Here is a 115343-nt window from a genome sequence, read left to right on the forward strand (position 1 = left end):
ATACCTGGCATACGGCGGCCACTCMCCCCCTCTGGTGATACCCACGCCACCTGACCGGTGACCGAAAGGCGTTCACTTTCACCCGGTAGCGTGAGCAGTAAAAACACTTGCTGGCCAAGGGCGTAAGGGGTTTGAGTGGGCACAAACATACCCCCATGATCCAGAAAAGGCATATACGCGGAGAGCAGTGTCGGCACATCCGGAACAGTAAGAGAGAGCGCTTTTTGAGCTGCCATAACGACCTCGCTGCAAAACGTTAAGATATGCCGCTATGAGCGCAGCAGCGCCGCCCAGCGCACCAACCATGCTTCAAGCACTAACTGCGGATTGGGGTTGGCCCCCACCGCCAACAACCGCCGCTGCTCGCGGGCGTAATCCAGCAGGCGAAACCAATCCTGCACACGACCATTTTTAACCGCCTGGCGATAGAGCGGCTCAAGATCGGGGTTATGCAACACCTCTGCTTCACCGGATAAGCCCAGTCGAATCAGGTCTTCCAGCCAGGCGATACCGTACCATAAGATGGCATCAATCGCCTGGCGATCCAGGCGAGCCGCCTCTGAAACAGGCTCAGCGCCGCGCACTAGCTGCTCAAAACTGTCGTGAATCTGGTGGCGCAATGCACGCTCTTCCGGGACGGCCAGCTCCACCGCAAGCAGCGGCAGACCGCCAGCCACCTGCCACCAGAAATAGGCTTCATCGGCGCTGCCCAACTGCTCAATTAACCAGCCGCGACACGCCTCATAAGCAACGCTTGGCAGCGACCACTGCTGGCAACGGGAACGGATCGTCGCCAGCATCCGTGAAGGCACGTCTGAGAGCAGAATAAACAGCGTTTTATCGCCAGGCTCTTCTAGGCTTTTGAGTAGCGCATTGGCGGCGGCAACGTTCATTGCCTCGGCGGGCGAAATCACAATCACCCGGTAACCACCCTGCTGGGCCGTTTGCGAAACAAAGCGATTAACCTCGCGAATCGGGTCAATACGGATTTGGCGCTTCCCCTCTTCCGGCGAAACGCGCAGTAAGTCCGGGTGGTAACCCGAAGCCAGCATGGCACAGCTATGGCAGTGGCCACAGGCCTGGTCGGCAGGCGATGCACATAGCGTCCGGGCAATTAACGCCTCTGCCAACTGCTGCTTACCCACGCCGTGAGCGCCGTGAATAAGTAGCGCATGGGGCATGCGTCCGCTATTGGCCAGGCGGGTTAACTGTTGCCACGTGGCCTGGTGCCACGGCATTACGCCGGTTAACGCCATGCCGCGACCCGTGTGAGCAGGGCTTGATGAATTTGCGTTTGTACTTCTTCTAGCGGGTGCTGGGCGTCGATCAACGCAAAGCGCTCCGGTGCTTCTTTTGCTCGCGCTAAATAGCCATCACGCACCGCCTGGAAGAACTCGGCCTGCTCCTGCTCAAAGCGATCACGCTGTTCATGGCGATCACGCAGGCGTGACTCTAAGCGCTGTTTTGCCGCCTCTTTGGGCATATCGAGCAGTAGGGTTAAGTCCGGCGAAAGCCCCTGCTGAACAAAGTTTTCCAGCACGGCTATACGCTCCTTTGCAATGCCCCGTCCGCCGCCCTGATAGGCAAAGGTGGCATCAGTGAAACGATCACACACCACCCACGCCCCTCTGGCCAGGGCGGGCAGAATTTTTTCCGCTAAGTGCTGCGCGCGGGCGGCGAACATCAGCAACAGCTCAGCATCCACATGCAGCGGCTCTTGGGGGGCGGGATCCAGCAGCAGTGCGCGAATCGCTTCGCCACGGGCGGTGCCGCCCGGCTCGCGGGTGCGCACCACTTCCAGCCCTTGGGCTTCCAGACACTCGGCGACAAAGCCCACATTGGTGGACTTTCCGACACCTTCGCCGCCTTCTAGCGTAATGAAGCGTCCACGCTTACTCATCATGCTCCCTTAATGTGGTAATCAGTCATGGCTATTATCGGTTGCGGATATAGCGATTAACGGCATTGTTATGCTCTCGCAGGGTACGCGAGAAGTGGTGCGTACCATCACCACGGGCGACGAAATAGAGTGTTTCTCCGGGCAACGGGTTCACAGCCGCTTCTAGCGAGGCCCGCCCCGGCATGGCGATCGGCGTGGGTGGCATCCCGTCAATCACGTAGGTGTTATACGGCGTGGCCTCGCGGATATCGGCGCGAGTAATCCGCCCGTCATAACGCTCGCCCATACCGTAAATAATCGTCGGGTCCGTTTGCAGGCGCATGCCCTGCTCCATGCGGCGCTTAAACACCCCGGCAATTTCGCGCCGCTCCTCAGGTGCACCGGTTTCCCGCTCGATCAACGAGGCCATGATTAGCGCCTCGTAGGGGGACTCAATGGTTAGGTCGTCCGCGCGCTCTTCCCATACCTCTTCAAGGATGCGCTCCATCCGCGTAAGTGATTGGCGCAGGATATCGACGTCGCTCATCCCCAGGTGGTAACGATAGGTATCGGGGAAGAACCAGCCTTCGGGAAAGGTGTCTTCGCGGTCAAGGAGCGTCATTACCTCGGCGTCGCTCAACTCAGCGGTACGATGGTCGAGTTTCGGTGCGGCATTGAGCAACTCGCGCATCTGTCGAAAAGACCACCCCTCAGGAATCGTCAGCGAGTAGGTGACCACCTTATTGCTGCCTAACAGTGCCATCATTTCCAGACCGCTCATATCCGGCAATAGCTGGTACTCGCCGGTACGCAGCCGTGGCACGCGTTCTGGCTCAACCCGTGCGAGCAGACGAAACGCCCAGGCATCTTCCAGCACACCCTGCTCTTCCAATTGCGCCACAACCTGATTAAAGCCCGCGCCAGATGGCACCTGGTAAAGCATTGGCTCATCAAGCGCAAGCGGTGCCTCTAATCGGCTCTGCCAATAGAAATAACCGCCTGCTGCAGCTGCAGCGCCGACCACCACTAACACCAATAAAGCGGTTAATAACCGTTTCACCATGACACCTCTAAGAAAATTACCAGGCGATATCTGAACAAACGATATCTAAACAAACGTTGGTGTTTAAGCAACACCCAATAGCTGATGTGCCAAGCGTTGGAACGGGTCAGACTGAAATAAGGGCCAGCGCTGCAACAGCGAGCCATCCGCTGCAAGTAGCGTAGTCACTGGCCATACCCCCTGGACAGAGTTTGCCACCCATAGCCGTTCGACATCCGCGAGTTGATGAAGCAAAAGCGAAGCTTGAGCAACGGCACCTTGTTCAAGCATTGCAGCACGCAGCGTTCCCGCCACTCCGCACTGGTCAAGCGGAGGTGTCAACACCTCCCCCGCCTGCTGCCAAAAAACATTCATACTGGTGGCTTCTACGACAAAACCTTCGCTATCGGCCAGCACCCCTTCGGCAATAGCGCTATCGCTCCACTCTTGGCGGGCCAGTACGTTTTCCAGTCGATTTAGGTGCTTGATACCCGCCAACCGAGGCTGACGAGCAAGCTGCAAGTCGCAAAGCCGTACCGCCACTCCCTTCTGCCAGCGCTCAACCGACGGTTGAAACGGCGCTCGACGGCTAAGCAGTCGCGGTGCCATCTGATCCGGCTGGGCATAGCCACGCCCGCCACTGCCACGGGTCAGTATCAGCTTAAGCACTTCGAATTCAGCCGTGGGGTCTCCCTGCCAAGCGGCGTCAAGCGCCTGCTGGCAAGGTAGCGGTATTCCCAGACGATGACAGCCCTGCGCCAAACGGGCCACGTGATAGCGCCACAGCACGGGTGACCCAGCACGCAGCAGTACCGTCTCAAACAGACCGTCACCATACGCCAGCCCACGGTCATCAAACGGCACAGACTGTTCGTCAGATAGCGCGGGCGGCAGCATGGTCAACTACACCTTCTTAAACAGCAGCGAACCGTTAGTGCCACCAAAGCCGAAGGAGTTCGATAGCGCCATATCAATAGGCATATCACGCGCTGTATGCGGCACGTAATCCAGGTTGCAGCCTGCCTGGGGGTTATCCAGGTTAATCGTGGGTGGTGCAACCTGATCGCGTATTGCCAAAATACAAAATACTGCCTCTACAGCGCCTGCTGCACCCAAAAGGTGGCCAATCATCGACTTGGTGGAGCTTACTGCCACCTTAGCAGCGGCATCGCCTAAGACGTTTTCAATAGCGCGACTTTCCGCCAAATCTCCTGCAGCCGTCGATGTGCCATGCGCATTAATGTAATGCACTTTAGAAACATCTATCTGGGCATCTTTGATCGCATTGCGCATAGAGAGCGCTGCGCCACGCCCATCTTCCGGCGGCGACGTCATGTGATAAGCATCATCGCTCATACCAAAGCCCACCAGCTCGGCGTAGATATTGGCGCCCCGCGCCTTAGCATGCTCATACTCTTCAAGCACCAGCACACCCGCACCATCGGAGAGCACAAAGCCATCGCGGTCAGTATCCCACGGGCGGCTTGCCGCTTCCGGATCATCATTACGTGTAGAGAGTGCACGAGCAGCCGAAAAGCCGCCCAGGCCCAGCGGCGTGGTGGCCATTTCAGCGCCCCCGCAGATCATCACGTCAGCATCACCATAGGCAATCGTCCGCGCGCTGTAACCAATATTGTGGGTACCCGTCGTGCAAGCTGTGGTAATGGCGATATTGGGACCTCTGAAGCCGTGCTGGATCGCCATATTGCCGGAGATCATATTAATGATGGAGCCCGGCACGAAGAATGGCGACACCTTACGAGCACCGCCTTTGTTCAGCGCGTTGTGGTTATGCTCAATCATGGGGAGACCACCAATGCCTGAACCGATAGCCACACCGATACGGTCGGCATTCTCCTCAGTGCACTCGATACCGGAATCTTCTACTGCCTGGGCGCCCGCCGCCATGCCGTACTGAATAAACAGATCCATCTTGCGGGCATCTTTAGGATTCAGATACGGGCTAATATCAAAGTTTTTAATCGATCCACCAAAGCGGGTGTTAAAGCCGCTGGTGTCAAAATGCTCTATGGGCGTAATACCGCTTTTACCGGCCACGATGTTAGCCCATGACTCATCAACGCTATTACCCACTGGGGTCACCAGGCCTAACCCAGTTACCACTACCCTTTTCCGTGCCATCAGCTTTCCTCCAGGCATCCATGGTGACGCGACCCACTTGGGTCATTTGCTGCTTAAATTTGGTCAACAGTATAACGGAGATTGAACGTTATAAGCATTGTGGCAGCAAAGCAAAAAAGCCGCCCTGGAAAAGGACGGCTCTTAAGGCGGGTGGCTAGCACCCCMCCCTGGTTCGATGCATCGACACAACCCTTACTGGTGGGCGTTCACGTAATCGATGGCTTCTTGAACCGTGGTGATCTTCTCAGCTTCTTCATCAGGAATTTCAGTATCGAATTCCTCTTCCAAAGCCATGACCAGCTCAACGGTGTCGAGCGAATCAGCACCCAAGTCTTCTGTAAAAGAAGAGCTGTTTTGGATGTCTTCTTCTTTAACGTTCAGGCGCTCTGCTACAACTTTCTTCACGCGCTCTTCAATAGTACTCATTAACGTACTCCAGTCGTTCACATTAGCCGTTTTTGATAACCAGCTATTTGGAAACCGCAAGCCAAAAGCTGCGGGGTAGTTTATAGACGCCCTTGGACAGACGCAACCGCCAAGCCCAAGGCCATCAACGCATATTCATGCCGCCATTGACGTGAAGCGTCTCGCCMGTGATATAACCGGCTGCATCACTGGTCAAAAAGCCTACCGCGGCGGCGATCTCTTCCGGCGCCCCTAAACGGGCCAACGGAATTTGCTTAAGCAACATCTCGTGCTGTGCTTCAGGCAGTGCCTCGGTCATGTCGGTGGCGATAAAGCCCGGGGCCACAGCATTGACCGTAATCGCCCGTGAAGAGACCTCGCGGGCCAGAGCGCGGCTAAAACCTTCCATACCGGCCTTAGCTGCAGCATAGTTAGTTTGGCCCAGGTTGCCCATGGTTGCCACAACAGAACTAATTGACACAATACGCCCAAAACGCGCCTTGGTCATACCGCGCAAACACGCCTTGCTCACACGATAGACCGATTTCAAGTTGGTATCCACAACGGAGTCCCACTCGTCCTCTTTCATGCGCATCAGCAGATTATCTCGGGTGATGCCAGCATTGTTGACCAAAATAGTGGGCGCACCAAAGCGCTCAGTGATGGTTTTCAGCACACTATCAATGCTGGCCTGGTCGGTCACATTAAGACACAAACCGGCCCCTTCAATGCCGTGCTCTTTCAAATCGGCATCAATTTTTTCAGCACCTGACTCGCTGGTCGCGGTACCAATAACCGTACGGCCTTGGCGACCTAACTCGCGAGCAATGGCTTGGCCAATGCCGCGACTCGCCCCTGTCACCAGGGCAACTCTACTCTCTTGTGTCATAACGTTCTGCCTCTAACCGTGTAATCAAGCCTGGATAGCGAAATAAAGAGCCCCTTGGTCACGCCTTATCAGCCAAGGTTTCACGTGCCAGCTCAAGCGCCGCCTCCAGGCTGTCAGGATCATTTACCGCCAACCCTCTGCTACCCTTTACGATACGCTTATTGAGGCCAGTCAACACCTTTCCTGGCCCGCACTCAATAAATACCTCCACGCCCTGACCCGCCATTGCTTCAACGCAGGCGCTCCAGCGTACCGGCTGATAGAGCTGTTCGATTAACCGTGTGCTGAGTGTTGCGGTATCGGCATGGGCCTGTGCATCGACATTCTGGATGACCGTATAGCGCGGCGCCCGCAGCTCAATGCTTTGCATAGCCGCTGCCAGGCGCTCGGCCGCAGGGCGCATTAGCGCGCAGTGCGAGGGCACGGAAACCGGCAACGCCACGGCACGCCTGGCACCGGCCTCTTGACAGGCAACGATCGCACGGTCGACGGCTACTTTAGAGCCCGCTATCACCACTTGCCCTGGGGAGTTGTAGTTAACCGCTGACACAACGTCGCCCTGGGCAGCCTTTTCACAGGCGGCTTCAACCGCATCGTCTGCCAGGCCCAAGATCGCCGCCATACCGCCTTCACCTGCGGGCACCGCCGTCTGCATGGCCTCCCCGCGTAGACGCACTAAGTTGACGCCCTCGGCAAAACTCATAACGCCTGCGCATACCATGGCGCTGTATTCACCCAGGCTATGGCCCGCCATCACTGTCGGCCGCGGCCCTTCTAACTCTTGCCACACGCGCCAAATAGCGACGCTTGCAGAGAGTAGCGCAGGCTGGGTGCAGGCGGTTGCATTAAGCGACTCTTCGGGGCCTTCTTGGACGACTTTCCACAAATCGTAGCCCAAAGCATCCGACGCTTCCTCAAATGTCGTTCCCACCACACTGTAGCGCTCGGCAAGCTCTCGCAGCATTCCAAGCTGCTGAGAGCCTTGCCCGGGAAAAATGAGGGCAAGGGGTTGAGACATGTCGTTCACCTTTGCTCTTGTAGGCATTTGCTCATATGAGCGATAGGCGAGATTATTGGCACATCCTGATGCCACCTATAAACCCGCAAAAAATTAGCTATTTATTATCTCCATGGCTGACGTGCGCCATCGCCTTCACTTGATGACGTCTGCCAGCGGCCTGCGATCCGCGCAGGTAAATCATGTTCTACCTCTTGCAGGGCACGCCGGATAGCGTAGTAAAAACCATCGGCGTGAGTACTGCCGTGACTTTTTACCACGATGCCGCGCAACCCTAATAAGCTGGCCCCGTTGTAGCGCACGGGATCAAGCTCTTGCTTTAAGCGCTTCAACACAGGCTTGGCCAGTAGACTTGCTAAACGTCCGCTTAGACGCGATTCAAATGCCATCTGCACACGTTCAACCAACATACTGGTCAAGCCTTCGCTCGCCTTGAGCACAGCATTGCCCACAAAGCCATCACACACCACCACATCCAACTGGCCTTTAAACAGATCACCACCTTCAGCATAGCCCTGATAGTCGAAAGCACTCGCCTTGGCATACTCGCGCAGCAGACGGTCAGCCTCACGCACGCTAATACTCCCTTTGGTGGCTTCGGCACCAACATTGAGCAGCGCCACACGGGGCACCGCGGTGCCATCTATACACTGCGCCATCGCCGCCCCCATCAGCGCAAAATCGACTAATCGATGAGCGGGGGAATCCACGTTGGCGCCCAAGTCCAGCAGATAACAGCGGCGCCCTTGGCGTGCGGGAATCGCAGTACTGATCGCCGGTCGAGAAATCCCCTCAACCATGCCCAGCTCGCGCCTTGCCAAAGCAACAAGCGCCGCCGTATTGCCTGCGCTAACGCCGGCAACCGCTTCACCCTGAGCGACACACTGCAGCATGTGCACCATGCTAGTGGCATGGCCTCTGCGCAATGCCCAGGCAGCCGTTGATCCGGGCGCCACGCTATCGGGKGCATCACGCGCCACCAAACGTGACGTTGCCGCAGCCAGAGGCTGCGGCAAGCGCGAAAGCTCAGCAAGAATCTGCTGACGCGGGCCAAACAGAATCAGCTCAAGGTCGGGGTATTCCACCACCGCCTTTGCGGAGCCTGCGATCATCGCACGAGGGCCTTGGTCACCCCCCATCACATCAATCGCTAAGCGCATACCGCACTGAGTCCGTTTAGCCGCTTAGTAACGCAATTGAGGTTTATACCTCAACCACTTTACGACCACGGTAGAAACCGTCTGGAGAAACGTGGTGACGCAGGTGAGTGGTACCGGTTTCTTTGTCCTGGGACAGCGTCGGAGCGGTCAGCGCATCGTGGCTGCGACGCATGCCGCGCTTGGAACGAGTTTTACGGTTCTGTTGAACTGCCATGGGTGTTTACTCCAAGGTATTTAAGGTAAAGGGTGCTTATTTTTTGCCTTTCAAGACATTGAGCACCGCGAAAGGGTTCGTCGCTGGCGTTGTTTCCGACGCCGCGCCTTCTGTTTTGCTGACCAGCTGCTCCGCCGAGACATGACATTCGGCTTCATCGTGATAGACCACCTGGGGCAGGCTGAGAATTAACTCATCTTCAACCACCGTCAGGAGATCCAGCTGTTCCTTTTCCACCAGCACCGGTTCATGACTAGCAGGCAACTCGGCCGCTAAGGCTTCGTCAGTGACCATTCCAAGCAAAAAGTCACTGCTAACCTCTTGAGGCAGCGGCACCAGGCAGCGTCGGCAGGCAAGCGCCAACGTCGCTTKCAAGTGGCCACGAATTTCACGACGACCTTGAGCGTCGACGCCAAACTCAAGCACGACTTGACAGTCGCCGGTTTGGACACCCGCTTCTTCGGCAAGACGTGGCAGCTTATCAAGCGCTACCAAGCCTTCGATTCGTTCGTGGCGGGCTGCGAGCTTATAAGGCTCCACCCGACTGGGGAGTTGTGAGGTCAACMTAGGCGCGCAATGATAGGCACTCCCCCYGCTGGTGTCAAAGCTGTCGGTATATTTCTTCATGCCTACCTCAGCAAATAATCCACATAGGCGACAATAAACAGCCAACATAGGCACTTGTGTTGGCTTTCGCTACACTCTACTGCTTTAGATTTCGATACGTGTAACCCCGTTGCCAGGAGCTATTTGTGACGTCCTCATTACCAACAGAGCCATCAAGCAACCAGCTATCAACGGCAGAACTGGTACTTGCTTCAAGCTCACGCTCGCGGCGCGAGCTACTGAACCGCCTACAACTCCCCTATCAGTGTCTCTCACCGGATATTGATGAAACGCCCCAGCGTGGCGAAACGCCCCAGGCATTAGTGCATCGGCTAGCGCTAAGCAAAGCCAACGCCGTTGCGCAGCATTTCACTCACCACCTCATTATAGGCTCTGACCAGGTGGCGGTATTTGAAGGCGACATTCTGGGCAAACCCCATAGCGCCGAAAAAGCCTGCGCCAACCTTGCTCGCTTCTCTGGTCAGCGTGTCACCTTTCTGACCGGCTTAGCGCTACTGGATACCCGCCACCAGCGCCATCAGGTTCATGTAGAGCCTTTTGAAGTGGKCTTTCGCCCCTTGAGCAACCAAGAGATCGAAAACTATGTCGCTAAAGAGCAGCCTTTAGACAGCGCTGGCAGCTTTCGCATGGAAGGCCTCGGCATTGCGCTGTTTGAAAAACTGGAAGGCCGCGATCCCAACGCGCTGATTGGCCTGCCGCTGATTGCGCTCTGCGAGATGTTGCGCCAAGCGGGTCTCGACCCGCTTGGCGCCGCCCACTAACCATGAGAGGCTATGCCAACCTAGAAGCGCAGCGGGGTGTTGGGCGCACTAATACCCAACACCTCGGCGGCAACCTGGGTAAAACGCCGCGTAAAGCGCTCAAATGGATCAAGGCTCGGCGTATAGTCTACCCAGTCGGTGTTACCGACCTGATCGCGAGACAGCTGTTCGAGGCTACCCAATTGATCGACTAAACCTAGCCCGATGCTTTGCTCGCCACTCCAGATCAGCCCTGAGAAAATGTCCGCACTATCGCTGAGCCTTTCGCCGCGACCGGCGCGCACATCATCGATAAACTGGCGATGGGTTTGGCTGAGCACACCTTGCCAAAATGCCTCTGCATCGTTATCCAGCGGCTGGAACGGGTCTAAAAAGGCTTTATTCTCCCCGGCCGTGAGCACACGGCGCTCAACACCAATACGCGCTATCGCCTCTTCAAAACCAAATCCTGCGTAGATAACACCAATTGAGCCCACCAAACTCACTGGTGAGGCAACAATTTCATCCGCCGCCGCCGCAATATAATAGGCACCGCTGGCACCGATATCTTCAATCACCGCAATAATCGGCTTATCGCCCTGCTCGCGCAGGCGCATGATTTCTGCATAAATCCGCTGAGACTGCACAGGGCTACCGCCGGGGCTATTAATGTGCAGCACCACGGCAGCCGCGCTTTCGGCATCCCAGGCTCGGTTTAACCCTTGGATGATGCGCTCCGCATTGGCTGGCGAATCGCTGGCGATTACTCCATTAACCTCAACAATGCCCAAGTGGCGCTGGGCGGGCGTTGCGACAGTCGGCGAGCCCCAGAACAGGCTATACAGCGCGGCAGACAGCGCCACCAGCACAACAGCGAGAAACATCAGCCGGAAAAACAGCTTCCAGCGACGAGTACGCCGCTGTTCGGTCAAGACGCCACCTATCCAGTGATCCATCATTTCCAGCTGGGCGAGTCGCTGGCGTTCGCGCAGGGTTTCGGCATCGTCGCCTGACGCCCCATACCCCTGCTTAGCCCCTTTCCCGGGCGGAACCTCAGGCCCTTCAGTCCAGGGATCCTCATTTAGCTCACTGGACTGGCCACTATTATCAGCGTCGCTACGGCGGTAGCCGCTGGCCGGGCCATCATGCCCTTCATCTGAACCACCTGGGCGGGTTGGATCGTCACTCATAAAATATCCTTATAACCGGTCAAAAAGCTCGTCGACGCTATGGGCAATCCACTTCGGGCGGCTCAGCGCTAACCGCTCCGGGGCATGAACCCCGTATGTGACTCCCACTCGGTCCATACCGATTGCGCGGGCCATTTCAAGGTCGTACTCGGTATCGCCAACCATCACCGCCCGCTCTACTGGAACCTCAAGTTCTGCCAACAGCTCAGACAGCATTTGCGGATGCGGCTTAGAGCGGGTTTCATCCGCAGTGCGGCTGGCATGAAACCACCCACCACTGCCTGTTTCAGCAAAAATGCGATCCAAACCACGCCGGCTCTTACCTGTCGCCACCGCTAAACGCTGCTGCTCACGCCCGCGCAAACGGGCAATTTGCACCTCTACGCCGCCAAAAAAAGCCATCGGCGTAGCGTCAGCATGTACAAAATGGTGCGCATAACGCTCGCGAAGCCGCTCAGCCTGGGCAGGCAAAATGCCTGGGCAAAGCTGTGCAATCGCCTCTGGCAGCCCCAGGCCAATAATATCTTCCACCTCCGGCGCTGAAAGATCGCCCCACTCGGCCTCTACAGCCGCCGCCTGCATGCAGGACACGATGCGCGGCACGGAGTCCATTAACGTCCCATCCCAATCAAATATAATCAGCTCGTACTGCATGGCAACTCCTTGTTGCTGGACACACTTATAAGGTCGTATCAGCGAAGGGCATTTTGCCGGGCGCGCCTAAGCGTCTCTTCCAAGGCGTCAGGCAGCGGTGCTTTAACGGTGACTGGACGTCCGTTACCAGGCTCTGGAAAGGTCAACGCTCGGGCATGCAAAAACAGCCGCCCCAAGCCCAACTGCTTAGTGAGAAACCCGCTTTCGCGGGTAGCGTACTTGTCGTCACCTAACAGGGCATGCCCGGCATGGGCGGCATGAACGCGAATTTGATGGGTTCGCCCGGTGACCGGCTCAGCCTCTATCAAGGTTACTTTTTCGAAGGTTTCGACCACCGAAAAATGGGTACGCGACACTTTACCATTAGGGTCCACCCTTACCCGCCGCTCACCATTGCCCGCATCAAAGCGATCCAAACGGGCGCTCTCATAGGTTTTTCGGGCTGGCCAACGCCCACTCACCAAGGCTAGGTAGCGCTTATCCATACCGTGTTTTTTCAGCGACTCGTTAAGGGTCACCAGCGCATCACGAGATTTGGCCAGCAGTAAACAACCGGACGTATCGCGATCCAAGCGGTGAACCAGTTCCAGGAAGCTCAGATCATCACGCACCTGACGTAGAGCTTCTATTAACCCAATTTTAACTCCACTGCCGCCATGTACGGCCAAACCAGAGGGCTTGTTAAGCACCATCCAGTCTGGGCCTTCCATAATGACGCTCCCTACCAACAGGTCGCGCAAATTATCGCTGACTTCCTTAACGGCTTCGCGAGGCGCCAAGCGTAGCGGCGGAACGCGGACTAAAYCGCCCGCCTGTAAGCGGTAATCGACCTTTACGCGCTTTTTATTAACGCGCACTTCGCCTTTACGCACGATGCGATAGATAAGCGCGCGTGGCGCCCCCTTAAGACGCGTCATGAGAAAATTATCAATTCGCTGCCCAGCCTGTTCCGGGGCGATATCCACCCACTGCACTTCACGCCCTTCGGACATTACCGCTTACTCCTGCTCTGCTGTGACGCTAAAAACGGCATTCTAACGTAGACCCAAGGGCATTGCGTCAATTGCTGGTCGTTGTCTTTACTGTTATATTCAAAGTTGTTCACCAGCTAAGCGCCGAAAGCTTCCTTGTCTAGCGCTAGTGACTAGCTGAATGATAGCTAATTGATTAAATTTGTTAGCAAAGAGCATCACCGCTGAGCTTGGTTAATGCGCCTGCCCGACTAACACGCAGGCCTGAACACAAAACGGCACCAGTGTACGCATTGGCCGTTTTTCCAGTATTAAAAACTGATCTTAAAAATGCAGTAACTCTGCCGCCCGTTTTATGCCGGCAGATGAAAGTAAGCCTAGCCCTCAACGGCAGGCAGTAACTAAACAACGCCACGCCCTGAGCAGCCCCTCCTTATTCGTCACAAGGCGCTGGCTGACTCCGGGCGAAAAGTTCAACGCTGTGCCGGTGGCCGGCGTTGGTGAATCGATGAATGCCAGGTGTTGGCGGTGTCAGCAGGGCCGGATGGACGTGACAGAACCACCGGAACACGTCCTGCCTCCGCCACGTACTCAACGCCCTATTGGCCGGGTCGGCGATGACGCCCTCCCGGCTTGACGCGTCAGCATAGCAATGCGCCGAGCACAAGCACGCAGCACCCAGCGGTTCGCCTACGTCACCCCATAGGCCGTTCGCCGGTACGCAACGCTATGCGAGACACTATGAAACGGATGCTTATTAATGCGACCCAGCCCGAAGAGCTGCGTGTCGCTTTAGTTGATGGACAACGCCTTTACGATTTAGACATCGAATCCGGCGCAAGAGAACAGAAAAAAGCCAATATCTATCGCGGCAAAATCACCCGCGTAGAACCCTCCCTGGAAGCCGCCTTTGTTGACTACGGTGCGGATCGCCACGGCTTCTTGCCTCTGAAAGAAATTTCCCGTGAGTACTTTGTCAAAGACGTTTCCGGGCGTCCAAGCATTAAAGAAGTGCTTAAAGAGGGCCAAGAGGTCATCGTTCAGGTTGATAAAGAGGAGCGTGGCAATAAAGGCGCCGCGCTAACCACCTTTGTTAGCCTTGCGGGCCGCTTTTTGGTGCTGATGCCAAACAATCCGCGGGCGGGTGGCATTTCACGCCGCATCGAAGGCGACGAGCGCAGCCAGCTCAAAGACGCCATGGGCCAGCTGACCGTGCCCGATAAAATGGGCCTGATTGTGCGCACCGCTGGCATCGGTCGTAACCCAGAAGAGCTACAGTGGGATTTGGATTACCTCGTTCAGGTGTGGGAATCGATTACCACCGAGGCTGCCAAGCGACCTGCCCCCTTCCTGATTTATCGTGAATCCAACGTCATCATCCGCGCCATGCGCGACTATCTTCGTCAGGACATCGGCGAAGTATTGATCGACAGCCCCGAGATTCACGCCGAGGCGCTGGGCTTTATTCGTCAGGTCATGCCCTCGTATCAGCAGAAGATCAAACTCTACGCGGACGAAGTGCCGCTGTTCTCGCGCTTCCAGATTGAATCGCAAATCGAAACCGCCTATCAGCGTGAAGTGAAGCTGCCTTCGGGCGGCTCGATTGTCATTGATCACACTGAAGCGCTGGTTTCTATCGATATCAACTCCGCGCGCGCTACCCGCGGTAGCGATATTGAAGAGACCGCCCTACAGACCAACTCTGAAGCCGCCGATGAGATCGCCCGCCAGCTACGCCTGCGCGATATTGGCGGCCTGGTGGTGATCGACTTTATCGACATGGGGCCCGCGCGCAACCAGCGTGAAGTTGAAAACCGCATGCGCGATGCCCTAAAGCTGGATCGTGCACGGGTACAGATTGGCCGCATTTCCCGCTTTGGCCTGATGGAGATGTCCCGTCAGCGTCTACGCCCTTCACTAGGTGAGACCAGTGGCGTGGTTTGCCCGCGCTGTAATGGACAGGGCACCATTCGCGATGTGCGCTCGCTGTCGCTCTCCATCATGCGCCTGATTGAAGAAGAGGCCATGAAAGAGAATAGCGCACAGATTCGCGCCATTCTGCCGGTACCGGTGGCCACTTACCTGCTCAATGAAAAACGCAGCGTGCTGGCTGATCTTGAGTCTCGTCAGAATGTTCGCGTCGTACTGCTGCCCAATCCTGAAATGGATACGCCCCACTACGACGTACAACGCCTGCGCGACGACCATCTGGACGAGGATGACACTCAAAGCCTTTCGAGCTTTGAACTCTCGACCGATACCGAAGTGGGCAAAGAGCCGACACCCAGCTTTGTGCCACCCGCCATGCGGGCAGAAGCGGCGGTTAAAAGCGTCACCCACAACGCGCCAGCACCCGCTTCGCTGCAAACCGAAGAGAAAGCGCCTGCGGCTGCCCCAGCTCCTGCGGCCCAACCAACACCGGCGACCAGCGAGCAACCCAGCGTTATTGGTCGCTTTATCCGCGGTTTCGCCAAACTGCTTGGCAGCGACGAAAATACAACCGAAGCCACACCAGCGCCAAAGGCTGAAACCCCGGCGCCACGCAAGCCGAGCGAGCGTAAAACTACTCAGCGCAGCAGCGAGTCGCGGCAGAAGTCTTCGCGCAGCGAGCGCGGCGATAGCAGTGCCAGAACTGAGCAAAAGGCTGAACAAAAAGCCGACCAGAAAACTGAGCAGCGCAGCAGCACACCGCGCCCAGCCAATGACGACAATAGCGAAAAGCGCAGCGGCCCTAACCGTACCCGCAACCGCCGTCGTCATCCTCAGCAGGAGGATGCCAATGGTCAAGATTCGGCCAAGGCACCTCGTAAAGAGTCCCAGGCTGATAACTCTTCTAAAGACGGCGCCTCCAAAGGCAGTACTGCCAAAGAGAGCTCTAAAGAGAGCAACAACAGTAAAAGCGCAGGGCAAAAAGAGCCACGCCGTGATAGCGGTGCTGAAAAAGCAAGCGACAATCAGCGCGATGAAACGGCTAAGCAGGACGACGGCAAGCCGAAGCGTACCCGTAACAACCCGCGTAACCGCACGCGTACCCAGGCGATTAATCCCCAAGCAGAAGCTGAGCAGTTAAAGCTGCAGGCCCAAGCCCAGGATGACGCGCCAGCAGCCGCGCAAGCGCCGAGTGAAGCACCTGCTACAGAAGCACAGGCACCGGAGGCTAAGGCAGCGACAAATGAGACACCGATTACTCCCGAACCGACATCGGGACCGGAATCGGATGATCGTAACCCCGCGCCAACAGCCGACACCGCTCAGCCAGAACCGACAGCAGCTGTAGAGCCCGATACCACAACGGAGCCCGAGGCTAAGAGTGCGCCAGAGCAAGCGGACAACGTTACAACCACCGACCAGCCCGTGGCAGAGAACGCTAAAGCGCGCAAGTCGACGCACCAGCGTCGTCAGCCTAAAGCGGCACCTGGGGAAACCACCGAGGATAGCGCTGAGCAGCAGGCAGCCCCCGCTGCTGAAGCGCCCCTGGCTGAAGCCAACGCGGAGCCTGCTGACACTGAGCAAACTGGCGATAGCCAGCCCAGTGCTAGCGAACCGGTAGCGCCTGAAGCCATCGAACCGCCTGCGGCCAACGCTGTTGATCCAGCAGAAGCAATTGAAGAGGCCGCCTCCTCTGCGCCTTTCCATAGCGCTGGTTCAGACGAGCGTCAGCCTGAAGCGTCAACCAACGTCCAGGAAACTGGCACTCCCAGTGCTGCTGAGAGTGTCGACGCTGAGCCCTCAACTGAAGAGCCATCCAGCAGCGAGCTAAAGCCAAGCGCCGAAGCAAAAAACGATGAGCCACAGAACGTTGAAGAGAGTAGCGTTGAACTGAATAATACGGAAGAGAGCAGTACTGAAGATAACAGCACTGAAAAGAAGAGCAGCGATCTAGAAGCCCCTGCGGCTGAAGCTGAGCCTCAGCCCGCTCAGTCGGTCGCCAACGAAGCACCTGCTAAAGAGGAGCCTGCAGAAACGGTTAATGAAGATATGCCTAAACCGCGTCGTCGCACCCGGGCCCACAACGACCCGCGCGAGAAGCGTAAACAGGCGCAGCAAGACACCCACTCCGAGTAAATCGGTCAGCGTGTTGCAACAGCAAAAAACCCCGCTTCGGCGGGGTTTTTTACGTTATCGGCACCGTTAGCACCCGTTAGTAATAAGCATTAGGGATTAACCAACCGCGGCTCAGGTTCTAAACGTAGTCCAAAGCGTGCTTCCACTTGGGCGGCGATATAGTCGGCTGTTTTCATCAGCCCCTGACGATCTCCGCCGCCAAAGTGCACCAGCACCAGCGCTTGATGCTGGTGCACCCCGAAGGCGCCATCGCGCATCCCTTTCAAGCCGCACTGATCGATTAACCAACCCGCCGCCAGCTTTGTTTGACCGCCCTCCTGGGGGAAGTGCGGCATGGACGGGTGTTCTTTCAGCAGCTGTGCTGCCCATTGATGGCTAACGAGTGGGTTTTTGAAGAAACTTCCCGCGTTGGCCAGCACCTGAGGGTCGGGCAACTTCTCGCGCCGAATAGCGCATACCGCTTCGGCGACGGCAAGCGGCGTGGGAGTGAGAGAGTTCGCTAAGCGTGCAGCGAGATCGCCATAGCCGAGCCGGGGTGCTGGCGTACGTGACAAACGCAAAACCAACTGGGTGATCACCACACTACCCGCCAATTCACCTTTAAATAGGCTGTCACGGTAACCAAAAGCACACTGCTGAGAGCTCAACCAATCAACCTGCCCGGTGGCAAGTTCCATTACCTGTACCGCTTGCAGCGTATCGGCAAGCTCAACGCCGTAGGCACCAATGTTCTGCACCGGTGCGGCACCACAACTACCGGGTATCAGCGCCAGATTTTCAATGCCCCATAGGCCGCGTGCAGCTGTGGTCATCACCAGCGTATGCCAATTAACGCCAGCCCCCACGTGGGCCAATACATCCCCTGGACGCTGACTAAGCCAGTACTGCTGCAAAGCAGGACGCACCACCAACCCTGGTAACGTTTCGGGCAGCAGCACATTGCTACCGCCGCCCAGCAGCGTGACCGGCCAGCCCTTACGGCAAGCCTCCGCTAGCGTTTGGCGTAAGGCTGTTAATGTCGTTGGCGCTGCGAAGCGCTCTGCTTGGCAGGGAAGCCGAAGCGTGTTCGCCGCGGACAGATCGACATTGCTGAAAATAGTCATTTATTTAGCCACACCATCAGCCCCATTAAAGCCCACGCTTGAGGTGTTGAATCAACCCATCTGATGCGGCCTCAATCATATTCAGCACGTTCTCAAACCCCTCATCACCGCCATAGTAAGGATCTGGAACTTCGGCACCCGCGGAACCGGCAAAATCCAAAAAAAGCCCCACATGCGCCTGGCTATTGGCGGGCTTCAGCTCGCGCATGGCGCGTAAATTGTCCTGATCCATACCCAGCACGTAATCGAATTCACGGAAATCCTGCTCGCTTAGCTTACGGGCCCGCAGGTCACTTAAATCGATACCGCGCAGTCGCGCTGCCTGCTGGGCACGGGCGTCCGGCGCTTTGCCTAAATGCCAACTGCCGACGCCGCAGGAGTCAATTTTAACCTGCCCGGCCAACCCCGCTTGTTCAACAGCACGACGAAAAACACCCTCCGCGGTGGGTGAGCGGCAAATATTGCCTAAACACACAAATAACACTTTCACAGTAGCGCTCCTTTACAACTTATTAGCGTCACTCGTCATTAACCACAGGCTATGTTAATAGCGCGCTAAGCCAGCAGCGCCCGAACCCGCGCTAGATCCTCAGCCGTATCGACCCCAGCAGGGTTGACTTCGCAGGCCAATGCCACCTGAATCACGTGGCCGTTCTGCAGTGCACGCAGCTGTTCGAGCTGTTCAAGTTGCTCAAGGCTTGAAGCGGGCCAGTCCCGGTAGGCGGCTAGAAAACTAGCCCGGTAGGCATACAGGCCGATATGACGCAGCCAAGCATCGGTTGCCAGCATGGTGGGCGGCGCTTTGAACTGTTCACGATCCCAGGGAATTGGCGCCCGGGAAAAATACAGCGCGCGCCCCTGAAGCGTACGCACCACCTTAACCACATTAGGATTAAACAGCGTGTCCACATCATTGATAGGCTCGGCGAGCGTGGCTATCGATGCCTCGGGATCGTCGGCCAAACGCAGCGCCACCTGGTCAATCAGCGCGGGGGGAATTAACGGCTCGTCACCCTGCACATTGACCAGCAGCGCATCATCCGCCAACGCTAAGCTAGCAGCCACCTCGGCTAAACGGTCGGTGCCCGATGGGTGATCGTCACGGGTCATGATCACCTCGGCACCGTAAGGCAGCATGGCATCGCGAATGCGGCTATCGTCTGTCGCCACTACCACTCTGGCGGCGTGGCTCTGCCAGGCGCGACGCCATACGTGGGCAATCATTGGCTCCCCGGCAATCTCAAGCAGCGGCTTGCCGGGTAACCGGGTAGAGCCATAGCGCGCGGGTACGACAACCGTATATTCAGGAAAAGCCATTAAGCGCCTCCTGAATGTCCTGGAGAGCGTCCTGAAGAACTGGGTAACTTTTCATCGGCATCCATTGTGCGGGCCTCTTCAGGCAACATCACTGGAATCCCCTCTTGAATGGGATAGGCGAGTCCATCGTAGTGGCAGCGCAGCTCTTGAGCGTCGCGGTCATATTTCAGCTTACCGTTACACAATGGGCATACCAGCATTGCCAGCAGTTCCTTATCCATGCGCATATCTCCTTTAGGAAAGAGCCGACAGCCGCGCTGCCAGCCAGTGCTCAAATTCGGGTGGAAGGGTTGCTTCCACGTCTAGTACCCAGCTATTCGGCGGCGCCAGGGCGTAACACTTAACGGCGTCTTTGGCGGTCATAATCACCGGGCGCGACTCTGCAAAGCTTAGCGCGTCTGCATCAAAATGCTGGTGATCAGCTAGCGGGTGCCACTCGCCCTCAATACCCAGCGCAGAAAGGGTACGAAAAAAGCGTTCGGGATGACCGATACCGGCGACCGCGTGCACCGGCAGCGTAAACGGCAGTGGCGCAAGAGGAAAATGCACGCCATCGTCAAGGCGGCGCCAGCGCAGCGGCGCTAGTTGCATGGTAGTGACCGAGGCGACCGGCAACGACGGCGGTGAGTCGCCGTTGACGATTACCGCATCAACACGCTGCAACCGGCTAGACGACTCGCGCAGTGGCCCCGCGGGCAGGCAGCGGCCGTTACCCAGCCCGCGGGCACCATCAACAACGACCAGCTCAATATCCCGGGCCAGCGCCAGATGCTGCAAACCGTCGTCGCTAAGGATAATATCGCATCCCGCATCAACCAATGCCTGAACACCCCGCACGCGCTGGGGATCCGCCACCACTGGCAAGCCGGTTTGCTGTGCCAGCATCAGCGGCTCATCGCCGCTTTCGGCAACGTTGCTGCTGGCGGTAACAAATAATGGGTAGTGCAGCGCTTTTCCGCCATAGCCGCGACTAACAATGCCTGGCGACCAGCCTTGAGCCACCAGCCAGCTAGCCAACCACGCCACCAGCGGCGATTTTCCCGTTCCCCCCAAGGTAATATTACCGACCACAATAACCGGCACGGGGGCTTCCCAGGCGGCCTTGCTGCCACGCTGATATGCCTGCTCCCGACGCACCATGGCCCACTGGTACAACGCCCCTAATGGCCTCAGTGGCAATAGCCAGCAACTGCCTTGATAGGCGCCCTTCAACCAGCGCTGCGACAGTGTCATAGCACCTCTTGGAACTGTAGCTGGTGCAGTGCCGCGTAGGCGCCCTCGGCATCCAGCAGCGCCTGATGCGAACCCTCTTCGATAATGCGCCCCTGATCCATCACCACAATTCGGTCGGCTCTTTCAATGGTAGACAGGCGGTGAGCGATAACCAGCGTAGTACGCCCTTCACAAACCCGCTCAAGGGCTTTTTGGATATAGCGCTCGGACTCCGTATCCAGCGCTGACGTCGCCTCATCCAACACCAGCAACGGCGCATCCTTAAAGATCGCCCGAGCTATCGCCAGCCGCTGGCGCTGCCCGCCCGAGAGCATCACACCGTTTTCGCCCACGGTGGTGGCATAGCCATTGGGAAGCTTGTCGATAAACTCATGGGCATAGGCAGCCTCTGCCGCCGCCTGAATGGCCTGGGGATCAGGATTGTCCACCCCATAGGCAATGTTATCGGCGATCGAGGCGTTGAATAGCGTCACCTGCTGGGACACCAGGGCAATTTGCTGGCGTAGTGGCCCCAGCGCGTACTCATCAACGTTAATGCCATCGATGCTAATACGGCCCTGGCTGGGCCGGTAGAAACGCGGCAGCAGGCTGACCAGGGTGGACTTGCCACTTCCCGAACGCCCGACAATCGCCACCAGTTCACCCGGCGCTAGGCGCAGATTAATATCGTGCAACACTTCGGGCTGGTCGTCAGCGTAGCGGAAGCTAACCTTATCAATCACTACCTCGCCGCTTAAACGGCTGGCGATGCGCTTACCGCTATCCTCTTCAGGGGTCATATCCAGTAACCCGAAAAGTTCTGACGCGGCCGCTAGGCCTTTCTGGATCTCACCATTAATCTCAGTCAGTTGGCGCACTGGCTTGATCATCAGGGCGGCTGCGGTAATAAAAGCCACAAACTCACCGGGCGTCATGTTCTCCATCAGCGAAGGCGCCATGGCCAGCCAGACCAGGATAGCCATGGAGATAGCCACCAGCATCAGAATCACTGGGGAACTGACCGCACGGGTCATGGCCTCTTTCATGCTTTGGCGGCGATTCTCTTCACTGACCCGCTCGAAGCGCTGCTTTTCATAATCTTCCGCGCCGTGGGTTCGCACTACCCGGTAGCCCGACAGCGCCTCAGAGGCAATATGGGTGACATCGCCCATGGAGTGCTGAATACGCTTTGAAATGCGCCGAAATCGTTTACTCACGTAGCTCACCACTACCGCGATGATCGGCGTTACACCCAAGAACAGCAGCGTTAACATCCAGTTAGTCCACAGCAAATAGAGCACCAGACCGACGACGAACAGTCCCTCACGCAGAATAATCGTCACCGCTTTGGTGGCCGCCCCGGCAACTTGCTCCACGTGGTAGGTCACCCGCGACACCAGTTGACCGCTGGAGTGGTGGTCAAAAAACCAGCCGGGCAGATGGAGAAGATGGGCAAACACGTCGCAGCGCAGGGTATGAATCACGTAGCGGCCCACATAGGCCATAAAATAGGTGCTTAAAAAAGTACCTAGCCCCCGGGCGGAAAACATAATAATCACAAACAGCGGTAGAAATAGCCGAAAGGCCGCATCCGGGTTTTGAATGCCATCAATTAGACGCTTCATCATTTCCGCAAGCGCCGTACTCGATGCGGCATACACCACAAACCCCACCACCGCCAGTGCAAAAGCACGCCAATGCGGCTTAACATAGCCCAACAACCGTTTATAGATAACCCAACCTGAATCAGTCACACGCGCTCCTGGCCATAGTGTGCAGTGTCGGGAATTCTACCTGATGGCGGCGCGCTTCAACACTGGTTACGTCGTCCCGGCAATGGTCGCGTTGTTTCAACCTGAACGGGATGGGCCGCGTTTAGCCAAAAACGCAGTGCTCCGTCATGCACCGTGTTCCATAGACAGCTTCCCTGCTGGCGAAAACGGCGCACAACATCATCGACCGGATGCTGAAAAGCGTTACCCCGCCCGGCGCTAAATATCACATGTCGAGGTGCGGCATGGCGCACAAACTGGATACCCGAACTAGTGCCGCTGCCATGGTGCCCAGCAACCAGCACGCTAACGGGCCGCTCTACCTCACCCAGAAAGCGCCGCTCTACCTGCGTGCCCACATCCCCGGTAATCAGCAGACGCTGCTCACCAACGCTCACCTCAAGTACGCAGGAGCGATCGTTGGCAGAAAAATCGTTATCTCCCGCGGGCGGCCAAAGGATGCGGTAATTTACGCCGTCGCGCTGCCAGCGTTGACCACGCTGGCAGTCATGGCTTGAAACAGGCAGCGCCTCACCCGCGGGCGCCATCCACTGCCTGACCCGATGATCGGCTAGCAACGCGCGAATACCGCCCGCATGGTCATTATCAGCGTGGCTAACAATCACTTGATCAAACCGCTGCCCCGGCGACCAAAGCGTCTCTAGCGGCATAAAGCCGCTACGAAAGCGCGGCCCGGTGTCGTAGAGCAGGCGATAATGTTCGCTGCGCAGCTCTATCAACTGCCCCTGCCCAACGTCATACACACTAACTCTGAGCGTATTGGGAGGAATCGATGACGGCAGCGACCACCAGGGCAGCGCTAGAACCAGCGCGGTAGCAGACAACCGCAGCCCCGGCAGCACGGCAGGCAGCCCCCAGCATAACGACAGTAATAACAATGCAAAAGCGAGCGGGTAAGTTAACGGCCGATCAGGCTCCCACAATGGCCAGTGCTGCACAGCAAGCGCCAACAGCAGATGGAAAACGTCAAGTGCCTGCTCAAACAACCACCACAGCGCTTCTCCCACCCCAGGTATCGGGGACAGCAGCCACCCCAGCAGCGCCGAGGGTACCATCACCGAACTCACCCAGGGCACGGCGACTAAATTGATTAACGGCGCGGCGGGCGCCMCCCGTCCAAAGGCCACCAGTACCGCAGCGGCCATTAACGGGGCGAGCAGTAGCTGAGATCTCACCAGCGCCCAGCACCAGCCTTTCACCCCTTTGGGTCGCTGCCGCCCCTGCCAAATAAGGATTAACCACGCTACGGCTACGAACGACAGCCACATGCCAGGGCGCCATAAAGCCAGCGGATCAACGATCAGCACCAGCGCAAGGGCCAGCCACCACGCTTGCCACGGCCCTGGCGCATGACGCCCGCTGAGCACCCACAGCCCTATCAGCGTCATTACCATCGCGCGCATGGCGGGAGGCGCCATTCCGGCAAGGGCGGCGTAACCGACGCAGGCTACTGCCGCCAACCACCATGGCCAGGTACGCATGCGCCAGTGGGTGGGCGTCGTCAAACGCGCGGCTAACTTGGCGAGTAGCAGCGCAAACGACGCCACCAGACCGACATGCAAGCCTGAAATCACTACCAGATGCGTGGTGCCGGTAGCATTCAGCAGCGACCAGTCATCCTGGGTAAGCTGTTCGCTATCTCCCAGTGTTAGCGCCGCTAACCAACGCTTCGTACGCTCGTCAATTGTTTGCTGGGCTAAAAAATTCAGCGCCAGTTGGCGCAGCGAAGTGCTGGCGGGAGAGAGCCGCACCGGTGCAGGGTCCTGGCGCAGGTAGCCCGTGGCGTGGATTCCCTCACGCCATAGCCACTGCGCATAATTGAAGGTATCAGGATTGGCAAAGCCGCTTGGAGGGCGCAAACGCAGCGTCATTTGCCACGCTTCTCCGGGCTTAAATCGCTCATCGCTATAAGCGGTTATGCGCACCTTGGAGAGCGCCGAACAGCTGGGCCGGGCTGGGCTATTTACAGCACTGTGGCACTTATCAACGCTTAACAACAGGCGCGTTGCATTGCCCAACGGCTGAGCGGTCAACACGGTCGCCTCCACGGTAATATCTTCACCGCTGAGTCCCGCCGGCAAGCGACTTCCCCACTCACTTTGTACGCCAATGAAGACCCACGCCCCGATTAGCAGCCATCGACCTGAGCGCGGCCGCCACACCATTACCAGCAAAGCAGCTACCAACCCCCACTCAAACCCACGTTGGCTCAGCGCGGCAGTGTGGCTATACCAAGCAAAAGTGCCTCCGGCGAGTGCTGCAAGTGCCGCTGGCATGGCAACACCTAAGCGCATAGAACCCTCCCTGGTGACGCATCATTGATGGCCTAGCATAGCCGAAAGGCAGCTCGATATGGATAATGGGCCACATCGATAGGTAAGAGTATCCATCATGCCGCGCCGGTTCCTGCAGCGCTACATGCCCAAACCCGACACCATCAGGAAGCAGCGCTCGCTACGCTTTATGGCACCGCTGATTGCCGATCCAGGTTTGTGGCTTTTAACTCGCCGAAGCGTTGCCAATGCATTTAGCGTGGGCGTGTTTTGCGCGATGCTGCCTATCCCCTTTCAAATGGTGGTCGCCGCGCTGGGCGCGCGCATAACACGCTGCAACTTAGCCCTCTCGGTGGGTTTGGTATGGATTACCAACCCCTTAACAATGCCGCTGATTTTTTACGGCAACTACTGGATTGGCACCTTTATACTCGGCGCGCCCGTGCGGGAAGCCCCCTCGCGTATCTCTTCACGCTGGATCGCCGAACAGATGCACGACATTATGCCGCCACTGATCGTCGGCTCATTGGTAACGGCGGTCGTATTGGCCATCGTCGCTAATATTGGCATTCGATTAATCTGGCGCTGGCACGTCTCCCATAACTGGAAACGCCGCCGCCAGAAACGTCGGCAGCGGCGCGCACAGATTGAAGCGGAATTTGATGAGTAATGATGGATGATTGAGCTCGACGGTTAGAGCGCTGGAGCCTGCTCTACCAACTTACCCGCATCCAGTTTAAGCACCCGGTCTTGATGGGCCGCAAGGCTCACGTCGTGGGTCACAATCACAAAGGCGCAGGCGCTCTCTTTGGCCAGTTCGTCCATCAGCGCCAAAATAGTCGCCGCCGTGGTCTGGTCCAGGTTACCCGTCGGCTCATCCATAAGCACCAGGCTAGGATCGGTGACCAGCGCGCGGGCGATAGCCACGCGCTGGCGCTCCCCGCCGGAAAGCTCTCCCGGCTTATGATCCGCACGGGGCTGCATGCCTACCCGCTCGAGTATCTGCATCGCCCGCTGCTCGGCTGCCTTTTTCGACTGGCCGCGAATAATCAGCGGCAACGCAGCATTTTCGACGGCGGTGAATTCCGCCAACAGATGGTGAAATTGATACACAAAGCCAATGTAGCGGTTACGGAAGCTMCCCAGCGCCGCTTCATTTAAGCCCGAAAGCGGCTCACCGGCGATCACCACCCTGCCTTCGCTGGGACGATCCAGCCCCCCCAGCAAGTTGAGTAGCGTCGTCTTACCCGACCCCGAGCTACCTACGATGGCCACCCGTTCCCCGGCACGCACCTGCAAGTTGAGCTTATCCAGCACCGTGAGATCCTGAGGGCCCTCACTGTAGGTTCGTGTCAACGCTTGGCAATCGAGCATCACCGCCGCCTCTTGCCCACCGTGGGTAGACGTAGCGTTTATAGTCGCCGAATTCATAGACATCGAGTCATCCTTATTCCTGAAGTCATCATTCCGGAAGCCATTATTCATAGCGCAACACATCCGCCGGCTGAACTTTTGCTGCCCGCCAAGCAGGATAGAGTGTCGACAGGAACGTCAGACCAAAGGCTGCCAAAACGATCCGAATAACATCGCCCCACTGCAGTTGAGAGGGTAGATCGCTGATGAAGTAGACCCCGGCATCCAAGAACTGGATACCTATCGTTCCCTCAACCCAGCCGATGAGATCGGCAATGGTGAGCGCCAGCAACACACCCACAGCCACCCCGATGGCGATACCGATAAGCCCGATGGCCATGCCCTGGACAATAAAAATGCCCATAATCGAGCTCGGTTTAGCGCCGATCGTACGCAGAATAGCGATATCCGCACGCTTGTCGGTAACCACCATGACCAGCGTGGAGACGATATTAAACGCCGCCACGGCGATAATCACGGTTAGCAGCAGCGCGATCATGCGCTTTTCCATCTGTATCGCCTGGAAAAGGTTACCTTGGGAGAAGGTCCAGTCGCTGCCGCGATACTCAGGGCCAAGTTCATTGAGAATTGCCTGGGTTTCGCTACTGGCGGCAAATAAGTCATCCAACTGCAGGCGAAGTCCGCCTACCGCATCGCCCATCCGTGCAAGGGTCTGCATATCTTCGATACTTGCGTAGGCCAAATTGGCATCAAGTTCGGCGCCAACGCTAAAAATACCGCTAACGGTAAAGCGCTTTAAGCGCGGGAATACGCCGGCGGGGGTAATGGATGCTTCCGGCACTAACAGTGTCACCCGATCCCCCACGCCAACCCCCAAGTTGCGCGCCAGCATCGACCCTAGCACCACATTCCACTCACCGGGCACCAGATCGGCCAGCTCGCCTTGGCGCATATGCTCGCCGATGATAGACACCCGTCCTTCCCAGTCAGGATTAATACCGGTCACCATAGCGCCCTGATTGCGCCCCCCCACGGAGAACATGCCCTGCTGCTCAACGTAGGGAGCCGCGCCAATGACGCGCTCGCGCTGCATTAACTCTTCAGCCAGGGACTCCCATTCGACCATCCCCACACGGGACTCGATTTTAGCGTGGGGCACCATACCTAAAATACGCGTGCGCAGCTCATGGTCGAAGCCGTTCATCACCGACAGCACCAGAATAAGTACCGCGACCCCCAGCATTAGCCCCAGCATCGAGGTAAGTGAAATAAACGAAATAAAGTGATTCCGGCGTTTAGCGCGCACGTAGCGCAGCCCCACCAGAAAAGGCAAACGATCAAGCATGGCGTCATTCCTTATCAATAAGCGCTCATGGTACGGTTTTTTTAGTCTCTCTGCATGTTCCAAACGGCCATTAGAGCGGCCTTCGCCGTGAGCGTTCATAATAAAAACGTTACGCTTGCAACTTGCCCCGCCACACCCTACATTGCGCCGATTTACTGCTGACCGTGTGGCTACCTTTGTGTCTTAGCCTCGGTTAGGTTTATTTACTCCAAAAGGCCTTCATGACATTGGCGACTATGACCTATCGTTTGCTACCCGAATGGCATCCCCAAGACGGGATACAACTGACCTGGCCTCGCCATGACGGCGATTGGGCGCCACTGATCGAGCGCATCGAAGCCACTCTCGAACGCATTGTGATGGCCACGGCTCACTACCAGCGGCTACTTATATGTATCCCCGATGAGGCCACAAAACAGCGTTTAGCGGTCACTTTTGACGCCTACGGCGTGCCCGCTGAACGCCTGCAGCTTATTGTCGCACCTACCGACGATACCTGGGCGCGGGATCATGGACCGATCAGCGTGGTCGATGAAGATGGCCAATGCGTCATGCTCGATTACACCTTTACCGGCTGGGGTGGCAAATTCCCCGCCGAGCGTGATAATCGACTCACCCAGCGGCTTGCTGATGCAGGCGTATGGGCCTGCCCGGTGGTAAGTCGGGATTTTGTGCTGGAGGGCGGTGCCATCGAAACCGATGGTGAAGGCACCCTGCTGACCACCGAAGCATGCCTGCTAAACCCCAACCGTAACCCCATGCAATCTCGAGTTGAGGTAGAAGCACGGCTAGCCCAAGATTTCGGCGTTGACCGCGTATTGTGGCTGGCCAACGGCCATTTAGAAGGCGACGATACCGACAGCCATATTGATACCCTGGCGCGCTTCTGCGATCCATCCACCATAGCTTACGTGCGCTGCGATGACCCCAACGACCCGCACTACCCGGCCTTGGCAGCCATGGAGCGGGAGCTGCAGGCTTTCCGCCAGCGCAATGGCGAACCTTACCGGCTTATCGCCCTGCCCTGGCCCCAGCCTTGCTTTGACCCGGAAGATGGTCACCGCCTGCCCGCCACCTACGCCAATTTTCTGATCATTAATCAGGCCGTGTTGGTGCCCACTTACGGCGATCCAGCGGATGTCACCGCGCTAAACGCACTGGCGGTTGCTTTTCCTGAACACACGCTTATCCCTATTGAGTGCGTCAGCGTTATTCGCCAGCACGGCAGCCTGCACTGTTTAACCATGCAGCTTCCACAAGGCACGCTTGTCCGGGACACGCTTGTCCAGCACTCGGCTGGTACTGATTAGATAATACTGACGAAATAAAGGAGCCATTATGTCGATTAAATCCCGTTCGACGCTAACCGTCGGTGTTGTGCAGCAACCCGCCTGGCCGGACAAAGCCCAAAGCCTGTCAGCAAGCGAAGAAGGTATCCGTAGCGCCGCTAAACAAGGCGCGCAGTTGGTACTGCTGCAAGAACTGCACGCCACCCACTACTTTTGCCAATTTGAAGATCCCGCGCTGTTTGATCTCGCGGAGCCCCTCGACGGCCCATCCGGCCAGCGCCTGGCGGCGCTCGCTAAAGAGCTGGATATCGTCTTGGTCGGGTCGCTATTTGAGCGCCGCGCCCCCGGGCTCTATCACAATACCGCTGTGGTCTATGACCGTGCTAAAGGCCGCGTCGGGCAGTATCGTAAGATGCATATTCCCGATGATCCGGGGTTTTATGAGAAGTTTTACTTCACGCCGGGTGATCATGACAGCGCCCGCGGAGAAGGCTTTACGCCGATTGAAACCTCGCTGGGCCGTCTCGGCGTACTGGTCTGCTGGGATCAGTGGTATCCCGAAGCCGCCCGCCTAATGGCACTGGCCGGCGCGGACTTACTGCTCTACCCGACGGCGATTGGCTGGGACCCGAACGACGACAACGCAGAAAAGACCCGCCAGAAAGATGCCTGGACGGTGATTCAGCGCGCCCACGGCGTGGCTAACGGCTTGCCGGTAGTGGTGGCCAATCGGGTGGGCTTTGAGGCAGATCACTCCGGGGTCGGCGATGGCATTCAGTTCTGGGGCGGCAGTTTTGTCTGCGGGCCGCAAGGTGAACTATTAGCCCATGCAGGAGAAGAGACAGAGCAGCTTGTTGTACAACTTGATATGGCGCGCAGTGAAAACACCCGGCGCATCTGGCCCTATCTGCGTGATCGCCGCGTGGACGCGTATGGCGATCTAACCCGCCGCTACCGCGACTAGGCTTGTTAAAGAAAAAAACGCCTGCCTTGGATAACTACCGAGGCAGGCGTTTTTCATTACATAGCGCTTTTTATGCGTTCTGGCTTGGCCGGTTTACTTCCAGAAATCACGGATTGAGGCGATCCCTTGGGCGCCCACGGCGCGGGCGTGGTTAGCGTCAAAGCGCGTCATACCGCCCAATGCAAACACTGGCATACCGGCGCGCTCGACCAACTGCTGGAAATCATGCCAGCCGAGCGGGAACACTTCTGGGTGTGACGGCGTAGTGCGCAAAGGCGACAGGCTAACAAAGTCGCAGCCTAACACCGCCGCCTGGGTAAGCTGCGTTTGGTTGTGGGTCGATGCCGACAACCACTTGTTTTCGGCAATCGGGCGACGCTCAAGCTGCATCAAACGCTCGCTGGTCAAATGAATACCATCGGCGTCAATGTGATCAAGCAGCGTTGGCTCACCATTGAGCAGCAGTCGCGCGCCATGCTCACGACACAGACTCAAGGCACGCTGGGCACGGGCCAGATAAGCCGCCTCATCCAACTGCTTGGCACGCAGCTGTACCAGGCGAATCTTGTCTTCACGCAGCGCACGCTCCAGGAACGCATCGAAACGCGCCTCATCCGACTCTTCCCCGGTAATTAAATACTCGGTAGGCAGCCTTACTGCGCGCAGAATCGGCAAATTCGCCGCCGGGAAAGGGTAATTGGAGAGCTCACTCATGGGCACCCAGCGCACCGCCTGCCCTTCACGACCAAAGGGCTCGCCAGCAAACTCGTGTACCTGCCATACATCGAGCAGGATGTGCTTGTCGGGGTACTCATGGTGGACGCGAATCAATGGCTGGGCGCACACAATCTCGACGCCCAGCTCTTCGTGCAGCTCTCGCTTTAACCCTTCTAGACCGGTTTCATAAGGGGCCAGCTTGCCGCCTGGAAACTCCCACAGTCCGCCATGGTCAACGTTTGACGGCCGACGAGCAATCAGTACTTGCTGTTGATCGGCGCTGATAATCGCAGCCGCCGCGACGTGAACCCGTCGTTTTACCTTTACACTCATTACGTCTTTATCCACTGTCTGCGCGCCGCCATTCTGCATGACGGCGCTATCTCGCTGCGTTTGCCCATTACCACCGCTAATCAGTCCCCTCTTAGGGCAACATGACTAGCTGCGATAATCCGCGTTGATCGACACATAGTCATGGGAGAGGTCGGAAGTCCATACCGTGGCACTCTCCTCACCGCGCCCCAAGTTAATGCGAATGGTAATTTCTGACTGCGCCATCACGGCGCTTCCTGCCGCTTCGGTGTAGCCCGCTGCACGTCCACCCTGCTCGACTAAACGTACATCACCTAAATCAATCACCACACGATTCACATCAAAGTCACTCACCGGCGCTCGCCCGACAGCCGCCAAAATACGCCCCCAGTTAGCATCTGAGGCGTAAAGCGCGGTTTTAACCAGCGGCGAGTGCGCAACGGTAAAGGCCACATCAAGCGCCTCTTGACGGCTTTTAGCTTCGCCCACCTGCAGGGTAACGAACTTGGTTGCGCCTTCTGCGTCGCGAATAATCGCTTGTGCCAGTTCGGTCATTACCCGCTGTAGAGCGTTGCTGAACACCGCTATCTGCTCATCATCGGCGATGCGAGGGCCTGTCCCGGTTGCCGCTAGCATACAAGCATCATTGGTCGAGGTATCGCTGTCCACGGTAATGCAGTTAAACGAGCGGTCGACCGTTTCCCGCAGCAGGCGATCCAGCAGCGGTGCTTCGATAGCCGCGTCAGTCACCACAAACCCTAACATGGTCGCCATATTGGGCTTGATCATGCCCGAACCTTTGGCGATACCGTTAATCGTCACCGGCTGGCCATCCATTTCCAGCGTCACAGTCGCGCCTTTGGCCCGGGTATCGGTAGTTAGAATGCCTTGGCCTGCGTGCTGCCAGGCGGCAGCGTCACTGGCTAAACTTTCGATCGCTGGCGCCAAACCCGCTAACAGCCGCTCCATGGGTAGCGGCTCACCAATCACACCGGTCGAAAACGGCAGCACGTCCTGCTCCGTCACGCCGACCTGCTTAGCCAGTTCTGCACAGCTTGTATGGGCATCACGCAAGCCAGCATCGCCAGTGCCTGCGTTGGCATTGCCGGTATTGATCAGCCAAAAACGCGGCGAACGCTTTTCTGCACGGCACTGTTCAAGGTGCTGCTTAGCCACCACCACGGGCGCTGCACAAAATGCATTACGGGTAAAAACCCCTGACACTGTCGCGGTATCGGGCAACTCAATCACCACCACATCACGGCGATCCGGCTTTTTGATACCTGCCATTGCAACCCCCAGGCGCACCCCTGCTAAGGGGGGCATCGCTGGAAAGGGAGTGTTTCCTACCGCCATGATTCTTCTCCTTCAGGCAGACGCTTAGGCGATGCCTGACCACCCGCTACGCTCGCTGAGTGTTCAGGCACGCTGGATCAGACATACTCGCCGTTAACTTAATTTTCCGCAGCACTGCTTATATTTTTTACCCGAACCACAAAAACATGGATCGTTGCGGCCAACCTTGGGGCCTTCGCGCCGCACAGGGCGACCATCTACACCCGGTGCTTCCTGCTCGGCTGTGGACGGCTCCGGGCTCGGGGTGTCATGACGGCTTGCCGCCGTGGCGGTTTCCCGCGCCAGCGCTTCGCGGCGCTGTTGCTCAAGGGCGTCTACTTCCTCGGGCTGACGAACCTGAACGTGGCTCAGAATGCGCGTTACATCGGCTTTAATATGCTCTAGTAAGTGCTGGAAGAGCTCAAAGGACTCACGCTTGTACTCTTGCTTGGGGTTTTTCTGCGCATAGCCGCGTAGGTGGATACCGCGACGCAGATGATCCATCGATTGAAGGTGCTCTTTCCAACGCGTATCCAGCACTTGCAGCATGACCTGCTTCTCAAAGCGACGAATCAGCTTCTCACCCGCCGCCTCGATTTTGGCTGCATAGGCCTCGCGATGCATCGTCTGCAGACGCTTGCGCAGCTGCTCTTCACTGAAACGGTCATCCTCAGCGGCCCATTTAACCACGGGCGCATCAAGGTTGAACTCGGTCTTCAGGTGCGCTTCCAAGCCGGGCAGATCCCACTGTTCAGGCAGGCTCTGGGGCGGCACGTAATCGCTGATAGCCGTCTCCATTACCTCTTCACGGATACCGATGACAGCATCGGCAACATCGTCCGCAGCCAGAATTTCATTGCGCTGGTCGTAGATCACCCGGCGCTGGTCGTTGGCAACGTCATCATACTCAAGCAGCTGCTTACGAATATCGAAGTTACGTCCTTCGACTTTCTTCTGGGCGCGCTCAACGGCGTTAGAGACCATCTTATGCTCAATGGCTTCGCCGTGCTCAAGTCCCAATGCCTGCATCAGGCGCTTGACACGATCAGAGCCAAACAGCCGCATCAGACTATCTTCAAGCGACAGGAAGAACCGCGTCGAGCCAGGGTCACCCTGGCGCCCAGCACGGCCACGCAGCTGATTATCGATCCGCCTGGACTCGTGGCGCTCAGAGCCCACTACGTGCAGGCCGCCCGCGGCCAGCACACCATCGTGACGCGCTTGCCACTCGGCTTTAAGTGCATCAACCTGCTCTTGGCTTGGGTTTTGCAGCTTGGCGACTTCGGCTTCCCAGTTGCCGCCCAGAACAATATCGGTACCACGACCGGCCATATTGGTGGCGATGGTAATCGCCCCTGGACGGCCCGCCTGGGCAATAATTTCGGCTTCGCTCTGGTGCTGCTTGGCGTTCAGCACGCTGAACGTCAGGCCCGCTTCACGCATCAGCTTGGCAAGGTACTCGGATGTCTCAATGGAAGCCGKACCCACCAGTACCGGGCGACCGGCTTCAGTCTCGGTTTTGACATCTTTAATGATCGCTTCGTACTTCTCTTCCGCGCTCAAGTAAACCAAATCGTTGAGGTCTTTACGGGCCAATGGCCGGTTGGTGGGAATCACCACCACGTCGAGGCCGTAGATTTGCCTAAACTCAAAAGCTTCGGTATCTGCCGTACCGGTCATCCCAGCTAATTTTTCATACAAACGGAAGTAGTTCTGGAACGTCGTGGAGGCCAGTGTCTGGCTTTCACGCTGCACCGTGACGCCCTCTTTGGCCTCAACAGCCTGGTGCAACCCTTCCGACCAGCGGCGCCCTGGCATCGAACGGCCAGTGTGCTCATCGACGATCACCACCTGACCTTCAGAGACAATGTAGTCGACATCCCGGTTATAGAGATAGCGGGCACGCAGGGCTGAGTGCATATGCTGAAGCAAGTTAAGATTTTGCGCGGCATAGAGCGACTCTTCATCGCCCAACAAACCCTCAGCGCGCATCAGCTCTTCAACTTTATTATGCCCCTGCTCTGTTAGCTCTACCTGTTTCTGCTTCTCGTCGACTAAAAAGTCACCGACCACGGCGGCCTCTTCATCTTCAATCTCCTCGCCTTTCTCAAGCTGTTGGGCAAGTTGATTAACGACTTTATAAAGGTCGGTATTCTCATCCACCGCGCCGGAAATAATCAGCGGCGTACGCGCTTCATCGATCAGAATCGAGTCAACTTCGTCGACAATTGCATAATGCAGTCCACGCTGGACTTTATCTTCTAACGAAAACGCCATGTTATCGCGCAGATAATCGAAGCCGAATTCGTTGTTGGTACCGTAGGTAATATCGCAATGATAGGCATGACGCTTCTCTTCGCCAGTCTGGCCGGAGAAGATAACGCCAATGGTCAGGCCTAGAAACTCATACAGCGGGCGCATCCACTCGGCATCGCGCCGAGCCAGGTAGTCGTTTACCGTGACCACGTGCACGCCCTTAGCCGGCAGCGCATTCAGGTACACCGCCAGCGTCGCTACCAGCGTTTTACCCTCACCGGTTTTCATTTCAGCAATACGACCACGGTGCAGGGTCATGCCCCCCACCATTTGCACGTCAAAGTGGCGCATGCCCATAACGCGTTTACTGGCTTCTCGAACGATCGCAAAGGCGGGCGCTAGCAGCGCATCAAGGGACTCACCAGCCTCTAAACGTTGGCGCAGTTCGGCCGTCTTTCCCTGCAACTCCGCATCGCTAATCGCCTCAAGCTCTGCTTCTAAGGCGTTAATCTGCGGCACATTTTTGTGCATGCGTTTAACATCGCGGTCATTTTTAGAACCCACGACTTTACGTAATAAATTATTAAGCATGAAATATCCAAGTATTCACGAGCGTCCTAGCGGACATTGCCCTTTTACGACAGGCTTTTCACCGCACMCTCTTTCTCTGCAGAGCATGCCCAATGTAGGTGTATTAACGACAGACTCGTTGGGAAGGTGGGCCGCGCTGGGTCAAGACATCCCGTGCAGCGACCAGCATAGCCATTGGGGCAAACCAGAGGCATAGGCGCCGAATAGGCGCAAATCGCCGGGGGCTTTGCGCCCAGCGCTGCAGGGCACGCCGTCGCTTGGCAATCCAGTGCGACTGGGCGCGTAAAATCGCGGGCACCCAAAAACAGATAGCCACGCTACGCTCGCCACTGCGCAACGCATCTGCAGGGCCTAAACTGGCGGGCAATAGGCAGCTCACTAGCAAACCGGCCAGCCACCAACGCGCTATACCGTAACGGCGTTGGCGCCGCGGCAAAGCTGATTGAACATCAAGCGTAGGTGGCATGCTGTAGACCGGCTCCTGAGCGTGGTAAAATCGGCTAAAGTGAAATCGGCTAACATTTCCGACATCGTCATTAGCGGTACCCTAGGATAGCGGTACCCTAGGAATTAAGCGTATGAGTATAAAGGTTAAGCGTTCTCGCGCACAGCCCATTGCCCGCCTGCTCTCGAAGTCGGGCGATATTAATAAGCTAATGCGCCTATCTCGGTTAATCGATCAGGCGCAGCGTCACCTGCGCGCCCACCTGCCCGAAGAGATGCGTGAGCATATCTTTGTGGGTGGCTTTAGCGAAGGTCGCTTAACCCTGATTAGCGGCCAGGCGAGCTGGTTGACATGGCTACGCTTTGAACAGCGGCGGCTGCTGGAACTGCTTCACCAGTTACCCGGCTTTGAAGGGGTCAGCGGCTTCACCTTTAAAGTGCGCCCTGTGCGCCCTATTGTGGCTCCCCAGCGCAACACACGCAGCCTATCAGCCGACGCGGGCAAAACACTGGCGGAGTGCGCTGAAGACACCACCAACCCCGCGCTTAAACGGGCGCTTGAACGTCTTGCCTCTCACGCGCGACCGGCTAAATAATCAGCGTACCGACCGACGTTACTTGTGGTCGATTTTAAACGCATAAAGCACCGCCTAAGCGATGCTTTATTAACTTACCTGCCCAAGCGACTTGATTCCTATAAACTAGCTCGTATGATTTGATGCATATAACTTAGCTCAAATGATCTGGCTCATAGCGCTCGGATTAGCTGGCACAACATCAGGCCATAGCAGGCGCTGCATAAGAGATCGGCGCCACAGCCTTGTCTTCTTCAAAGGTAACGATTTCATACGCCTCTGGCTGCGCCAATAATTCGCGACACAGCTGGTTGTTTAGCGCGTGGCCAGACTTCACCCCACGGAACTCCCCGATTAAGCTATAACCCAACTGGTACAAGTCGCCAATCGCGTCTAACACTTTATGCTTAACAAACTCATCCTCGTAGCGTAGACCGCCTTCATTAACAATGCGGTAATCGTCCACCACAATAGCGTTATCTAAACTTCCGCCTAACGCCAGGTTGTTTGAGCGCAAAAACTCTAAGTCGCGCATAAAACCAAAAGTACGCGCTCGGGAAACTTCCTTGACGAAAGAGGTCGTCGAAAAATCGATCAGTGCGGTTTGCTTCTGCTGCTCAAAAACCGGGTGATCGAAGTCGATAGCAAACGAGACCTTGAACCCTTGATGGGGTAAGAAAACAGCTTCTTTATCGCCATCGGTCACCGCCACGCGGTGCTTGATACGAATAAATTTCTTCGCAGCGTCCTGTTCCAGGATACCCGCCGACTGAATCAAAAACACAAACGGGCTAGCGCTACCATCCATAATGGGCACTTCAGGTTCGCTAACGTCCACATAGGCGTTATCGATACCCAATCCAGCAAAGGCCGACATCAGATGCTCGACGGTGGCTACCTTGACCCCATCCAGAACCAGCGCAGTACACAATTTAGTGTCTTCCACCAATGCTGCCCGCGCGGGCACGTGTGCAACGGGATCCAGATCGGTTCTAACAAACACAATCCCCGTATTGGGCGGCGCCGGACGCAGAGCCAGATGGACTTTTTTGCCAGAATGCAGGCCCACTCCGGTGGCGCGAATGACGTTTTGCAGGGTGCGTTGTCTGATCATGGATAGTAGCCGAGCTCTGATGACGGTAATAACCGCAGGGGAAAAAGTTATCAAACAGTGTTCACTTTAACAGCAAACGAGCGTTTTAGCCAATAAAACGCTCGCTCGCTGCTGCAGTGAGCCAGATATCGAGAATCAATCCGCCTGGCGGCGTAGAAACGCGGGTATGTCCAGATAGTCATCGGCTTCAGCAGCGCGACGCTTTTCAGGACGAGGTTTTGCGGCCGTTTCAGGTGCTTCAGAGCGGGCCGTTGCCTGCTGACGCATCACCGTCGGCTGCTGCAGCTTGCGGTAATCCGACGACTCCGTCGCCGAACGACGCGCTGGCTCGCGGGCGGCCGTTTTAGGTTTTTGTCCATCTAAACCAGCAGCCACAACGGTGACACGCAGTTCATCGGACATTTCCATATCAATGGAGGTGCCCACAACGATAGTGGCGTCTGGAGAAGCGAACTCCTGCACGGTAGCGCCCACATCGTTGAACTCACCGATCGACAAATCGGGACCAGCAGTGATGTTGACCAAGATACCGCGCGCGCCGTGAAGATCGATATCTTCCAATAGCGGGCTACGGATAGCCTTCTCAGCAGCTTCACGAGCACGATTTTCGCCCGTGGCCCCACCGGTACCCATCATCGCCATGCCCATTTCAGACATAACGGTGCGCACATCGGCAAAGTCGACGTTGATGATGCCTGGGCTGGTAATCAGCTCTGCAATACCTTGCACAGCGCCCAGCAGCACATCGTTCGCCGCACTGAATGCCGTTAGCAACGTAGCATTCTTGCCCAGCACGGAAAGCAGTTTTTCATTGGGAATAGTGATCAACGAATCCACGTGCTCAGAGAGCTCTTTCATGCCCTCTTCAGCAGCGCGCATACGCTTTGGCCCTTCAAAGGGGAAGGGGCGCGTCACTACCGCGACGGTGAGAATCCCCAGCTCTTTGGCGACCTGAGCCACAACCGGGGCGCCTCCGGTACCGGTACCACCACCCATGCCAGCAGTGATAAAGACCATATCGGCCCCCACCAGCAATTCCGCAATCCGTTCGCGGTCTTCCATTGCTGCCTGGCGTCCCACGTCGGGATTGGCACCTGCGCCTAATCCTTTAGTGATTTCGCTACCCAATTGCAACACCGTCTTCGCTGCACAGCGTTTCAGCGCCTGGGCGTCCGTGTTAGCGCAGATAAACTCAACGCCTTCAATATTACTCTCGACCATGTGGTTAACAGCATTGCCGCCACCGCCGCCAACACCAACCACTTTGATGACCGCACTGCTCGAGGGTGCGTTATCTACTAATTCGAACATAAGCCCCGTCTCCTGAACCGCGCTTGCGGCCCTGTCAGAAATTTCCTTTGAACCAGCCTTTAATTCTTGCCAGCGCCGAATGGTCTTCCTTGATATCACGCCGGGCAAGCTCGTTGCGGCCCTTATGAGCTGCAACCACTCCCCCGTGGCTTCTTAGACCTTGCCCATGACGCGTTTCCTGCAAGGCATAATGCAGTAGCCCGACGCCTGTTGCATAAATGGGGTTATGAACGACATCCGCCAAACCTCTTACATTTTGCGGACATGCGATACGAACGGGCATATGGAAAATCTCTTCCGCCAATTCGCTAACCCCCTCCATGCGCGAGGTACCACCAGTAAGCACTATCCCAGCAGCCACCATGTCTTCATAGCCACTACGGCGCAATTCGTCTCTTATTAGCGTAAACAGCTCCTCATAGCGCGGTTCTACCACTTCAGCGAGCGCTTGACGCGATAGATCACGCGCAGGACGATCGCCTACGCTAGGTACTTTAATCATTTCATCGCTTGCGGCTAAATGGGTAAGCGCGCAAGCGTATTTAACTTTGATCTCTTCAGCGTGCTGCGTTGGTGTGCGCAGCGCCATGGCAATATCGTTAGTGACTTGGTCACCCGCGATAGGAATAACCGCCGTGTGGCGTATGGCGCCTTCACTGAAGATAGCCATATCGGTCGTTCCGCCGCCAATATCTACCATACAGACGCCAAGTTCACGCTCATCTTCAGTGAGCACTGCCATGCTTGAGGCCAGCTGCTCTAAGATAATAGCATCAACTTCTAAACCGCAGCGGCGTACACACTTCTCAATATTTTGCACCGCGTTTAATGCGGCCGTCACTAAGTGCACCTGCGCTTCCAAGCGCACTCCGGACATACCTAGCGGCTCACGTATACCGCCTTGAGCATCAATCGAGAACTCCTGGGGCAGCACATGCAGCACACGCTGACCTTCTGAAATGGCGCGCGCCCTTGCTGAGTCAATCACGCGTTCAATATCGGAGGGCGTTACTTCACGCTCTTTAATGGCCACAACGCCATCCGAATTCATTGAACTAATATGGCTACCGGCGACGCCAACGTATACCGAGTGGATATCACACCCGGCCATTAACTCTGCTTCTTCAACCGCCCGCTGGATAGACTGTACCGTTGATTCAATATTGATCACCACGCCACGTTTCATACCACGCGAAGGGTGCGAACCAATACCAGCAATTTCAATTCCGCCATCATCGGTAGGTTGACCGACTATCGCGACGACCTTGGACGTTCCAATGTCCAGCCCGACCACCATATTGGATGCGTTGGGTGAGCCTGCCATGAGTCGGGAAATCTCCTTGCGTCATTGTTAAAAATAAATATAAATAGGGTGACGCTTAACATTGAAGGCGTACTACCCGAAATAATCAGTGCTGTTTCTCAGACACTCGCTAATTGTCGATAGTCGAAATTAAAAACTATTTAACTCGTGTCTGGCCCATAGTATAGAAACAATAGTCGCAATACGACTAGTACAAAACCACAATAATAGGCTTGAAAAGCAATTTAAAGCCGATTATTGGCTTTTTCAACGATGGCAACCACTCACTTTTACACCTTATTTGCATCAAGTAATAGAAAAGTTACTCATCTTGCACCGCAAATTCACTTTCTCCATGCCACGCAACAGCAACACCGTTAGGGTAGCGTAGATCAATATAGCGAATCTGTTCGCTAAGAGAACTTAACTCCCGCTGCCATGAAGCCGATAAACGTGCTAAGCGTACTTCATGCTGTCGCCTCCCCAACATCACCCAAGCGCCATCGTTTAATTGCAGCCGCCAAGCACCGCGTGGCTCTAAACGAAGCTGAGTGAGTTCGAGCGATAATTGTTCGAAGTGGGATTTTAGCCGATGGTAATAGTTCAACACTTCTTCGCTGCTACCAGCGGGGCCTGCCAGATCAGGCATGCCTGACGGTGGCGTTAAAGGCGCAAAGGCGAAAGGCTCGCCATCAGGGTTAAGCAAGAAATCATCATTCCAGCGCGCGACGGGCTGCTGCTCAATGAGCTCAAACACCAGGGCGTTAGGCCACTCACGGGAGATGCGCACTTCGTTTAACCAGCCTACCTGTAGAGCCCGGTCGCGCAGCTCTCCCAGATCTGCCGACAGCCAAGTGGCATCGACCACCAGTGGGGCCAGTTGAGTGCGCAGATAGTCGGCGCTGACGTACTCCCATTCGCCACGAATAGACACCCGCTCAATAGGGCGATCTAGCCACAGCCAAAGCGCACGCCCGCCTGCCCCCATCAGCAGCGCCAGCAGGATAACTCCCAACCAAGCATTACGCCTTTTCATAAGGCACTTTTAATAAGGCGCTTTTAAATAAGTTATTGCTCATGCGGTGAACGGCTCGCCTGCGGTGTTGAGTATGTGCAGCACTAGATCATCAAAGCCAATACCCGCATGCGCCGCTGCTTGAGGCACTAAACTATGATCGGTCATGCCTGGCACCGTATTGACTTCCAATAACCAAAAACGCCCTTCGCTATCGCGCATGACATCAACCCGGCCCCAGCCTACCCCGCCTATGGCTGTAAACGCCTGCTGGCACAGCTCAGCCAGTGCTGCTTCATCCTCGGCAGATAAGCCGCAAGGCAAGTGGTACTGGGTGGTATTAGCGATATATTTGGCTTCGTAGTCGTAGAAGCCGCCGGGCACTTCAACACGGATGGCGGGCAACACCTGGTCACCTAGCAGCGCGACCGTATACTCGTCGCCCACTACAAAGCGCTCCGCCATCACGCGGGCGTCGAACTGGGCTGCCTCGCGGTAGGCCGCCTCAAGCGCTGCCTGACTTTTTACGATGCTAATTCCCAGCGTCGAGCCTTCGTGTACCGGCTTCACGATCAGCGGTAAGCCGAGCTGCGCGACGACCGCTGACCAGTCCGCTGTTTGATCCAGCATAATGCTTTCAGGGGTAGGCAGGCCAACTGCACTCCACACCTGTTTGGTGCGCTGCTTATCCATCCCCAGCGCCGAGGCCAGCACCCCGCTACCGGTATAAGCAATACCCAGCAGCTCTAATGCCCCCTGCAGGGTGCCGTCTTCCCCGCCGCGACCATGCAGGGCAACGAAGACCACCGAGGGAGCCAGTTGCTCTAAGCCTACCAAGCCGTTGTCTCGGGGGTCGTAGCCGCAGGCATCGACACCTTTACGCTGCAGCGCTTCAAGTACCGCCGCACCGCTTTTCAGCGAGACCTCGCGTTCCGCGGAGGTGCCGCCGTAAACAACCACGACTTTTCCAACAGAGTGGGGAGTTGCTACGTCGACGCTCACAGATCCACCTCGTTCATCGCTAGCTGTGCCTGAGCCAGACGCAGGGAGATCCCCCCCACATCACCGGCGCCCTGGGTAATTAAAATATCACCTGGGCGTAATACGTTGGTTAACAGCGCAGGCAATTCATGTTTATTCTCGACAAACAGCGGATCGACGTCACCGCGCTGGCGGATAGAGCCCGCCAAGGTGCGCCCCTCTGCGCCAGGAATCACCGCTTCACCGGCACTGTAAACATCAAGCAACACCAGCGTATCGACTTGAGAAAGCACGCGCACAAAATCTTCGTACAAATCGCGGGTACGGCTGTAGCGATGGGGCTGGTACAGCATGACCAGCCGACGCTCAGGCCAGCCTGCACGAATCGCTTGAATGACCATATCAACTTCGCGAGGATGGTGACCATAGTCGTCCACCAGCATGATGTCGCCGCCACCTTTAGGCGCAGGAAAGTGGCCGTGCACCTGAAAGCGACGCCCCACCCCGGCAAAGCCTGCCAAACCGCTCAAAATAGCCCTATCACTCACCCCGGCATCGGTGGCCACCACGATCGCCGCCATGGCGTTTAAGGCGTTATGGCGGCCCGGCATGGCCAAACGCACGTCTAACGGCGCGGCGCCACCAGGGCGTAGGGCTGTAAACGATACTTCACCGCCTTGCTGGGCAAAATCCACAATGCGGTAATCGGCATCGCTGTCAAACCCATAGGTCACAAACTGCCGTTTCACCTGTTCGCATAGCACACGCACGTGAGGGTCATCGATACACAGCACTGCCAACCCATAGAACGGCAAGTTGTGCAGAAATTCGATAAAGGTACTTTTCAGCCGCTCAAAATCACCACCGTAGGTAGCCATATGGTCTGCATCGATATTGGTGACAATCGAGACCATCGGCTGCAAGTGCAAAAACGATGCATCAGACTCATCGGCCTCGGCGACTAAATAGTCACCCTCCCCCAAGCGGGCATTAGCACCGGCGCTGGTCAGTTTGCCGCCAATCACAAAGGTCGGATCGAGCCCACCTTCGGCCAGCAGTGTCGCCGTTAAACTAGTCGTGGTGGTTTTGCCATGGGTGCCCGCCACGGCGATGCCGTGACGAAAGCGCATCAGTTCAGCAAGCATTTCAGCCCGACGCACTACCGGCACGCGGTGTTCATGAGCCCAGCGTATTTCCGGGTTGGTTTCATCAATGGCGCTGGACACGACCACCACATCGGCGCCTTCCACATTGGCCTCGGCGTGCCCGATCGCCACACTGACACCACATTGACGCAGGCGCTCCAAGACCGAAGAGTTTTTGGCATCACTACCGCTCACGGTATAGCCCTGATTCGCCAGCACCTCCGCAATACCACACATGCCCGCGCCACCAATGCCAACAAAATGGAGTCGGCGTATCCGACGCATGCCAGGGCCCGCAGCAGTCCGTGAAGGTGTCATGGTTTGGTCTGAATCGATCACACAGAGTCTCCTACCGGCACCATCGCCAAACACCCTTCAGCCAAGCGCTTCGTCGCGTCTAGATGCGCGGCCTGGCGTGCTTTTGACGCCATCGCAGCCAGGGTGTTTGGGACGAGCAATTGATTTAAAAATTCACTTAACCGCTCAACGGTTAGCTCAGACTGAACAACGCACTGGGCAGCACCTGCCTTGACGAGTACCTGGGCGTTGATGCGCTGATGGTCATCCACAGCAAACGGGAACGGCACCAGTAGCGCGGGCTTAGCCGCAGCCGCTAATTCAGCCACTGTCAGCGCACCAGCGCGGCACACCACTAAGTCAGCCCACTCGTAGGCGGCGGCCATATCGTCAATAAAAGGGCTAACCTCAGCGCTCACGCCGTGCTGCTGATAATTTTCAGCAGTGGCCGTTTCACGCTCCTTACCCGCCTGATGGCGCACCTGGGGACGCTGTTCGATAGGCAGTGCAGCCAGTGCGGGGGCCAAGCGCTCGTTAAGCGCGACAGCGCCGAGCGAACCACCCACCACCAGCAAACGTAGAGGCCGAGAAGAGAGTGTTTTCTCATCCCTCGGCGTGCTCCCCAAGGCGGCGATATCCTCCCGCACTGGGTTACCGACCACTTCGGCGCGCGCCCCAAAAGCCTCAGGGAAGGCAGCGTAGGTGCGCTTTGCCAGCCGCGACAGCACCCGGTTGGTCAGACCGGCTACGGCGTTCTGCTCATGGATCACCAGAGGAACACGGGCCAACCATGCAGCTAGCCCCCCCGGCCCACTGGCAAAACCGCCCAGGCCGACCACGACATGGGGCTTGAAGTCACCAATAACAGTGCGCGCCTGCAAAATCGCGCGGCTAAGGTTCAGTGGTGCTTTTAGCCAGCCCGTTAAACCGTTGCCGCGCAGCCCACTCACTGCAATGGTATGTAACTTAATTCCTGCCTCGGGCACCAGACGGTTTTCAATTCCCCGCGGGCTACCCAACCACTCAACATCGACCTGCTGTGCCTGCAAAGCCTTGGCAAGCGACAGCGCCGGGAACACGTGGCCGCCGGTACCACCGGCCATAATCAGTACTCGTCGCCTTACGTTCGTCGTCACATCAAACTCCTGATAACACCCAGCGGCATAGCGTTACGATAAACGCGGTTCATGGCGCGATTTATACGGGGTGGAGGCGCGCCGGGGCCGATGGCGTGTTTCGGCATCTGTACGCAGCAGCAGACCGACCATAATCCCCGTCACGAGGAGGCTAGAGCCGCCATAGCTCATCAGCGGCAACGTTAGCCCTTTAGTCGGCAACAGGCCAGAACTGACCGCCATGTTAATAAACGCCTGGGCGGCTACGACAAAACCGACCCCGTAGCTTACATAAGCGCCAAATAGATGCCCTGCCAGTTCAGCTTTGCGCCCTATCCACATAGCGCGGGTAATAAACAGCGTGAACAACAGCACGACGATAATCGCGCCGATCATGCCCAACTCTTCAGCGATTACGGCAAAGATAAAGTCGGTATGCGCTTCGGGCAGGTAATGCAGTTTTTGCACACTGTTACCCAAGCCAGTACCGGTGACGTGCCCCCGTCCGAAGGCGATTAACGCTTGGGTTAACTGGTAGCCGGTTGCAAACTGATCGGCCCAGGGGTCTAAAAAACTGGTCCACCGGGCCAGCCGGTAGGGTTCTATCAACACCATTACAACCGCCCCGGAGCCGAGCAGCAGCCCGCTGCCAACCAGCAGCACCAGCGAGGCACCGCACATCATCAGCATGCCAATCACGCAGACGGTAAAGACCACCATCCCGCCGAAATCAGGTGCTAAAAATAGCAGCCCAACCGGTACGGCCAGCACGGCCAGAGGGCGCCACATGCTGAACGCTCGGCGACGCAAATCGTAGGTAAAACGCGACATAAACGCCGCCATATAGAAAATCAGCCCGACTTTGGCAAATTCAGAGACCTGTAAACTCGGCAAGGGCCCCGGCAACGCTATCCAGCGCTTACTACCATTGATCTCCTGGCCAACAATCAGCACCAAAACCAATAGAAAAATAGTGGCGAGTAGAATTAGCGCTGCGTTTTGGCGCCACACTTCAAGCGGCACACAGAGCATAAATACGCAGGCGATGATGGCAAGCACCAGGAAAACGCCGTGCTGACGTGAGTAGTGATAGGTATCTTCCAGCAAGCCAATCGACGCCGAACTAACCATGACCCAACCCAAACCTGCCAAGGCAACCGCTGCCACGATGAGCCAGACATCGCAGGGTAAATCGCGCGTTGAAAGCGTCGCGCGAAGACGTTGAAGTCGACTCATAGTGCCCCCTCGCCTGTTGGTGATGCCTTTTGCTGCACCCAACGGCGAAATACGTTGCCGCGCTGCTGGTAGTTGGCAAACTGATCCAGGCTTGCGCAGGCGGGCGAAAGCAGCACGCAGTCACCAGGCTGGGCAAGCTCAAAGGCTGTCTGCATCGCCTGGGTTAAATCCTCTACCTGCTGAATACTAACGTGTTCAATCAATGCGTCGGCTAGCCGTGGGGCATCTAACCCGAATAACAGCACGTGACGTGCGCATTTTGAAAGAGGCTCGGCCAAGGGAGAAAAATCGGCGCCCTTGCCGACCCCGCCCGCCAATAAAATCAACCGCCCTTCCAGCGTAGCGCCAATGCCATTAATGGCCGCTAAGGTAGCGCCCACATTAGTACCTTTAGTGTCATTAACCCAGGTGACGCCGTTAATTTGCGCAATCACTTCACTGCGGTGCTCCAAGCCTTTAAATGCGCGCAGCGCGCTGCACATGGGCCCAGCCGCGAAACCCAACGCCTGGCCCATGGCCAGTGCCGCCAGGGCATTCAGGTAATGGTGCTGCCCGGCCATGTTTAACTCATCAATGGCCAGCCAGGGTGTTTTACCCTGCATTAATGTCAACTTATCGTGGTGAAGCGCCAGCCCCCACTCGCCCCCCTTAGGGGCAGCTTGAGTAAAGTAAGCCACTTGTGCCACTGACTGCTCAGGCCATGTCAGGGGCTCATCGGCATTCACCACGGCACTCTCTGCACCGATAAAAATACGTTGTTTTGCGGCGCGATAGCCATGCATATCCCCATGACGATCAAGGTGATCTTCGGATAAGTTCAGAAAAGCCGCACAGCTCGCACCAAGAGAGGGAGTCGTCTCAAGCTGAAAGCTTGAGAGCTCAAGAATATACAGCGCAGCACCAGGATGACTGGCCAATAGATCCAGAGCAGGCGTACCCAGATTACCGCCCACCGCCGCGTTGACACCGGCGGAAGCGGCCATTTCTCCCAGTAGCGTGGTGACCGTGGATTTGGCATTAGACCCGGTGATAGCGGCGATGGGGGCGTTAGCGGCACGTACAAAGAGGGCAATTTCGCCCACCACCCTCGGCTCGCCGGTGCGCGGATTAAGCTGATCCACCAGCTCTATCAAGCCCGGCATTCTCGGATCAAGACCAGGGCTAACGACTACCTCTTCAACATCACGTAGATCCAGCGACGTTAACGGGCCACAGTGAACTTCAACACCCGGATGAGCGGCTTTAAAGTCATCCAACCCCGGTGGCTCGGCACGTGTATCCGCCACCATGTAAGGCACCTTTAAGCGGCTTAAATGGCGACAAATGGCACGACCCGACAGCCCTAGCCCCACCACCAACGTTAAACCTTTAGCAACTTGAACCATCACAGGCTTCCTCTCGCCTCATGCTCACGACCAATAGCGGCACACATGGTCACCTGCATTAACGAATTTTGAGCGTTGCGAGGCCAAGCAGCACCAGCACCACGGTAATAATCCAAAAGCGCACGATAACCCGCGGCTCGGGCCAGCCTTTTAATTCATAGTGGTGATGCAATGGCGCCATGCGGAAGATGCGTCGCCCAGTGAGTTTATAGGAGCCCACCTGAAGAATGACCGATACCGTCTCCATGACAAAAATACCGCCCATGATAAACAGCACGATCTCCTGACGCACGATCACAGCCACCACGCCCAACGCAGCTCCCAGCGACAAGGCGCCTACGTCGCCCATAAAGACCTGGGCGGGATAAGTGTTGAACCATAAAAAACCCAGCCCGGCACCGGCAATAGTGGCACAAAAAACCGCCAACTCGCCGGTACCGGCAATAAACGGAATATGCAGGTACTCAGCAAACAGGGTATTGCCACTCGCATAAGCAAACACCGACAAGCCCATAGCGACCAGTACCGTGGGCATAATCGCCAAGCCATCAAGACCATCGGTCAAATTAACCGCATTGGAACTGCCCACAATCACAAAGTAGCTAAGCACGATATAGAAAACGCCCAACGGTAGTGCAACCTCTTTGAACATCGGCACTAACAAACTGGTTTCGACCGGCGTTGAGGCGCTCAAATAAAGCAGCACTGCCGCCCCCAGGCCAACGACTGACTGCCAGAAATACTTCCAGCGAGCGGGCAAGCCACGGGGGTTTTTCTCTACCACTTTGCGGTAATCATCGACCCAGCCAATGGCACCAAAGCCAAGCGTGACGCCTAATACCACCCAAATATACAGATTGGTGAGGTCACCCCATAGCAAGGTACTTATGGCGATAGCCAACAGGATCATCGCCCCACCCATGGTCGGAGTACCCGCCTTGGAAAGGTGCGACTGAGGACCATCGTCACGCACGGATTGGCCGATTTGGCCTTCGACCAGACGCCTGATCAYCCATGGCCCCAGCCATAAGCAGAGCATTAACGAAGTGAGAGCGCCTAAAATCACGCGCAGGGTTAAATAGTTGACTACCTGAAAATCAGATTGGTATTGCGACAGAAAATTCGCCAAGTGAAGTAACATGAACGGCGTTTACCTTATTTATCCGAACGCAGTGCATTGATGACATGTTCCATGCCCGCACTGCGCGACCCTTTCACCAGCAAGGTGGTGTCCGGCGGCAAAGTATTAGTGACATGACGCGTTAGCGCCTCGTGATCGTTAAAATGCAGCCCACGACCAAAGGCCTCGCTGGCGGGACCTGCGGCATCACCCAGCGTTAAAAACTGATCAATCCCTAGCTCAGCGGCGTAGCGGCCAATTTCCGCGTGCAGCGCTGCCGACTCGTCCCCCAGCTCACCCATCGCCCCTAACGCACACCAGCGTGGGGCTGGGAAACTTGCCAGGGTATCCAGGGCTGCTTTGACCGCCCCAGGGTTGGCATTGTAAGTGTCATCCAGCAACTTGGCCCCCCGCAAGCCAGGTACCACGGTTAACCTACCCGCTAGCGCAGGCAGCGCTGCCAGGCGCGCAATAATTTGCTCTGCCGACACACCCAGCGCTAATGCTGCTGCGGCGGCGGCCAAGGCATTACTGACATTATGTTTGCCGAGTAGCGGCAAACGCACCTGGCCCAGCGCCTGACCATGCTGCAGTAGCGTGAAAGCATACCGCCCTTGAGGATCACAGGAAAGCGCTGAGGCACTCACATCAGCCTGGGAGTGAAAGCCAAAACTGACAACTCGCCTTGGGGCCGCCCGAGAGGCCCAGAAGGTGTAGTAGTGATCATCGCGATTCAATATGGCCGTACCCTGCCCGTTCAGCCCAGCCAGCAGTTCACTTTTCGCCTGGGCGATCTGCCCCATGCCGCCAAACTCACCCACATGGGCACCGGTCACATTGGTAATAATCGCAATATCGGGGTGTGCCAGCGGCGCTGTCCAGGCGATCTCACCCAAATGATTAGCCCCTAGCTCTATCACGGCGGCTTTATGCTGCTGACGCAATCGCAACAGGGTCATCGGCGCGCCGAAATCATTGTTCAGATTCCCCTCGGTGGCTAGCACCTCCCCTAAAGGCGTCAACAGTGCAGCGCACATCTCCTTCACGGTGGTTTTACCGCTGTTGCCGGTGACTGCGACTAAGGGGCCTTGCCATGCACGCCGGTGCGCGCCGGCCAGTAGCCCTAGAGCTAAGCGCGTATCGGGGCACACCAGTTGGGGTAGGTCACTGGCAACAGGTGTGTCAACCAACGCTGCCACCGCGCCCAGCGCGTGAGCACGCTCAACAAAATCATGACCGTCAAAATTGCCACCTTTTAAGGCAACAAACAGGCAACCCGCCTCAATTTTACGGCTATCGGTAATCACCGCAGAGATAGTTAACCGGGCGCTTTCTGACGGTGCTTCAATACCGAGCGCCGCGGCTACTTGACCAAGATCCCAGTGCATTATTGGGCTCTCCGCAGGGCAAAGGCACGCTGAATCTCTTCACTATCGGTGTAGGGGTGGCGGACACCTTCGATCTCCTGATACGCCTCATGCCCTTTGCCAGCGATCAGCACCACATCCTGGGCACCAGCTTGTTTAATGGCCGCTGCCAAGGCTTCGCGGCGATCACCGATTTCAATGGGATGCGCGCTAGCCGAGAAGCCCGCCAAAATCTGCTCACGGATTTGCGCGGCGGGCTCGTGGCGCGGGTTATCATCGGTGATCACTATGCGATCCGCCAGCGGCTCGGCGGCCCTGGCCATTTCGGCGCGCTTACCTGTATCGCGTTCACCGCCGCAGCCAAAAACGCACCATAATTGACCCGCATCACCCAGGTGAGCGCGTAGCGCCTGCAGGGCACTTTTCAGGGCATCCGGCGTGTGGGCGTAATCAACCACTACGCTGGGAGCGCCAACATCGCCATACAGCTCCATGCGCCCCGGCACCGGCGTCAGCGCCATCGCTGCATCAAACAGCGCATCAAGGGGTTCGCCTAATCCGTACAACACGGCCATTGCCAGTAACACGTTATCTAAATTAAACCGCCCGATTAACTTTAAGCGCAGTATTTTCTCGCCGTCTGGGGTCGCAATCATCGCCTGCTGCCCCTGCTCAAACGCCTGCCAATCGAGCACCCGCAATGTCACGGCTTCGTCTTGCCCGGTGGCCAGCACGCGTACGCGGTTGCTGCAGCCGGCCAGCATTAAACGCGCCAAGGGATCATCACCGTTGACCACCGCCAAGCTAAGCTCAGAGCGTCTAAACAGCTTGGCCTTTGAAGCGGCGTAGGCGGCCATGCTGCCGTGGTAATCCAAGTGGTCACGGGTCAGGTTGGTAAACACCCCTACGCTGACGTTGACCGCTTCCAAACGGTACTGATCCAGGGCATGGGAAGAGGCCTCCAGAGCAACACGTGTTACCCCCTGCTGCGCCAGCTCTCCCAACGTCGCCTGCAGCGCCAGGGGCCCAGGCGTGGTTAGCCCGCTGTCGTTCAACTCGCCGGGGCGCCCCACACCCAAGGTGCCGACGAGGCCGGCAGGTGTGCCCAGGGCCTCGCTAAGGGCTGCGATGTAATGGGTCACCGAACTTTTACCATTCGTCCCCGTTACGGCAATGACTTCCAGCTCACCGGGCACCTTAAACAACGCTCGCCCTAGCTCTCCCAAGCGTGATGACAGATGCGGCAATGTCAGCACCCGCCCATCGAGCTGAACATCACTGTGCGCCCCCTGCGCTAAAACAAGCGCCGCACCGGCCTCAAGCGCTTGCTCGATAAAGTCGCGGCCATCACGCTGGCTGCCCGGCACGGCGACGAAAATATCCCCTTTGGCAAGCTTGCGCGAGTTCATCTCAATGCGCACCTGATCCGGCAGCTTAGGCAGATCAGCGGGCAGTGGTAACTTGGGCCATACTTTCGCAAGCGCCGTTAATACATCGCCTGGACTCAGCGTCATGCAATCTCCTTTAAAAGCTACTCCGCCTCGTGATCCGGCGGAACGTCTAACAAGCGTAAAGCATTCCCTGTCACACTGGAAAAAACCGGTGCGGCGACAGCGCCGCCGTAGAACTCGCCCGCCTTGGGATGATCAATCATTACCACAGTGACAATACGCGGATCAGAGATGGGGGCTATCCCGGCAAAAACGCTGCGGTAAGCATCGGTGGTATAACCTTGCAGGCCTACTTTACGCACTGTGCCCGTTTTACCGCCAACGCGATAGCCCTCTACACGGGCTCTGCGGCCACCGGTATAGGCCGCCACCGACGTTTCGAGAATATTCAGCAGATCATTGGCAACCGTCGGTTCGATCGCAGGAATACCCTGGGGTGGCTCAGAAAGGCGCAGCAACGAGGGTGGCAAACGCATGCCATCATTGGCTAACGCCGTGTAAGCACTGGCCAGTTGTACCGCTGACACAGACAAGCCGTAACCATAGGCGAGGGTCGCTCGCTCGCTGCGCGACCAGCGAACCGGCGACGGCAGGCTCCCCGTAGACTCGCCTGGAAAGCCGGTTCCGGGCGCCTGGCCCAAACCTAGCTGATTATACTTTTCCCAAATCGCCGTATCGCTTAACCGCAGCGCCAGGCGGGACATACCCACATTTGAAGAGTGTTCCAGAATGCCAGCCAAATCCAATTCGCCATAATTACGGAAATCGCGGATGGTGAACTGATCCAGCCGCATCCAGCCGGGCGAGGTGTCCACGATAGCGTTACGATCCACCACCCCACTTTCCAACACGGCGGCCATGGCCAATGGCTTCATCACCGAGCCCGGCKCGAACACATCTACCAGCGCCTGATTACGTAACCCGCGTGGATCAAGCCCCGCTCGATTATTAGGGTTATAGGAGGGTAAGTTAGCCATGGCCAAAACTTCCCCGGTGCGGGCATCCATCATTACCAGCACGCCGCCATCAGCCTCATTCTCAGCCACCGCGGCGCGCAGCTCACGGTAGGCCATATATTGAATACGCTGATCAATGGAGAGGGTCAGTTCGCCCCCCGGCTGGGCTTCGTTAATCACTCCCAGCTCGCGCACCAGCCGCCCACGGCGATCCTTAATAACCCGCCGTTGACCTGGGCGGCCCGCTAGGTAAGGCTGATAGGAGAGCTCTAGCCCCTCCTGACCGACATCATCCACATTGGTAACCCCCAGCAACTGGGCGGCGACCTCACCGGCAGGATAGTAGCGTTTATATTCGCGTTGCGGATATACGCCGGGCGTGCGCAGGTTAAGTATCTGCTGGGCCGCCGCGGGGGTCATCTGACGGCGCAAATACATGAACTCATGTTCACTAAAGCGCGCCACCCGAGACTCAAAGTCGCTTAACGTCATACCCAACGCCTGGGCTAACATAACGCGCTGAATGGCATCATCGGGTAATTCTTGCGGGTTGGCCCAAAGAGTCACCACTGGCGTGGAAATAGCCAACGGCTCGCCATTACGGTCAGTAATCATGCCGCGGTGGGCGGGGATCGTTTCGTGACGGAGGGTACGTGCGTCACCCTGGCTTTGCAGAAAGGGGCGGTCAATGACCTGAAGCAAGGTAATGCGGCCAATCAAAATAATAGATGCCAAGCCAATGGCAACCAGCATAAACATGAACCGCCCGCCGCCGAGAGGGGGCGCAATCGGAGCCTGGCGGGAGGTACCGCCTCGACGTTCGTTTCTCATGGCCGAATCACCTCAACATCATGGACGTCGGGGATTCGCATACCCAGGCGATCAGTGGCAATTTGTTCAATGCGGGCAGGCGTTGACCATGCGCCCTCCTCAAGCAGCAGCTGTCCCCACTCCGTTTGCAGCTGGTTCTCTTCCTGCTCCAGCTGTTGCAGCTGAGCAAATTGAACCCGCGTCATATGGGTAGTGACGACCACACCTAGCCCGGAAGCCATGCAGAGTAGAAACAACAGCGTAATAACTACCGGCCAGGTGCGTAGGCGCAGCCTGAAAGGCCATTCGGTGCGTAGCGTGGTCGCCCACTGCTCAATCCGATCCATGCTCATGATGATATTTACATCCGTTTGCGTGCAGCCCGCATGACAGCACTGCGTGCGCGAGGGTTTGCATCCACTTCCTCCTCGCTGGGACGCACGCCTTTGCCCAGCGCTTCAAGCCGCCGATTCAGCTGATCGTCGCGAATAGGCACTCCACGCGGTAGGTCGGTATCGCCGCGCACATGATGGCGAATAAAGCGCTTCACACGGCGATCTTCCAGGGAATGAAAACTGATCACCACTAAGTGACCACCCGGCGCCAACGCCTCAAGCGCGGCGTCTAAAGCACTGTCTAACTGCTCCAACTCGCCGTTGACGAAAATACGCAGGCCCTGAAACGCCTTGGTTGCTGGGTGGCGTCCCTTCTCCCAGGCGGGGTGGGCAACTTTTAATACTTCCGCTAAATCCACCGTATGGGTAAACGGCTTCTCAACCCGACGAGTCACAACGGCGCGGGCCAAACGCTTGGCATAGCGCTCTTCGCCGTAAGTTTTCAACACATAGGCAATATCTGCTTCGCTGGCACGGGCCAGAAAATCAGCCACGCTTTGCCCCTGGGTAGGATCCATACGCATATCCAGCGGGCCATCACGCATAAAGCTGAAGCCGCGCTCGGGGTCATCAAGCTGGGGAGACGAAACGCCGACATCAAGCAGCACCCCAGAAAGCTTGCCGAACACGCCCTGTTCGCGGGCAAACTCGGCAAGCTGAGCAAATTCGCGCTGGGTAATCAGGAAGCGTGGATCGGCTATTTCAGCAGCGGCGGCAATCGCCTGGGGATCACGATCCATAGCCAGTAGCTGGCCCTGGGCATCCAGACGATCAAGAATAACCCGTGAGTGACCGCCCCTCCCGAAAGTACCGTCCAGATAGATGCCCTGCGCATCATGAACCAAGGTATCGACAGCACCCTCCAGTAGTACGCTGGTATGGCGAAAGCGGGGAGCAACCTGTTCAGCGTCAGGAGAAGGCATGTTTTTCTCACACAAGATGATAGTGACAGCGTAATAAAGAGCGTGGGTGCACGCTCTGGTACGTAATATGGGGGAGTCGGCCGATAAGCCGGGTTCTGTCGTGGACAGCCATTCCTCTAGGCGCTGCGTTACCACAGCGCTCAAGCAACCTACCCGGATCCAGCGCGGGCCACGCCATTGGATCCCTATTTGGTCTTGCTCCGAGTGGGGTTTACCATGCCACGCACTGTTGCCAGGCGCGCGGTGCGCTCTTACCGCACCCTTTCACCCTTACCGGCCCCGGAGGGCTTAGGCGGTCTACTCTCTGCTGCACTTTCCGTCGGCTCACGCCGCCCAGGCGTTACCTGGCACTCTGCCCTATGGAGCCCGGACTTTCCTCCCCCAACACCTTTTGAGGGGTATTAGCGGCGACTGTCTGGCCAACTCCGGCGGCAAGCATACCAGCGCCCTCGACTAGCCTCAATGCTCACCTTTAATTGCTTGCAAGCGCGCGTACCAAGTCTGCTTGCGACCACCGAGCATTCGCGCCGCAATTGCAGCGCCCTGTTTGACGCCAACCCCCTCGGCCAACAGCGTTTCTAACAACGCATCCGCTGATATAGCCTGATGCTCACTCTGCTCGACCGGCGGGGCGCCGGCGACAATGACCACAAATTCGCCGCGAGCCTGATTAGGATCAGCGGTCAACTGCGCCAATAGCGACGCAGGGGTACCGTGCAGAAACGTTTCGAAGGTTTTGGTTAGCTCACGCGCCAATACCACATCGCGATCCGCCATTTGCTCCTGCAGTGCCTCAAGAGTGTGCACGATACGGTGAGGTGATTCATAAAACACCAGCGTCTCTTCGCGGGTTTTCCAACCGTCCAACGCTTGGCGACGCGCGCCTGGCTTGGCGGGCAGAAAACCCGCAAACACAAAGCGGTCTGTCGGCAAGCCCGCGCCTGAAAGTGCAGTAATCAGCGCGCAGGGGCCCGGAATGGGCACTATATGGCGATTGCGTGCCCGTAACTCGCGCACCAACACAAAACCTGGGTCGCTAATTAACGGTGTTCCGGCATCGCTGATCAGGGCAATATCCTCACCTGCTGCAAGGTAACTATCCAGGGTATCCACCCGGCGCGCTTCGTTGTGCTCGTGCAAAGAAAGCATGGGCTTATTCAGCCCCAAGTGCGCCAACAGGCGCCCACTGTGGCGGGTATCTTCAGCCGCAATACGCGAAACTTGTCCTAACACCCGAGCGGCACGCGCGGTTAAGTCATCCAAATTCCCAATTGGCGTGGCAACCACGTACAATGTGCCCGGATTATCGTCTGTCATTGTTGACTCTCAATTCGTTGATGGCTTGCCCTGCTGGTGCGCTATGCTTGTGCAGTGGCTTTGTCAATCGCTGACAAGCAGCGACAGCGCAAATGGAAACCTAAGGAAGGATACATGAAACAGTCATTACGTGGCTTACTCGCCGCTGCCCTCATGGCATTTCTGGTTGCTGGCTGTGCGATGCAATCGCCTAGCGTGGTAGATCGTGCGCCCGATGAAGATCCCGGCCAGCTACTCAGCCAAGCCGAACAGCAAGCACCAGAACAGGCCGCCAAGACACGCTTGGAAGCGGCTAATATTCTGGCCCGCCAAGGTGAGCGCGACAGAGCCTTTGAAACCGCCGACGGGATCGATGAAAGCCTGCTATCAGAACCGGATCGTGTCCGTTGGGCGCTGCTCTTTTCCGAACTCGCCCGCGCCCTGAATGAGCCGCGCGCCGTACTTCGTGCAGCACAAGTGCTTGACGACGAACTACCGATGCAGGCCAATCAGCAAGAGAGGCTTGCAGAGCGCCAACGCTGGGCCCGCGAGGCACTTGATCAGCCCAGCGATGCCGTTAGCGTTGCGCTACCAGAGCTCGAGGGCCAGGAAATACGCCGCATTGTGGTTGCGCTGCCTGAATCAGGCCCGCTGAGTAGTGTTGCCAACACGATCGCCACGGCCATGCGTCAGCACCATGATGTCAAAGGTAGCAATGTCGAGTTGAGCTTTCTGGACGCCTCGCGCTACTCGATGGATGAGCTTTATGACCGCGCCCAGCAGATGAATGCGCAACTGATTATTGGCCCGCTAGACAAGGATCAAGTCACCCAGCTAGAGCAGCGCGATAGCGTACCGCTCCCGACACTGGCACTCAACTATGGCAGCGGCGAAAGCAACCAAGCCCAGCGCCTGTTCCAGTACGGCCTTTCGGCTGAAGACGAAGCGCGTCAAGTCGCTCGCCGCGCCTGGCAGGATGGACACCGCCAAATGTCCATGATGGTACCGGATAACGGCTGGGGTCGCCGCGTAGGTGAAGCCTTCTGGAATGAGTGGCACAGCCAGGGCGGCGAGATCACTAACGCCGTACGCTACAACCCCGAGAGCTCGGTCTCCAATGCCGTACAAACGGCTCTCAATGTCAGCGGTGATCGTGCTCGCCTAAGCAATATTGACGCTCTGTTCCTGCTCGCCTTGCCTGAGTATGCCCGCCAGGTGCCCCCGACCATGGATTACTACTACGCCCCCGACCTACCTATCTATGCTACCTCACACTTGCATGAAGGACGCTTGCAGACGCGCCTTGACCAAGATCTAAACGATGTCATGTTTGTGGATATCCCCTGGCAGATCCCCGATGCCGCTGTGGGCGGCGAAGAGGCCCTGCCCTTTGCATCTACCTATCAAAGCCTGCGCGACGAATCCGATGCTTCTATGTTCCGCCTAATGGCCATGGGCGTAGATGCTTACGAACTGGCCATCCGCTTTTCCGATCTGGGCGAGCTTAATGGCCTTAATGGTAGCACCGGTACTCTCTACCTGAGTGGCGACGGGCGCATCTACCGCGAGTTGCCCTGGGCCAAATTCCAGAACGGTGTGCCTTCGCCCATTTTAATCCCAAACCTGGTCGACAGTGACGACTAACGCCCACACTGCCCGCGCCCGCGGTGCAGCCATTGAGCAAATTGCCGCTCAATGGCTGCGCCAGCAGGGGCTCACCCTGATCACGCAGAATCATTACGTGAAAGGGGGTGAGCTTGACTTGATAATGCGAGATGGCGATATTCTTGTCTTTATTGAGGTCAAACACCGTACGACGACGCGCTACGGGCATCCACTGGAAACCGTCACTTACCAAAAACAGCAGCGCCTGGTGCGTGCGGCACGGCTTTATATCGCCCGCGGCGGGCTTTCATCGCCTTGCCGCTTTGATATTCTGGCGATAACGGGCAAGCCACCCAACCTTGAATTTGACTGGGTGAAAGCTGCCTTTGATGCCTTTTGACGGTTTTTAAAAGCTGTTTTTAAAACTATTTGTAATAACCATTTTTTTAAAAGCTGCCTTTAAAAACACTCATTAACACTCTCATTTTACCAGGAAGCCCCTGATGGACTTTCAATCTCGGATACTCGACCACTTCAACGCCAGCATCGACACCAAGACCTACGCCAGCGAAGTACTTCCGCCGTTTATTGAAGTGGCCAGCCAAATGATGGTGCAGTGCCTTGTCAGCGAAGGAAAAATTCTCACCTGCGGCAATGGCGGCAGCGCCGGTGACAGCCAGCACTTCTCCTCAGAACTGCTCAACCGTTTTGAACGTGAACGCCCCAGCCTACCCGCACTGGCCCTGACTACCGACACCTCTACGCTAACCTCAATTGCCAACGACTATAGCTATAATGAGGTGTTTTCAAAGCAAATTCGCGCCTTAGGGCAGCCAGGTGATGTATTGTTGGCTATCTCCACCAGCGGTAATTCAGGCAACATTGTGCAGGCCATTCAAGCCGCCCATGATCGCGACATGACCGTGGTTGCGCTTACTGGCCGCGATGGTGGCGATATGGCGTCGCTATTAGGCCAGGATGACTGCGAGATTCGCGTCCCGGCAACATCGACGGCGCGCATTCAGGAGGTTCACCTACTGGTGATTCACTGTTTATGCGATCTTATCGATGAACAGCTGTTTGGCAGCGCCTAATCACTTTATTAGCGCGTTGTCACGCAGGATATTGTTTAACTGAACGTTTTTACAACCCATGCTCTATCTGCCAGCACTAAGGAGTCATACCGATGACCCAACGCCTCTCCCCCCGCGGCTTACTGGTCGCTGTGCTTTGCGCAGCACTCTTCATCACTGGCTGCGCCAATAACTCAGCCTCCAATCAGTCCAACTATGCCCAACGTAGTGACGATGTTGAAGCCGTCGATACCACCATCGAACGTGAAGTCGGTCGCGCTCTGGAACGCGCCGATGCACGTCTAGCCGATGCCCGCATTCATGCCCATAGCTATAACGGGGTTGTACTACTGGTGGGGCAAGTGCCTAGCGAAGAGCTTCGCGATATGGCGGAAGACGTCACTAGCCAGTTACGCGGCGTTAATCGGGTTCATAACGAGCTAACCATCGCCGCTAATCTACCCACAAGCCAACGCCTAGCCGACACCTGGCTCACCACCAATGTAGTTAGCCAACTAGCCACCAATGACCGCATCGACTCTTCAAAAATAAAAGTCACTTCTGAAAATGCCAGCGTTTATCTAATGGGCCGCGTTACCCGCGAAGAGGCTGATCGCATTGTCAACGCAGCCTCCTCGGTGGGCGGCGTACAGCGTATCGTAAAGGTATTTGATTACCTCGACTAAGCATCACGCCAAGGCACTCTATTAGCCACAAAAAAGCCTCGCTTAATAAGCGAGGCTTTTTTGTGCGGCTACCGCTGGGGGTTATTTAACAACCCGCAGGGTTGGCTTTTTCTTCGCCTTGCTCTTTGCTTGCGCCTCTTTATCAGCGTCTTCGCTTGAAGCGTTAGAATCGCCGCCAGGCTTTTCAGCAACCGGCTCAGTCACCGACAGCTCAGGCTTGGTAGAGGACTTCTCCTCATCCTCAATATCACCAAAGGATTCGGCACCTTCGCCCAGTTCAGGCTCATGGCCAAAGACCATTCCAGCGCCATTTTCTCGGGCATAGATAGCGATTAAGGCCTCGGTCGGTATCATCACCTGCATAGGCTGCCCGCCAAAGCGCGCATTAAAACCTATCGCCTGATTCTCCATAAAGAGATCACGCACAGCGGTCGGCGCTACGTTCAAAACGATCTGACCGTTCTGAACAAACTGGCGAGGTACTTCCACGCCTGGCAAGGTAGCGTCAACCACTAGGTAAGGCGTCAACTCATTGTCCAACAACCACTCATAGAGGGCTCGGGCGAGATAGGGGCGACTCGATTTCATCTAGACTCCCTCCTCCTTACAAGAAAGGCTCCCTGCCCTTATCACGCGCAAGGGAGCCGAATGAATTCAAGCGCGCATCTCTTTTTCACGCTCACTTAAAGATGCCTTAAATGCTTCACGCTCGAATACTCGCGACATGTACGACAGCAGCGGCTTGACCTGTTTTTCAGGCAACTCGATATTGAGCTCCGGCAAACGCCATAATAAAGGCGCCAAACAGCAGTCCACCAGCGTAAACTCTTCGCTCATAAAGAAAGGCATGTCCTCGAAAATTGGCGATATGCCAATCAGACTTTCACGCAACTCTTTACGTGCCTTATCTGCCTCTTTCTTTCCACCGCTACGAATCAGGTCGACCATTGGGCACCACTCGCGCTCAATGCGGTGCATCCAAAGGCGGCTTTGCGCACGCGCTACTGGATAAACAGGCAACAGCGGAGGATGCGGAAAACGCTCATCCAAGTACTCCATCATGACTTTGGATTCATACAGCACCAAGTCACGATCTAACAGCGTTGGCACGCTGTTGTACGGGTTGAGGTCTGCCAGCTCTTCCGGTGGTTTTTCGTCGAGCACATCGACAATATCGACGGCAACCCCCTTCTCGGCCAACACAATGCGCACACGATGACTGAAATGATCATCACTACCTGAGTAAAAGATCATCGACGACCGCTTGGCCACAACACCCATGAAAGCATCCTCACATCAAAACAATCTTGGATAATAACACGCCAGCGCTACCTTAGGGGAAGCTAGCCTGCTTTGCTTTATTGCCATGCCGACAAGCAAAAGGCGCACGGCTTACGCCGTGCGCCCTACTGACCATCAGCTACTGCTAATTAGTGGATATCTCGCCAGTACTCACGCTTGAGCAGGTAAGCAATCACACCAAAAATGAAAATAAAGATCAGTACTTTAGGCGCCAGCGTCTGGGCCTGAAGCTTGGAGGGCTCGCCTACGTAAGCCAGGAAGTTAGTAAGATCATACATCGCTTCCTCAAACTCAGCTGGTTCGAGCTCACCCGGTTCGGTCACCTGCAGCACATCACACGACTGGTACTTGCCCGATAACGCATCCGGCTCTTGGCCTTCTACCGGGTGATCCGTTTCAGCACACACCAGCTCCTGCACGCCCTGCAGAGGCTCCAACACGTTCGGCATTGCGACTAAGTCAAACACCGTGTTGTTAACGCCCGTGGGACGGCTAGGGTCTTTGTAGAAACCCAGCAGATAGGAGTAGATCCAATCAGTTCCACGCACACGCGTTTTTAGCGACAGATCAGGCGGCGGCGCTCCGAACCAACCCTCTGCATCGCCACTGTTCATGGCGTTATGCATCTGATCGTTATAGGCCAAATCAGGTGAGAAAATCAGATTCTCTTCAACCAGATCCTGAGGCATTCCCAAGTCGTCTGCCGCACGCGAAAAACGTTGGTACTGAAGCGAGTGGCAGCCCATGCAGTAGTTAACATAAAGCTTCATGCCATTTTGCAGCGAGGCTTGATCTTGCAGATCAGGATCCATCGAGTGGGGCACGCTTGCGCCCCCTGCAGCCATCGCGGTTACTGGCACTAAGGCGAAAAGGAGTCCAAATAGATACTTTTTCATTAGCCAGTCACCCTTTCCGGAACGGGTTTAGTCTTCTCCAGCTTGGTGTAGAACGGCATCAAGACAAAGAAGGCGAAATAAATCACGGTGCACGCCTGGGCTAGGAGCGTCCTACCCTCTGTCGATGGCAATACACCCAATACACCCAGAATGACAAAGCTGATAGCAAATAGCAGCAGCATTACTCTCGACATCCAGCCTTTGTAACGCATAGAGCGCACCGGACTACGATCCAGCCAGGGCAGAACAAACAGTATGGCAATCGCCGCCCCCATAAATATAACCCCCAGGAACTTAGCGTCTAAGCCAAACACCGAGAAGGTTATCGCGCGCAAAATGGCGTAAAACGGCGTCATATACCAAACGGGCGCAATGTGATCGGGCGTCTGCAGCGGGTTCGCCTGGTCAAAGTTAGGCCGCTCAATGAAATAGCCGCCGCCTTCTGGGAAGTAGAATACCACCACACAGAAAACAAACAGGAAGACGGCCACGCCAACAAGGTCTTTCACCGTGTAGTAGGGGTGGAAAGGAATTCCGTCCAGCGGTATACCCGCCTCATCTTTCTTCTGTTTGATATCAATGCCGTCTGGGTTGTTAGAACCCACCTCATGCAGGGCAATGATATGCAGCACAACAAGCGCCAGAATAACGATCGGCAAGGCGACCACATGCAGAGCAAAGAAGCGGTTAAGGGTAATACCTGAAATCAGGAAATCACCACGTACCCACTGCGCCAGATCGGGCCCGATTGCCGGAATAGCCGAGAATAGCGAGATAATAACCTGCGCGCCCCAGTAGGACATTTGCCCCCATGGTAGCAAATAGCCCATAAAGGCTTCCGCCATAAGCACCAGGTAAATCGTCATACCAAAGACCCACACCAGCTCACGAGGGGCTTTATAAGATCCGTATAAAAGGCCGCGGAACATGTGCAGATAGACGACGAGGAAGAAAGCAGAGGCACCGGTGGTGTGCATATAGCGAATCAGCCACCCCCACTCCACATCTCGCATTATGTATTCGACGGAATCGAATGCACCTTCAGCAGAGGGGTTAAAGCTCATGGTTAGCCAAACCCCGGTCAGGATTTGATTAACCAGTGCCAGCAGCGCTAACGAACCAAAGAAATACCAAAAGTTAAAGTTTTTCGGCGCATAGTATTTGGAAAGGTGCTCTTGCCACATTTGTGTCGCAGGGAAGCGGTCATCCACCCAACGCATGAGGCCTTTTTCCGCTTTGGCTTTATTCGGATTACCCATTAGGCAGCCTCCTCATCTTCGCCGATGACAATGATATCGTCATTCTCAAAGCGGTAGGGKGGAACCTCAAGATTGGTCGGCGCAGGGACGTTACTGAACACGCGACCCGCCAAGTCAAAGCGAGAACCGTGGCAAGGACAGAAGAAACCACCCGGCCAGTTATCAACACCGACACCTTCAGCGTCGGGCTCGGGACGGAAAAGCGGCGAACAGCCCAAATGCGTACAGATACCGATCAACACCCCAATTTCAGGCTTGATAGAGCGCATATGCCCTTCAATATAAGGTGGCTGCTGAGGCTCTGTTGATTCTGGATCCGCGAGCACGCCCTCCCCAAGCGACTCAGTTCGCTCGATCATCTCCGGCGTGCGATTGATAATCCAGATTGGGCGACCACGCCACTCAACAGTCATACGCTGCCCAGGCTCAAGCTTGGATATATCTGCTTGAACGGGAGCACCCGCTGCTCTTGCCCTGGCACTAGGCTGCCAAGAAGCCACAAAGGGTACCGCTACCCCGACAGCACCTACCGCACCTACTACGGAGGTGGCGCCTACGAGGAAACGGCGTCGGCCTTTGTTTACGCCGTTATCTGCCATTTCAGGTTTCTCCCATCAGCTTACCCGTTCCGCCGCAAAGAGATCCCGCGGCGACGAATATTAATTACGCTCTATGGTAAAAAAACAAAGCGCTGTGCACAAGAACAACCGCTCGTGACCATAGTGGTACAAGCAATATAATTTTTTGATATTCCAATAAAAAACGCCCAGGTCGATGACCTGGGCGTTTTGCCGCATAGCGTGGAAATTAACGCTTAGAGAACTGCGGACGACGACGTGCTTTGCGCAGGCCGACTTTCTTACGTTCAACTTGACGCGCATCACGCGTTACGTAGCCAGCGGCACGTAGCGAAGGACGCAGGTCTTCATTGTAGTTCATCAGGGCGCGGGTAATGCCGTGACGAATAGCGCCGGCTTGAGAGGAGCCACCACCGCCAGCGACAGTCACGAAGATGTCAAACTGGTTCAGGGTTTCAGTCAACTCAAGCGGCTGGCGAACAACCATGCGACCGGTAACAMGACCAAAGTAGAGGTCAAGGTCTTGGCTGTTGACAGTAATTTTGCCAGAGCCCGGCTTCATAAACACGCGAGCGGTGGAAGTCTTGCGGCGCCCGGTACCGTAATACTGCTGTGTCATGGCGAAGATTTCCTCAGATGTCTAGTTCAAGCGGCTGTTGGGCAGCATGCGGATGCTCGGCACCGGCGTACACTTTTAATTTAGTGTACATGGCGCGACCCAAAGGACCTTTCGGCAACATGCCTTTAACGGCTGACTCAATAATACGCTCAGGCGCATGATCAAGCATTTTGTCGAATGTCATAGAGCGCAGACCGCCCGGGTAACCAGTGTGGCGGTAATAGGKTTTAGCCTTCGCCTTGTTGCCGGTCACATGGACTTTCTCTGCGTTGATAACGACGATGTAGTCACCGGTATCAACGTGAGGGGTAAATTCGGGCTTATGCTTGCCACGTAAGCGGCGAGCAATCTCGGTTGCCAGACGACCGAGCGTTTTGTCCTTAGCGTCGACAACATACCAGTCGCGCTGGACGGACTGCGGCTTAGCACTGAACGTCTTCATGGATAAAAATCACCAGATTAAATGTATTGGGTGACTCACACCGTTACACGGCGAAGCACCATCCCTATTCTTTTTGGTTGCTGGTTTACGCCAGCAACATGCAGCGAGGCGGCATTCTACAGTAAGGCTACTTACAAGTTAAGCCGTTTCGCGACTTTTTTATTGGGKCGACGCACACCCCGGCTCTTAAGGTTTATGCGCCAGCGCCAGGTACTCTTTGGACTGCATCTCTTGCAGGCGTGAAAGGGTTCGCTGGAACTCAAACGTCAGCTTGCCATCGCTATACAGCTCTTCAATCGGCGCTTCTGCTGACATCAGCAGCTTCACGCCGCGGTCATAAAACTCATCGACCATATTAATGAAGCGACGCGCCTGATCATCCTGCTTGGCATCCATACGCCTGACATTGGAAACCAACACTGTATGGAACTCCCGGGCCAGCTCAATATAGTCGTTTTGACTGCGCGGCCCATCGCAGAGCTCCAAAAATTCAAACCAGGCAACGTCATCATGCAGACGGCGCGTTTTTAGCACCCGGTGGTTGACCTCCAGCGATGCCTCCGACTCCCCTTCGTTCCCCGCTATTTCCCGAAAGCTGCGCGACAGTTCACGCTCAGCGGACGCATCCAACGGTGAGTAAAAGATGGCGGCTCGCTCTAAGGCGCGCAGCCGATAGTCCACCCCAGAATCGACGTTAACCACTTCACAGTGGCGGTTCACAAGCTCAATAGCCGGCAAAAAGCGCGCCCGTTGCAGGCCATCTTTATATAAATCATCAGGCACAATGTTGGAGGTCGCCACCAGCACCACTCCACGCTCGAACAGCGCTTCCAGCAAATTGGCGAGAATCATGGCGTCGGTAATATCTTTAACAAAAAACTCATCAAAGCAAATAACCCGCGCCTCAGTGGCAAACTTGCCGGCGATTAGCGTGAGCGGATTCTTTTCACCTTTATAGTGGGTCAGCTCGTTATGAACCCGCTGCATAAAGCGGTGAAAATGGGTGCGCATTTTATCGGGAAAGGGCAAGGCTTCATAAAAGGTATCGACTAGGTAAGTTTTGCCACGCCCTACTCCGCCCCAAAAATAGAGACCCTTAACTTGAGGCAAAACAGGCTCCTCAGGCGACGAGGATTTCTTACCCATAAACCCCGCCATTTTGGCTTTTAACCCTTTATGCAGGCCTTTATTAGCGACCAACGCTTTGGGGACCGTCGTAGGCGCGGCAACAAGCTCATCGTAGAGCCGCTGAAGATGCTTTACCGCCAACTCCTGAGCGGCATCATATTGAAAATCATCGCGCTCTAAGTCCGCCCGATAGCGCTCTATAGGCGATGCAGGGCGCGTCTTTATCGCTGCCCCACCCGCAGATGTTGATGACATGCACTCGCCTCCTACAGCATATAAGGCAGTAGCCAGCACAACCACTGGCAACCTTAAGAAGGCAGTGATTATACCTGTAGAGACATCTAAGCGCATGAGTGGATTGACCCAACCGGCTGACTGACGCCTATAATAGCAGCCTGTTCGATTCTTAAGCTGCTAGCTAATGCAGCCTAACTGTTATATTCAAGGCGCCAGGGAGAACACTGTGGACGCAAGCTCACCATTAACGTTTGCCATCATCGGGTTTATTGTCGGCCTAATCGTTGGAGCGGTCGCATATCGGCTGTTCAGCAAAAGCCAGCGCGAGGCCTCTTCCATGCGCCAAAAGCTACTCGAGCGCGAGCATCAGATTGCCGAGATGAAGAGCAGCGTGGGCAGTCATTTAACGGGCATTTATCAACGTTTAAGCAATATTCGTGATGAAGCCAACCAGCTTGAGCTTCAGCTCAAAGAGGACGCAGCGGAGTGGAATATTCGCGATGCAGCCATTCATCAACCCAGCCTCGATCTTTCGGGCGTCGATTCAGCCCAAGAGCAGCAGACAACGGCTGACACCAACACGCCTGCTACGCCCCGCGACTACGCGGATGGCAAAGGCGGCACGCTGTCTGAAGACTTTGGCCTGAAAGGCAATGAGGCGACGACACCCCAGCCGCCGCCGCGCTACTAGCCCCCAATAATAATTAATCAGCCCCGGCTTCTGCTATCAGCGATCCGGGGCATTGAATGTTAAGCAGGGTTATCAATATTCACAAAACGATGCTCAACGTCGTACTCATCGCTTAACCACTCGCCCAGCGCCTGAATCCCATAGCGTTCAGTGGCGTGGTGCCCGGCAGCGATATAGTGAATGCCCATTTCCCGCGCCAGATGAGTAGTCCGTTCGGAAATCTCACCCGATACGAATACCTGCGCGCCAGCATCGAAGGCAGCGGTAATCATGTCTTGCGCCCCACCGGTACACCAAGCAATGCGTTCGATATCTCCCACCTGCGGGGCTTCAATGACCAAAGGCTCACGCTGCAAGGTTTGCGCTATTTGCGCGGCTAGAGCGCTAACCGACTGCGACTGCGCTAAACGCCCTGACCACAAAAGCCCCTCCCCCAGCTCGCCATCAATACACCCTTCTACCTTCCACCCCAGGCGACGGGCCAACTCGGCGTTATTGCCCATTTCTGCATGCGCATCCAAGGGCAGATGATAAGCTAACAGGCTGATATCATTATCAAGCAGCGTTTTAATCCGCTTCTGTTTCATGCCAGTAATCGCTACGGGCTCATTCTTCCAAAAGTAGCCATGATGCACCAGCACCATATCCGCCTGCCAAGCGACCGCCTCATCCAGTAGCGCCTGACAGGCAGTCACCCCCGTCATGATACGCTTGACGTGCTCGCCGCCAGCTACCTGCAAGCCGTTAATGGTAAAATCTTTAAATTCCGCCGCACGTAACTGATGGTCACAGGCCGCCACTAATTGGTCACGATGAATCATATTGCATCCTTTATTGATTTAACTGCACCCGTGAGGAAGTTGCTAAGAAAGTGTTACCATAAAACCATTGTAAAACTTGCTGCTTTTTATCGCGAACAGCAAGACCGACCCGCTAAGGAAATGATCGCATGCGACGCTACGTGCTGCCTTACCTCTGGCCTGTTATCACAGGCGTACTGCTCGCGGTGGTGATCCTTTTTGCACTTCCCGAGCAGCTACCCAACCCGTTTCGTGGCTCATCGCCACAAGCCCCTCAGACGCCAGCCCCGGTGATTTCTACGACCCCGACACTGGTAGAGCCCAATCCCAACCGCCCCGCGCCAGAAATTCATCAAGCGGCGCCACTATCTCGCAACGAAGGCCCCGCTAGTTACGCACAGGCAGTCGAGCAGGCCGCGCCTGCAGTGGTTAACATTTACTCGTCACGCATTGTTGAGCGCGACCAGCACCCGCTGATGTCGGATCCGTTTTTTCAGCAATTTTTTGATAATCAGGGTGACGACGCCACCACCCACCAGCGGATGCTGTCTAGTTTAGGCTCTGGCGTTATCGTCAGCGAGGACGGCTACGTACTGACCAATCACCATGTTATCAACGGCGCCGATGAAATCCAGGTCGCCCTGCGTGATGGGCGCGAAACCCTGGCGGAAGTTATTGGTACAGACCCAGAGAGTGATTTAGCCGTGCTGAGAATAACTCTGGACGATCTGCCGGTAATTGAACTGGCGGATTCTGCCGATGTGGCAGTAGGCGATGTCGCGCTCGCCATTGGCAACCCTTTTGGCGTCGGCCAGACGGTCACCATGGGCATCATTAGCGCCACGGGGCGCAATCATTTAGGGCTCAATGCCTACGAAGACTTTATTCAAACTGATGCGGCCATTAATCCGGGCAATTCAGGCGGCGCGTTGATCAACCCCGAAGGCGCTATGGTCGGGATTAATACGGCGATCTTCTCGCGCTCAGGTGGCTCTCAAGGCATTGGCTTTGCCATTCCCGCCAACCTTGCCCACAGCATTCTCGATGAATTGGTCACTCAGGGACGGGTGATTCGTGGCTGGCTGGGTATTGAAGCGCAGGCGCTATCCCGCGAACTGGCGGCTTCCTTTGGGCTGCAAACGCCCCAAGGCGTCATCGTCGCCGGCGTTGTCAGCGGCGGGCCCGCCGAGAAAGCGGGGCTGGAGCCGGGCGATGTACTACTCTCCGTCGACGGTCAGCCTATTTTGGATGCCCGTAACACGATGAGCGAAATCGCCTCTATAGCCCCCGGCACTTCGCTACCGCTCACCATCGTACGCAGCGGCGAACGCATGGAAATGACGCTGGAAGTGGGAGAGCGTCCACTGCCCACCACTCCGATTAATGAAGAGACTCCCAGCCAACGCGACTCATAAAGGCCTCACATAAGCGCCTAAGTCAGCATGTCTGCTAGGCGCTTTGTTAGACGCTGTCGTTATCTATCTAAGTTATCAATCGCGAATCCGGTACTCCGCTGAGCGGGCGTGAGCGGTTAATGACTCTCCCCGCGCTAACACCGAAGCTATTTTACCCAGCTCGGAGGCTCCCTCTGCCGAGCAGTGAATAATCGAAGAGCGCTTTTGGAAATCGTAAACGCCCAGCGGTGAAGAGAAGCGCGCTGTGCCAGAGGTAGGCAGCACGTGGTTGGGACCAGCACAGTAGTCACCTAGCGCTTCGGCGGTGTAACGCCCCATAAAGATGGCACCAGCATGGCGAATATCGTCTAACCACGTTTCCGGGGCAGCCACCGAAAGCTCCAGGTGTTCAGGGGCGATCCGGTTAATCAGCGTAATCGCCTCTTGGGCGTCCTGGCAGAGCACCAACGCTCCTCGCTTACGCAGCGACTCACGCACGATTTCTTCGCGCTCCAAGGTGGGCAGCAGCCGCTCAATCGCCTCTTCGACGGCCTCTAAGTGCTCAGCATCCCAGCTCACCAAAATCGCCTGGGCATCTTCGTCGTGCTCGGCTTGAGAAAACAGGTCCATCGCCAGCCAATCAGGATCGGTCTGACCATCGGAAACCACCATAATTTCCGAAGGCCCGGCAATCATATCGATGCCCACTTGACCAAATACCGCACGTTTGGCTGTGGCCACATAAATATTGCCCGGCCCAACTATTTTATCGACTCGGGGGACACTTTCCGTGCCGTAAGCCAGCGCTGCGACGGCCTGAGCGCCACCTATGGTAAACACATAGTCGACACCTGCCAGGTGAGCCGCTGCCAGCACCAGCTCATTGAGCACGCCATCGGGGGTAGGCACGACCATAACGATTTCACGCMCGCCGGCCACATGGGCAGGAATGGCATTCATCAGTACAGAGGATGGATAAGCCGCTTTTCCGCCCGGCACATAAATGCCGGCGCGATCCAGAGGGGTGACTTTCTGCCCCAGCACCGTGCCATCAGCCTCTTCATACTGCCAGGAGTTGGGCTTTTGGCGCTCGTGGTAGCGCTTAATCCGCTCGGCGGCACTGGAGAGCGCCTCTCGCTGCTCAGCAGGCAAGTTGKCAAACGCCCTTTTCAACTGCTCGGGCGTCAACTGCAGCTCATCCATCGAGGTAGCAGAAAGCCGGTCAAAACGATTGGTGGCTTCCACCACCGCCGCATCGCCCCGCTGCTTTACGCTGGCAAGGATTTCTTCTACTCGCGTCTGTACCGCTTTATCAGACACCCCTTCCCAATCCAACAGCGCATCAAGCCGATGGTTAAAGGCAGCATCGCTTGTCGATAGGCGTGAAATCGTCGCAGTCGTCTGTTTGCTCATGGGGGTCACCTCAGATCATTCGGCAAGCTGGGTCTGACGCTTTTTGACCGCACTGGCTAAGCGGTCGAGTAACGGCTTAATACGCTCATGCTTCATGGTCATGGCGGCCTTATTGACCACTAGCCGGGTGCTGATATGGGCAATAAGCTCGCGGGGCTCCATGCCATTTGCCCGCAGGGTATTGCCAGTATCGACGATATCGACAATCTCATCGGCTAGGTTCATCAGGGGCGCAAGTTCCATAGCGCCGTAGAGCTTGATCACTTCGGCCTGAATCCCCTGTTCGGCGTAGTAGCGGCGCGCCACGTTAACAAACTTCGTTGCCACCCGACGCCGGGCGCGGGCTGGCAATTGGCCGGTCACTCCCGCAGTCATCAACTTACAGCGGGCAATCTCCAAATCCAGCGGCTCGTAAAGCCCTTCGGCACCGTGCTCAAGCAGTACATCTTTACCCGCAATACCGACATCGGCTGCCCCTAGCTGAACGTAGGTGGGCACATCGGTGGCGCGGATAATCACCAGTTTTACGTCGGGCAAGTTGGTATCAAATAGCAGCTTACGGCTTTTGCTTAAATCCTCTGCAGGCGTAATGCCCGCATCGGCTAGCAGTGGCAGCGTCTCTTCCAGAATACGGCCCTTCGAGAGGGCTAAAATCAGTTGCTTACTCATCATGTCGCCCAGTGGTTATTAGCATACAGGGGCTTAGCAGCAGGGGCTCAGCAGAAATGGTCTAGCCAGGAATACGGCGAATGCGCGCACCCAGTAGCTGCAATTTCTCTTCGATACACTCGTAGCCGCGGTCAATGTGATAGATGCGGTCTACAAGGGTTTCGCCCTCGGCCATCATGGCCGCAATCACCAGCGAAGCCGACGCGCGCAGATCGGTTGCCATTACCGGCGCACCGGAAAGTTTCTCGACCCCCTCGATCAAGGCGGTGTTGCCTTCCAGCACAATATTGGCGCCCATGCGGTTTAGCTCTTGAACGTGCATAAAGCGGTTCTCGAAGATAGTCTCGACTACCCGAGAGTGCCCCACGGCCACTGCGTTCATGGCCACGAACTGCGCCTGCATGTCGGTAGGGAACGCAGGATAAGGCGCGGTACGAATATTTACCGCCTTAGGGCGCTTGCCGTGCATATCCAGGGCAATCCAGTCGTCGCCACTAGTGACTTCGGCCCCCGCCTCTTCCAGCTTAGCGATGACCGCATCCAGGATATCGGCCCGGGTACGCTTGACCTTGACCCGGCCGCCGGTCATGGCGGCGGCGACTAGAAACGTGCCGGTCTCGATACGATCGGGCATGACATCGTGTTCGCAGCCGTGCAGCTTCTCGACACCTTCGATAGTAATGGTGTCAGTACCCTGGCCGCTGATTTTAGCGCCCATTTTGATCAAGCACTCTGCCAAGTCGACGATTTCAGGCTCGCGGGCAGCGTTTTCTAGAACGGTTTTGCCTTCGGCCAAGGTCGCCGCCATTAGCAGGTTTTCGGTACCGGTCACCGTCACGGTATCAAAGTAGATAGTTGCGCCTTTCAGGCGACCGTCGACCCGCGCGCGGATATAACCCGCCTCAACGCGAATCTCCGCCCCCATGGCTTCTAAACCGCGAATGTGGAGATCCACCGGCCGCGAGCCGATGGCACAACCGCCGGGCAGGGACACATCGGCTTTACCGAAGTGGGCAAGCAGAGGGCCCAGCACCAGGATGGAGGCACGCATTTTCTTCACGAGCTCATATGGCGCGTGGCACTGGGTCACCTGGGAGCCATCCAACTGAATACTCAGTTTTTCGCCCATCACCGGCTCAACGCCCATGCGGCCAAGCAGCTCTAGCGTGGTGGTAATATCCTGTAGGTGGGGCAAGTTACCAATTACCACAGGACCATCGGCCAGCAGGCTGGCACACAGGATTGGTAACGCCGCGTTTTTGGCGCCGCTCACCCACACTTCACCGTCTACCGACCCATTGCCGGTAATAATTAATTTATCCATGGGGCGACCGTTATTGAACGTTTTCCGGTGCAGTTTGCCACTGCGCCGGAGTAAACGTTTTGATGCTAATAGCGTGGAGCGCGCCCGAGGCGATCTCATCACTCAGCGCTGCATAAACCAGCTGCTGACGTTTGACCGGAGAGAGACCTTCAAAGGCATCGCCAACCGCAATCACCTGAAAGTTACAGCCTTCACCCTGGATATGGAACTGACATCCGTCAATACGGGATTCAAGCAGTGCTTTTACCTCGTTGGGTTGCATGGCGCAAAAACTCCTTTGGGGTCATCGTTATCATTGAGCGTAATTGGGTCGACATAATAAAGAAAAGCAGCGCGCTTGGCGATGCCGTACTTTTAAACTGCCAAGGTAGCGGTGGGTTGCTCAATCAACGCATCCAATTCAGCCAGTGAGGCAAGGCGGCGCAGCGGAGCTGAAAAGTGAATGGATTGAACCTGGATACCGCGCTGCTGGCAGATGCGAAGCCATTCAAACAGCACGCTAATAGCAACGCTGCTGGCCTTTTCAACGCGGCTGAAATCAAAGCTGATGGTGGTGAGCTCGGTGTGTTTGAGCCATTTAACGCCACTGGCGGCCAAATCGGCCGCCACGGTTACCTCCACATCCCCCACTACCAGCAGGGTGGCATCATCTACGCTAACGGTGACGCTAGGGTGTGAAAACAGCGCTGTCACGCATCGCCTCCCTGCTCCAGCTCTTCAACGCCCACCTCTGGCGACCACCCATCAATTACCGCATCGTAATCGCGGTTGTTATCGCGCATGGCTTGGTCAAACTGATTGCGGAAGGTTAGCCCCAGATTAATACCATTAACGATCACATTCACCACCCGCCATTCGCCGTCAGAGAGCCTTAGACTATAGCTAACGGGATATACTTGCCCGTCACTGGCCACGACTTCCATGGCAACGCTGGCCTGGTCGTCATAGCGCTGTGCCTGCTGGGTATCCAACACCCGCAGCTCATCGTAATCAAACGTCACCAACCCGCGGGTATAGGTATCAATCAGCGTTTGCCGAAACACATCGACAAAACGACGGCGCTGCTCCGGTGAAGCATTGCGGAAATAGTTGCCCATCACGCTGGCACCGATATAGCGAAAATCTGCCACCTGGTCGAGATTGCTATCCACCAACGCCTCAAGCTCGCTAAGGTTATTGGCATAGTAATCCTTGCGGCCCTGAAGATCTGCCATCAGCGACTCAACGTTATCGCGAACCATCTCTTCTGGCGTCTGAGACTGCGCATGCGACTGCAATGGCACCATTAACGCTGCCATCATTACGACGACCCATAACCAACGCCCCCACATCAAGTTCACTCCATTCATAACGCTTATCTCCCTACCCGTGATTACACAGGGTTAGTGCCTGCAATTTGAAACATTAGCTATTTAACACAGTAGCTATTTAACACATTCGCTACTTGAAACATCAGTTACTTGCCATATTGGACACAAATTGCTGGATAAGTTCTTCCAGCACCAGCGCCGACTGGGTGTCGCGAATGGTGTCGCCATTCTCCAGCATCTCGGGGTCGCCGCCCACGCTTAGGCCAATGTACTGCTCGCCTAATAAGCCTGCAGTCAGAATAGAGGCAATCGAGTCTCTTGAGAGCTGGCCTTCAAGTTCGCTATCCAGGCTGAGCACCACCCGCGCATCGAACCACTCGGTATCTAGTTCAMTCGCTTCTACTCGCCCCACCGTTACGCCCGCCATAGTGACCCTGGCACGGGGCTTTAAACTGCCAATATTGGCAAAGTTGGCCTCTAGCTGAAATGACTGTGTGGGTGCAGAGAGCGTCAGTCCACTAACCCGCAAGCCGAGGAACACAAGCCCCAGGATGCCTGCCACCATAAACAGGCCTACACCGAACTCCATGGTTTTACTGCGTTTCATGAAACTGCTCCAGCCATTAAAGGCCGCCAAACATCATGGCGGTCAACACAAAATCAAGCCCCAATACTGCAAGCGACGAATACACTACCGTGCGCGTAGTAGCACGCGAGATACCTTCCGAAGTGGGCACCAAATCATAACCCTGGAACACCGCAATCCAGGTTACCACCAGGGCAAATACGGCGCTTTTGATCATGCCGTTACCAATATCACTGAGAAAGGCCACGTTGGCTTGCATATTGCTCCAGTAGGAGCCCTCGAAAACGCCTAACCACTCGACGCCCACCAGGTAGCCGCCCCAAATACCCACCACGCTAAAACCTACCGTTAGGATAGGCAGCGACACAAAGCCAGCCCACAGGCGTGGGGCCACCACGCGGCGTAGCGGATCAACCCCGATCATTTCCATGCTGGTGAGCTGCTCGGTGGCTTTCATCAAACCAATCTCGGCGGTAAGCGCTGAGCCTGCCCGGCCAGCAAACAGCAGCGCCGCCACTACTGGGGCAAGCTCACGCAATAGCGAAAGCGCTACCATTTGACCCAGCGCCTGCTCAGCCCCGAAATCAACCAGAATGGTATAGCCCTGCAGCGCCAGCACCATGCCGATAAACAGCCCAGACACCAACACAATGGCCAGCGAAAGCACGCCAACAAAGTGCATCTGGTGCAACCACAAACGCCAACCTTCCCGGGAAGGCACGCCAATCGCTGACTGGAATAGAAACACCCCGGCACGGCCTAATGCTTCCATTAAATCGCACCCTCGACGCCCTAGCCGGGTGATACGCGCGGTGCTACTAGAGAACTTTGACTGCATTAACCCTGCCCTTTATTTGCCCTGCATGTGTGCATTTAAGCTAACGTTGTCGCCTATCCCTACGGTGTCACCGGGGCGTCACCCAGAATGTCGCGATAAAACGCTTCAGCGGGGTAGTGAAACGGCACCGGGCCATCTGGTTCGCCATGAATAAACTGGCTAACCCGCGGATCTTGGTTAGTGTCCAACGTTTGCGGCGTGCCATGGGCGACCACCTGACCATCGGCAATTAAATAGAGGTAATCCGCAATGCTCAAGGTCTCTTTGATATCATGGGAGACCACCACGGAGGTTAGCTGCAGCGCTTGATTCAGGCGCTTGATGAGCTGCACCAACACACCCATAGAAATAGGATCCTGACCCACAAACGGCTCGTCATACAGAATCAGCTCCGGATCCAGCGCTACCGCACGGGCCAACGCCACCCGGMGAGCCATCCCCCCGGAAAGTTCCGCGGGCGTTAAGTGGCGCGCGCCGCGCAGTCCCACGGCCTGTAGCTTTAACAACACCAGATCGCGCACCATGGTGTCAGGCAAATCAGTATGCACGCGCAGCGGGAAAGCTACGTTCTCGAACACATCCAAATCGGAAAACAGTGCGCCACTCTGAAACAGCATTCCCATCCGCTTGCGCAGCGTAAATAGCGCCTTCCGGGATAGCCGATGAACATCCTGACCATCAATGAGGATGCGCCCGCTCTCCGGGGTCAACTGGCCACCAATCAGTTTCAACAGCGTTGTTTTACCGGTGCCGCTTGGCCCCATGATCGCCGTCACTTTACCCCGCGGTATAGTCATATTCACACCACGGAAAATCTCGTGATCGCCACGAGAGAAATAAAGGTCTTCAATTTCTATAAAGGGTGCATCAGTCATGGATCAGTTGACTCTTAACAAGGCGCAGCTAGGACTAATTATCATACCCTACTTGCTGCTACCGCAGTTAGAAAACAGTGTTTCTAAAACATTATCGAACATTGTACTATAACGCCACAAAACATTACGGCGCGAGCGGGCCTTCCTGTTGATTAATAACATCACTGGTGAGCTAATCCCTAGACTAGGCCAGCTTACCGCTCAAGCCACCAGGGATAACGAGCGCAATTACTGCCTATAAGCGGTGTCGAGATGTTATTCTTGGCGGTTACCACTTTTTATATTTTCAATCGTTAAGAGAAAACGCTATGCGCCAGCCTCTCGCTTCATCCAGCCTATTACGCGAAAGCGCACTGCGTACGCTGCAAATTGAGCAGGCAGCGATTGGCGGTCTCCAGGCTAAACTAGACGAAAGCTTTGACCGCGCCTGCGAATTAATCCTCGCCTGCCAAGGGCGGGTGGTGGTGACTGGCATGGGCAAGTCGGGGCATATTGCTGGCAAGCTGGCAGCAACGCTTGCCAGCACGGGCACACCGGCCTTTTTCGTTCACCCCGGTGAAGCCAGTCATGGCGATTTGGGCATGATCACCCGCGCTGATGTAGTACTGGCGCTCTCTAACTCGGGTGAAACGGCCGAAGTCACCGCCCTACTGCCGCTGCTTAAACGCTTGGGTACGCCACTGGTCAGCATGACGGGGCGTCCCCACTCGACGCTTGCCAAACACGCTGATGCACATCTTAACAGCGGCGTTGAGCGCGAAGCGTGCCCGCTCGATCTGGCCCCTACCAGCTCCACTACCGCCGCTCTCGCCCTAGGCGATGCACTGGCGGTGGCGTTACTGGAAGCCCGTGGATTTACCGCTGAAGATTTTGCCCTTTCCCACCCGGGTGGCAGTTTAGGCAAACGCCTGCTACTGCGCGTTAGAGACCTGATGCACGACGGCTCGCGCCTGCCCCAGGTCGCGCTGGGCAGCCCGCTGCGCGATGCGTTATTGGAGATTACCCGGCAAGGGCTTGGCTTTACCTGTGTGGTGGATAGCGATGGACGCCTCGCCGGAGTCTACACCGATGGCGACTTGCGCCGTACGCTGGATCAGTTTCACAACCTGCGCGATGTCCGCGTTGACGACGTTATGACCCGGCCAGGCAAACGCATCGGCCCCGACATCCTGGCGGCCGAAGCGGTACGCATTATGGAAGAGAGCCGGATTACCGCGCTAGCGGTGGTGGATGAACAACAGCGCCCTATTGGGGCTCTACATATGCACGACCTGCTCGCTAGCGGCGTTATTTAACCCATCACCGTTCTACGCCGACTGGTTTTAAAAATGACTGATATGGAGGCTCTATGACCCTACCTGCTGCGCTACTTGATCGACTCCGCCGCGTACGCCTATTGGCGCTGGATGTTGACGGCGTACTCACCGATGGCCGCCTCTACTTTCAGGCCGATGGAATCGAAATCAAAGCCTTCCATACCCAGGATGGCCATGGGCTAAAACTTCTCAAACGCGTGGGCGTGCATGTTGCGCTGATTACCGGCCGCGATTCACCTATGGTAAGTCAACGCGCTGCCGCTCTGGGTATCGACCATGTCCATCAAGGCTGTGAGGACAAACTGGCGACCCTGCGCGGGCTCTGCCAGCGCCTTGATATCGAGCTGGAGCAAGTGGCCTATTGCGGCGACGACCTGCCCGATCTAGCGGCGATTAAGCGCTGCGGCGTCGGCATTACGGTTCCTAACGCGCCGGATTATATGCACACCCACGCTGACTGGACCACCGAACGTCTGGGTGGCCACGGCGCCGTGCGTGAAATTTGCGACACGCTGCTTGAATCTCAAGGGCACTGGGGCGCGGTGCTTGACACCTATCTGCACGGTCGACCATAAATGTTGAAACGGCTTAACCTACGCCTCTGGCTCGGCGGGCTTGTTATCGCGCTAGGCGCGCTGTTGGTGTGGCTTGACCCAGGCGGGCCTCAAGATACCGCTATCGACCCTGAAGCACAGGCTCAGGAGCCAGGCCACGTACTCGAAAACGCTGAAATTACCCTGTTTGGTGATAACGGCAAGGTGTTGCAGTCGCTAAAAACGCCGCGCCTAATTCATACCCCTCAGCGAAGCGAAACCTGGACCGAAGAGCCCGAAGCCGTACTATACGACAGCGAAAACCGTCAGTGGCTGGCCAGCGCCGATGTCGGCACGCTCAATACCGCTACCCAAGCCCTGCTGCTGTCAGGTTCAGCTCGCCTGGTCGCGCCGGATGAAGGCTGGCAGCTAGACACCGAGCTATTGCATTATGATGGCCTAACTCAGCATGCCTGGAGTGAAACACCGGTAATGCTGCAGCAACCGCCCCAGCAAATGAGTGCCTCACGCATGGATGTGTGGCTTAACAATAGCCAGGTTCGGCTAACTGATAATGTGCGCGGCACGCACCCCCCGGCCACGCAACGCTAATAGGAATTGTCATGAAAGCACTTATTTACACAGCCCTTTTTGCGCTCGCGATGCCGCTACTGGCACTGGCCCAAACCTCACAACAGGCTCCGGTGGAAGTCGAAGCCGACCGTTTAGATCTCGACCAACGGGCGGGCACCGCCGTTTATACCGGGAATGTGGATATTCGTCAGGGCGAGATGCAGCTGCGCGGCGAGCGGGTAGAGATCGAACGCAACGCGGCTGGCGAACTCTCGACGGCAACAGCCACCGGCGAGCGCGCCTACCTGCGCCATCAAGCCGAAGGGCAAGATGGCCCGACGGAAGGTTGGGCGCGACGGATTATTTACCACGTCGCCGAGCGCCGCGTAGAGCTAATCGACCAAGCCGAACTGATCCAACAAGAAGATACCTTTAGCGGTGGGCGCCTTGAGTATTTTATTGACCGCGAAGTGATTCAAGCGCGCTCTGACGTTGACGGCAGTGAGCCCCAGCGCATTCGTATGACTATTCAGCCTGAACAATAGGGAGCCAAGCTGTGGCAACTGCTGACACTGCGCCGATCAAAACCCTGTATGCCCACCACCTGGCGAAAAGCTACAAGCGCCGCCGAGTGGTCAAAGACATCAATTTAGAGATCTCCCAAGGCAGCATTGTTGGCCTACTGGGCCCCAACGGCGCAGGTAAAACCACCTCGTTCTACATGATTGTCGGGCTGGTGAAATCCGATGCTGGCAAGGTCGGAATCGATGCGGTGGATTTAACCCGTGCGCCGATGCACGAGCGCGCAGCGGCGGGTATTGGCTACCTCCCCCAAGAGGCGTCTATTTTTCGCAAACTATCGGTTGCCGATAACATTATGGCGATACTCGAGACGCGCAAAGAACTTGACCGCACAGGACGCGAACAGCGCCTGGAAGCGCTACTCGAAGACTTTCATATCACCCACATCCGCGACAACCTTGGCATGAGCCTTTCGGGCGGTGAGCGCAGGCGTGTAGAAATTGCCCGCTCGCTGGCCACTGACCCTGCCTTTATTTTACTGGATGAGCCCTTTGCTGGCGTCGACCCTATTTCGGTAGGCGAGATCAAAACCATCATTCGTGCGCTGAAGCAACGTCATATTGGCGTACTGATCACCGATCACAACGTGCGTGAAACCCTCGATATTTGCGATATCGCCTATATCGTTGGTGATGGGCAAATCATTGCCAGCGGTTCACCCAGTGCCATTCTCGATAATCAGAAGGTCAGAGACGTATATCTGGGTGCTGATTTTCGCCTTTAAACTGATCAGCTATGCCTACAATCACCGCCTGCCCATAAACCTATTTTTTGGTTCTGTAAATAGCGCTCTGCAACAACTTTACTACCAATGGCATGCTTATTGCACTTGCACCAGACACTCACTCGCACTAGGGTGGAGCATTCTGATTAACGAGTGGTTCTCAGATGGTCATGAAAGCTTCTCTCCAACTGCGTATCGGCACACAGCTGACCATGACGCCCCAGTTGCAACAGGCGATTGCGCTGTTGCAACTCTCGACGCTGGACCTTCGTCAAGAAATTCAGCAGGCCCTAGATGCCAATCCCATGCTGGAGCAGGAAGATGAATTTGGTGAGCAGGCTGTCAGCGAGCCTAAGGAAGAAGAGTGGTCAGAGGGCATCCCCACTGAACTCTCAGTAGATAGCGACTGGTCAGATACCTATCAAGATATGGGTAGCCAGGGCGGCAGCAGCGAAGGCCCTGATTTTGAGCGTCAGGCAGCCGGGCAGAGCCTGCATGGGCACCTACTATGGCAGCTTGCCATGACCGACTTTAGCGCCCGCGAACAGCTTGTCGCAGAGAGCTTAATCGACGCGCTCGACGCCAACGGCTACTTAACCCAGCCGCTTAACGATATTCGTGAGGGCCTGCGTGCCCAGGGCATTGACGGGCTTAGCCAACGCGAGGTAGAAACCATTCTGCTCAAACTCCAGCAGTTTGAGCCAACCGGTATCTTTGCCCGCGACCTGCGTGAATGCCTGATGCTGCAGCTCGCCGCCCTGCCCGATGATACGCCGCTACTGGTTCCCGCCCGCCGCCTAGTGCGGCAGTTCCTCGAAGCGCTTGGTAAGGATGACATGCGCCTGCTAAAGCGCCGCCTGGGGCTCGATGACCAACAGCTGGCCGATGTTATCCTACTTATTCGCAGCCTCGACCCCCGCCCAGGCAGCGCCTACGGCGACACCGATGACAGCTATGTAACCCCCGACCTGGTCGTCCGCCACGACCACGAAGGCTGGCATTTAGAACTCAACCCAGAGGCCCTGCCACGGCTGCGCATTCAGCCCGACTACGCCAGTTTGATTAAGCGTGCGGACAAAAGCGATGACAACCAGTTTCTCAAAGAGCACCTACAGGAAGCGCGCTGGCTGATTAAGAGCCTCTCGAGCCGTAACGATACGCTGCTACGCGTGGGGCGCGAAATCATCACCCGCCAGATTGGCTTTTTAGAGCACGGCGAAGAAGCCATGAAACCGCTGATACTGGCCGATATTGCCGAAGCTGTGGAGATGCACGAATCGACGATTTCACGGGTCACGACGCAAAAATATATCCATACCCCCCGGGGCGTGTTCGAGCTCAAGTACTTTTTCTCAAGTCAGGTGAGCGGTCAAGATGGCGACAGTCACTCCAGCACCGCCATCCGCGCGCGACTCAAGAAATTGATTCAAGAGGAGCCACCCGGCAAGCCGCTCTCAGACAGCCGCCTAGTCACGCTATTAGGCGAAGGAGGGATTCAAGTAGCGCGGCGTACGGTGGCTAAATATCGCGAGGCCATGGGCATTCCTTCCTCCAGTGAGCGACGTCGTTTACGCTAGGTTCTGTCGACGTTGCAGCGAATCTCTCGACAAGGGCTTTGCAACGCGGCAAAAAGGGTTACAATCGAAGTACAGTCCGATGGATAAGGAGCACGTCAATGCAAGTAAATATCACTGGTCATCACGTAGAACTGACTGACGCCTTGCGTGACTATGTCAACGAAAAGCTTGAGCGTGTAGAGCGCCATTACGACAATATAACCACGGTGCAAGTCACCTTATCAGTGGAGAAAGAGCGCCAGCAGGCCGCTTGTACGCTGCACGCCGCAGGTGCTGACTTACATGCGGAAGCCCTCGACAGTGATATGTACGCCGCTATCGACGCCCTAGCGGATAAAATCGACCGTCAACTCGTTAAACACAAGGAAAAAGCACAAGCTCGCGCCCAAGGCGCAGGTGTGCGTTAATTCAATGACGTTGGAAACCATACTCCCCCCGGAGCGCGTTCTTTTTGACGTACCCGGGGGCAGCAAAAAAAGGGTGCTGGAGTTTTACAGCACCTTTATCGCGCAAAATATCCCCAGCCTGGACAGCCAAGAAGTGTTTAGCCGTCTAATCGGCCGCGAGCGCTTAGGCAGTACCGGTATCGGTAACGGCGTGGCTATTCCCCATGCGCGCAGCCCCCACTGCACCGCCCCTATCGCTGGTTTTTTAAAACTCTCAGAAGCGATTGATTTTGACGCTATCGACGGAGACCCGGTAGATCTGGTGTTTGTCCTGCTGGTACCTGAAGAAGCAGATGACACACACCTCTCTCTGCTCGGCCAAGTAGCGACCATCATGAATGATGCGGATACACGCCAGCAGCTGCGTAAAGCAGCCAGTCAGCGCGAGCTACTTGAGCTGATTACCGCCAAAATTCGTGAGCAATCCGCGGCCTAACGGTCTTCAAACCTGTTTTAAGGTTCGTTACGGCAGGTAATGTTTCGCTCACCACCCTCAACGCAGCTTGACCAAAGCAAAGAGAGACTCTATGCAACTGGTGATCATTAGCGGCCGCTCCGGGTCAGGCAAATCTATCGCTCTACAGGCGCTGGAGGACCTTGGCTATTATGCGATTGATAACCTCCCCGCTATGCTGCTGGGCTCGTTGGTGGACGAATTACGCGACCAGGGTGACCGCGCTCACTTGGCGGTCAGTATCGATGCCCGTAATTTGCCGGGAGCGCTGGAGCGCCTACCGTCTTTGTTAGAAGAGTTGCGCCAGCGTAAAATCGATTTTCAAGTTATTTACTTGACCACCGATGCCCGTATCCTGCTTGAGCGTTACTCCGCTACCCGGCGACGCCATCCGCTGACTCGGGATAGCGAGATGACCCTGGAAGAGGCGATCAATAAAGAAGAGGAGACGCTGGAGGATATTCGCGATCTAGCCGATCTATTGATCGATACATCTCGCTTATCGGTACACGATTTGCGCCGTCGCATTACCGACCAGGTAGCGCACCAGCGCCGCGATAAGCTAACGCTGACCCTTGAGTCGTTTGGTTATAAACGCGGCGTGCCGTTAGACGCTGATTTGGTCTTCGACGTGCGCTGTCTGCCGAACCCTTACTGGGACCCAACGCTACGCCAGTTCACCGGCCGCGACGCTGAGATTGTGGCTTTTTTGAGCGGCTATCCCATTGTTGACGCCATGAGCGACGACATTCTGGCTTGGCTAGAGCGTTGGCTACCCGCTTACCAGAATAGCCAACGCAGCTACATGACTATCGCGATTGGCTGCACCGGTGGCCAACACCGCTCGGTCTATATGGTCGAGAAGCTGGCAGAAAGGCTGGCCACCAGCATGGGCGACGTTCAATTACGCCACCGTGAGCTGGGGCTGCACTACACCTTAAGCGATCAGTCGGCGGCCCCTCTCCTCAGCGCTACTCCAAACAACGAGCGAGAAGAGACTTCTTAAGAGCGCCTATCCATTAATGACACCACTCGGCGAAAAGGAACCAGGGTGCCAGAAAGAATACTTACACTCACCAATCAACGCGGGCTACACGCGCGCGCAGCGACAAAACTGGTCAAATGCGGCCAACAGTTCTCGGCTAAAATACGTGTTTACAAACAGCAACAGGTTGCCGACGCCGCCAACATCATGTCGCTGCTGATGCTCGCCGCCCCTTGCGGTACCGAGCTAACGATCAGCGCCGAAGGTGATGACGCCGAACAGGCACTTGAAGCTATTCAAGCGCTGTTCGACGCGCGTTTCGAGGAAGATCAGTAGCCGCACTTGGCTATTTGGACTTAGTCACCGGCTACCGTCATGGCATCGATTAACCAGCTACCCGTGTGAACACTGCCACGGGTATCGGTGTCATCGCCGATACCGACTAGCCCAGCAAACATCCGCTCTAGATTACCGGCAATGGTGAACTCTTCGACCGGGTACTGCMCCTTACCGTTTTCGACCCAAAAGCCTGCGGCACCGCGGGAGTAGTCGCCAGTCACACCGTTAACGCCTTGGCCCATCAGTTCAGTTACCCAAATCCCCCGCCCCATCTCCTGCAGCAGGCTTTCGCGTGATTGCAGCGGCGCCGCTAAACGCACATTACGTGCGCCACCGGCATTGCCCGTGGTTTGCATATCGAGACGACGAGCGCTGTAAGAAGAGAGCATATAGCTGGCAATGCTGCCCTGATCGATAAAGCGATTATTACGGGTTTGCACGCCCTCGCCATCAAACGGCGAGCTCGCCGTGGCACCGMCCTCCATGGGACGCTCTTCTAAGCTAAACCAGTCGGGAAACAGCGGCGTGCCGAGCCGGTCGCACAAAAACGAGGCCTGCCGGTAGAGCGCGCCACCGGCCAAACCACTGAGAAGGTGGCCGATTAAGCCACTGGCCAGCGAGGGATCAAACAGTACCGGAAAAGTGCCCGTGGGCGGGCGTTTAGCACCGAGCCTGCGCAGCGTTCGCGCGGCGGCCTCGCGGCCCACTTCGGCAGGGTCTCGCAGTGCCTTGGGGTCGCGGGCAGAAGTGTAGTCGTAGTCGCGCTGCATACCGGCCGCGTCTTGGGCAATCAGCATGCACGAAAGAGAGTGACTACTGCCTTTTTGGGTACCTAAAAAACCGTGGCTATTGGCGTAAACGCGTACCCCTTCGCCGCTGGAGAGTGACGCGCCATCCGACTGAGAGATGCCCTCAACGTCGCTTCCCGCCTGCTCACAGGCAAGCGCCAGCTCAATCGCCTCATCCGTTGTCAGGGACCAGGGGTAGTGCACTTTTAAATCGGGCTGCTCGGTGGCCATCAACGATGCATCGGCCAGCCCAGCGGCAGGGTCTTCGCCGGTATAGCGGGCAATCGCCAGGGCTTTCTCCACGGCGGCCTGAATTGAGGCGCTGCTGGCGTCTGTGGACGAAGCACTGCCTTTACGCTGACCTACGTAAAGCGTGACGGCAATGCCCTGGTCACGGGATAACTCAACCGTTTCAACTTCGCCCAGGCGCACGCTGACACCGATGCCCTGGTCTACACTTGCGCCCACCTCAGCAGCATCTGCGCCCAAGCGCTTGGCCAGCGCTAGCGCTTCTTCGGCACGCGCGGTCAATAACGACTGCTGCGCGGATGCATTAAATGCCTGTGCCATATGGCCTCCTTTTTCAACCGCATGTCTCTCAAGCGAATGTCTTTCAAGAGAGTGTCTTCGGCGAATCAATGTTGTACTCGCAGCTGGTATAATGCCGCTACGAATCTTGTCTGTGAGTCACACTATGCGTAAGCAACGTCCCGATACCGTCTCAAGTACTAATGAAGTAGAAGAGCAGGAAGAACGCCCTAGCAAGTCGCAACTCAAACGCGAAATGCATGCCTTACAGGCACTTGGGGAAACCTTAATCGCCATGCGACCGGCGGAACGCGCCCGATTCCCCCTCTCTGACGATATGCTGCGCGCTATCGAGGAAACCTCGCGCATCCGTTCCCATGAAGGTCGCCGCCGCCATATGCAGTATGTCGGTAAGCTAATCCGTAAAGAGGATCTCACCGCCATTCAAGGCGTATTCGATTCCATCGACCAGGAGCAGGAGCAGCGCGACCACGCGTTCCACCGACTGGAAAAATGGCGGGAACGCTTAATTGACGAGGGCGATCCTGCTGTCGACCTGTTTATGGCGGAGCACCCCGATGCCGATCGCCAGACCCTGCGTCAATTGATTCGCAACGCCCAGCGGGAACGCGAGCAGGGCAAACCGCCGACCAGCTCGCGCAAGCTATTCAAACACCTGCGCGAAACGCTCGCTCTTTAAAGGCGGCTCATTAAGACTGCGTGCCGCCGACGGTCAGCTCATCCAATTTCAGGGTGGGCTGGCCGACACCCACCGGTACGCCCTGCCCCTCTTTACCACACACGCCAATACCGGTATCCAGCGCCATATCGTGGCCAATCATGGAGACCCGCTGCATCGCTTCTGGCCCGTTACCAATCAAGGTGGCCCCTTTTACCGGCGCCGTCACCTTACCATCTTCAATCAGGTAGGCTTCGCTGGCGGAGAACACGAATTTACCCGAGGTGATATCCACCTGACCGCCGCCAAAGCTGACCGCATAAATACCGCGCTTAACGCTTTTGATAATATCGCTGGGCTCATCTTGGCCCGCAAGCATAACGGTATTGGTCATACGCGGCATCGGCAGGTGAGCAAAGGATTCTCGCCGCGCGTTGCCTGTGGGTGCCATGCCCATTAAGCGAGCATTTAGCTTGTCCTGCATATAGCCGGTCAAAATGCCGTCTTCGATAAGCGGCGTGTATTGCCCCGGCGTGCCCTCGTCATCCACGCTCATGGAGCCACGGCAATCCGATAAAGTTGCATCATCAACAATCGTTACGCCTTTAGCGGCCACGCGCTCGCCCATCTTGCCTGCAAAGGCGGAGCTGCCCTTACGGTTGAAATCGCCTTCAAGGCCATGCCCCACTGCTTCGTGGAGCAAAATACCCGGCCACCCAGACGCCAGCACTACGGGCATTTGACCCGCGGGCGCATCGACGGCTTCCAGATTAACCAGCGCCTGACGCACCGCTTCTTTGGCGTACTGCTCGGCGACTTGATCATCGCGCAGCTTAGCCATGGAATAACGGCCACCACCGCCTGCGCTGCCGCGCTCACGGCGACCATTCTTAACCGCAATAACGCTGACATTAAAGCGTACCAGGGGGCGAATATCGGCAGCCAGAGTGCCGTCGCTGGCCCGCACCAACACCACTTCATAAGTACCCGACAGAGAAGCGCTCACTTGGCTAATGCTCGGATCAGCCGCACGCGCCACACGGTCAGCCTGTTTGAGCATGGCCACTTTCTCTTCGGCGCTTAGCCCGGCTAAGGGATCAATCCCTGCATAGCGCGACATAGCGGAAACGGGCCGAACCAATTGCCCAGGTAAACGTTGACCGCTGCGCACAATACCTGCCGCGGTGCGGCCAGTGTCCATTAGCGCATCGGCCGTAATTTGGTTGGAGTAGGCAAAGCCGGTTTTTTCACCGGCCAGTGAGCGCACGCCGACACCGCCGTCAATATTGTAGCTGGCCTCTTTCACCTCACTATCTTCCAGCACCCAGCCCTCTTGCCAAGTACGCTGAAAATAGAGATCCGCGTAGTCAATGCCCGCGCCCATGGCGTAGCCCAACCCCGTTTCCAGAGCCTCTAAATCGAGTCCTCCAGGGGTCAACAGAATGGCAGCAGCCGTATCTACATCACTTTTATATGCGGTCATTGGGGGCCTTCTAAAGTAACCTGCGGCGAGGTCCAAGGGCCTCGCACGCGATAATGGAGTGTTGTGGCACGATCTAAAGCGTCGCCAAACATCTGGTCAGCAAGGAACAGCGCGCCGCCCACGATGGGCGCGCCAACGGCGATCGCCGCGATCGGTAAACTTTGCGTCACTGGTAGKGTGACGCCAAGCCGCTGGTCAAGTTCACGCGACACCAGGTCGACACTGCCGGTAAGCGTTAGGGTGGTGGCCGGCGCATCAATTTGCAATGGCCCGCGTAGCGTCAGCAACCCACCGGTAACGTCGGCGGTGCCCTGGACACGATCAAATGCCGTGCCCCGGCCGGTAACGTCAGAAAAATCCRGGCGCAGACGACGTAAAATATTATCGAAATTAAGCAAGCCGATTAAACGCGCAGGCGCCGATTCCAGGGTAACAAAACGGCCATCGCGAATGTCGGTACTGATAGTGCCATCCGAGCGGCTTAGCTCCAACTGCCAGGGAGCTCCCGGCCAATCAAGCGAGGCGGCCACATCGGTACTACGGCTGCGCATGGCCACCGGTTGGTCAAGACGTTCAAGGGCGGTCCCAATGTCGCCCCCCTGAATGGTAATGTCCGCACGAGTATGACTGGAAACAGCGTCCCCTTCCCAGTAAAGCTCGCCTCGCGCAGAGAGCTGGCCCAGGGTTAAGCCAACGGGGGTAAGCGAAAAACGCTCACCGTCGGTTTTCCAATAGGCCGTCAAGGGACCAAAACGACGCGGCCCCATCGCAATTTCGGCTAAACGCAATCGCCCATTGGGCACATCGGCTAGCCAGTCAGGAATGGCCAACGGCGCCTGACGCTGCGTTTCGACCGATCCCATCCAGGAGTCTGGCATCGGTGCATCGCTGTCATGCTCAACATTGGCTAACGCCAGCAAGCGATCAAGCGCCAGCGCTTCAATGGCCATATCTAAAGGTTGTGATGATTGAGCATCGTAGTTTACACGCCCGGTGACCAGGTTACCGCTTAGGCCCAAATCGATCAGGCCAGCGTTAATGCCTCCAGATGCGTTTAGAGAGCCTAAACACTCGCCTTGGTAAACCACGCAGGGGGTGGTTAACGAGACCGCCAGCGGCGTTTGAGTGCCTGCGCTTGACTCCCCGGGTGCCCCACCAGCCATTAGCGGTGCAATCGCCCGCTGCCACGCTAGCGGGTCAAGCCTTGGCACGGCAGCGTTAAGGCTAAACCCAGGTTGGGTGGGCCAGCCGGGCAGACGCTCCGCTTGGCTGCCTAAATTTAGCGACCCGGCAAACTCGCCATTACGCTGCTGAATTCGGGCTGCGACGATATCGGCCAGCTGTGTTTCAAGCCGTTTGGCATCTAAATCAGCGGTCAAAGTCCAGGGCCAGGGCTGCTGTGGAGATTTGGCAAACGGTTCGGGCAGGTGGCTAGTAACACCGAGCAAGCGGCTCTCAAGGCGAAGGGTGGGCGTCGGGACTATGCTGACAAGGCCCTGCCACTCTATCGGCCCTTCTAAGGGCAGACGTCCTTGGCTACTGTCTAACCCGGCAAGCCCGAACAGCGCCGCGGTAGCGACACTCCCTTGCAGTTGTATGCCGTCGCTTTGAGTATCAATATCAGCGTTGATAGCCCCCCCCAGCAACTGCCCTTTAGCCTCGCCGACGAGCCCCGAACTCTCCCCATCTTGAAGCCAGGCGAGATCCCCCTCAACCGATTGAAGACGTAAGTCGAGCGGTTGATAAACCACTTCCGAGAAGCGCGGCTGAGCATTAATTTCCAGCTGCAGCGCCTCAGGGTTTGCCAATGGCAATGACAGCGCAATATCGCCGTTAACATCCCCCGTCACGCGCAAATCACTTAGTTGGGAAAGGTCGACCTCAGGCATCGCCTGTAAAAATGATATAAGCGCTGGCCCATCCGAGATTAACTGCCCCGAAAGGTTGAGCGTCTCATCCTCCATCACCACCTCGCCCTCTGAAGCCGTAACACCATGGCTCTGGGCGTTATCAATTTCAGCCTCTAACACCCTGTTTTGCCACTTCAGTCGCCCCTCGACATCGTCAAGGCGTGGCCAGCCTGGCGCGATCGGCAAATGCCCTTGCGTCACCGCCAAGGCAAGCGTTGCTGTAAAGTCTTGGGCAGTCGCCCCTTCGCCTAACGGCTGGCTTAGCTGCAGCGAGCCTTCGCTGACGTAACCACCCATATCATTAAGCAGCCATTCGCGCAGCTCATCGTCCATCACGCTGAGCGGCAACCACTGGGCAAGCGGACGCTCAAGAGCATCCACGTCGCTAAAAGTTAGGTCTAAACCAAAATGACCACGCTGATTGCCGGTCACCAAACCGAAGCCACCCGCTATCTGGGCACCGTCCCAGTCGACGCTTAGCCGCTTGCCACTCACCATGGTATTGGGGCCGTCATATACCCACTCCACTTCCCCTTCAGCACGCCGTAGCTGCATGGGAGCGGCAAAAAACTCAGGAAAGTAGAGGGTGCTATCGCCGTTGCTGCTAAACAGCACGCGGCCGCGGAAATCCCGCGCCTGCACCCAGGCATCCAGCGGGCCACCGCCCGGCGCCTGCTGCCACGGTGAAACCTCTACGCCGGTTAGCGCCGCGTCCACCCCCCAGTGGCCATCCTGCTGCCCCACGTGTAACCCTTCGACTTGCCCGCGGGGGGCCAGGGTTTGCAATACCCGGGTGACGGATTCAGGGAGCAATACGTAGTCACGCCAAGCAGTCAGCGAGGCGAGCTCAAAGGCACTGGTGCGCACTTCCCACTGCCCAGGCTGGTGGGTGGCGTGCCAGTGGCGTGGCAAGGCAGGCCCGACGCTGCCACCGGGGGGCTGCGCCCACTCTACACTGTCGGCATCACCGCTTAGCCACGCTTCACCGCCGTCGCCGTCGCGCTGCCATAAACCGTTAGCCTTGATGTCCCTTAACACCGCGTACTGAACCTGATGGCGTAGCGTCAACTGGGGAACATCGACAGCAATGCGAGACTCCTCAAGGCGTCCGGCGCTCCAGCGCCCCCACAGCCGCGCACTGCCGCCGGCTTGCTCTAAATAAGCGGCATGATCCGGCCGGAACATATCCGCCAAGACGACTAACTGATCAAGCTGAACATCCAGTTGCAACGCTGCCGAAAAATCGCTGAAGCCCCGTCGGCCGGGCTGCATTTCGACCTTCATTTCAACCGCGGGCAGATCCACCTCGCGCGCCTGCTGTAGCGATTCTGCGATATTGATAGCGCCTTCCAGCCGTGTCCGCCGCTCATCGCCGGTCAGCAGCAGTGTCTGCGCATGGAGCATCACGGTGTCTTGCTTGCCGTGCAGCACCACGCGGGTGTCATCCACCCAGAGACGTTGACGCAAAATCAAGCCTGCCCAATTATCAATCGTGGCCAGATCCACGTCTGGCTCCGCCGCCATCAATAGCGGTAACTCTGCGGGCTCAGGCCACTGCAAAGACGCCCCCGAGCCTTGATAAAGATGAAACTGGGTACCGCTGATGCGTGCGTCGCTAAAAATCGGCGCCATGTTGACAAGCGACGCCCAGGTATCCAAACGTAGCCCCGCATGCTCCAGGGAAAACAGCGCTTGGCCATCCGGGGTTTCCGCGTTTACGCCATCAAGGCGTAATAGAAGATCGCTCCGGGCGAGCGAAAGCGATAGCCGCTCGATGGTGACCGGCACGCCAATGCGCGCCTCTAGCAGCGCTTCAATACGTGGGGTTAGGGCATCGGATTGGCTAATCGCCAAGCGCAGCAGCAACAGCAGCACAGCCGTGCTGCCCAGTAGCCAGGCTGCGATCAGCAAACTCCAACGCACCAGCGAACGCGTTAGCATGGTTACATCAGCACAATATCGTACTGCTCTTGGGAGTAGTGCTGTTCAACCTGAAAGCGGATGGTTTTATTGATAAACGTCTCCAGGTCAGCCACCGCGGCTGACTCTTCATCCAATAAACGATCAACGACAGGTTGTGATGCAAGCACCATGTAGGTTTCAGCACTATAGGCGCGCTCTTCGCGCAGTATCTCACGAAAGATTTCGTAGCAGACGGTTTCTGGCGTTTTAAGCGTGCCCCGCCCACTGCAGGTGGGGCACGCTTCACACATCGTTTGCTCTAGGCTCTCCCGGGTGCGTTTCCGGGTAAGCTGAACAAGGCCAAGCTCGGTAACGCCGGTACACTTGGTTTTGGCATGATCACGCTCTAAGGCTTTTTCCAATACCCGCAACACCTGACGCTGATGCTCAACATCGACCATATCGATAAAGTCGATAATGATAATGCCGCCCAGATTGCGCAACCGAAGCTGGCGGGCAATGGCCGTAGCTGCTTCAAGGTTGGTTTTGAAAATAGTCTCTTCAAGGTTGCGGTGACCAACATAGCCCCCGGTATTGACATCAATGGTGGTCATTGCCTCAGTGGGGTCAATCACCAGATAGCCACCGGATTTCAGCTGTACCTTGCGCCCCAAGGCTTTTTGGATCTCATCTTCGACGCTGTAGAGATCAAAGATGGGCCGCTCGCCGGGGTAGTATTCAATCCGCTCCACCGCGTCGGGCATAAACTCTTCGGCAAACTCCACCAGCTTGACGAAGTTTTCCCGCGAATCGATGCGCACTTTTTCGATATCGTCGCGCATTACGTCGCGCAGGGTACGCATAAAGAGCGGCAAATCATCGTAAATCACGCTTTGCGGCGTCGCGGTCACTTTACGCTCGCTAACCTTACGCCACAGCCGCAGCAGAAAGTGCATATCGCCTTTTAGCTCTTCGTCACCCACGCCTTCCGCGGCCGTACGAACAATAAAGCCCCCCGTCACTTCCAGCGTCTGCTCCGCCACGCTATTATCCAGCAGAGCTTTTAACCGTTCGCGTTCGCGCTCATCCTCAATACGCTGCGAAACGCCGTGATGCGGCGAATCGGGCATATAGACCAGATAGCGAGAAGGGATCGACAGGTGCGTGGTTAAGCGCGCCCCTTTGCTACCGATAGGGTCTTTGGTCGCTTGTACCACTAACGCCTGGCCCTCATGGAGTAACTGGCCGATGGTCTGCTGCTCATCGAGCGGTGTGCCGGGTGGCATCACTTCGTGGGCGTGAATAAACGCTGCCCGATCTAAGCCAATATCAACAAAAGCAGCCTGCATGCCAGGCAGTACACGAACCACTTTGCCTTTGTAGATATTGCCCACGATGCCACGCCGACGGGAACGCTCGATCAGTGCCTCTTGCAAAACGCCATTTTCAACCAGCGCGACGCGGGTTTCCATTGGCGTTAAATTGATGAGAACTTCACCGCTCATGCAAAATTCCTTGTTGGTTGACGTATTCCTTGCCAGCGATACAGGTGCTCGATACCTTCAATCCAAAGGTGTCAGACACGCTGCCAGATAGGAACTCCCTGTCGGCATAGCAAGTGCGTCGTCTCAAACAGCGGTAGCCCTACCACTGCCGAGTGACTGCCTTGAATCTGTTTTACAAATATGGATGCCAATCCCTGTATGGCGTAACCACCGGCCTTATCAGCAGGTTCACCGGTACACCAGTAGGCAGCAATTTCATCGGCGCTTATCTCACGCATCGTCACCTGAGTGGCCACACAGCAAGAGAGCATCCCCGCCGGCCCACTCACTGCCACGGCGGTAAGCACCTGATGGCACCGACCCGAAAGCAGCCCCAGCATTTCAGCGCCCTCCCCTGCATTCGCCGGTTTACCTAGAATACGCCCATCGACCACCACTGCGGTATCTGAACCTAGCGTAGGCAGGTCAGTGAATGGCACTGCCGCCTCAGCTTTGGCCATCGCTAAGCGCTGTACATAGGCTTGAGCCGACTCACCGACCAGCGGCGTCTCATCAATATCACAGGGATACACCTTGACCGGCACCCCAATAGAAGCCAGCAAGGCCCGACGGCGTGGAGAAGCAGACGCTAAGCACAAAACAGGCGTCGTCATGAAGCCGCCAACCGGCGCTCTAACGCCTGGAACATCGTCGCCAGCCACGGCCATAGCAATGCACTGATCAGCGCGGGAATCAAAAACGCTAAATGAATTGAAAAATCACCCACGATAGTGCGCAGCCACTGGGCGACTAGCTGCATCAAGCCCAACAGTACCAGCACCAGTGCCGACTGCTGTACCAGCGAATAGGCCCGAAAACGGGGGTAGACCAGAGCACACAAAAACGCCAACAGCGCATAGATAAGCGCATGCTGCCCCAACACGGTGCCTTCAATTAAATCCATCAAAATACCCAGTACAAAGCCGTGAAAAACACCCACTCTGTCGGGAGTACGCATACACCAGTAGATCAGCATCAACCCCAGCCACTCAGGGCGATATACCTGCCAGCCATCGGCTAGCGGCATAACTTGCAAGCAGAGGGCTAGGATGAGACTAAACCAAATAACCACTAATGGAACAATCGGTGCTCGCGGCATCAGGGCACCTCTGGAGATGATGCATTTTGTGCGGGAAGCGCTTCTTCAGGACTGGCGAGCTGAAGAGAGGAGCGCAATGCCTCTGCCGAGATATCCAGCGTATCATCCCAGGCACTCTCTTCCACTTCCTCTCGCAGAGGTGGGAAAAGCAACAAGAAGTGACGTGAACGCTGCAACTGCGCCATGGGTTCGGCCGTTACGCGCGCAAATGGCTGGCCTGGATCGTGGTACACCTCAGTAACGCGCGCCACGGGGTAACCCGGAGGAAAGCGCCCAGCCAAGCCCGATGTGGTCAACAAATCACCTTCGCGAATATCCGCCGTATCAGGCACGTGCATCACATTAACGCTACTGTAACGCCCCGCCCCCTGGACAATAAAGCGCAGCCCATTGCGGTTTAACTGAACCGGCAAGGCGTGACTGGCATCGGCCAATAGCAGCACACGGCTGGAGTAAGCAGAGACTGCGGTAATTTGCCCCACCAATCCAGAAGCATCGATGACCGGCTGACCTACATAGGCGCCGTTACGATGGCCACGGTTAACCACCATCTGATGACTAAAGGGGTCATTATCCAGCGACAGCAGCTCAGCCGTGATATAGGGAATATCACGCCGCTTCGCCGCCTTCAGCAAATCGCGCAGTTCGCTGTTTTCCGCCGTCAGGTTGGCCATCCGCTGACCACGATGGGAAAGGGTGAGAATCTGCTCACGCAGGCGGCGGTTCTCATCCACCAGCGCCTGTTGATCAGAGAGCGCAAGCGACCCCCAGTTCAACAGGTCGCTAGGCACACTAACGACCCATTGAATAGGAGCAACGACCATCGACATCTGCGCACGGACTTGCTCCATACGCGTGAAGTTCTGGTCGACAAACATCAATGCACTGGCAGCCAGGACACAAAAAAACAGCCGGTAGCCCGGCAGTGGCCCGTGCGAAAACAGCGGKTTAATAGGCAATCCCCCCGCAATTAACCGCTGCGATTAGTCGCTCGACAGCAACTCAAAGGTGTGCTGATCAATCATTTCCAGCGCTTTACCACCGCCGCGAGCAACGCAGGTCAACGGATCTTCGGCAACGATCACCGGCAGACCTGTCTCTTCAGCAATCAGCTTGTCCAGATCGCGCAACAGCGCACCACCGCCCGTTAACACCAAGCCTCGCTCGGCGATATCAGACGCCAATTCAGGCGGTGACTGTTCAAGAGCGCTCTTAATCGCGGCCACGATAGACCCCAAGGTTTCTTGCAGCGCTTCCAGGGTTTCGTGGGAGTTGAGCGTAAAGCTACGTGGAATGCCTTCGGCCAGATTGCGCCCGCGCACGTCAATTTCGCGCAGTTCGCCACCGGGGTAGGCGCAGCCAATTTCTTCCTTAATGCGCTCAGCCGTTGCCTCACCAATCAGGCTGCCGTAGTGACGACGCACGTAGGCGGTAATGGCTTCATCAAAGCGGTCGCCACCCACCCGAATAGATTCGGAGTAGACGACGCCGTTAAGTGAAATGATCGCGATCTCGGTGGTACCACCACCGATATCCACCACCATCGACCCCTGTGCTTCATCAACTGGAAGGCCTGCGCCAATCGCCGCCGCCATGGGTTCTTCAATCAAGAACACCTCGCGGGCACCGGCACCTTCTGCTGACTCACGAATCGCCCGACGCTCTACTTGCGTTGACATGCAAGGAACGCACACCAGCACACGCGGGCTGGGGGTCAAGAAGGTGCTTTGGTGAACTTTGCGAATAAAATGCTGGAGCATCTGTTCGGTGACGGTGAAGTCGGCAATAACGCCATCTTTCATCGGCCGAATCGCGGTAATATTACCCGGCGTGCGCCCCAGCATTCGCTTGGCATCGGTACCGACTGCCGCGACGCTGCGCATATTGCCAGACTGGCGGATAGCAACCACGGACGGCTCATCGAGCACGATACCGCGACCGCGTACATAAATCAGTGTGTTGGCCGTACCCAAGTCGATCGATAGATCGCTGGAAAACAGCCCCCTCAAACGTTTAAACATGGATGTTGTTACCTAGTGCAGACCGGGAACCCTGTGCGGATGCAAACGGTATCACCGCAACCCCCTGGCAGCAAGCACGAGTCGCGCCTAACACTGCCCGTTAAGGCCAAGATGTGGTACCTTTTGCGGCTATTTTCCACGTCTGCGACACAAGACGTATTTTTTGATATCGGTATGTATACCGCTTAAAGCGGATTATGTTCCATCACATTTACGAGGAAGACTCGATCATGGCGCTTGAAGAATCTCATGTGCGCCGGGCCGCTCACTTGGCCCGACTCGCCGTCAGCGATGACCAAGCCAGCGGCTTTGTAGACGACCTAAGCCGGATTCTGGACATGGTCGACCAGCTACAAAGCCTCGATACTGAAGGCGTTATGCCGCTCGCCCACCCGCTCGATGCGACCCAGCGACTGCGCGCCGATGAAGTAACGGAAACCAACCAGCGCGACACCTTTCAGCGCTGTGCTCCGGCAGTGGAAAATGGCCTGTATCTGGTGCCCCGCGTCGTTGAATAAACTCAGTGAACAAACACGCTGAGTAACGGCATACGAGCATTGGCAGCCACCACTATTGCCACTTTTTTTCTCCCCTGAACGGAGCTTCTGGGTCATGCATGAGAAAACCTTAACGCAACTCGCTGCCGCCTTGAAAAGCGGCGAGTTTTCCAGCCGCGAGCTGACCGCTCACTATTTACAGCGCATTGACAAGGCTGACGGCAAGCTGAACAGTTTTATCAGCGTGACCGCTGAGCAGGCGCTGAAACAGGCTGAAGTCGCCGACAACGCCAGAGCGGCGGGCAACGCCGGGCCGCTGGCGGGCATTCCTCTGGCGCTGAAAGATATTTTTTGCACTCAGGGTGTAAAAACCAGCTGCGGCTCGAAAATGCTGGATAATTTTATCGCCCCCTATAACGCCACCGTGGTTGAAAAGCTCAACGCAGCGGGCACGATCAGCCTGGGTAAAACCAATATGGATGAGTTCGCCATGGGCTCCTCCAACGAAAACAGCTACTACGGCCCGGTTAAGAACCCCTGGGATCTTCAAGCCGTGCCCGGCGGCAGCTCAGGCGGCAGCGCGGCCGCAGTGGCGGCAGGCTTGGTGCCTGCCGCCATGGGCACCGACACCGGCGGCTCTATTCGCCAACCGGCGGCGTTTTGTGGCATTACCGGCCTAAAGCCCACCTATGGTCGCGTCTCGCGCTTTGGCATCATTGCCTACGCCTCAAGCCTTGATCAGGCAGGTCCAATGGCGCGCAGCGCTGAAGATTGTGCCCACCTGTTAGGCGTTATTGCGGGTCACGATGGCCGCGACTCCACCAGCGTTGCCCGCGGCGTGCCCGACTATGTGGAAGGCCTAAACGCCCCGCTCTCAGGCCTTAAAATCGGTCTTCCCAAAGAATACTTTGGAGATGGTTTAGCCCCGGAAGTCGAAAAAGCCGTCCGCGAAGCAGTGAAAGTCTACGAGTCACTAGGCGCCACGGTGCGCGAAGTTAGCCTGCCGCATACCCACTATGCGATTCCGGCCTACTACGTCATCGCCCCCGCGGAGGCCTCGTCGAACCTGTCCCGCTACGACGGCGTGCGCTTTGGTCACCGCTGCGACAACCCCAGCGATTTGATTGACCTGTATACCCGCTCCCGTGCAGAGGGCTTTGGCGAAGAGGTCAAACGACGCATTCTCATCGGCACTCACACGCTCTCTGAAGGCTTCTTTGACGCCTACTACACCAAAGCCCAGCAGGTGCGCCGTTTGATCCGTCAGGACTTCCTGGACGCCTTTGAAGACGTCGATGTACTGATGGGCCCCGCTTCGCCTACGCCAGCCTTTGACCTGGGGGCCAAAAAAGACCCGGTGTCGATGTACCTGCAGGATATCTACACTATCGCGGTGAACCTGGCGGGCATTCCCGGCATCAGCGTACCGGCAGGGTTTGCCGGTGGCCGCCCCGTCGGCCTCCAGATTCTGGGCACCCACTTTGCCGAAGCGCAGCTGCTTAACGTCGCACACCAGTTTCAGCAAGCGACCGACTGGCACTTACAACGTCCTGCCTTTGCCGAGGAGTACGCCTAATGCAATGGGAAACCGTGATTGGGCTTGAAGTCCACGTTCAGCTCGCAACGCGTTCAAAAATATTCTCCGGTGCCTCCACGGCGTTTGGCGCTGAGCCAAACACCCAGGCCTGCGCAGTGGATTTAGGCCTACCCGGCGTGCTGCCAGTACTCAATGAGCAGGCCGTGGCCATGGCCGTGCAGTTTGGCCTGGCAGTGCATGCGGATATCGCCGAAGTCTCGGTGTTTGACCGGAAAAACTACTTCTACCCCGACTTGCCCAAGGGTTATCAAACCAGCCAGATGTACCACCCCATCGTCGGCCCTGGCGACGTTGAGATTACCCTGGAGGATGGCAGCACCAAGCGTATCCGCATCCACCATGCTCACCTGGAAGAGGATGCCGGCAAGTCACTGCATGAAGATTTTCACGGCATGACCGGTATCGACTTAAATCGGGCGGGCACGCCGCTGCTGGAGATTGTCTCTGAGCCGGATATGCGCAATGCCAAGGAAGCCGCGGCGTACCTCAAGGCGATTCACTCCATCGTGACCTACCTGGGCATTTCCGACGGCAATATGGCGGAAGGCTCCATGCGTTGCGACGTTAACGTCTCGGTACGCCCCAAAGGTCAGGAAGCCTTTGGCACCCGTGCAGAAATTAAAAACGTTAACTCATTCCGGTTTGTCGAACGTGCGATTGCCTTTGAGGTTGAGCGCCAGATTGAACTGATCGAAGATGGCGGCAGCGTGGTTCAAGAGACCCGCCTGTTCGACCCTGACCGTGATGAAACCCGCAGCATGCGCACCAAGGAGGAGGCCAACGACTACCGCTACTTCCCCTGTCCTGACCTACTGCCGGTGGTGCTTGACCAAGCCTACCTGGATCACCTGCGTGGCCAGTTGCCCGAACTGCCTGCGGATAAGCGCGAGCGCTTCCAGAATGCGCTGGGGCTGTCTGCTTATGACGCCAACGTCATCTCCGCCAGCCGCGATATGGCCGAATTTTTTGAAGCCGTACATAGCGAGTGTGGCGATGCCAAGCAAGCAGCCAACTGGGTTCAGGGTGAGCTTTCCGGGGCACTTAACCGCGAAAACCTAAGCATTGCCAATAGCCCGATTTCTGCCCGCCAGCTAGGCGAGCTGATCAGCCGCGTGTTGGATGACACCATTAACGGCAAAGCCGCAAAAGAGGTCTTCCAGGCATTGTGGAATGGCCAGGGTGAAAGCGCTGATGAGGTGATTGACGCCAAAGGTCTCAAGCAGGTGACTGACACCGGCGCTATTGAAGCAATGATTGATCAAGTGATTGCCGACAGCCCCGCCCAGGTCGCCCAGTACCGCGACTCGGAGCCGGAAAAACGCGGCAAGATGATTGGCTACTTTGTGGGTCAGGTGATGAAAGCATCACGGGGCACCGCCAACCCCCAGCAGGTTAACGGCTTGCTAAAAGAGAAGCTCGACGCGTTGTTGTAACAGGGAGACGATCCGAACAACTCTTCGCGGTGGCGCTGTGAACCCCTCCCTGGGCGCTACTTTCGCCATCCCTGGCGAAAGACCCCCGCTACGAGCTGATTCGGATCTGAAAGCTTGCAAATACTAGCGGCTGCATTGGCASCCGCTTTTTTTGGCATTTAAGGTTCTTAAAGCTGGCTGGGCTGGGTAAAGCGCTTCAACTGTGCACACCCCGCCGCCCATACGTCAGCCTCAAGCTCGGCGATAGCGGCGGTAGGGAAGCCAACTCCCTGGGCTGGGCTACCCTCGACTAATAATCCGGCCAACTCTCCCACCAGCGGCATATGGCTGACCAGCATAATTGGCGCGCCCTCAGGCTGCTCAAGTAGCCAGTCGCTTACTGCACCGGGGGAATCATCCGGGGTAATAAAATCAAGCGTCTCAAGTGATGTTTTCAGCGCGTCACAGAGCGTTTGCGCGGTCTGCTGCGCGCGGGCATAGGGGCTGGCATAAACCCTCGGCACTGGCAACTCACCCGCAGCAATACGCTCGGCCAGCCAGCGCGCCATTTTTTCGGCTTCCAGCTCGCCGTGAGGCGTCAACCGGCGCGCCYGGTCGGGATACCCCGGCGCGGCCTCGCCGTGGCGCATCATTAGCATATCAGGCATGCCAGCCTCCATTTTCTCTATGCGCCTGCTGCACCGCTTCACGGGGCAGAATAAACTCTACGTCACTGCTCTGCTCACCCATCATTAAGGTACGCGCCATATCCTGGGCAGGTACGCCGTCAAACAGCACGTGATTAAGGCCCTCAGCAAGCGGCATGTAAACGCCCATTTCACTCGCTTTAGCGCATACCAGCTTAACGGTATTCACCCCTTCTGCGACTTGACCAAGCGCATCAACCGCTTCTTCCAGCGTGCGGCCTTCCCCCATGGCGTAGCCGACCCGGTAATTGCGCGACAGGTTAGACGAGCAGGTAACAATCAAATCCCCCACCCCCGCTAGACCTAAAAAGGTCATCGGGTTAGCCCCCTGGGCGACGGCAAAGCGGCTCATTTCCGCTAAAGCGCGGGTCATCAGCATGCTGCGGGTGTTTTCCCCCATGCCCAGCGCTGCCGCCATACCGGCAGCAATGGCATAAATATTCTTCAGCGCACCACCCAGCTCAACGCCGTGGCGGTCATCGCTGGCGTAAACGCGGAAATAGCGGCAGCCCAATGCCTGCTGAACCCGAGTGCGGGTTAACGGATCTGCACTGGCAATCACCGTGGCGGTTAGCTGTTTATCGGCGATTTCAGAGGCCAGATTGGGGCCAGCAATCACGCCAATATGGCTAAAGCCCGTCTCCTGCTCAAGCACTTGGCTCATCAGCAGAAACCCATCCTGCTCAATTCCCTTAGTCGTACTGACCAGGATCTGCTCGGGCCTCAGCCATGCTTTCGCAGCTTGCACGACGCTGCGAAAAGCCTTGGAGGGAATCGCGATCAGCACTAGCTCGGCGTCGGCCAGCACGGCTTGAAGGTCGGTTGAGGCCTCCATGGCCGGATTCATTGCGTAATGCGGCAGATAACGTCCGTTACGGTGCTCTTGGTTGATTTGCGTGACCAGCGTTTCATCACGCATCCACTGGCGAACACGGGCGCCGTTGTCAGCGGCAATACTCGCCAGCGCCGTACCAAAACTACCGCCCCCCAGCACCGCTACGTTGATTTGCTGCTCAGCCATAATAATAGTGTCCTAAGAAGTCTTGCAGAACGTAAACCCTACTCTATCAAAACAGACGGCCCGCTGGGGTAACCAGCGGGCCGTCGTCGTTAACGCAGCGTATTTTATTAAGCCGTTAGAACGCTATTCAGGCGCTTCACGTAGGCAGCAGGGTCATCCAAGTGGCCACCCTCGGCGATGATCGCTTGATCCAGCAAGATGTAGGCTAGCTGGGTAAACAGATCGCCTTCAGCACCTTCCAAACGGGCTACCAGCGCATGGCTGGGGTTAAGCTCAAGGATCGGCTTCACCTCGGGCAGCGGCTGACCAGCGGCCTCCATAATGCGGCGCATCTGGTAGCCCATCTCATGCTCGGGCAGCACCACGCAGGCCGGTGAATCGGTAAGACGGTGGGTCACTTTGACCTCTTGAACGCCATCGCCCAGGGCTTCTTTAACACGCTTGACCAAATCTTCTTTGGCTTTAGCGGTCTCTTCCTGGGCTTTCTTCTCTTCTTCGTTTTCCACATCGCCAAGGTCAAGCTCGCCCTTGGCCACATCGGCAAAGGTTTTGCCGTCGAACTCGGTGAGATGGCTCATTAGCCAGTCATCAATACGATCAGACAGCAGCAGCACTTCGATGCCTTTTTTGCGGAAGATCTCCAGGTGCGGGCTGTTTTTGGCCGCATTGAAGCTATCCGCCACCACGTAGTAAATCTTCTGCTGACCCTCTTTCATACGCTCTACGTAGTCTGCCAGCGCATGCTCTTGGGTAGCTGTATCGGTGTGGGTTGAGGCAAAGCGCAGCAAACCAGCAATTTTTTCGCGGTTGGATGGATCTTCACCCGGCCCTTCTTTAAGGACGCTGCCGAAGGTATTCCAAAAGGTTTGATACTGCTCTTTATCCTTGGCGAGCTTTTTGAGCATATCCAAGCCGCGTTTGGTGAGCGCCGCTTTGATCTTATCCACATTGGGGKCTTGCTGGAGCAATTCGCGGGATACGTTGAGCGACAGTTCGCGGGTATCCAGCACGCCTTTGACAAAGCGCAGATAGAGCGGCAGGAACTGCTCAGCGTCGTCCATAATGAACACGCGTTGGACGTAGAGCTTAACGCCCCGGGCGCCGTCGCGGTCAAACATATCAAAGGGCGCACGACCCGGCACATAGAGTAGGCTGGTGTACTCAAGCTTGCCTTCGACCTTGTTGTGGCTCCAGGTCAGCGGGTCAGAGAAATCGTGCGCAACGTGCTTATAGAACGCCTTGTACTCATCGTCGGAAACCTCGCTCTTGGGGCGCGACCAAAGCGCCGTCGCTTCGTTTACGGTTTCCCAGGTAGTCACTTCACTACCTTCGATGGGATTGCCTTCGTCATCTTTCGCCGTTTCCGTTTTCGGCATGCGCACAGGCACTTCAATATGGTCCGAGTACTTGCGCACCAAGCCTTGCAGGCGATAATCGTCGGCAAACTCTTTGGCGTCGTCTTTCAGGTGCAGGGTAATTTCGGTGCCGTGCTGGGCACGCTCGATATCGGCTACGGTAAACTCGCCTTCCCCTTTTGAACGCCATTCAACGCCCTCGGCGGCTGGCGTGCCCGCTTTGCGGGTACGTACCGAAATTTCATCAGCGACAATAAAGCCCGAGTAGAAGCCAACGCCGAACTGGCCGATCAGCTTGGCATCTTTCTGCTGCTCGCCGGAAAGCTGCTTGAGAAACTCAGCGGTACCGGAGCGCGCGATGGTACCCAAGTTGGCAATCACGTCTTCGCGGTTCATACCGACACCATTATCACGTAGCGTGATGGTGTTGGCTTCACTGTCGTGCTCGATTTCGATACGTAGTTCGCTGTCGCCTTCGTAAAGTGCATCGTTATCAAGCGCCGCGTAGCGCAGCTTGTCGCAGGCATCTGCCGCGTTTGAAATAAGCTCGCGTAAGAATATCTCCCGGTTGGAGTACAGGGAGKTAATCATTAAATTCAGCAGTTGCTTAACTTCGGTTTGAAAGCCAAGGGTTTCTTCGTGGTTGGCTGGTTTGTCGGTCGCTTGTTCGTGGGTAGCTGTCGTCATGCGCTTAGCCCTTATCAATCACGTTGAGTCATGTACCCCTGCGTGATACCTGCAGGGGCTTAAAGTGGTTTCGTGAACTTGATATGGGGCTAAGCAGGGATTTTTCAAGCAGCGGAATGTTAACAAATCGTGGGTATTAAGAAGGTGTCATATCGGGATCGGTATATTTCCAGGCCCGATAGCCCTCTAAGCGCTGATCGATACGATTTAGCAGCCAGCCGACAATCAGTACATCGTCCACCACACCGATTAGCATCAGAAAATCGGGAATCAGATCGAAGGGCATTATCAAATAGCCCAGCGCTAATGCCATCATGCCAAATGCTGACCAGGGGATAGGCCGAAAATCACCGCGGAGCACATCGCGGGTCATGGGTATAAACAGTTTTAACGCACGTACAATGCGTTTTGTCGCCCAAAGGCGGGATTTGAGTCGACGTAAGAACCACCAAGTGGATAATGGGGCCATCGTAATTAGATCCTTTAAGTATCTGGGCGGTCAGATCATGACTGCGGGTATTCGTTCAGTATAGCGGTTGCTCAGCAAACTAGGTGGGCTGCTCCCGAGCCCAGATAACGTGCCACCGATTGATAGAGAGAGAGCACCATGTTGGTTTCGCCATTTCGCCATATCGCTCGTCTGCTGTGTACAGCACTGCTGGCTGGGTTACCCGCGCTTTCCTGGGCGGCTTCAGACAGTGAGTTACGTGATGCCCTCGCTGCCGCAAGGGAGCAGCAGTGGGCGCGGGTAGATGAACGCGCCATTGAAGACCACACGCTGCGTGGCTACGTGGAATACCACCGCATAAGGGGACAACTGCCGAATGTCTCCCCTGACCGAGTGCAGCAATTTATTGATCAATACGCCGACTCTCCGTTAGCGGGCTGGATACGCGGTCAAGCCATTGCCAAGTATGGTCACGCGGGGCGCTATAGCGACCTGCTCGCGGTAGCCGACGGTGAACCGGCGGGCACCGCTCGCCAATGCCACTACTACACGGCGTTGCTCGCTAGTCAACCCCAACTGGCGAGCGAGGCAGGGTTAGCTTTATGGCGTGTAGGCAGCTCTCAACCTGACGCCTGCGACCCGCTATTTGAGCGTCTGCGGGCCAATGGCACTATTGACGCTACGGCTATCTGGGAGCGCAAAATGCTCGCCTGGCAGGCAGGAGAAACACGCCTCTCAAGCTATCTTGGCGGGTTATTAAGCGGCCAATGGCAAACTGCCCTGGATACGGTCGATAGCGTGGCAGCGCGCAGCAGCGCGATTACCCAGGCGCCCGCTTGCCTAGGCCCGGAGTGCGCCGCCACGGCAAGCTTCTACCAGGCTGCCATGCAGCGCTATACCCGCGAAGATACATCGGCAGCCTTTGCCGCTTGGCAAACACTATCACCACGCTTAAACCTGCTGCCCAGTGACCGTGCAGCCATCGAAGAAGAGCTTGCCTTTTACGCTCTGGTGCGGGATGTCCCAGGCACGCTTAGCTGGGTCGACGGCGTATTACCGACACTTGACAGCGAGCGGGTGTTAGAGCTGCGGGTCCGCCATGCGCTGGCCAGCCGTGACTGGAATGGGGTTATCCACTGGATCGCTGAAATGCCCGCTAGCCAGCAGGAGAATAGCCGTTGGCAGTATTGGCTGGGCCGCGCCAACGGACAGCTTGGCAATCAAGCAGCGGCAGAAGCGCGCTACCAGCAGGCTTCCCAGGATCGCAGTTTTTACGGCTTTGCGGCAGCAGAAAAGCTTGGCCAACCCTATCAACTGAATCTTGAGCGCAACCATTTTGACGCAGCGTCGCGCCAACGTGTTGCCCAACTCCCCGCCGTACAGCGCACCGAGGCCTTGCTACGCATTGGCGAAGATGGGCTGGCCAACAGCGAGTGGTTACACGCGGTACAGAGCGGCTCTCCCCAGCAGGCGCGCGCATTAGCCGACTACGCCGCTCAGCAGCAGTGGCATGCGCGCTTAGTGCAGACCACCATTGCCGCCGAGATGTGGGACGCCTTGGACTGGCGCTTCCCTCAGGCTTACCACGACAGTTTTCAGCATTGGGGCCGAATGACGGGCGTTGATCCCTACTTATTGATGGCGATTACCCGGCGTGAAAGCGCTTACAACCCCAACGCCCTATCACCTGCAGGAGCCCGCGGGCTTATGCAGTTGATGCCCGGCACCGCTAGCCAAGTCAGCCGCGAACTGGGTATTAACGACCCTGGCCCCTACGGCGTACTCGACCCCGAGCTTAATATCCGCCTGGGCAGCACCTACCTGCGCGATAAACTGCAACGCTATCAGGGTAATCGCCTAGCCGCCGCGGCGGCCTATAACGCAGGCCCTGGCCGCGTCGACCAGTGGCTTGGCGATGGCGTAGAAGCCTTCGRTCTGTTTGTGGAGAGCATCCCCTTCCGCGAGACCCGCGACTACGTCCAAGCGGTGCTCAGCTATCGGGTGATTTTTGAGAGCCTTGCCAACGGCGGCAGTAGCGAAGGCGTTTCGCTGCTAAGCGATAACGAACAGCAGGTGCGCTACSACCGGGCGCTACTTGCCCGCCGCTAAACCGCATCCTCTGCTTTAGATTGACGCCAACGCCCGGTTTATACCGGGCGTTGTGTTAATGCCAGCCGAATACCAAACACCACCAATACCGCCCCCGTAGCGGCGTTTAGCGTTTGCGCAAAGCGCGCACTGGCCAACCACTTACCGGCACTCCCCACCATTAGCACTACGCCGATTTGCCAGATATTGGCGATGATAAAGTGCACCCCCGCCAACCACAGCGACTTCAGTAAAGCAGGCTCGCCGGGCGCGATGAACTGAGGCAAAAAGGCCATATAGAACACCACTGTTTTAGGATTCAACACATTGGACAAAAAGCCCTCTTTGACCGGCTGCCAGCGAGAAACAGCCGATGTGCCCTCTAGCACGCCATTAACCGGCAGCGGCTGGCCTTTCCGCGCCGCCAACAAGCTGGTGATCCCCAGCCAAATGAGGTAGCCCGCCCCCACTAGTTTCAGCATATGAAACGCCCAGGCGGATTGCAGCAAGATCAGCGAGATGCCCAACGCCGAGATCGTGGCATGCACAAACAGGCCACAGCAGATAGCAAGACTGGTGGTAACCCCATCCCTAATCCCCCCACGCGCCGTATTACGAATCACCAACAGGGTGTCAACACCGGGGCTAATCGTTAGCAGCGTGATCGCTACTAGAAAGGAAATAAACTGTGCATCAATGAAACCTAACTGCATCATGAGTGCTTACTCGCAACGAAATAAAAAATCTTAGGAATGTCGCTGGACGACAGCCGCGTTTGCATCTAGAGTAATTGTAGCGGGTGGACAATTGAGTTGCCCGTGATTACTAAGCATGTTAAGGAAATAGAAAATGGCAACTGGCACTGTTAAGTGGTTCAACGACACTAAAGGCTTCGGCTTCATCTCTCCTGATGACGGCGGAGACGATCTGTTCGCCCACTTCTCCGAAATTCAAGCTGAAGGCTTCAAGACCCTGCAAGACGGTCAAAAAGTCAGCTTTGAAGTGACTCAGGGTAAAAAAGGCCTTCAGGCTTCCAACATCCGCCCAGCTTAATTGCTAACGGATGGACAAAGGCCCGCATTTGCGGGCCTTTTTTATTGCTGATCGATAACGCTAATCGAGCCCTCAGCGATCACCCTTCATCACTGCGAGAATCACCGTTCGCACCGCTTTCCTGGCTATTTTCACTGCTTTCAACATCGCTGCCAAGTTCGCTTGATGGCTCAACAACCGCGCCACTCTCAGCCTCTCGATTTTCTAACTCTTGATACTGCTCTTCAAGCCGCTGCTGTGCTTCTTCAAAGCGGCGTTCGGTATCTTCAATCAAGGCATCAACATCGGTTGCCTCGCGATCATCCTGCAACGGCGTGCGCTCTGGCAAACTGCTTTCGGTGTCCCAACTCGGCGAGACATCCTCACTTTCCATCGGCTCTAATGATGGCGCCTGCTGCTCCACCTCCTGAAACTGCTCTTCTAAACGCTGCTCCGCTTCTTCGAAGCGGCGTTCAGTTTCGGCAATGATCTCATCCACATCAGAGCGTGTAGCCTCACCCGGCATAGCACCCTCTTCATCGAGCACATCTTCAGGATTAGCCGCCAGCGTATCTTCTCCCGCTTCAACCTCTTCACCGTCTGCCGTCGCATTGCCACTGACGCCACTAGACTGGGTATCGTCCTCGCGTAATGCTTCCGCTCGCTCAAGCTCTTCAGCGGCTTGGCGCGCTTCAATGTCATCCTCTACCTCTTCGGGACTGGACATATCTGCCGCATTTTCAGCGGCGTCTGGAACCTCTTCCTCGCCCGCCCCCTCATCACGAGTCGGCTCTTCATCCGTCACCGCAGCATTATCATCAGGTGTCACGCTGGGATCATCCTGGGAGTCTCCGCAGGCACTCAGCAACAGTGCCACGGCGGCGAGTGCGGGTATCCACACGCGATTTGCCATTTGATTCTTCTCCTTTGTAACGTTAAAAATCTAAATCCAGCCTGTCATGGATGATTGGAGGAGAGCAACGGGCACTCCTCAGGTAGCAATACGCGCAACGCAAGGGGCACTACTTCCGCGCAAAACTGATCATAGTAGCGCGCCTCGCCATCGAGCGTGAGTGGCCAAGGTGACTCATTTGGCTGAGTGGTCACCGTCAGTTGGGTAGTGGTGAAATAGCGCACGAATCGCCCGTCATAGGGAAAGCTTTGCAGCTCGCTGATGAGCTTGGTCAGTTCCGTTACCGAGCTGAAGTCTTTAACCAGCAGCACGTCCAAGCGACCATCATCCAGCTTGGCACGGGGCCCTAGCACTTGGCCGCCGCCTGATTGACGCCCATTGCCCAGTGCCAATAGCAATAACGAGGCGCTCTCCTCTTTCTCGTCCCAATGCAGCGTGCCGCGATAGCTGCGATGGCGCCACGCTTTTAGCGCCCCCATCACGGAGTATGCCCCGCCCCCGAGCAACCGCTTTAAGGTTTTCGGTGTCGATGAGGTGATTTCAGCGCCAAACCCACCGGTGGTCATATTGATATAGTAGCTGGTGGCTGATTCACCACCAGCGCCTGCGGTCACGCGCACAACATCAATGGGATAGGCGTTCAATTCCCTTGCCGCAGCCAAAGCGGCGCTTGGCTCCAGCGGCAGGCCGACCGAAGTCGCAAAGTCATTGGCACTGCCTAGTGGCACAATGCCCAATGCAGGCCGTCGATCATGGGGCAGACGCATCAGCCCATTCATGACTTCGCTAACGGTGCCATCACCGCCACAGGCAATCACATGGGTGATCCCCATGGCGTCAGATTGCTCAGCAATATCAGCAGCGTCGCCCCCTTCCCAGGTGGCGCGAACAGTAATCAGCATCCCTGCCCGACGTTGTTCGTCGACTGCTTCACGCAATGCCGGATTACCGGCGGATTTWCCATTAATAATCAGTAAATAGTGTTGCTGAGAATCTGTCACTGTTGTTATTCCTTTCCTTAGGATACACGTTTAATAGCAATACCTTATGCCAATGCCTTCTCGACCACCTCGTAAACATTTGCCGATAGCGGCTGTTGCTTAATGCGTTCAAGCTCAGACCGCATCAATGCTTGGCGGGTTTCATCAAAGCGCTGCCAGCGGGTTAGCGGCGTGATAAGCCGTGCGGCAATCTCTGGGTTGAGCCGATTAAGCTCAATGACCACATCGGCCAGCAGTTGGTAGCCTTGGCCATCCAGGCGGTGGAAATTCACTCGGTTCTGAGCAAAGGCCCCCACTAGCGCGCGGACTCGGTTGGGATTTTTGAGTGAGAAGGCGGGGTGCTGCATCAGATACTTCACCCGCTCAAGCACATCCGGCTGGGGACGCGATACCTGAACCGTGAACCATTGATCCATCACCAGCGGGTCATGGGCCCACTTCTCTCCGAATGCCTTCAAGGCGGGTGACGCCAAATCATCACGATCACTATGCACCAGCTGGGTTAGCGCTTGACGCACATCGGTCATATTGTGATCAGCAGCAAACTGCGCCTCACACAAGGCCAAGCCCTGCTCATCCTCAATCGACATCAGATAAGCAAGCGCCACGTTTTTCAGGCTACGCTGAGCAATTTGCTCCGCTGTCGGCGCGTAGGGCTCCTCCGCCACATTGGCCTCATAGACAGCCAGAAACTCATCGCGCAGGGCTACGGCCAACGACTGGCGGACAAATTCACGCGCAGCGTGTATGGCATCAACATCAACAATAGGCTGCTGCTCGGCGATATAGGCTTCAGAGGGCAGCGTCAACATCTCAGCCAATACCGCTTTATCACTCATTGGCCCGTTCAGCAGGGCTTTAAAGGCATCCACAACGCGGCTGTCCATGACCTTTTCAACCCCATTGCGATGGGCGGCAATCAAGTCATCCAAGGCCAGTAGTGCCAGGCGTTGGCCCGCATCCCAGCGATTGAAACCATCGCTGTCGTGGGTCAACAAGAAGGCAAGGTCTTCCCGTGAGTATGGGTAATGGATCTTCACCGGCGCTGAGAATTCGCGTAGCAACGAGGGCACCGGCGCTTCGGCAACATCGGTAAACACAAACGTCTGCTCGTCATCACGCAGGTGAATGACCGCATCTTTGCCTATTTTTTCGCCATTGAGTGTCAGGGTGAGATCCTGGCCCGACTTGGTACCCACCAACCCCATACGCACCGGAATATGCAACGGTAGCTTATCCGGCTGGCCTGGCGTTGCAGGCGTGCGCTGACGCAGCGTTAAGTGGTACTCACCGTGCACGTAGTCATACTCGCCGTGGGCATCAATGTCCGGCGTTCCCGCCTGGGAGTACCAGCGCATAAACTGGCTAAAATCTTCACCGGAGACTTCCGCCATACAGCCGACGAAGTCTTCAATGGTCACCGCTTGGCCATCGAAGCGTTCAAAGTAAAGGTCTGAGCCGCGGCGAAAATTCTCCTCTCCCACCAAATTACGCAGCATGCGGACAACTTCAGCCCCCTTCTCATAAATCGTCAGGGTGTAGAAGTTGGTGATTTCAATATAGTGGTCGGGGCGAATCGGATGCGCCGTGGGACCGGCATCTTCGGCAAACTGGGCAGTACGGAAAAAAGACACATCCTGGATGCGCTTAACCGGCGCTGAATTGGTATCCGCCGAAAAGCACTGGTCACGAAAGACCGTAAAGCCCTCTTTCAGCGAGAGCTGGAACCAGTCGCGACAGGTGACACGATTGCCCGACCAGTTATGAAAATATTCGTGGGCAACGATCCCTTCGACACTCTGAAAAGCAGCGTCAGTGGCCGTCTGAGGATGGGTCAGTACCGCCGCAGAGTTAAAGATATTGAGGCCCTTGTTCTCCATCGCCCCCATATTGAAATCGTTGACGGCCACGATCATAAATAGATCCAGGTCGTACTCGCGGCCATACGCCTGCTCATCCCACTCCATCGCCCTCTTTAACGCGGCCATGGCATGTTCGGTTTTATCCAGGTTGTCTTTTTCCACCCAAATCTGCAGCGTCACGTCACGCCCGCTCATGGTGGTGAAGTGATCCTCTACACTATGCAGATTACCTGCCACCAGGGCAAACAGGTAGCAGGGCTTGGGGTGCGGGTCTTCCCAAGTGACAAAATGACGACCGCCTTCCACCTCGCCGCGCTCTATTGGGTTACCGTTTGCCAGCAAAATCGGCTCGCGCTGCTGATCACCGATCACGGTGACCTTAAAGGTCGCCATAACGTCCGGGCGGTCGGGGTAAAAAGTAATCCGACGAAAGCCTTCAGCTTCACACTGGGTGCAGTACATAGCGTTGGACTGATATAGCCCCTCTAACGCGGTATTCTCCTGCGGAGCGATCTCCACCTCGCTTTCCAATGCAAATCGCTCGGGCACCTGAGCAATGCGCAGGCCTTCATCATCGAGTGCATATGCCGAGGCTTCCAGCGGCGTTTCATCAATAGCCAGGGAGATCAGCGTCAGGTGCTCGCCATTTAAGACCAGCGGGGCATTAACGTCAGCCTCTGGATGTCGCTCCATCAACAGTCGCGCTTTCACACGGGTCGCGGCGGGGTCAAGATCAAACGTCAGCTCGGTATGAGTTACCCGGTAGGCGGGTGGCTGGTAGTCGCTTAAATAAACCGGCTGCGGATCAGACATAGTGCGTGACTCCTGTATAAAACGAATGTTACATAATTAAAATGTTCGACAGCTGAACACCATCGCCTAGTCGCGGAAATTATCAAACTGGAGTGGCAGATCCGGCCCCTCTTCGCCGCGCAGCAACGCCATAACCGCTTGTAAATCGTCGCGATTTTTGCCCGTCACACGCACCTTCTCACCCTGAATTTGCGCCTGTACTTTCAGCTTGCTGGCTTTAATGCGCTTGACCACATCTTTGGCTTCCGCCGCGTCGAGCCCCTCCTTGAGAGCGACTTCCTGGCGCGCTTTCACGCCGGAGAGTAGCGGGTCTTGCACATCCATACAGCGGGCATCGATGCCCCGGGCGATGAGACGTGCGCGCAGCACATCGAGCATTTGCTTAAGCTGGAAATCAACTTCCGCCTCGAGCTGCACTTTGTCGCCTTCAAGGGTGAAGCTGGCATCAACACCTTTAAAATCAAACCGCGACTGCACTTCTCGGTTGGCTTGATCAACGGCGTTAGCGCCTTCGTGTTTATCGAACTCTGAGACAATATCAAATGAGGGCATGATGTAATTCCTGATAAGAGATGGCTCCTATTCTAGAGCAGCCAGACCCCTAGGGGCCAATTCTGTTGTTTTTTGTTGGTTTTCAGAATGAATTACTAAGACAAAGGTTCACAAGGCATAGAAAATATCTATACAAAAATTATCTCAAAGTACGACCATAGAGATGTTCAACCCTCGGCGGATGGCTTAGGCTAACGGATTATGAATTTTGGTTATTTTTTAGCTTGCTGCTTTTACCAGGAGATATCATGAGYGACCGCGACACCCGCCACAAAGCCTCTATGGAGAAGCTCAAAGCGCGCGTAGAGGAGAAAGTCGCCAGTGCCAACGAGCAGCGCGGCCTAATCATTATTAACACCGGTAATGGAAAAGGCAAAACAACGGCTGCCTGGGGCACGGTTACACGCGCCTTGGGCTACGGCTACAAAGTGGGCGTGGTGCAGTTTATTAAGGGCCTGTGGGAGTGCGGCGAACGCAATCGATTGGAAGATGATGCCAACCTAGAGGTGGCGATAATGGCCACTGGATTTACCTGGGATACACAAAATCGCCAAGCGGATACTGACGCCTGCCAGGCGGTGTGGAAAGAGGCTGAGCACATGCTGGCCGATCCAGAGACCTATCTGGTAGTACTCGACGAAATCACTTATATGCTCAAGTTTGGCTATTTGGACATCGCCACAGTTAAGCAAGCATTGGAGAATAGACCTCAAGAACAGACGGTGATTATTACTGGCCGCAACGCTCACCGCGAGCTCGTCGCTATGGCCGATACGGTGACCGAGATGCAGGAAGTTCGCCACGCCTTCAACAATGGTCTTAAGGCACGCCGTGGCATCGACTTTTAAATAGCAAAAGGGGCAACTAAGTTGCCCCTTATTGTTCATCTGCCCATCTGCATACTCACAATGACCAGCGTGCGAACCAATCTTAACTATCGAAGGGGTTACGCAGTACGATGGTTTCCATGCGGTCTGGGCCGGTGGAGATAATATCGATGCTGGTACCTACCTGCTGTTCGAGATAGCTGATATAAGCGCGGGCGTTGGCAGGCAAATCCTCTACCTTTTTAGCGCCTAAGGTAGACTCTTTCCAGCCTGGCAGGTCTTCGTAGAGAGGTTCGACCGCTTCATAACCTTCTGAATCCACCGGGGTTTCCAGCACTTCACCATCTTTACTGCGATAACCCACGCAGACGCGAATATTTTCCAGTCCATCCAGCACATCCAGCTTGGTCAAGCAGATACCTGAGACCGAGTTGATTTGCACCGCGTGACGCAGTGCCACGGCGTCAAACCAACCGCAGCGGCGGGCACGGCCAGTGGTAGCGCCAAACTCATGGCCACGCTCGGCAAGATGGCGGCCATCGACGTCAAACAGCTCCGTGGGGAACGGGCCTGAACCCACGCGTGTTGTATACGCCTTGGTGATACCCAGCACGTAGTCCAAATAGAGCGGGCCGACGCCAGAGCCTGTCGCTGTGCCGCCTGCGGTGGTATTCGAGCTGGTCACGTACGGGTAAGTACCGTGGTCGATATCCAGCAGCGAGCCCTGGGCACCCTCAAACAGGATGTTCTCACCCGCCTTACGCAGGTCGTGCACCATACTCACGGTATCGCATACCATGGGGCGCAGCTCTTCGGCCATCTGCATCGCGGTGTCCAGCACTTCCTGGAAGTCGACTGCCGGTTCGCCGTGGTAATTCACCAATACGAAGTTGTGGTAGTCGAGCACTTCGCCCAATTTGGAGGCGAAACGTTCGCGATGCAGCATATCACCCAGGCGCAGGCCGCGGCGGGCGRCTTTGTCTTCGTAGGCGGGCCCAATGCCCCGGCCTGTGGTGCCAATTTTGGCGATGCCACGGGCTTTTTCACGGGCCTGATCCAGACGCACATGGTAAGGCAGGATCAGCGGACAGGCCGGCGAAAGACGCAGACGCTCACGCACCGGAACGCCTTTGGCTTCCAGCTCACGGATCTCTTTGATCAGCGCTTCAGGTGAAAGCACCACACCATTACCAATCACGCAGGTTTTACCTGGACGCAAAACGCCGGAAGGTATCAGGTGGAGAACGGTCTTTTCACCGTCGATGACCAGCGTATGACCGGCATTATGACCACCTTGAAAACGCACCACGGCGGATGCTGATTCGGTGAGCAGGTCAACGATTTTACCCTTGCCCTCGTCACCCCATTGGGTGCCCAGCACTACGACATTCTTACCCATTATGATGCACTCGTCTCTTGTGTCAGGGCCGTTGGCTGCCAACGACCATCGATAAGCTCAAGACGGCGGTCACACTCATGCTCCGCCGGCCCAGTACGCTGCCCTGGCAGCGCTTGAATCACGCGTTCCCCCTGCTCACGCAGCGCGACAATGGCAGCGTTAAGCGACTCATCCTGCGTAGCGGGCGCCCAAATTGCCCCATGGCTTGGGGATGCCAGCGCCAGCGATGCCAGCTGTTTCAGGTCCATCGAGAAGCCGGTGGCCGGACGCGCACGCCCAAAGGCCCGCCCCGTATCATCATAGCGCCCGCCTTTCGCCAGCGCATGGCCGTAGCCTGGCACGTAGGCGGCAAACATCATACCCGTGTGGTACTGATAGCCGCGCAGCTCCGCCAGGTCAAAGTAGAGCGATACATCAAAGCGTGCCAGCACTCCCTGATAAAGGGCATCCAACTGATCCAGTGCCGCCGTGACTGAAGCGGGTGCGCCGGCAAACCGCTCCCGCGCCTGGCGTAGAATATCTGCGCCACCGTGCAGCTCACCCAGCGCCAGCAGCATATCCGCTAATGCCGGGTCGCTGACACTGGCGTCTACAAGCTGCGCCAGTTGACTCGGTGATTTTAGCGCCAGCGCCTCAAATAACGCACGCTCTTGTTCGTCGCTGAGCGCTGCGGCCTCTACCAGGCTGCGGTAAATACCGATATGCCCCAGCGCCAAGTGAATCTCTTCGGCGCCTGCGGCTTTCATGCTGGCCAGCGCCAAGTGAATAATTTCACTATCCGCCTCAAGCCCTGCATGACCAAACAGCTCAGCACCCACCTGCACCGGGCTACGCCCCCCTTGATGCTGATCCGCCTTAGCGCGCAATACGTTGGTGCAATAGCACAGCCGTACCGGCCCCTGACGCTTTAGCGAGTGGGCATCCATACGTGCGACTTGCGGCGTAACGTCAGCCGAGGCGCCCATCATGCGCCCCGTTAACTGGTCGGTCAGTTTGAAGGTCTGAAGATCCAGATCCGTACCGGTACCCGTTAGCAGCGAGTCCAGAAACTCCACTGGCGGCGGCATGACCTGGTCATAACCCCAGCAGTGGTAAAGATCGAGCAGCGCACGGCGCAGCTCTTCCATACGGCTTGCCTGAGGCGGAAGCACCTCATCCATGCCGTCGGGCAGCAGCCAGCGGTCAGCAATGGTCATGTAAACAATCCTGCAAGACGATGAAGGCCCAACAAATTCAATCAGTAACGTAGCATGGTCATGGGCGACATTAGCGTTAAACGAGGGCCACAAAAAAACCGGGCGACGCCCGGTTAGTAAATTCTATCACGTTTATGGGCCGGGTGAACCCCGCTTGGCTGTCAGCCAACCAAGACGAGGAGCACCGGCCAACGGCGGTTTACTCGCCGTTGTCTTCACCGCTTTCTGGTTCAGCGCTGCGCAAATAGCGGAAGAAATCGCTACTCGGTTCCAGCACCATCAGGTTGCCATCGCCAGCAAAGCTTTCGCTATAGGCATTCAGGCTACGCCAGAAAGAGTAGAACTCCTGATCCTGACCATACGCTTCAGAGAAGATCGCAGCGGCCTGGGCATCACCCTCACCGCGCAGTGTCTCTGAGCGCTCATTGGCCTGAGCAAGTAGAACCTGACGCCGACGATCCGCATTGGCGCGAATACGCTCGGCCTCTTCCTGACCCTGCGCGCGCCATTCACGGGCTTCACGCTCACGCTCAGAACGCATCCGCTCAAATACCGCGGCCGACACATCTTCCGGCAAGTCGATGCGCTTAATACGAATATCACGAATGGCCACCCCGAGCTCTTCGCGCATAAGCGCGTCGAGTTCTTCGGTGGGGCCCGTCATTAGATCATCACGGCGCTCAGCAATAATCTCCTGAAGGTTGAGGCGGCCAAATTCATTACGCAGGCTTTCATCCACCCGCGGCTGAATCAAGCGGATAGCCATCAATTCATCACCCGCCGTCGCTTCGTAGTAGCGCGTGGGATTCACCACCTGCCACTTAACGTAGGAATCGACGATCACCGCTTTCTGCTCAAGGGTCAGATAACGGCTGGTATCGGTGTCCAGCGTCAGCAATCGAACATCAAACTTACGGATCGTTTGCGCGATCGGCACCTTGGCGTGCAGGCCAGCCTGAATATTCTCTTCAATGACCTCACCAAAACGCAGCTTAACGGCGCGCTCGGTTTCGTCTACGACATACAGAGTGTTGCTCGCCAGCCACGCCACGGCAGCCAGACCACCAACAATCAGCAGGGATCGATTATTAATCATTTACCGGCCCTCCCTGCGGATGGAGCTACTATTGCTATTCGATGAAGAACTGGAGCTGCCCTGGGTGTTGCGTAACCGCTCAAGCACACTCGGGTCTAGCTGTTCATCGCTGTTGTCGCTTCCGCTGGAAGAGTTATTTCGATTACTGCTTCCACCGCTTAGCTGATCGAGGGGCAGGTACATCAACGGCGCATTTTCGCTTACATCCAGCAGTACCTTCGGCGTTTTGCCAAACACCTCTTCCATCGTGTCCAGATACATACGCTCGCGCATGATATCAGGCGCATTGCTGTACTCGGTCAACAGCGAGTTAAAGCGGTTGGCTTGACCCTGCGCTTCAGCGACGACCGACTCACGATAACCCTGGCCCTGCTCAACAATACGCTGCGCCTGACCTTGCGCTTCAGGAATGATCGCATTGGCGTAAGCAATACCTTGGTTGATGGTACGCTGGCGATCTTCACGAGCACGAATAACATCATCGAATGCGTCAATCACTGGCGCGGGCGCCGAGGT

General features: G+C 56.4%; 112 protein-coding genes and 1 other RNA gene (2 of these 113 running past the window's edge). 29 read left to right on the forward strand and 84 right to left on the reverse strand.

Features of this window, described 5'->3' with window-relative positions:
* The 12 genes from HALO_RS14355 to HALO_RS14410 all read right to left on the reverse strand — a co-directional run.
* Positions 1 to 236: the 5' portion of a PilZ domain-containing protein gene (locus HALO_RS14355; protein ID WP_050713567.1), read on the reverse strand. It extends 100 nt beyond the left edge of the window; the window shows 236 of its 336 coding nt (coding positions 1-236); the start codon lies at positions 234 to 236; its stop codon lies beyond the left edge, outside the window.
* Between the two features lie 33 nt (positions 237 to 269).
* Entirely contained in the window at positions 270 to 1256 is a 987-nt protein-coding gene (locus tag HALO_RS14360; protein WP_035578548.1) for a DNA polymerase III subunit delta', read from the reverse strand.
* Positions 1247 to 1900 (reverse strand): dTMP kinase, encoded by a 654-nt coding sequence (gene tmk / locus HALO_RS14365; protein ID WP_172821677.1) that lies wholly within the window; start codon positions 1898 to 1900, stop codon positions 1247 to 1249. The genes HALO_RS14360 and tmk overlap by 10 nt, the downstream gene beginning before the upstream one ends.
* Before the next feature lie 34 nt (positions 1901 to 1934).
* Positions 1935 to 2942, reverse strand: coding sequence for an endolytic transglycosylase MltG (gene mltG / locus HALO_RS14370; protein WP_035578540.1), 1008 nt, complete (start codon positions 2940 to 2942; stop codon positions 1935 to 1937).
* A 63-nt stretch (positions 2943 to 3005) separates the two neighbouring features.
* The gene (gene pabC, locus HALO_RS14375) at positions 3006 to 3818 is read right to left on the reverse strand and encodes an aminodeoxychorismate lyase (protein WP_035578537.1); all 813 of its coding nucleotides are present in this window, start codon (positions 3816 to 3818) and stop codon (positions 3006 to 3008) included.
* Positions 3819 to 3824: 6 nt separating this feature from the next.
* Entirely contained in the window at positions 3825 to 5063 is a 1239-nt protein-coding gene (gene fabF, locus HALO_RS14380) for a beta-ketoacyl-ACP synthase II (RefSeq protein ID WP_035578534.1), read from the reverse strand.
* A gap of 192 nt (positions 5064 to 5255) precedes the next feature.
* Positions 5256 to 5489, reverse strand: coding sequence for an acyl carrier protein (acpP, locus tag HALO_RS14385; protein WP_008956801.1), 234 nt, complete (start codon positions 5487 to 5489; stop codon positions 5256 to 5258).
* Positions 5490 to 5613: 124 nt separating this feature from the next.
* Entirely contained in the window at positions 5614 to 6357 is a 744-nt protein-coding gene (fabG, locus tag HALO_RS14390; RefSeq protein ID WP_035578530.1) for a 3-oxoacyl-ACP reductase FabG, read from the reverse strand.
* A gap of 58 nt (positions 6358 to 6415) precedes the next feature.
* Entirely contained in the window at positions 6416 to 7375 is a 960-nt protein-coding gene (gene fabD / locus HALO_RS14395) for an ACP S-malonyltransferase (protein ID WP_035578527.1), read from the reverse strand.
* A 104-nt stretch (positions 7376 to 7479) separates the two neighbouring features.
* Entirely contained in the window at positions 7480 to 8535 is a 1056-nt protein-coding gene (gene plsX, locus HALO_RS14400; protein WP_035578524.1) for a phosphate acyltransferase PlsX, read from the reverse strand.
* A 43-nt stretch (positions 8536 to 8578) separates the two neighbouring features.
* On the reverse strand, positions 8579 to 8749 hold the full coding sequence (rpmF, locus tag HALO_RS14405) for a 50S ribosomal protein L32 (protein WP_007114757.1): 171 nt from the start codon (positions 8747 to 8749) through the stop codon (positions 8579 to 8581).
* Between the two features lie 36 nt (positions 8750 to 8785).
* On the reverse strand, positions 8786 to 9376 hold the full coding sequence (locus HALO_RS14410) for a YceD family protein (protein ID WP_231896720.1): 591 nt from the start codon (positions 9374 to 9376) through the stop codon (positions 8786 to 8788).
* A gap of 125 nt (positions 9377 to 9501) precedes the next feature.
* Here HALO_RS14410 and HALO_RS14415 point away from each other — a divergent pair, with 125 nt between their 5' ends.
* The gene (locus tag HALO_RS14415; RefSeq protein ID WP_092490847.1) at positions 9502 to 10137 is read left to right on the forward strand and encodes a Maf family protein; all 636 of its coding nucleotides are present in this window, start codon (positions 9502 to 9504) and stop codon (positions 10135 to 10137) included.
* Between the two features lie 20 nt (positions 10138 to 10157).
* Here HALO_RS14415 and sppA read toward each other — a convergent pair whose 3' ends face one another.
* Genes sppA through HALO_RS14430 form a run of 3 tightly spaced genes read right to left on the reverse strand, consistent with a single transcriptional unit; the run spans position 10158 to position 12952 of the window.
* Complete coding sequence (sppA, locus tag HALO_RS14420; RefSeq protein ID WP_035578517.1) at positions 10158 to 11306, reverse strand: signal peptide peptidase SppA; 1149 nt, start codon at positions 11304 to 11306, stop codon at positions 10158 to 10160.
* A gap of 9 nt (positions 11307 to 11315) precedes the next feature.
* Positions 11316 to 11960 carry an HAD family hydrolase gene (locus HALO_RS14425; protein ID WP_035578515.1) on the reverse strand — a complete coding sequence of 215 codons (645 nt, stop codon included), beginning with the start codon at positions 11958 to 11960 and terminating at the stop codon, positions 11316 to 11318.
* A gap of 38 nt (positions 11961 to 11998) precedes the next feature.
* Positions 11999 to 12952, reverse strand: coding sequence for an RluA family pseudouridine synthase (locus HALO_RS14430; RefSeq protein WP_050713568.1), 954 nt, complete (start codon positions 12950 to 12952; stop codon positions 11999 to 12001).
* Positions 12953 to 13672: 720 nt separating this feature from the next.
* On the opposite strand from HALO_RS14430, the gene rne reads away from it, so the two are divergent.
* Positions 13673 to 16996: a ribonuclease E gene (gene rne, locus HALO_RS14435; RefSeq protein ID WP_035578509.1), complete on the forward strand. Its 3324-nt coding sequence runs from the start codon at positions 13673 to 13675 to the stop codon at positions 16994 to 16996.
* Between the two features lie 89 nt (positions 16997 to 17085).
* On the opposite strand, the gene murB is transcribed toward rne, so the two are convergent.
* The 7 genes from murB to HALO_RS14470 all read right to left on the reverse strand — a co-directional run bounded on the left by murB (position 17086) and on the right by HALO_RS14470 (position 24715).
* Entirely contained in the window at positions 17086 to 18099 is a 1014-nt protein-coding gene (gene murB, locus HALO_RS14440) for a UDP-N-acetylmuramate dehydrogenase (RefSeq protein WP_035578506.1), read from the reverse strand.
* Between the two features lie 25 nt (positions 18100 to 18124).
* The gene (locus HALO_RS14445; RefSeq protein WP_035578503.1) at positions 18125 to 18589 is read right to left on the reverse strand and encodes a low molecular weight protein-tyrosine-phosphatase; all 465 of its coding nucleotides are present in this window, start codon (positions 18587 to 18589) and stop codon (positions 18125 to 18127) included.
* Positions 18590 to 18654: 65 nt separating this feature from the next.
* Complete coding sequence (kdsB, locus tag HALO_RS14450) at positions 18655 to 19416, reverse strand: 3-deoxy-manno-octulosonate cytidylyltransferase (RefSeq protein WP_035578500.1); 762 nt, start codon at positions 19414 to 19416, stop codon at positions 18655 to 18657.
* Positions 19416 to 19637, reverse strand: a complete 222-nt coding sequence (locus HALO_RS14455) for a Trm112 family protein (RefSeq protein WP_035578497.1) — start codon at positions 19635 to 19637, stop codon at positions 19416 to 19418. Before HALO_RS14455 ends, kdsB begins: the two co-directional genes overlap by 1 nt.
* A gap of 13 nt (positions 19638 to 19650) precedes the next feature.
* The gene (gene lpxK / locus HALO_RS14460) at positions 19651 to 20649 is read right to left on the reverse strand and encodes a tetraacyldisaccharide 4'-kinase (RefSeq protein ID WP_035578494.1); all 999 of its coding nucleotides are present in this window, start codon (positions 20647 to 20649) and stop codon (positions 19651 to 19653) included.
* On the reverse strand, positions 20646 to 22382 hold the full coding sequence (gene msbA / locus HALO_RS14465) for a lipid A export permease/ATP-binding protein MsbA (protein ID WP_035578492.1): 1737 nt from the start codon (positions 22380 to 22382) through the stop codon (positions 20646 to 20648). Before msbA ends, lpxK begins: the two co-directional genes overlap by 4 nt.
* Before the next feature lie 56 nt (positions 22383 to 22438).
* Positions 22439 to 24715, reverse strand: coding sequence for a DNA internalization-related competence protein ComEC/Rec2 (locus HALO_RS14470; RefSeq protein ID WP_050713569.1), 2277 nt, complete (start codon positions 24713 to 24715; stop codon positions 22439 to 22441).
* A gap of 97 nt (positions 24716 to 24812) precedes the next feature.
* Here HALO_RS14470 and HALO_RS14475 point away from each other — a divergent pair, with 97 nt between their 5' ends.
* Positions 24813 to 25364 carry a DUF2062 domain-containing protein gene (locus HALO_RS14475; protein ID WP_035578486.1) on the forward strand — a complete coding sequence of 184 codons (552 nt, stop codon included), beginning with the start codon at positions 24813 to 24815 and terminating at the stop codon, positions 25362 to 25364.
* Positions 25365 to 25387: 23 nt separating this feature from the next.
* On the opposite strand, the gene HALO_RS14480 is transcribed toward HALO_RS14475, so the two are convergent.
* Positions 25388 to 26131, reverse strand: a complete 744-nt coding sequence (locus HALO_RS14480) for an ABC transporter ATP-binding protein (protein ID WP_050713570.1) — start codon at positions 26129 to 26131, stop codon at positions 25388 to 25390.
* Positions 26132 to 26171: 40 nt separating this feature from the next.
* Positions 26172 to 27413, reverse strand: a complete 1242-nt coding sequence (locus HALO_RS14485) for a lipoprotein-releasing ABC transporter permease subunit (protein WP_035578482.1) — start codon at positions 27411 to 27413, stop codon at positions 26172 to 26174.
* Positions 27414 to 27649: 236 nt separating this feature from the next.
* Between HALO_RS14485 and HALO_RS14490 the strand changes: the two genes are divergently transcribed.
* Entirely contained in the window at positions 27650 to 28723 is a 1074-nt protein-coding gene (locus HALO_RS14490) for an agmatine deiminase family protein (RefSeq protein WP_035578479.1), read from the forward strand.
* 28 nt (positions 28724 to 28751) lie between these two features.
* Positions 28752 to 29666 carry a carbon-nitrogen hydrolase gene (locus HALO_RS14495; RefSeq protein WP_035578476.1) on the forward strand — a complete coding sequence of 305 codons (915 nt, stop codon included), beginning with the start codon at positions 28752 to 28754 and terminating at the stop codon, positions 29664 to 29666.
* Between the two features lie 93 nt (positions 29667 to 29759).
* Here HALO_RS14495 and HALO_RS14500 read toward each other — a convergent pair whose 3' ends face one another.
* From HALO_RS14500 to HALO_RS14515, 4 genes are all read right to left on the reverse strand, one after another.
* Positions 29760 to 30716 carry a Nudix family hydrolase gene (locus HALO_RS14500; protein WP_035583246.1) on the reverse strand — a complete coding sequence of 319 codons (957 nt, stop codon included), beginning with the start codon at positions 30714 to 30716 and terminating at the stop codon, positions 29760 to 29762.
* A gap of 105 nt (positions 30717 to 30821) precedes the next feature.
* The gene (argJ, locus tag HALO_RS14505) at positions 30822 to 32051 is read right to left on the reverse strand and encodes a bifunctional glutamate N-acetyltransferase/amino-acid acetyltransferase ArgJ (protein WP_035578473.1); all 1230 of its coding nucleotides are present in this window, start codon (positions 32049 to 32051) and stop codon (positions 30822 to 30824) included.
* A 93-nt stretch (positions 32052 to 32144) separates the two neighbouring features.
* The gene (gene secA, locus HALO_RS14510) at positions 32145 to 34877 is read right to left on the reverse strand and encodes a preprotein translocase subunit SecA (RefSeq protein WP_050713571.1); all 2733 of its coding nucleotides are present in this window, start codon (positions 34875 to 34877) and stop codon (positions 32145 to 32147) included.
* 103 nt (positions 34878 to 34980) lie between these two features.
* Positions 34981 to 35343: a hypothetical protein gene (locus HALO_RS14515; protein ID WP_035578467.1), complete on the reverse strand. Its 363-nt coding sequence runs from the start codon at positions 35341 to 35343 to the stop codon at positions 34981 to 34983.
* 112 nt (positions 35344 to 35455) lie between these two features.
* On the opposite strand from HALO_RS14515, the gene HALO_RS14520 reads away from it, so the two are divergent.
* Positions 35456 to 35917: a DUF721 domain-containing protein gene (locus tag HALO_RS14520; RefSeq protein ID WP_035578464.1), complete on the forward strand. Its 462-nt coding sequence runs from the start codon at positions 35456 to 35458 to the stop codon at positions 35915 to 35917.
* 181 nt (positions 35918 to 36098) lie between these two features.
* Here HALO_RS14520 and lpxC read toward each other — a convergent pair whose 3' ends face one another.
* The 17 genes from lpxC to rsmI all read right to left on the reverse strand — a co-directional run bounded on the left by lpxC (position 36099) and on the right by rsmI (position 55137).
* On the reverse strand, positions 36099 to 37010 hold the full coding sequence (gene lpxC / locus HALO_RS14525) for a UDP-3-O-acyl-N-acetylglucosamine deacetylase (protein WP_035578460.1): 912 nt from the start codon (positions 37008 to 37010) through the stop codon (positions 36099 to 36101).
* Positions 37011 to 37145: 135 nt separating this feature from the next.
* The gene (gene ftsZ / locus HALO_RS14530) at positions 37146 to 38321 is read right to left on the reverse strand and encodes a cell division protein FtsZ (RefSeq protein ID WP_035578457.1); all 1176 of its coding nucleotides are present in this window, start codon (positions 38319 to 38321) and stop codon (positions 37146 to 37148) included.
* A gap of 34 nt (positions 38322 to 38355) precedes the next feature.
* Positions 38356 to 39645 carry a cell division protein FtsA gene (gene ftsA, locus HALO_RS14535; protein WP_035578454.1) on the reverse strand — a complete coding sequence of 430 codons (1290 nt, stop codon included), beginning with the start codon at positions 39643 to 39645 and terminating at the stop codon, positions 38356 to 38358.
* Positions 39646 to 39946: 301 nt separating this feature from the next.
* Complete coding sequence (locus tag HALO_RS14540) at positions 39947 to 40660, reverse strand: cell division protein FtsQ/DivIB (RefSeq protein WP_035578451.1); 714 nt, start codon at positions 40658 to 40660, stop codon at positions 39947 to 39949.
* A 39-nt stretch (positions 40661 to 40699) separates the two neighbouring features.
* Complete coding sequence (locus HALO_RS14545; RefSeq protein ID WP_035578448.1) at positions 40700 to 41641, reverse strand: D-alanine--D-alanine ligase; 942 nt, start codon at positions 41639 to 41641, stop codon at positions 40700 to 40702.
* Positions 41638 to 43083, reverse strand: a complete 1446-nt coding sequence (gene murC / locus HALO_RS14550) for a UDP-N-acetylmuramate--L-alanine ligase (protein WP_035583244.1) — start codon at positions 43081 to 43083, stop codon at positions 41638 to 41640. The genes HALO_RS14545 and murC overlap by 4 nt, the downstream gene beginning before the upstream one ends.
* Before the next feature lie 17 nt (positions 43084 to 43100).
* Positions 43101 to 44198, reverse strand: a complete 1098-nt coding sequence (murG, locus tag HALO_RS14555; protein ID WP_261378016.1) for an undecaprenyldiphospho-muramoylpentapeptide beta-N-acetylglucosaminyltransferase — start codon at positions 44196 to 44198, stop codon at positions 43101 to 43103.
* Between the two features lie 33 nt (positions 44199 to 44231).
* On the reverse strand, positions 44232 to 45413 hold the full coding sequence (gene ftsW / locus HALO_RS14560; protein ID WP_035578442.1) for a putative lipid II flippase FtsW: 1182 nt from the start codon (positions 45411 to 45413) through the stop codon (positions 44232 to 44234).
* The gene (gene murD / locus HALO_RS14565; RefSeq protein ID WP_035578439.1) at positions 45410 to 46798 is read right to left on the reverse strand and encodes a UDP-N-acetylmuramoyl-L-alanine--D-glutamate ligase; all 1389 of its coding nucleotides are present in this window, start codon (positions 46796 to 46798) and stop codon (positions 45410 to 45412) included. Before murD ends, ftsW begins: the two co-directional genes overlap by 4 nt.
* A gap of 58 nt (positions 46799 to 46856) precedes the next feature.
* Positions 46857 to 47939: a phospho-N-acetylmuramoyl-pentapeptide-transferase gene (gene mraY, locus HALO_RS14570; RefSeq protein WP_050713572.1), complete on the reverse strand. Its 1083-nt coding sequence runs from the start codon at positions 47937 to 47939 to the stop codon at positions 46857 to 46859.
* Positions 47940 to 47953: 14 nt separating this feature from the next.
* Positions 47954 to 49306, reverse strand: coding sequence for a UDP-N-acetylmuramoyl-tripeptide--D-alanyl-D-alanine ligase (locus tag HALO_RS14575; RefSeq protein ID WP_050713573.1), 1353 nt, complete (start codon positions 49304 to 49306; stop codon positions 47954 to 47956).
* On the reverse strand, positions 49306 to 50799 hold the full coding sequence (locus tag HALO_RS14580) for a UDP-N-acetylmuramoyl-L-alanyl-D-glutamate--2,6-diaminopimelate ligase (protein ID WP_035578430.1): 1494 nt from the start codon (positions 50797 to 50799) through the stop codon (positions 49306 to 49308). The genes HALO_RS14575 and HALO_RS14580 overlap by 1 nt, the downstream gene beginning before the upstream one ends.
* 17 nt (positions 50800 to 50816) lie before the next feature.
* Entirely contained in the window at positions 50817 to 52523 is a 1707-nt protein-coding gene (locus HALO_RS14585) for a peptidoglycan D,D-transpeptidase FtsI family protein (RefSeq protein WP_050713574.1), read from the reverse strand.
* Positions 52520 to 52855: a cell division protein FtsL gene (gene ftsL / locus HALO_RS14590; RefSeq protein WP_035578423.1), complete on the reverse strand. Its 336-nt coding sequence runs from the start codon at positions 52853 to 52855 to the stop codon at positions 52520 to 52522. Before ftsL ends, HALO_RS14585 begins: the two co-directional genes overlap by 4 nt.
* A gap of 8 nt (positions 52856 to 52863) precedes the next feature.
* Positions 52864 to 53820 (reverse strand): 16S rRNA (cytosine(1402)-N(4))-methyltransferase RsmH, encoded by a 957-nt coding sequence (rsmH, locus tag HALO_RS14595; RefSeq protein ID WP_035578420.1) that lies wholly within the window; start codon positions 53818 to 53820, stop codon positions 52864 to 52866.
* A 68-nt stretch (positions 53821 to 53888) separates the two neighbouring features.
* Positions 53889 to 54247: RNase P RNA component class A (gene rnpB, locus HALO_RS14600), an RNA gene on the reverse strand.
* Positions 54248 to 54279: 32 nt separating this feature from the next.
* Entirely contained in the window at positions 54280 to 55137 is an 858-nt protein-coding gene (rsmI, locus tag HALO_RS14605) for a 16S rRNA (cytidine(1402)-2'-O)-methyltransferase (RefSeq protein ID WP_035578418.1), read from the reverse strand.
* Positions 55138 to 55251: 114 nt separating this feature from the next.
* Here rsmI and HALO_RS14610 point away from each other — a divergent pair, with 114 nt between their 5' ends.
* From HALO_RS14610 to HALO_RS14625, 4 genes are all read left to right on the forward strand, one after another.
* Entirely contained in the window at positions 55252 to 56760 is a 1509-nt protein-coding gene (locus tag HALO_RS14610; RefSeq protein ID WP_035578415.1) for a penicillin-binding protein activator, read from the forward strand.
* Positions 56750 to 57121: a YraN family protein gene (locus HALO_RS14615; protein ID WP_035578413.1), complete on the forward strand. Its 372-nt coding sequence runs from the start codon at positions 56750 to 56752 to the stop codon at positions 57119 to 57121. Before HALO_RS14610 ends, HALO_RS14615 begins: the two co-directional genes overlap by 11 nt.
* A gap of 103 nt (positions 57122 to 57224) precedes the next feature.
* Positions 57225 to 57815, forward strand: coding sequence for a phosphoheptose isomerase (locus HALO_RS14620; RefSeq protein ID WP_035578410.1), 591 nt, complete (start codon positions 57225 to 57227; stop codon positions 57813 to 57815).
* Between the two features lie 92 nt (positions 57816 to 57907).
* Positions 57908 to 58480 carry a BON domain-containing protein gene (locus tag HALO_RS14625; protein ID WP_035578408.1) on the forward strand — a complete coding sequence of 191 codons (573 nt, stop codon included), beginning with the start codon at positions 57908 to 57910 and terminating at the stop codon, positions 58478 to 58480.
* An 81-nt stretch (positions 58481 to 58561) separates the two neighbouring features.
* Here HALO_RS14625 and HALO_RS14630 read toward each other — a convergent pair whose 3' ends face one another.
* The 8 genes from HALO_RS14630 to zapE all read right to left on the reverse strand — a co-directional run bounded on the left by HALO_RS14630 (position 58562) and on the right by zapE (position 64959).
* Positions 58562 to 59068 carry a ClpXP protease specificity-enhancing factor gene (locus tag HALO_RS14630; RefSeq protein ID WP_035578405.1) on the reverse strand — a complete coding sequence of 169 codons (507 nt, stop codon included), beginning with the start codon at positions 59066 to 59068 and terminating at the stop codon, positions 58562 to 58564.
* Between the two features lie 66 nt (positions 59069 to 59134).
* Positions 59135 to 59761, reverse strand: a complete 627-nt coding sequence (sspA, locus tag HALO_RS14635) for a stringent starvation protein SspA (RefSeq protein WP_035578403.1) — start codon at positions 59759 to 59761, stop codon at positions 59135 to 59137.
* Between the two features lie 149 nt (positions 59762 to 59910).
* Positions 59911 to 60678 (reverse strand): cytochrome c1, encoded by a 768-nt coding sequence (locus HALO_RS14640; protein WP_035578400.1) that lies wholly within the window; start codon positions 60676 to 60678, stop codon positions 59911 to 59913.
* The gene (locus tag HALO_RS14645) at positions 60678 to 61937 is read right to left on the reverse strand and encodes a cytochrome b (RefSeq protein WP_035578398.1); all 1260 of its coding nucleotides are present in this window, start codon (positions 61935 to 61937) and stop codon (positions 60678 to 60680) included. Before HALO_RS14645 ends, HALO_RS14640 begins: the two co-directional genes overlap by 1 nt.
* Positions 61937 to 62536, reverse strand: coding sequence for a ubiquinol-cytochrome c reductase iron-sulfur subunit (gene petA / locus HALO_RS14650; RefSeq protein WP_035578395.1), 600 nt, complete (start codon positions 62534 to 62536; stop codon positions 61937 to 61939). The genes HALO_RS14645 and petA overlap by 1 nt, the downstream gene beginning before the upstream one ends.
* 208 nt (positions 62537 to 62744) lie before the next feature.
* Positions 62745 to 63134: a 30S ribosomal protein S9 gene (rpsI, locus tag HALO_RS14655; RefSeq protein WP_050713575.1), complete on the reverse strand. Its 390-nt coding sequence runs from the start codon at positions 63132 to 63134 to the stop codon at positions 62745 to 62747.
* Between the two features lie 13 nt (positions 63135 to 63147).
* Complete coding sequence (rplM, locus tag HALO_RS14660) at positions 63148 to 63576, reverse strand: 50S ribosomal protein L13 (RefSeq protein WP_050713576.1); 429 nt, start codon at positions 63574 to 63576, stop codon at positions 63148 to 63150.
* Between the two features lie 186 nt (positions 63577 to 63762).
* On the reverse strand, positions 63763 to 64959 hold the full coding sequence (zapE, locus tag HALO_RS14665; RefSeq protein ID WP_035578390.1) for a cell division protein ZapE: 1197 nt from the start codon (positions 64957 to 64959) through the stop codon (positions 63763 to 63765).
* Positions 64960 to 65167: 208 nt separating this feature from the next.
* On the opposite strand from zapE, the gene HALO_RS14670 reads away from it, so the two are divergent.
* Positions 65168 to 65632, forward strand: a complete 465-nt coding sequence (locus HALO_RS14670; RefSeq protein WP_035578388.1) for a YhcB family protein — start codon at positions 65168 to 65170, stop codon at positions 65630 to 65632.
* A gap of 59 nt (positions 65633 to 65691) precedes the next feature.
* Here the strand turns inward: HALO_RS14670 and HALO_RS14675 are convergent, their stop codons facing one another.
* Complete coding sequence (locus tag HALO_RS14675) at positions 65692 to 66453, reverse strand: Nif3-like dinuclear metal center hexameric protein (RefSeq protein WP_035578385.1); 762 nt, start codon at positions 66451 to 66453, stop codon at positions 65692 to 65694.
* Positions 66454 to 66581: 128 nt separating this feature from the next.
* Between HALO_RS14675 and HALO_RS14680 the strand changes: the two genes are divergently transcribed.
* A complete protein-coding gene (locus HALO_RS14680; RefSeq protein WP_035578382.1) occupies positions 66582 to 67847 on the forward strand; it encodes a Do family serine endopeptidase in 1266 nt (421 codons plus the stop codon).
* A 75-nt stretch (positions 67848 to 67922) separates the two neighbouring features.
* Here HALO_RS14680 and hisD read toward each other — a convergent pair whose 3' ends face one another.
* From hisD to HALO_RS14725, 9 genes are all read right to left on the reverse strand, one after another.
* Complete coding sequence (hisD, locus tag HALO_RS14685; RefSeq protein WP_050713577.1) at positions 67923 to 69239, reverse strand: histidinol dehydrogenase; 1317 nt, start codon at positions 69237 to 69239, stop codon at positions 67923 to 67925.
* Positions 69240 to 69254: 15 nt separating this feature from the next.
* A complete protein-coding gene (hisG, locus tag HALO_RS14690) occupies positions 69255 to 69908 on the reverse strand; it encodes an ATP phosphoribosyltransferase (RefSeq protein WP_035578376.1) in 654 nt (217 codons plus the stop codon).
* A 61-nt stretch (positions 69909 to 69969) separates the two neighbouring features.
* The gene (gene murA / locus HALO_RS14695) at positions 69970 to 71232 is read right to left on the reverse strand and encodes a UDP-N-acetylglucosamine 1-carboxyvinyltransferase (RefSeq protein ID WP_035578374.1); all 1263 of its coding nucleotides are present in this window, start codon (positions 71230 to 71232) and stop codon (positions 69970 to 69972) included.
* Positions 71233 to 71242: 10 nt separating this feature from the next.
* Positions 71243 to 71494, reverse strand: a complete 252-nt coding sequence (locus HALO_RS14700) for a BolA family protein (protein ID WP_007114696.1) — start codon at positions 71492 to 71494, stop codon at positions 71243 to 71245.
* Between the two features lie 92 nt (positions 71495 to 71586).
* Entirely contained in the window at positions 71587 to 71925 is a 339-nt protein-coding gene (locus HALO_RS14705; RefSeq protein ID WP_035578371.1) for an STAS domain-containing protein, read from the reverse strand.
* Complete coding sequence (locus HALO_RS14710) at positions 71922 to 72563, reverse strand: MlaC/ttg2D family ABC transporter substrate-binding protein (RefSeq protein ID WP_081899044.1); 642 nt, start codon at positions 72561 to 72563, stop codon at positions 71922 to 71924. The genes HALO_RS14705 and HALO_RS14710 overlap by 4 nt, the downstream gene beginning before the upstream one ends.
* 121 nt (positions 72564 to 72684) lie before the next feature.
* Positions 72685 to 73149: an outer membrane lipid asymmetry maintenance protein MlaD gene (gene mlaD, locus HALO_RS14715; protein WP_050713578.1), complete on the reverse strand. Its 465-nt coding sequence runs from the start codon at positions 73147 to 73149 to the stop codon at positions 72685 to 72687.
* Positions 73150 to 73165: 16 nt separating this feature from the next.
* A complete protein-coding gene (mlaE, locus tag HALO_RS14720; RefSeq protein ID WP_035578364.1) occupies positions 73166 to 73966 on the reverse strand; it encodes a lipid asymmetry maintenance ABC transporter permease subunit MlaE in 801 nt (266 codons plus the stop codon).
* A gap of 59 nt (positions 73967 to 74025) precedes the next feature.
* Positions 74026 to 74841, reverse strand: a complete 816-nt coding sequence (locus HALO_RS14725; RefSeq protein WP_050713579.1) for an ABC transporter ATP-binding protein — start codon at positions 74839 to 74841, stop codon at positions 74026 to 74028.
* Positions 74842 to 75149: 308 nt separating this feature from the next.
* Between HALO_RS14725 and HALO_RS14730 the strand changes: the two genes are divergently transcribed.
* The 10 genes from HALO_RS14730 (at position 75150) to HALO_RS14775 (ending at position 82367) form a co-directional block, all read left to right on the forward strand.
* Complete coding sequence (locus HALO_RS14730; protein WP_035578360.1) at positions 75150 to 76136, forward strand: KpsF/GutQ family sugar-phosphate isomerase; 987 nt, start codon at positions 75150 to 75152, stop codon at positions 76134 to 76136.
* Between the two features lie 53 nt (positions 76137 to 76189).
* Positions 76190 to 76732 carry a KdsC family phosphatase gene (locus tag HALO_RS14735; RefSeq protein ID WP_035578357.1) on the forward strand — a complete coding sequence of 181 codons (543 nt, stop codon included), beginning with the start codon at positions 76190 to 76192 and terminating at the stop codon, positions 76730 to 76732.
* Entirely contained in the window at positions 76733 to 77302 is a 570-nt protein-coding gene (gene lptC / locus HALO_RS14740) for an LPS export ABC transporter periplasmic protein LptC (protein WP_035578355.1), read from the forward strand. It abuts the gene before it with no gap.
* 11 nt (positions 77303 to 77313) lie between these two features.
* Entirely contained in the window at positions 77314 to 77808 is a 495-nt protein-coding gene (gene lptA, locus HALO_RS14745; RefSeq protein ID WP_035578352.1) for a lipopolysaccharide transport periplasmic protein LptA, read from the forward strand.
* Positions 77809 to 77819: 11 nt separating this feature from the next.
* Positions 77820 to 78569 (forward strand): LPS export ABC transporter ATP-binding protein, encoded by a 750-nt coding sequence (gene lptB / locus HALO_RS14750; protein WP_081899043.1) that lies wholly within the window; start codon positions 77820 to 77822, stop codon positions 78567 to 78569.
* Positions 78570 to 78733: 164 nt separating this feature from the next.
* Positions 78734 to 80146, forward strand: a complete 1413-nt coding sequence (locus HALO_RS14755) for an RNA polymerase factor sigma-54 (protein WP_035578349.1) — start codon at positions 78734 to 78736, stop codon at positions 80144 to 80146.
* Positions 80147 to 80244: 98 nt separating this feature from the next.
* Positions 80245 to 80553, forward strand: a complete 309-nt coding sequence (gene hpf, locus HALO_RS14760; RefSeq protein WP_007114683.1) for a ribosome hibernation-promoting factor, HPF/YfiA family — start codon at positions 80245 to 80247, stop codon at positions 80551 to 80553.
* 4 nt (positions 80554 to 80557) lie between these two features.
* Positions 80558 to 81028 (forward strand): PTS sugar transporter subunit IIA, encoded by a 471-nt coding sequence (locus HALO_RS14765; RefSeq protein ID WP_035578346.1) that lies wholly within the window; start codon positions 80558 to 80560, stop codon positions 81026 to 81028.
* A 91-nt stretch (positions 81029 to 81119) separates the two neighbouring features.
* Complete coding sequence (rapZ, locus tag HALO_RS14770) at positions 81120 to 82052, forward strand: RNase adapter RapZ (RefSeq protein WP_035578343.1); 933 nt, start codon at positions 81120 to 81122, stop codon at positions 82050 to 82052.
* A gap of 45 nt (positions 82053 to 82097) precedes the next feature.
* Positions 82098 to 82367 carry an HPr family phosphocarrier protein gene (locus HALO_RS14775; RefSeq protein ID WP_035578341.1) on the forward strand — a complete coding sequence of 90 codons (270 nt, stop codon included), beginning with the start codon at positions 82098 to 82100 and terminating at the stop codon, positions 82365 to 82367.
* 20 nt (positions 82368 to 82387) lie between these two features.
* Here the strand turns inward: HALO_RS14775 and pmbA are convergent, their stop codons facing one another.
* Positions 82388 to 83728 carry a metalloprotease PmbA gene (gene pmbA / locus HALO_RS14780; protein ID WP_050713580.1) on the reverse strand — a complete coding sequence of 447 codons (1341 nt, stop codon included), beginning with the start codon at positions 83726 to 83728 and terminating at the stop codon, positions 82388 to 82390.
* A gap of 124 nt (positions 83729 to 83852) precedes the next feature.
* Between pmbA and yjgA the strand changes: the two genes are divergently transcribed.
* On the forward strand, positions 83853 to 84386 hold the full coding sequence (yjgA, locus tag HALO_RS14785) for a ribosome biogenesis factor YjgA (RefSeq protein ID WP_035578335.1): 534 nt from the start codon (positions 83853 to 83855) through the stop codon (positions 84384 to 84386).
* Between the two features lie 10 nt (positions 84387 to 84396).
* On the opposite strand, the gene tldD is transcribed toward yjgA, so the two are convergent.
* The 7 genes from tldD to HALO_RS14820 all read right to left on the reverse strand — a co-directional run bounded on the left by tldD (position 84397) and on the right by HALO_RS14820 (position 94324).
* Positions 84397 to 85848 carry a metalloprotease TldD gene (gene tldD, locus HALO_RS14790; protein ID WP_035578332.1) on the reverse strand — a complete coding sequence of 484 codons (1452 nt, stop codon included), beginning with the start codon at positions 85846 to 85848 and terminating at the stop codon, positions 84397 to 84399.
* Positions 85845 to 89699 carry a YhdP family phospholipid transporter gene (locus HALO_RS14795; RefSeq protein ID WP_050713581.1) on the reverse strand — a complete coding sequence of 1285 codons (3855 nt, stop codon included), beginning with the start codon at positions 89697 to 89699 and terminating at the stop codon, positions 85845 to 85847. Before HALO_RS14795 ends, tldD begins: the two co-directional genes overlap by 4 nt.
* 2 nt (positions 89700 to 89701) lie before the next feature.
* The gene (rng, locus tag HALO_RS14800; protein ID WP_035578327.1) at positions 89702 to 91165 is read right to left on the reverse strand and encodes a ribonuclease G; all 1464 of its coding nucleotides are present in this window, start codon (positions 91163 to 91165) and stop codon (positions 89702 to 89704) included.
* 71 nt (positions 91166 to 91236) lie between these two features.
* Entirely contained in the window at positions 91237 to 91818 is a 582-nt protein-coding gene (locus tag HALO_RS14805) for a Maf family protein (protein ID WP_035578324.1), read from the reverse strand.
* Positions 91815 to 92303 carry a rod shape-determining protein MreD gene (gene mreD, locus HALO_RS14810; protein WP_035578321.1) on the reverse strand — a complete coding sequence of 163 codons (489 nt, stop codon included), beginning with the start codon at positions 92301 to 92303 and terminating at the stop codon, positions 91815 to 91817. The genes HALO_RS14805 and mreD overlap by 4 nt, the downstream gene beginning before the upstream one ends.
* Complete coding sequence (mreC, locus tag HALO_RS14815; protein WP_050713582.1) at positions 92303 to 93262, reverse strand: rod shape-determining protein MreC; 960 nt, start codon at positions 93260 to 93262, stop codon at positions 92303 to 92305. Before mreC ends, mreD begins: the two co-directional genes overlap by 1 nt.
* A gap of 24 nt (positions 93263 to 93286) precedes the next feature.
* Positions 93287 to 94324, reverse strand: coding sequence for a rod shape-determining protein (locus tag HALO_RS14820; RefSeq protein ID WP_007114671.1), 1038 nt, complete (start codon positions 94322 to 94324; stop codon positions 93287 to 93289).
* 230 nt (positions 94325 to 94554) lie between these two features.
* Between HALO_RS14820 and gatC the strand changes: the two genes are divergently transcribed.
* The 3 genes from gatC to gatB all read left to right on the forward strand — a co-directional run bounded on the left by gatC (position 94555) and on the right by gatB (position 97851).
* Entirely contained in the window at positions 94555 to 94842 is a 288-nt protein-coding gene (gene gatC / locus HALO_RS14825; protein ID WP_035583239.1) for an Asp-tRNA(Asn)/Glu-tRNA(Gln) amidotransferase subunit GatC, read from the forward strand.
* A gap of 94 nt (positions 94843 to 94936) precedes the next feature.
* Positions 94937 to 96397, forward strand: coding sequence for an Asp-tRNA(Asn)/Glu-tRNA(Gln) amidotransferase subunit GatA (gene gatA / locus HALO_RS14830; protein WP_035578317.1), 1461 nt, complete (start codon positions 94937 to 94939; stop codon positions 96395 to 96397).
* Positions 96397 to 97851, forward strand: a complete 1455-nt coding sequence (gene gatB, locus HALO_RS14835; protein ID WP_035578314.1) for an Asp-tRNA(Asn)/Glu-tRNA(Gln) amidotransferase subunit GatB — start codon at positions 96397 to 96399, stop codon at positions 97849 to 97851. Before gatA ends, gatB begins: the two co-directional genes overlap by 1 nt.
* Positions 97852 to 98018: 167 nt before the next feature.
* Here the strand turns inward: gatB and sixA are convergent, their stop codons facing one another.
* The 4 genes from sixA to HALO_RS14855 form a co-directional block, all read right to left on the reverse strand.
* The gene (gene sixA / locus HALO_RS14840; RefSeq protein ID WP_050713583.1) at positions 98019 to 98498 is read right to left on the reverse strand and encodes a phosphohistidine phosphatase SixA; all 480 of its coding nucleotides are present in this window, start codon (positions 98496 to 98498) and stop codon (positions 98019 to 98021) included.
* Positions 98491 to 99558 (reverse strand): NAD(P)H-dependent glycerol-3-phosphate dehydrogenase, encoded by a 1068-nt coding sequence (locus HALO_RS14845; RefSeq protein WP_035578308.1) that lies wholly within the window; start codon positions 99556 to 99558, stop codon positions 98491 to 98493. Before HALO_RS14845 ends, sixA begins: the two co-directional genes overlap by 8 nt.
* 107 nt (positions 99559 to 99665) lie before the next feature.
* Positions 99666 to 101600 carry a molecular chaperone HtpG gene (gene htpG / locus HALO_RS14850; protein ID WP_050713584.1) on the reverse strand — a complete coding sequence of 645 codons (1935 nt, stop codon included), beginning with the start codon at positions 101598 to 101600 and terminating at the stop codon, positions 99666 to 99668.
* A gap of 136 nt (positions 101601 to 101736) precedes the next feature.
* A complete protein-coding gene (locus HALO_RS14855) occupies positions 101737 to 102069 on the reverse strand; it encodes a YkvA family protein (RefSeq protein ID WP_035578304.1) in 333 nt (110 codons plus the stop codon).
* A gap of 138 nt (positions 102070 to 102207) precedes the next feature.
* Here HALO_RS14855 and HALO_RS14860 point away from each other — a divergent pair, with 138 nt between their 5' ends.
* Positions 102208 to 104157 carry a transglycosylase SLT domain-containing protein gene (locus HALO_RS14860; RefSeq protein WP_050713585.1) on the forward strand — a complete coding sequence of 650 codons (1950 nt, stop codon included), beginning with the start codon at positions 102208 to 102210 and terminating at the stop codon, positions 104155 to 104157.
* A 38-nt stretch (positions 104158 to 104195) separates the two neighbouring features.
* Here the strand turns inward: HALO_RS14860 and HALO_RS14865 are convergent, their stop codons facing one another.
* Positions 104196 to 104852, reverse strand: a complete 657-nt coding sequence (locus HALO_RS14865) for a LysE family translocator (protein ID WP_035578298.1) — start codon at positions 104850 to 104852, stop codon at positions 104196 to 104198.
* Between the two features lie 133 nt (positions 104853 to 104985).
* Here HALO_RS14865 and HALO_RS14870 point away from each other — a divergent pair, with 133 nt between their 5' ends.
* Entirely contained in the window at positions 104986 to 105189 is a 204-nt protein-coding gene (locus HALO_RS14870; RefSeq protein ID WP_007114660.1) for a cold-shock protein, read from the forward strand.
* A 79-nt stretch (positions 105190 to 105268) separates the two neighbouring features.
* Here the strand turns inward: HALO_RS14870 and HALO_RS14875 are convergent, their stop codons facing one another.
* The 4 genes from HALO_RS14875 to HALO_RS14890 all read right to left on the reverse strand — a co-directional run bounded on the left by HALO_RS14875 (position 105269) and on the right by HALO_RS14890 (position 110309).
* Complete coding sequence (locus tag HALO_RS14875; protein ID WP_035578296.1) at positions 105269 to 106081, reverse strand: hypothetical protein; 813 nt, start codon at positions 106079 to 106081, stop codon at positions 105269 to 105271.
* A gap of 44 nt (positions 106082 to 106125) precedes the next feature.
* Positions 106126 to 107082 (reverse strand): lipid kinase YegS, encoded by a 957-nt coding sequence (yegS, locus tag HALO_RS14880; RefSeq protein ID WP_035578293.1) that lies wholly within the window; start codon positions 107080 to 107082, stop codon positions 106126 to 106128.
* A gap of 44 nt (positions 107083 to 107126) precedes the next feature.
* Positions 107127 to 109757: an aminopeptidase N gene (pepN, locus tag HALO_RS14885; RefSeq protein ID WP_035578290.1), complete on the reverse strand. Its 2631-nt coding sequence runs from the start codon at positions 109755 to 109757 to the stop codon at positions 107127 to 107129.
* Positions 109758 to 109823: 66 nt separating this feature from the next.
* On the reverse strand, positions 109824 to 110309 hold the full coding sequence (locus HALO_RS14890) for a YajQ family cyclic di-GMP-binding protein (RefSeq protein WP_050713586.1): 486 nt from the start codon (positions 110307 to 110309) through the stop codon (positions 109824 to 109826).
* A gap of 248 nt (positions 110310 to 110557) precedes the next feature.
* Here HALO_RS14890 and cobO point away from each other — a divergent pair, with 248 nt between their 5' ends.
* Positions 110558 to 111157 (forward strand): cob(I)yrinic acid a,c-diamide adenosyltransferase, encoded by a 600-nt coding sequence (cobO, locus tag HALO_RS14895; protein ID WP_035578285.1) that lies wholly within the window; start codon positions 110558 to 110560, stop codon positions 111155 to 111157.
* Between the two features lie 82 nt (positions 111158 to 111239).
* Here cobO and HALO_RS14900 read toward each other — a convergent pair whose 3' ends face one another.
* From HALO_RS14900 to hflK, 4 genes are all read right to left on the reverse strand, one after another.
* On the reverse strand, positions 111240 to 112535 hold the full coding sequence (locus HALO_RS14900; protein ID WP_050713587.1) for an adenylosuccinate synthase: 1296 nt from the start codon (positions 112533 to 112535) through the stop codon (positions 111240 to 111242).
* Positions 112535 to 113731, reverse strand: coding sequence for an ATP phosphoribosyltransferase regulatory subunit (locus HALO_RS14905; protein ID WP_035578281.1), 1197 nt, complete (start codon positions 113729 to 113731; stop codon positions 112535 to 112537). The genes HALO_RS14900 and HALO_RS14905 overlap by 1 nt, the downstream gene beginning before the upstream one ends.
* Positions 113732 to 113930: 199 nt before the next feature.
* On the reverse strand, positions 113931 to 114827 hold the full coding sequence (gene hflC / locus HALO_RS14910; RefSeq protein ID WP_035578278.1) for a protease modulator HflC: 897 nt from the start codon (positions 114825 to 114827) through the stop codon (positions 113931 to 113933).
* A protein-coding gene (gene hflK, locus HALO_RS14915) for an FtsH protease activity modulator HflK (RefSeq protein ID WP_035578275.1) crosses the window boundary here: on the reverse strand, positions 114828 to 115343 show its 3' end. The gene runs 762 nt beyond the window's last position; 516 of the gene's 1278 nt are visible here — the last part of the coding sequence; the start codon falls outside the window, past its right edge; it ends in the stop codon at positions 114828 to 114830. It abuts the gene before it with no gap.

The organism is Halomonas sp. R57-5 (genome assembly GCF_900070345.1).
GTDB classification, from domain to species: domain Bacteria; phylum Pseudomonadota; class Gammaproteobacteria; order Pseudomonadales; family Halomonadaceae; genus Vreelandella; species Vreelandella ventosae_B.

Excerpts from the sequence above, each read along its gene's own strand:
- HALO_RS14360 (WP_035578548.1), bottom strand. The coding sequence starts at position 1,256 with ATGGCGTTAACCGGCGTAATGCCGTGGCACCAGGCCACGTGGCAACAG.
- tmk (WP_172821677.1), bottom strand. The coding sequence starts at position 1,900 with ATGAGTAAGCGTGGACGCTTCATTACGCTAGAAGGCGGCGAAGGTGTC.
- mltG (WP_035578540.1), bottom strand. The coding sequence starts at position 2,942 with ATGGTGAAACGGTTATTAACCGCTTTATTGGTGTTAGTGGTGGTCGGC.
- pabC (WP_035578537.1), bottom strand. The coding sequence starts at position 3,818 with ATGCTGCCGCCCGCGCTATCTGACGAACAGTCTGTGCCGTTTGATGAC.
- fabF (WP_035578534.1), bottom strand. The coding sequence starts at position 5,063 with ATGGCACGGAAAAGGGTAGTGGTAACTGGGTTAGGCCTGGTGACCCCA.
- acpP (WP_008956801.1), bottom strand. The coding sequence starts at position 5,489 with ATGAGTACTATTGAAGAGCGCGTGAAGAAAGTTGTAGCAGAGCGCCTG.
- fabD (WP_035578527.1), bottom strand. The coding sequence starts at position 7,375 with ATGTCTCAACCCCTTGCCCTCATTTTTCCCGGGCAAGGCTCTCAGCAG.
- rpmF (WP_007114757.1), bottom strand. The coding sequence starts at position 8,749 with ATGGCAGTTCAACAGAACCGTAAAACTCGTTCCAAGCGCGGCATGCGT.
- sppA (WP_035578517.1), bottom strand. The coding sequence starts at position 11,306 with ATGAGTGACGATCCAACCCGCCCAGGTGGTTCAGATGAAGGGCATGAT.
- HALO_RS14425 (WP_035578515.1), bottom strand. The coding sequence starts at position 11,960 with ATGCAGTACGAGCTGATTATATTTGATTGGGATGGGACGTTAATGGAC.
- rne (WP_035578509.1), top strand. The coding sequence starts at position 13,673 with ATGAAACGGATGCTTATTAATGCGACCCAGCCCGAAGAGCTGCGTGTC.
- murB (WP_035578506.1), bottom strand. The coding sequence starts at position 18,099 with ATGACTATTTTCAGCAATGTCGATCTGTCCGCGGCGAACACGCTTCGG.
- kdsB (WP_035578500.1), bottom strand. The coding sequence starts at position 19,416 with ATGGCTTTTCCTGAATATACGGTTGTCGTACCCGCGCGCTATGGCTCT.
- HALO_RS14455 (WP_035578497.1), bottom strand. The coding sequence starts at position 19,637 with ATGGATAAGGAACTGCTGGCAATGCTGGTATGCCCATTGTGTAACGGT.
- lpxK (WP_035578494.1), bottom strand. The coding sequence starts at position 20,649 with ATGACACTGTCGCAGCGCTGGTTGAAGGGCGCCTATCAAGGCAGTTGC.
- HALO_RS14475 (WP_035578486.1), top strand. The coding sequence starts at position 24,813 with ATGCCGCGCCGGTTCCTGCAGCGCTACATGCCCAAACCCGACACCATC.
- HALO_RS14485 (WP_035578482.1), bottom strand. The coding sequence starts at position 27,413 with ATGCTTGATCGTTTGCCTTTTCTGGTGGGGCTGCGCTACGTGCGCGCT.
- HALO_RS14490 (WP_035578479.1), top strand. The coding sequence starts at position 27,650 with ATGACCTATCGTTTGCTACCCGAATGGCATCCCCAAGACGGGATACAA.
- HALO_RS14495 (WP_035578476.1), top strand. The coding sequence starts at position 28,752 with ATGTCGATTAAATCCCGTTCGACGCTAACCGTCGGTGTTGTGCAGCAA.
- HALO_RS14500 (WP_035583246.1), bottom strand. The coding sequence starts at position 30,716 with ATGAGTGTAAAGGTAAAACGACGGGTTCACGTCGCGGCGGCTGCGATT.
- argJ (WP_035578473.1), bottom strand. The coding sequence starts at position 32,051 with ATGGCGGTAGGAAACACTCCCTTTCCAGCGATGCCCCCCTTAGCAGGG.
- HALO_RS14515 (WP_035578467.1), bottom strand. The coding sequence starts at position 35,343 with ATGCCACCTACGCTTGATGTTCAATCAGCTTTGCCGCGGCGCCAACGC.
- HALO_RS14520 (WP_035578464.1), top strand. The coding sequence starts at position 35,456 with ATGAGTATAAAGGTTAAGCGTTCTCGCGCACAGCCCATTGCCCGCCTG.
- lpxC (WP_035578460.1), bottom strand. The coding sequence starts at position 37,010 with ATGATCAGACAACGCACCCTGCAAAACGTCATTCGCGCCACCGGAGTG.
- ftsZ (WP_035578457.1), bottom strand. The coding sequence starts at position 38,321 with ATGTTCGAATTAGTAGATAACGCACCCTCGAGCAGTGCGGTCATCAAA.
- ftsA (WP_035578454.1), bottom strand. The coding sequence starts at position 39,645 with ATGGCAGGCTCACCCAACGCATCCAATATGGTGGTCGGGCTGGACATT.
- HALO_RS14540 (WP_035578451.1), bottom strand. The coding sequence starts at position 40,660 with ATGAAAAGGCGTAATGCTTGGTTGGGAGTTATCCTGCTGGCGCTGCTG.
- murC (WP_035583244.1), bottom strand. The coding sequence starts at position 43,083 with ATGACACCTTCACGGACTGCTGCGGGCCCTGGCATGCGTCGGATACGC.
- ftsW (WP_035578442.1), bottom strand. The coding sequence starts at position 45,413 with ATGAGTCGACTTCAACGTCTTCGCGCGACGCTTTCAACGCGCGATTTA.
- murD (WP_035578439.1), bottom strand. The coding sequence starts at position 46,798 with ATGGTTCAAGTTGCTAAAGGTTTAACGTTGGTGGTGGGGCTAGGGCTG.
- HALO_RS14575 (WP_050713573.1), bottom strand. The coding sequence starts at position 49,306 with ATGCACTGGGATCTTGGTCAAGTAGCCGCGGCGCTCGGTATTGAAGCA.
- HALO_RS14580 (WP_035578430.1), bottom strand. The coding sequence starts at position 50,799 with ATGACGCTGAGTCCAGGCGATGTATTAACGGCGCTTGCGAAAGTATGG.
- ftsL (WP_035578423.1), bottom strand. The coding sequence starts at position 52,855 with ATGAGCATGGATCGGATTGAGCAGTGGGCGACCACGCTACGCACCGAA.
- rsmH (WP_035578420.1), bottom strand. The coding sequence starts at position 53,820 with ATGCCTTCTCCTGACGCTGAACAGGTTGCTCCCCGCTTTCGCCATACC.
- rsmI (WP_035578418.1), bottom strand. The coding sequence starts at position 55,137 with ATGACAGACGATAATCCGGGCACATTGTACGTGGTTGCCACGCCAATT.
- HALO_RS14610 (WP_035578415.1), top strand. The coding sequence starts at position 55,252 with ATGAAACAGTCATTACGTGGCTTACTCGCCGCTGCCCTCATGGCATTT.
- HALO_RS14620 (WP_035578410.1), top strand. The coding sequence starts at position 57,225 with ATGGACTTTCAATCTCGGATACTCGACCACTTCAACGCCAGCATCGAC.
- HALO_RS14625 (WP_035578408.1), top strand. The coding sequence starts at position 57,908 with ATGACCCAACGCCTCTCCCCCCGCGGCTTACTGGTCGCTGTGCTTTGC.
- HALO_RS14630 (WP_035578405.1), bottom strand. The coding sequence starts at position 59,068 with ATGAAATCGAGTCGCCCCTATCTCGCCCGAGCCCTCTATGAGTGGTTG.
- sspA (WP_035578403.1), bottom strand. The coding sequence starts at position 59,761 with ATGGGTGTTGTGGCCAAGCGGTCGTCGATGATCTTTTACTCAGGTAGT.
- HALO_RS14640 (WP_035578400.1), bottom strand. The coding sequence starts at position 60,678 with ATGAAAAAGTATCTATTTGGACTCCTTTTCGCCTTAGTGCCAGTAACC.
- HALO_RS14645 (WP_035578398.1), bottom strand. The coding sequence starts at position 61,937 with ATGGGTAATCCGAATAAAGCCAAAGCGGAAAAAGGCCTCATGCGTTGG.
- zapE (WP_035578390.1), bottom strand. The coding sequence starts at position 64,959 with ATGTCATCAACATCTGCGGGTGGGGCAGCGATAAAGACGCGCCCTGCA.
- HALO_RS14675 (WP_035578385.1), bottom strand. The coding sequence starts at position 66,453 with ATGATTCATCGTGACCAATTAGTGGCGGCCTGTGACCATCAGTTACGT.
- HALO_RS14680 (WP_035578382.1), top strand. The coding sequence starts at position 66,582 with ATGCGACGCTACGTGCTGCCTTACCTCTGGCCTGTTATCACAGGCGTA.
- hisG (WP_035578376.1), bottom strand. The coding sequence starts at position 69,908 with ATGAGTAAGCAACTGATTTTAGCCCTCTCGAAGGGCCGTATTCTGGAA.
- murA (WP_035578374.1), bottom strand. The coding sequence starts at position 71,232 with ATGGATAAATTAATTATTACCGGCAATGGGTCGGTAGACGGTGAAGTG.
- HALO_RS14700 (WP_007114696.1), bottom strand. The coding sequence starts at position 71,494 with ATGCAACCCAACGAGGTAAAAGCACTGCTTGAATCCCGTATTGACGGA.
- HALO_RS14710 (WP_081899044.1), bottom strand. The coding sequence starts at position 72,563 with ATGTGGGGGCGTTGGTTATGGGTCGTCGTAATGATGGCAGCGTTAATG.
- mlaE (WP_035578364.1), bottom strand. The coding sequence starts at position 73,966 with ATGCAGTCAAAGTTCTCTAGTAGCACCGCGCGTATCACCCGGCTAGGG.
- HALO_RS14730 (WP_035578360.1), top strand. The coding sequence starts at position 75,150 with ATGCGCCAGCCTCTCGCTTCATCCAGCCTATTACGCGAAAGCGCACTG.
- HALO_RS14735 (WP_035578357.1), top strand. The coding sequence starts at position 76,190 with ATGACCCTACCTGCTGCGCTACTTGATCGACTCCGCCGCGTACGCCTA.
- lptC (WP_035578355.1), top strand. The coding sequence starts at position 76,733 with ATGTTGAAACGGCTTAACCTACGCCTCTGGCTCGGCGGGCTTGTTATC.
- lptA (WP_035578352.1), top strand. The coding sequence starts at position 77,314 with ATGAAAGCACTTATTTACACAGCCCTTTTTGCGCTCGCGATGCCGCTA.
- HALO_RS14755 (WP_035578349.1), top strand. The coding sequence starts at position 78,734 with ATGGTCATGAAAGCTTCTCTCCAACTGCGTATCGGCACACAGCTGACC.
- hpf (WP_007114683.1), top strand. The coding sequence starts at position 80,245 with ATGCAAGTAAATATCACTGGTCATCACGTAGAACTGACTGACGCCTTG.
- HALO_RS14765 (WP_035578346.1), top strand. The coding sequence starts at position 80,558 with ATGACGTTGGAAACCATACTCCCCCCGGAGCGCGTTCTTTTTGACGTA.
- rapZ (WP_035578343.1), top strand. The coding sequence starts at position 81,120 with ATGCAACTGGTGATCATTAGCGGCCGCTCCGGGTCAGGCAAATCTATC.
- yjgA (WP_035578335.1), top strand. The coding sequence starts at position 83,853 with ATGCGTAAGCAACGTCCCGATACCGTCTCAAGTACTAATGAAGTAGAA.
- tldD (WP_035578332.1), bottom strand. The coding sequence starts at position 85,848 with ATGACCGCATATAAAAGTGATGTAGATACGGCTGCTGCCATTCTGTTG.
- rng (WP_035578327.1), bottom strand. The coding sequence starts at position 91,165 with ATGAGCGGTGAAGTTCTCATCAATTTAACGCCAATGGAAACCCGCGTC.
- HALO_RS14805 (WP_035578324.1), bottom strand. The coding sequence starts at position 91,818 with ATGACGACGCCTGTTTTGTGCTTAGCGTCTGCTTCTCCACGCCGTCGG.
- mreD (WP_035578321.1), bottom strand. The coding sequence starts at position 92,303 with ATGCCGCGAGCACCGATTGTTCCATTAGTGGTTATTTGGTTTAGTCTC.
- HALO_RS14820 (WP_007114671.1), bottom strand. The coding sequence starts at position 94,324 with ATGTTTAAACGTTTGAGGGGGCTGTTTTCCAGCGATCTATCGATCGAC.
- gatC (WP_035583239.1), top strand. The coding sequence starts at position 94,555 with ATGGCGCTTGAAGAATCTCATGTGCGCCGGGCCGCTCACTTGGCCCGA.
- gatA (WP_035578317.1), top strand. The coding sequence starts at position 94,937 with ATGCATGAGAAAACCTTAACGCAACTCGCTGCCGCCTTGAAAAGCGGC.
- gatB (WP_035578314.1), top strand. The coding sequence starts at position 96,397 with ATGCAATGGGAAACCGTGATTGGGCTTGAAGTCCACGTTCAGCTCGCA.
- HALO_RS14845 (WP_035578308.1), bottom strand. The coding sequence starts at position 99,558 with ATGGCTGAGCAGCAAATCAACGTAGCGGTGCTGGGGGGCGGTAGTTTT.
- HALO_RS14855 (WP_035578304.1), bottom strand. The coding sequence starts at position 102,069 with ATGGCCCCATTATCCACTTGGTGGTTCTTACGTCGACTCAAATCCCGC.
- HALO_RS14865 (WP_035578298.1), bottom strand. The coding sequence starts at position 104,852 with ATGATGCAGTTAGGTTTCATTGATGCACAGTTTATTTCCTTTCTAGTA.
- HALO_RS14870 (WP_007114660.1), top strand. The coding sequence starts at position 104,986 with ATGGCAACTGGCACTGTTAAGTGGTTCAACGACACTAAAGGCTTCGGC.
- HALO_RS14875 (WP_035578296.1), bottom strand. The coding sequence starts at position 106,081 with ATGGCAAATCGCGTGTGGATACCCGCACTCGCCGCCGTGGCACTGTTG.
- pepN (WP_035578290.1), bottom strand. The coding sequence starts at position 109,757 with ATGTCTGATCCGCAGCCGGTTTATTTAAGCGACTACCAGCCACCCGCC.
- HALO_RS14890 (WP_050713586.1), bottom strand. The coding sequence starts at position 110,309 with ATGCCCTCATTTGATATTGTCTCAGAGTTCGATAAACACGAAGGCGCT.
- HALO_RS14905 (WP_035578281.1), bottom strand. The coding sequence starts at position 113,731 with ATGACCATTGCTGACCGCTGGCTGCTGCCCGACGGCATGGATGAGGTG.
- hflC (WP_035578278.1), bottom strand. The coding sequence starts at position 114,827 with ATGATTAATAATCGATCCCTGCTGATTGTTGGTGGTCTGGCTGCCGTG.